The organism is Allomuricauda sp. NFXS6, from assembly GCF_040148835.1.
Classification (GTDB): Bacteria; Bacteroidota; Bacteroidia; order Flavobacteriales; family Flavobacteriaceae; genus Flagellimonas.
In genome coordinates this window covers 173,015-288,357 of record NZ_JAGEMG010000003.1, presented here as the reverse complement: position 1 = coordinate 288,357, position 115,343 = coordinate 173,015, and the positions used below count along the sequence as shown (strand labels likewise).

At 42.2% G+C, this 115,343-nt stretch carries 96 protein-coding genes and 3 pseudogenes (2 of these 99 running past the window's edge); 38 read left to right on the top strand and 61 right to left on the bottom strand.

What is annotated here, in order from left to right:
• The 8 genes from J4E06_RS06780 to J4E06_RS06745 form a co-directional block, all read right to left on the bottom strand.
• Window positions 1-196, bottom strand: the 5' portion of a protein-coding gene (locus J4E06_RS06780; RefSeq protein ID WP_349523273.1) for a LytR/AlgR family response regulator transcription factor. It extends 518 nt beyond the left edge of the window; 196 of the gene's 714 nt are visible here — the first part of the coding sequence; the start codon lies at window positions 194-196; its stop codon lies beyond the left edge, outside the window.
• Entirely contained in the window at window positions 193-1,224 is a 1,032-nt protein-coding gene (locus tag J4E06_RS06775; protein ID WP_349523272.1) for a sensor histidine kinase, read from the bottom strand. The genes J4E06_RS06780 and J4E06_RS06775 overlap by 4 nt, the downstream gene beginning before the upstream one ends.
• Before the next feature lie 95 nt (window positions 1,225-1,319).
• Entirely contained in the window at window positions 1,320-3,581 is a 2,262-nt protein-coding gene (locus tag J4E06_RS06770; protein WP_349523271.1) for a xanthine dehydrogenase family protein molybdopterin-binding subunit, read from the bottom strand.
• Window positions 3,571-4,044, bottom strand: coding sequence for a (2Fe-2S)-binding protein (locus J4E06_RS06765; protein WP_349523270.1), 474 nt, complete (start codon window positions 4,042-4,044; stop codon window positions 3,571-3,573). The genes J4E06_RS06770 and J4E06_RS06765 overlap by 11 nt, the downstream gene beginning before the upstream one ends.
• Before the next feature lie 138 nt (window positions 4,045-4,182).
• The gene (locus J4E06_RS06760) at window positions 4,183-4,659 is read right to left on the bottom strand and encodes a DUF488 domain-containing protein (RefSeq protein WP_349523269.1); all 477 of its coding nucleotides are present in this window, start codon (window positions 4,657-4,659) and stop codon (window positions 4,183-4,185) included.
• 11 nt (window positions 4,660-4,670) lie between these two features.
• Window positions 4,671-5,585, bottom strand: coding sequence for a PLP-dependent cysteine synthase family protein (locus J4E06_RS06755; protein ID WP_349523268.1), 915 nt, complete (start codon window positions 5,583-5,585; stop codon window positions 4,671-4,673).
• Window positions 5,582-6,064, bottom strand: a complete 483-nt coding sequence (locus tag J4E06_RS06750; protein WP_349523267.1) for a MarR family winged helix-turn-helix transcriptional regulator — start codon at window positions 6,062-6,064, stop codon at window positions 5,582-5,584. The genes J4E06_RS06755 and J4E06_RS06750 overlap by 4 nt, the downstream gene beginning before the upstream one ends.
• A 240-nt stretch (window positions 6,065-6,304) precedes the next feature.
• Window positions 6,305-7,045, bottom strand: coding sequence for an SDR family NAD(P)-dependent oxidoreductase (locus J4E06_RS06745; protein WP_349523266.1), 741 nt, complete (start codon window positions 7,043-7,045; stop codon window positions 6,305-6,307).
• A gap of 132 nt (window positions 7,046-7,177) precedes the next feature.
• Here J4E06_RS06745 and J4E06_RS06740 point away from each other — a divergent pair, with 132 nt between their 5' ends.
• Window positions 7,178-7,534 (top strand): winged helix-turn-helix transcriptional regulator, encoded by a 357-nt coding sequence (locus J4E06_RS06740; RefSeq protein ID WP_349523265.1) that lies wholly within the window; start codon window positions 7,178-7,180, stop codon window positions 7,532-7,534.
• 24 nt (window positions 7,535-7,558) lie between these two features.
• On the opposite strand, the gene J4E06_RS06735 is transcribed toward J4E06_RS06740, so the two are convergent.
• Both J4E06_RS06735 and J4E06_RS06730 read right to left on the bottom strand, forming a co-directional pair.
• Entirely contained in the window at window positions 7,559-8,320 is a 762-nt protein-coding gene (locus J4E06_RS06735) for a GNAT family N-acetyltransferase (protein ID WP_349523264.1), read from the bottom strand.
• A gap of 132 nt (window positions 8,321-8,452) precedes the next feature.
• On the bottom strand, window positions 8,453-8,824 hold the full coding sequence (locus J4E06_RS06730; protein WP_349523263.1) for a VOC family protein: 372 nt from the start codon (window positions 8,822-8,824) through the stop codon (window positions 8,453-8,455).
• 484 nt (window positions 8,825-9,308) lie between these two features.
• Between J4E06_RS06730 and J4E06_RS06725 the strand changes: the two genes are divergently transcribed.
• The 13 genes from J4E06_RS06725 (at window position 9,309) to J4E06_RS06665 (ending at window position 17,752) form a co-directional block, all read left to right on the top strand.
• Complete coding sequence (locus J4E06_RS06725) at window positions 9,309-9,662, top strand: helix-turn-helix domain-containing protein (protein ID WP_349523262.1); 354 nt, start codon at window positions 9,309-9,311, stop codon at window positions 9,660-9,662.
• A complete protein-coding gene (locus J4E06_RS06720; protein ID WP_349523344.1) occupies window positions 9,656-10,963 on the top strand; it encodes a type II toxin-antitoxin system HipA family toxin in 1,308 nt (435 codons plus the stop codon). Before J4E06_RS06725 ends, J4E06_RS06720 begins: the two co-directional genes overlap by 7 nt.
• Before the next feature lie 14 nt (window positions 10,964-10,977).
• Window positions 10,978-11,190: a hypothetical protein gene (locus J4E06_RS06715; protein ID WP_349523261.1), complete on the top strand. Its 213-nt coding sequence runs from the start codon at window positions 10,978-10,980 to the stop codon at window positions 11,188-11,190.
• Window positions 11,191-11,316: 126 nt separating this feature from the next.
• A complete protein-coding gene (locus J4E06_RS06710; protein WP_349523260.1) occupies window positions 11,317-12,204 on the top strand; it encodes a sigma-70 family RNA polymerase sigma factor in 888 nt (295 codons plus the stop codon).
• A gap of 108 nt (window positions 12,205-12,312) precedes the next feature.
• Window positions 12,313-12,930 (top strand): FMN-dependent NADH-azoreductase, encoded by a 618-nt coding sequence (locus tag J4E06_RS06705; RefSeq protein ID WP_297787702.1) that lies wholly within the window; start codon window positions 12,313-12,315, stop codon window positions 12,928-12,930.
• Window positions 12,911-13,402 carry a cupin domain-containing protein gene (locus J4E06_RS06700; protein WP_349523259.1) on the top strand — a complete coding sequence of 164 codons (492 nt, stop codon included), beginning with the start codon at window positions 12,911-12,913 and terminating at the stop codon, window positions 13,400-13,402. Before J4E06_RS06705 ends, J4E06_RS06700 begins: the two co-directional genes overlap by 20 nt.
• Before the next feature lie 500 nt (window positions 13,403-13,902).
• A complete protein-coding gene (locus J4E06_RS06695; RefSeq protein ID WP_100818068.1) occupies window positions 13,903-14,259 on the top strand; it encodes a bleomycin resistance protein in 357 nt (118 codons plus the stop codon).
• 9 nt (window positions 14,260-14,268) lie between these two features.
• A complete protein-coding gene (locus tag J4E06_RS06690) occupies window positions 14,269-14,424 on the top strand; it encodes a hypothetical protein (RefSeq protein ID WP_157810793.1) in 156 nt (51 codons plus the stop codon).
• A 72-nt stretch (window positions 14,425-14,496) separates the two neighbouring features.
• Complete coding sequence (locus J4E06_RS06685; RefSeq protein ID WP_349523258.1) at window positions 14,497-15,366, top strand: cyanophycinase; 870 nt, start codon at window positions 14,497-14,499, stop codon at window positions 15,364-15,366.
• Between the two features lie 66 nt (window positions 15,367-15,432).
• Window positions 15,433-15,939 (top strand): hypothetical protein, encoded by a 507-nt coding sequence (locus J4E06_RS06680; protein ID WP_100818080.1) that lies wholly within the window; start codon window positions 15,433-15,435, stop codon window positions 15,937-15,939.
• Between the two features lie 46 nt (window positions 15,940-15,985).
• Window positions 15,986-16,450 carry a hypothetical protein gene (locus tag J4E06_RS06675; RefSeq protein ID WP_349523257.1) on the top strand — a complete coding sequence of 155 codons (465 nt, stop codon included), beginning with the start codon at window positions 15,986-15,988 and terminating at the stop codon, window positions 16,448-16,450.
• A gap of 48 nt (window positions 16,451-16,498) precedes the next feature.
• Window positions 16,499-16,966: a hypothetical protein gene (locus tag J4E06_RS06670; RefSeq protein ID WP_349523256.1), complete on the top strand. Its 468-nt coding sequence runs from the start codon at window positions 16,499-16,501 to the stop codon at window positions 16,964-16,966.
• A gap of 66 nt (window positions 16,967-17,032) precedes the next feature.
• A complete protein-coding gene (locus J4E06_RS06665) occupies window positions 17,033-17,752 on the top strand; it encodes a hypothetical protein (protein WP_349523255.1) in 720 nt (239 codons plus the stop codon).
• A 9-nt stretch (window positions 17,753-17,761) separates the two neighbouring features.
• Here the strand turns inward: J4E06_RS06665 and J4E06_RS06660 are convergent, their stop codons facing one another.
• The gene (locus J4E06_RS06660; RefSeq protein WP_349523254.1) at window positions 17,762-18,988 is read right to left on the bottom strand and encodes a site-specific integrase; all 1,227 of its coding nucleotides are present in this window, start codon (window positions 18,986-18,988) and stop codon (window positions 17,762-17,764) included.
• A gap of 446 nt (window positions 18,989-19,434) precedes the next feature.
• Window positions 19,435-19,923 (bottom strand): hypothetical protein, encoded by a 489-nt coding sequence (locus J4E06_RS06655; protein WP_349523253.1) that lies wholly within the window; start codon window positions 19,921-19,923, stop codon window positions 19,435-19,437.
• A 93-nt stretch (window positions 19,924-20,016) separates the two neighbouring features.
• Between J4E06_RS06655 and J4E06_RS06650 the strand changes: the two genes are divergently transcribed.
• Genes J4E06_RS06650 through J4E06_RS06640 form a run of 3 tightly spaced genes read left to right on the top strand, consistent with a single transcriptional unit; the run spans window position 20,017 to window position 21,901 of the window.
• Window positions 20,017-20,868, top strand: a complete 852-nt coding sequence (locus tag J4E06_RS06650; RefSeq protein ID WP_349523252.1) for an alpha/beta fold hydrolase — start codon at window positions 20,017-20,019, stop codon at window positions 20,866-20,868.
• Complete coding sequence (locus tag J4E06_RS06645; protein WP_349523251.1) at window positions 20,869-21,363, top strand: RNA polymerase sigma factor; 495 nt, start codon at window positions 20,869-20,871, stop codon at window positions 21,361-21,363.
• The gene (locus J4E06_RS06640) at window positions 21,350-21,901 is read left to right on the top strand and encodes a hypothetical protein (protein ID WP_349523250.1); all 552 of its coding nucleotides are present in this window, start codon (window positions 21,350-21,352) and stop codon (window positions 21,899-21,901) included. Before J4E06_RS06645 ends, J4E06_RS06640 begins: the two co-directional genes overlap by 14 nt.
• A gap of 419 nt (window positions 21,902-22,320) precedes the next feature.
• Here the strand turns inward: J4E06_RS06640 and J4E06_RS06635 are convergent, their stop codons facing one another.
• From J4E06_RS06635 to J4E06_RS06615, 5 genes are all read right to left on the bottom strand, one after another.
• Complete coding sequence (locus tag J4E06_RS06635) at window positions 22,321-23,775, bottom strand: sulfatase family protein (protein WP_349523249.1); 1,455 nt, start codon at window positions 23,773-23,775, stop codon at window positions 22,321-22,323.
• A gap of 22 nt (window positions 23,776-23,797) precedes the next feature.
• Window positions 23,798-25,234: a RagB/SusD family nutrient uptake outer membrane protein gene (locus J4E06_RS06630; protein ID WP_349523248.1), complete on the bottom strand. Its 1,437-nt coding sequence runs from the start codon at window positions 25,232-25,234 to the stop codon at window positions 23,798-23,800.
• An 18-nt stretch (window positions 25,235-25,252) separates the two neighbouring features.
• Window positions 25,253-28,588, bottom strand: coding sequence for a SusC/RagA family TonB-linked outer membrane protein (locus tag J4E06_RS06625; RefSeq protein ID WP_349523247.1), 3,336 nt, complete (start codon window positions 28,586-28,588; stop codon window positions 25,253-25,255).
• Between the two features lie 208 nt (window positions 28,589-28,796).
• Window positions 28,797-29,831, bottom strand: coding sequence for a FecR family protein (locus J4E06_RS06620; RefSeq protein ID WP_349523246.1), 1,035 nt, complete (start codon window positions 29,829-29,831; stop codon window positions 28,797-28,799).
• Between the two features lie 92 nt (window positions 29,832-29,923).
• Window positions 29,924-30,520 carry an RNA polymerase sigma factor gene (locus J4E06_RS06615; protein WP_349523245.1) on the bottom strand — a complete coding sequence of 199 codons (597 nt, stop codon included), beginning with the start codon at window positions 30,518-30,520 and terminating at the stop codon, window positions 29,924-29,926.
• Window positions 30,521-30,799: 279 nt separating this feature from the next.
• Between J4E06_RS06615 and J4E06_RS06610 the strand changes: the two genes are divergently transcribed.
• The 6 genes and pseudogenes from J4E06_RS06610 to J4E06_RS06585 all read left to right on the top strand — a co-directional run.
• Complete coding sequence (locus J4E06_RS06610; protein WP_349523244.1) at window positions 30,800-32,527, top strand: sulfatase family protein; 1,728 nt, start codon at window positions 30,800-30,802, stop codon at window positions 32,525-32,527.
• A 111-nt stretch (window positions 32,528-32,638) separates the two neighbouring features.
• Window positions 32,639-34,321, top strand: a complete 1,683-nt coding sequence (locus J4E06_RS06605) for a sulfatase family protein (RefSeq protein WP_349523243.1) — start codon at window positions 32,639-32,641, stop codon at window positions 34,319-34,321.
• A 67-nt stretch (window positions 34,322-34,388) separates the two neighbouring features.
• Complete coding sequence (locus J4E06_RS06600; protein WP_349523242.1) at window positions 34,389-35,489, top strand: formylglycine-generating enzyme family protein; 1,101 nt, start codon at window positions 34,389-34,391, stop codon at window positions 35,487-35,489.
• 12 nt (window positions 35,490-35,501) lie between these two features.
• Entirely contained in the window at window positions 35,502-36,311 is an 810-nt protein-coding gene (locus tag J4E06_RS06595) for a helix-turn-helix domain-containing protein (protein WP_349523241.1), read from the top strand.
• Window positions 36,312-36,421: 110 nt separating this feature from the next.
• Window positions 36,422-38,872, top strand: a complete 2,451-nt coding sequence (locus tag J4E06_RS06590; protein ID WP_349523240.1) for a TonB-dependent receptor — start codon at window positions 36,422-36,424, stop codon at window positions 38,870-38,872.
• A 300-nt stretch (window positions 38,873-39,172) separates the two neighbouring features.
• Window positions 39,173-39,529, top strand: a pseudogene (locus tag J4E06_RS06585) (HipA domain-containing protein); the annotation flags it as partial.
• Window positions 39,530-39,849: 320 nt separating this feature from the next.
• On the opposite strand, the gene J4E06_RS06580 reads toward J4E06_RS06585, so the two are convergent.
• The 3 genes from J4E06_RS06580 to J4E06_RS06570 all read right to left on the bottom strand — a co-directional run bounded on the left by J4E06_RS06580 (window position 39,850) and on the right by J4E06_RS06570 (window position 45,040).
• On the bottom strand, window positions 39,850-43,506 hold the full coding sequence (locus J4E06_RS06580; protein WP_349523239.1) for a family 78 glycoside hydrolase catalytic domain: 3,657 nt from the start codon (window positions 43,504-43,506) through the stop codon (window positions 39,850-39,852).
• Window positions 43,507-43,562: 56 nt separating this feature from the next.
• The gene (locus J4E06_RS06575; protein ID WP_349523238.1) at window positions 43,563-43,733 is read right to left on the bottom strand and encodes a hypothetical protein; all 171 of its coding nucleotides are present in this window, start codon (window positions 43,731-43,733) and stop codon (window positions 43,563-43,565) included.
• A 278-nt stretch (window positions 43,734-44,011) separates the two neighbouring features.
• A complete protein-coding gene (locus J4E06_RS06570) occupies window positions 44,012-45,040 on the bottom strand; it encodes a GntR family transcriptional regulator (protein ID WP_349523237.1) in 1,029 nt (342 codons plus the stop codon).
• Between the two features lie 99 nt (window positions 45,041-45,139).
• Here J4E06_RS06570 and J4E06_RS06565 point away from each other — a divergent pair, with 99 nt between their 5' ends.
• From J4E06_RS06565 to J4E06_RS06530, 8 genes are all read left to right on the top strand, one after another.
• Window positions 45,140-47,239, top strand: coding sequence for a bifunctional aldolase/short-chain dehydrogenase (locus J4E06_RS06565; protein WP_349523236.1), 2,100 nt, complete (start codon window positions 45,140-45,142; stop codon window positions 47,237-47,239).
• A gap of 79 nt (window positions 47,240-47,318) precedes the next feature.
• A complete protein-coding gene (locus J4E06_RS06560; protein ID WP_349523235.1) occupies window positions 47,319-48,599 on the top strand; it encodes a sugar isomerase in 1,281 nt (426 codons plus the stop codon).
• A 10-nt stretch (window positions 48,600-48,609) separates the two neighbouring features.
• Window positions 48,610-49,983, top strand: coding sequence for an FGGY-family carbohydrate kinase (locus J4E06_RS06555; RefSeq protein ID WP_349523234.1), 1,374 nt, complete (start codon window positions 48,610-48,612; stop codon window positions 49,981-49,983).
• A gap of 1 nt (window position 49,984) precedes the next feature.
• Entirely contained in the window at window positions 49,985-51,130 is a 1,146-nt protein-coding gene (locus tag J4E06_RS06550; RefSeq protein WP_349523233.1) for an alpha-hydroxy acid oxidase, read from the top strand.
• A 39-nt stretch (window positions 51,131-51,169) separates the two neighbouring features.
• On the top strand, window positions 51,170-52,591 hold the full coding sequence (locus J4E06_RS06545) for a purine-cytosine permease family protein (RefSeq protein ID WP_349523232.1): 1,422 nt from the start codon (window positions 51,170-51,172) through the stop codon (window positions 52,589-52,591).
• 246 nt (window positions 52,592-52,837) lie between these two features.
• Window positions 52,838-54,088, top strand: a complete 1,251-nt coding sequence (locus J4E06_RS06540) for a site-specific integrase (protein ID WP_349523231.1) — start codon at window positions 52,838-52,840, stop codon at window positions 54,086-54,088.
• A gap of 372 nt (window positions 54,089-54,460) precedes the next feature.
• Window positions 54,461-54,790: a helix-turn-helix transcriptional regulator gene (locus J4E06_RS06535; protein ID WP_349523230.1), complete on the top strand. Its 330-nt coding sequence runs from the start codon at window positions 54,461-54,463 to the stop codon at window positions 54,788-54,790.
• Window positions 54,784-56,070: a type II toxin-antitoxin system HipA family toxin gene (locus J4E06_RS06530; RefSeq protein ID WP_349523229.1), complete on the top strand. Its 1,287-nt coding sequence runs from the start codon at window positions 54,784-54,786 to the stop codon at window positions 56,068-56,070. The genes J4E06_RS06535 and J4E06_RS06530 overlap by 7 nt, the downstream gene beginning before the upstream one ends.
• 389 nt (window positions 56,071-56,459) lie before the next feature.
• Here J4E06_RS06530 and J4E06_RS06525 read toward each other — a convergent pair.
• From J4E06_RS06525 to J4E06_RS18405, 7 genes and pseudogenes are all read right to left on the bottom strand, one after another.
• Window positions 56,460-56,567 (bottom strand): annotated as a pseudogene (locus J4E06_RS06525) (IS110 family transposase); the annotation flags it as partial.
• Between the two features lie 16 nt (window positions 56,568-56,583).
• Window positions 56,584-57,945 (bottom strand): ATP-binding protein, encoded by a 1,362-nt coding sequence (locus tag J4E06_RS06520; protein WP_349523228.1) that lies wholly within the window; start codon window positions 57,943-57,945, stop codon window positions 56,584-56,586.
• Between the two features lie 177 nt (window positions 57,946-58,122).
• Window positions 58,123-58,266, bottom strand: a complete 144-nt coding sequence (locus J4E06_RS06515; protein ID WP_349523227.1) for a hypothetical protein — start codon at window positions 58,264-58,266, stop codon at window positions 58,123-58,125.
• Between the two features lie 4 nt (window positions 58,267-58,270).
• The gene (locus tag J4E06_RS06510) at window positions 58,271-60,127 is read right to left on the bottom strand and encodes an alpha/beta fold hydrolase (protein WP_349523226.1); all 1,857 of its coding nucleotides are present in this window, start codon (window positions 60,125-60,127) and stop codon (window positions 58,271-58,273) included.
• 12 nt (window positions 60,128-60,139) lie between these two features.
• Window positions 60,140-60,973 (bottom strand): alpha/beta hydrolase, encoded by an 834-nt coding sequence (locus tag J4E06_RS06505; protein ID WP_349523225.1) that lies wholly within the window; start codon window positions 60,971-60,973, stop codon window positions 60,140-60,142.
• A gap of 116 nt (window positions 60,974-61,089) precedes the next feature.
• Window positions 61,090-61,677, bottom strand: coding sequence for a helix-turn-helix domain-containing protein (locus J4E06_RS06500; RefSeq protein WP_349523224.1), 588 nt, complete (start codon window positions 61,675-61,677; stop codon window positions 61,090-61,092).
• A 232-nt stretch (window positions 61,678-61,909) separates the two neighbouring features.
• Window positions 61,910-62,020 (bottom strand): annotated as a pseudogene (locus tag J4E06_RS18405) (integrase core domain-containing protein); the annotation flags it as partial.
• 1,193 nt (window positions 62,021-63,213) lie between these two features.
• Between J4E06_RS18405 and J4E06_RS06495 the strand changes: the two are divergent.
• The 3 genes from J4E06_RS06495 to J4E06_RS06485 all read left to right on the top strand — a co-directional run bounded on the left by J4E06_RS06495 (window position 63,214) and on the right by J4E06_RS06485 (window position 66,409).
• Window positions 63,214-63,564, top strand: a complete 351-nt coding sequence (locus J4E06_RS06495) for a helix-turn-helix domain-containing protein (RefSeq protein WP_349523223.1) — start codon at window positions 63,214-63,216, stop codon at window positions 63,562-63,564.
• Between the two features lie 72 nt (window positions 63,565-63,636).
• Window positions 63,637-65,301 carry a tetratricopeptide repeat protein gene (locus tag J4E06_RS06490; protein ID WP_349523222.1) on the top strand — a complete coding sequence of 555 codons (1,665 nt, stop codon included), beginning with the start codon at window positions 63,637-63,639 and terminating at the stop codon, window positions 65,299-65,301.
• Between the two features lie 271 nt (window positions 65,302-65,572).
• Complete coding sequence (locus J4E06_RS06485) at window positions 65,573-66,409, top strand: CPBP family intramembrane glutamic endopeptidase (RefSeq protein WP_349523221.1); 837 nt, start codon at window positions 65,573-65,575, stop codon at window positions 66,407-66,409.
• Window positions 66,410-67,138: 729 nt separating this feature from the next.
• On the opposite strand, the gene J4E06_RS06480 is transcribed toward J4E06_RS06485, so the two are convergent.
• The 3 genes from J4E06_RS06480 to J4E06_RS06470 form a co-directional block, all read right to left on the bottom strand.
• A complete protein-coding gene (locus J4E06_RS06480; RefSeq protein ID WP_349523220.1) occupies window positions 67,139-68,647 on the bottom strand; it encodes a M61 family metallopeptidase in 1,509 nt (502 codons plus the stop codon).
• Between the two features lie 41 nt (window positions 68,648-68,688).
• On the bottom strand, window positions 68,689-68,958 hold the full coding sequence (locus J4E06_RS06475; RefSeq protein WP_349523219.1) for a hypothetical protein: 270 nt from the start codon (window positions 68,956-68,958) through the stop codon (window positions 68,689-68,691).
• A gap of 277 nt (window positions 68,959-69,235) precedes the next feature.
• Entirely contained in the window at window positions 69,236-70,747 is a 1,512-nt protein-coding gene (locus J4E06_RS06470) for an amidohydrolase family protein (RefSeq protein WP_349523218.1), read from the bottom strand.
• A gap of 426 nt (window positions 70,748-71,173) precedes the next feature.
• On the opposite strand from J4E06_RS06470, the gene J4E06_RS06465 reads away from it, so the two are divergent.
• Window positions 71,174-71,926, top strand: a complete 753-nt coding sequence (locus J4E06_RS06465; RefSeq protein ID WP_349523217.1) for a helix-turn-helix domain-containing protein — start codon at window positions 71,174-71,176, stop codon at window positions 71,924-71,926.
• A gap of 259 nt (window positions 71,927-72,185) precedes the next feature.
• On the opposite strand, the gene J4E06_RS06460 is transcribed toward J4E06_RS06465, so the two are convergent.
• The 14 genes from J4E06_RS06460 to J4E06_RS06395 form a co-directional block, all read right to left on the bottom strand.
• On the bottom strand, window positions 72,186-73,265 hold the full coding sequence (locus tag J4E06_RS06460; RefSeq protein WP_349523216.1) for a serine hydrolase domain-containing protein: 1,080 nt from the start codon (window positions 73,263-73,265) through the stop codon (window positions 72,186-72,188).
• A 121-nt stretch (window positions 73,266-73,386) separates the two neighbouring features.
• Window positions 73,387-74,931 carry a serine hydrolase gene (locus J4E06_RS06455; protein ID WP_349523215.1) on the bottom strand — a complete coding sequence of 515 codons (1,545 nt, stop codon included), beginning with the start codon at window positions 74,929-74,931 and terminating at the stop codon, window positions 73,387-73,389.
• A 63-nt stretch (window positions 74,932-74,994) separates the two neighbouring features.
• The gene (locus tag J4E06_RS06450) at window positions 74,995-75,429 is read right to left on the bottom strand and encodes a nuclear transport factor 2 family protein (protein WP_349523214.1); all 435 of its coding nucleotides are present in this window, start codon (window positions 75,427-75,429) and stop codon (window positions 74,995-74,997) included.
• 424 nt (window positions 75,430-75,853) lie between these two features.
• Window positions 75,854-76,624: a hypothetical protein gene (locus J4E06_RS06445; RefSeq protein WP_349523213.1), complete on the bottom strand. Its 771-nt coding sequence runs from the start codon at window positions 76,622-76,624 to the stop codon at window positions 75,854-75,856.
• A 115-nt stretch (window positions 76,625-76,739) separates the two neighbouring features.
• Window positions 76,740-77,906, bottom strand: a complete 1,167-nt coding sequence (locus tag J4E06_RS06440) for a S41 family peptidase (RefSeq protein WP_349523212.1) — start codon at window positions 77,904-77,906, stop codon at window positions 76,740-76,742.
• Between the two features lie 139 nt (window positions 77,907-78,045).
• Entirely contained in the window at window positions 78,046-79,818 is a 1,773-nt protein-coding gene (locus J4E06_RS06435; protein WP_349523211.1) for an Ig-like domain-containing protein, read from the bottom strand.
• 11 nt (window positions 79,819-79,829) lie between these two features.
• Complete coding sequence (locus J4E06_RS06430) at window positions 79,830-81,158, bottom strand: DUF4249 domain-containing protein (protein ID WP_349523210.1); 1,329 nt, start codon at window positions 81,156-81,158, stop codon at window positions 79,830-79,832.
• Window positions 81,158-83,926: a TonB-dependent receptor gene (locus J4E06_RS06425; protein WP_349523209.1), complete on the bottom strand. Its 2,769-nt coding sequence runs from the start codon at window positions 83,924-83,926 to the stop codon at window positions 81,158-81,160. Before J4E06_RS06425 ends, J4E06_RS06430 begins: the two co-directional genes overlap by 1 nt.
• Window positions 83,927-84,929: 1,003 nt before the next feature.
• The gene (locus tag J4E06_RS06420; protein WP_349523208.1) at window positions 84,930-86,759 is read right to left on the bottom strand and encodes a serine hydrolase domain-containing protein; all 1,830 of its coding nucleotides are present in this window, start codon (window positions 86,757-86,759) and stop codon (window positions 84,930-84,932) included.
• A 144-nt stretch (window positions 86,760-86,903) separates the two neighbouring features.
• On the bottom strand, window positions 86,904-87,875 hold the full coding sequence (locus tag J4E06_RS06415) for a hypothetical protein (protein WP_349523207.1): 972 nt from the start codon (window positions 87,873-87,875) through the stop codon (window positions 86,904-86,906).
• Window positions 87,876-87,893: 18 nt separating this feature from the next.
• Window positions 87,894-89,576 (bottom strand): SusD/RagB family nutrient-binding outer membrane lipoprotein, encoded by a 1,683-nt coding sequence (locus tag J4E06_RS06410; protein WP_349523206.1) that lies wholly within the window; start codon window positions 89,574-89,576, stop codon window positions 87,894-87,896.
• A 25-nt stretch (window positions 89,577-89,601) separates the two neighbouring features.
• Window positions 89,602-92,871, bottom strand: coding sequence for a SusC/RagA family TonB-linked outer membrane protein (locus J4E06_RS06405; RefSeq protein WP_349523205.1), 3,270 nt, complete (start codon window positions 92,869-92,871; stop codon window positions 89,602-89,604).
• 381 nt (window positions 92,872-93,252) lie between these two features.
• Complete coding sequence (locus J4E06_RS06400) at window positions 93,253-93,735, bottom strand: helix-turn-helix domain-containing protein (protein WP_349523204.1); 483 nt, start codon at window positions 93,733-93,735, stop codon at window positions 93,253-93,255.
• A 620-nt stretch (window positions 93,736-94,355) separates the two neighbouring features.
• Window positions 94,356-95,450: a helix-turn-helix domain-containing protein gene (locus J4E06_RS06395; RefSeq protein ID WP_349523203.1), complete on the bottom strand. Its 1,095-nt coding sequence runs from the start codon at window positions 95,448-95,450 to the stop codon at window positions 94,356-94,358.
• A gap of 1,551 nt (window positions 95,451-97,001) precedes the next feature.
• Between J4E06_RS06395 and J4E06_RS06390 the strand changes: the two genes are divergently transcribed.
• Window positions 97,002-97,901, top strand: coding sequence for a helix-turn-helix domain-containing protein (locus J4E06_RS06390; protein WP_349523202.1), 900 nt, complete (start codon window positions 97,002-97,004; stop codon window positions 97,899-97,901).
• A gap of 34 nt (window positions 97,902-97,935) precedes the next feature.
• Here J4E06_RS06390 and J4E06_RS06385 read toward each other — a convergent pair whose 3' ends face one another.
• The 3 genes from J4E06_RS06385 to J4E06_RS06375 form a co-directional block, all read right to left on the bottom strand.
• Window positions 97,936-98,376 (bottom strand): SRPBCC family protein, encoded by a 441-nt coding sequence (locus J4E06_RS06385; protein WP_349523201.1) that lies wholly within the window; start codon window positions 98,374-98,376, stop codon window positions 97,936-97,938.
• A gap of 205 nt (window positions 98,377-98,581) precedes the next feature.
• A complete protein-coding gene (locus J4E06_RS06380; protein ID WP_349523200.1) occupies window positions 98,582-100,045 on the bottom strand; it encodes a S41 family peptidase in 1,464 nt (487 codons plus the stop codon).
• 239 nt (window positions 100,046-100,284) lie between these two features.
• The gene (locus J4E06_RS06375; RefSeq protein ID WP_349523199.1) at window positions 100,285-100,548 is read right to left on the bottom strand and encodes a hypothetical protein; all 264 of its coding nucleotides are present in this window, start codon (window positions 100,546-100,548) and stop codon (window positions 100,285-100,287) included.
• Between the two features lie 375 nt (window positions 100,549-100,923).
• Here J4E06_RS06375 and J4E06_RS18400 point away from each other — a divergent pair, with 375 nt between their 5' ends.
• On the top strand, window positions 100,924-101,046 hold the full coding sequence (locus J4E06_RS18400; RefSeq protein WP_502877337.1) for a HipA domain-containing protein: 123 nt from the start codon (window positions 100,924-100,926) through the stop codon (window positions 101,044-101,046).
• Between the two features lie 279 nt (window positions 101,047-101,325).
• Here the strand turns inward: J4E06_RS18400 and J4E06_RS06370 are convergent, their stop codons facing one another.
• From J4E06_RS06370 to J4E06_RS06305, 14 genes are all read right to left on the bottom strand, one after another.
• On the bottom strand, window positions 101,326-102,126 hold the full coding sequence (locus J4E06_RS06370) for a DUF4138 domain-containing protein (RefSeq protein WP_349523198.1): 801 nt from the start codon (window positions 102,124-102,126) through the stop codon (window positions 101,326-101,328).
• Window positions 102,127-102,128: 2 nt separating this feature from the next.
• On the bottom strand, window positions 102,129-103,037 hold the full coding sequence (gene traM, locus J4E06_RS06365; RefSeq protein WP_349523197.1) for a conjugative transposon protein TraM: 909 nt from the start codon (window positions 103,035-103,037) through the stop codon (window positions 102,129-102,131).
• Window positions 103,018-103,644 (bottom strand): conjugal transfer protein TraK, encoded by a 627-nt coding sequence (locus J4E06_RS06360; protein WP_349523196.1) that lies wholly within the window; start codon window positions 103,642-103,644, stop codon window positions 103,018-103,020. The genes traM and J4E06_RS06360 overlap by 20 nt, the downstream gene beginning before the upstream one ends.
• A 10-nt stretch (window positions 103,645-103,654) precedes the next feature.
• The gene (locus tag J4E06_RS06355; protein ID WP_349523343.1) at window positions 103,655-104,494 is read right to left on the bottom strand and encodes a hypothetical protein; all 840 of its coding nucleotides are present in this window, start codon (window positions 104,492-104,494) and stop codon (window positions 103,655-103,657) included.
• A 2-nt stretch (window positions 104,495-104,496) separates the two neighbouring features.
• On the bottom strand, window positions 104,497-105,102 hold the full coding sequence (locus J4E06_RS06350) for a conjugal transfer protein (protein ID WP_349523195.1): 606 nt from the start codon (window positions 105,100-105,102) through the stop codon (window positions 104,497-104,499).
• Complete coding sequence (locus J4E06_RS06345) at window positions 105,089-107,509, bottom strand: TraG family conjugative transposon ATPase (RefSeq protein ID WP_349523194.1); 2,421 nt, start codon at window positions 107,507-107,509, stop codon at window positions 105,089-105,091. The genes J4E06_RS06350 and J4E06_RS06345 overlap by 14 nt, the downstream gene beginning before the upstream one ends.
• Complete coding sequence (locus tag J4E06_RS06340; RefSeq protein ID WP_349523193.1) at window positions 107,502-107,780, bottom strand: hypothetical protein; 279 nt, start codon at window positions 107,778-107,780, stop codon at window positions 107,502-107,504. The genes J4E06_RS06345 and J4E06_RS06340 overlap by 8 nt, the downstream gene beginning before the upstream one ends.
• The gene (locus J4E06_RS06335) at window positions 107,780-108,067 is read right to left on the bottom strand and encodes a hypothetical protein (RefSeq protein WP_349523192.1); all 288 of its coding nucleotides are present in this window, start codon (window positions 108,065-108,067) and stop codon (window positions 107,780-107,782) included. The genes J4E06_RS06340 and J4E06_RS06335 overlap by 1 nt, the downstream gene beginning before the upstream one ends.
• A gap of 240 nt (window positions 108,068-108,307) precedes the next feature.
• A complete protein-coding gene (locus J4E06_RS06330; RefSeq protein ID WP_349523191.1) occupies window positions 108,308-109,081 on the bottom strand; it encodes a hypothetical protein in 774 nt (257 codons plus the stop codon).
• A gap of 118 nt (window positions 109,082-109,199) precedes the next feature.
• Window positions 109,200-109,856, bottom strand: a complete 657-nt coding sequence (locus J4E06_RS06325; protein ID WP_349523190.1) for a GNAT family N-acetyltransferase — start codon at window positions 109,854-109,856, stop codon at window positions 109,200-109,202.
• Between the two features lie 54 nt (window positions 109,857-109,910).
• On the bottom strand, window positions 109,911-110,399 hold the full coding sequence (locus tag J4E06_RS06320; RefSeq protein WP_349523189.1) for a Mov34/MPN/PAD-1 family protein: 489 nt from the start codon (window positions 110,397-110,399) through the stop codon (window positions 109,911-109,913).
• Window positions 110,396-112,138, bottom strand: a complete 1,743-nt coding sequence (locus tag J4E06_RS06315) for a ThiF family adenylyltransferase (protein ID WP_349523188.1) — start codon at window positions 112,136-112,138, stop codon at window positions 110,396-110,398. The genes J4E06_RS06320 and J4E06_RS06315 overlap by 4 nt, the downstream gene beginning before the upstream one ends.
• Before the next feature lie 2 nt (window positions 112,139-112,140).
• Entirely contained in the window at window positions 112,141-113,136 is a 996-nt protein-coding gene (locus tag J4E06_RS06310; RefSeq protein WP_349523187.1) for a CBASS cGAMP synthase, read from the bottom strand.
• Between the two features lie 6 nt (window positions 113,137-113,142).
• Window positions 113,143-114,135, bottom strand: a complete 993-nt coding sequence (locus tag J4E06_RS06305) for a CBASS cGAMP-activated phospholipase (protein WP_349523186.1) — start codon at window positions 114,133-114,135, stop codon at window positions 113,143-113,145.
• 312 nt (window positions 114,136-114,447) lie between these two features.
• On the opposite strand from J4E06_RS06305, the gene J4E06_RS06300 reads away from it, so the two are divergent.
• Window positions 114,448-115,343, top strand: the 5' portion of a protein-coding gene (locus J4E06_RS06300) for an anti-phage protein (protein ID WP_349523185.1). Its footprint extends 856 nt past the window's final position; 896 of the gene's 1,752 nt are visible here — the first part of the coding sequence; it begins with the start codon at window positions 114,448-114,450; its stop codon lies beyond the right edge, outside the window.

Genomic DNA, 115,343 nt, shown 5'->3' with positions numbered 1-115,343 from the left:
GTTCCAATCCGTTCATCTGTGGCATCTGGATATCCACGAACAATAGGTCGACCTGGTTCTTTTGCATATAATTATAGCCATCGATCGCATTGGAAAACGACCCCACTAGCTCAAAACCGTCCAATTTCACAATATAGGAACGGATCAACTCCCTGGCCGGCGGCTCATCATCTATGATCACACAACGTACGTTCATCTATTCGTCTTTATCTTTAATATGGCCATGAACGAAACCTCCTCTTCCAGCAGTTGCAATTCATAGGCCTTTGGATATAATATGTCCAAACGTTTTTTTAGGTTTTCAAGCCCGAGTCCAGAGCTTTTATCCGCTCCTGTGGACCTGTCTTCCACCAAACTGTTCTCGATCTTGATCGTCAGCCAGTCATCATCACGGGTAAGATCCATACGAATCCAACGTTGGGCATCTTCGTCCCCCAAACTGTGCTTAAGGGCATTTTCCACCAAGGGAAGCAGCAACATGGGGCTGATCCGAACATCCCCCATGGTTTGGAACACGTTCATGGAAATATCGAGTTCCCCATCATAACGGACACGTTCCAATTCGATATAGTTCCGGATAAATTCCAGCTCCTTTTCCAGGGACACGGTTTCCGCACTTACCTCGTACAGATTATAGCTCAAGAACGCGGAGAGCCTATAGATTAGGTCCTTTGTCCTAGGGTCACCGTTTTCGGCCAGGGCATAGATATTGTTCAGGGTATTGAACATAAAATGGGGGTGTACCTGCGATTTGAGCAATTGAAGTTCGGTCTCCACCTTGTCCTGTTTTAGGGCCGCACTGATCTGTTGTTGCCGATAGAGCTCCCGCACAAAATGAAACATGGCATACAGTCCTACGATAAGATAGATATTGACCAGATCGATCAGCAGCTTGGGCCAATAGAGATAGGGCATTTCCTCAAGGGCATGGGGAAGGTAGGTCGGATATATGTAAAAATAATGGAACCCCCTGCGCGCCAAGGTGAACACCAGGGCACTGAGCAACAGGTACAGCCAGAATTCCTTTCGGCGTCCCGTCACAAAAAATCGGGGCACCAGCACCTTTACGGTAAAAAAACTGGCCACAAAACTAAGGGGCACCAGGACACAGGCCGTTTCAAAATAACGATCGAACTCATCGCCCACCGAGGCGAGTCCGAGCCATTCGTACAGAAAATAGATCAGCCAAAAATAAATATTGAACCGTACTTCCCTATTGCGCACAACACCAGTTTAAATCCACATTGAATTACAAGATACCAAAAGAAATAGGTTCCGGCGAACCGGAACCCATTAAAAAGAAAACCAACTTTCCTCAACTACTCCAAAAAATAACGGACAAAGGGCTGCGAATACATCCGTTTGCCCGTGGCCCTTTGAAGTGCTATGGCCACTGCCGCCCCGGCAGGTGGCAATGCCGGTTCCCCCAAGCCTGTCGGCGCGTGATCGTTCTCCACGAAATAGGTTGCTATCTCCGGTACCTCACGTGCCCGGATCAGCCGGTAGCGATCGAAATTGGCACTGGAAGGTTTGCCCTTTTCAAAGCCAAAGTCCCCGAACATGGCATGGCCAATACCATCGATGATGGAACCCTCGATCTGATTGAGGGCCCCAAATGTATTGACCACAATGCCACAGTCCACGGCCACCGTTATCTTTTTTACCCTTGGAAAACCATCTTCAAGGATCACTTCGGCCACCTGGGCCACATAGGTATTGTGGCAAAAATAGACCACTAGCCCCTTGTACACGCCCTGTTCTTTATGATGGTACCCCGATCTTTCGAGTACCAGATCCATGACCCCCAACATGCGCTCAGGGGTATATTCGATATGCGCATCATCCCGTCCCTTGAACTGCGCCAGCATCTCCCTGCGCAATGCTATGGGATCTTTATCCAAACGTTCGGCCAGCTCATCAAAGAAATTCTGGTCGGCAAAACATAAAAAATTGGAATGCGGTGCCCGCCATGCCCCGGTCGAGATATTGCTCTGGTAATTGCCCGTATCCACTTGGTAATTATCGACCACCCCCGCTGGAAAAAAATGGGGGATGGTATGGTGCATATTGCCATTGATGGCCGCTTCCCGGATATGGTACCCGGTGATCTCTCCATCTTTTATGGCTGCCCTGAAACGATAGTGGATAGCGGGCCTATAGGTTCCCATGGTCATATCGTCCTCCCGGGTACAGACCATTTTTACCGGGCGGCCCACAGCATCGGAGATTTCCGCGGCCTCCAACACATAGTTTCCAAAAAGCCGCCGGCCAAAACCACCGCCGGTCCGGGTCATTTCCAAATGTACCGCTTCACGCTCCCTGCCCAAAAGATCGGCCACCAGACCGGAAGCCCATTCCGGCGTCTGTATAGGTCCCACCAAATGCACCGATGTTTCCTTCACATCGGCATAAAAGTTCATGGGCTCCATACAGTTATGGGGCAAAAAGGGGGAACTGTACGTTCGCTCCACAATATCGTCCGCCTCCAAGAATGCCCTGTCGATGTCCCCGTCCGTTCGTTGGGCCTCCATCGGCCCATGGTCCAACAGCCCGGTCAATACCTTGTCATGAAAGGCATCGTCCTCATATTCGGATTCCTGGACCCAAGTGGCTTTCACCTTCTCCTTGGCCTGAAAGGCAGCCCAGGTCGATCTTGCGATTACGACGACCTTGTCACTGTTGCCTACCATGCCCAGGGACTCCAGCCTGCGACGGTCTTCCATGCCCTCCATCATTGCCTTGAGCTTGGCACCGATCCGTATCACATCGATTACCCCAGGCATCGCTTTGGCCTGAGAGGCATCAAAATCATTTAAGACCTGCCCAAAGGCCGGTGGTCGTAGGACAGCGGCATATACCATTCCATCCGTCCTATAATCCATACCGTACATAGGTTGACCGGTCACGATCTTATGGTTGTCCACATTGGGCACCGGTTGCCCGATGATCTTAAAATCCTTTGGGTCTTTTAACGCCAAGGCTTCCGGGGCATCTGCCGTTTCTTCGTCCATCGCTTTCATGCGCTCGGCCTCCAACAAGGCCGCTTCCCGGACCACTTCCCCATAGCCAAGGGTCTGTCCCTTCCTATTTGAAATGACCCCATCACTGGTACTGCAATCGGATGGATCGACCTCCCAGCGTCGGGCCGCTGCGGTCACCAACATCTGCCGGGCATAGGCCCCGGTCTCCCTAAGGGCCTGCCAGCTCAACCGTATGGATTGGCTCCCACCGGCAGCTTGGCGTGTATATTTTATGGTATCCAAGGGCGCCTGTACCACACGTACATGGGTCCAAGGGACATCAAGTTCCTCCGCAATGATCATCGGCATGGAGGTCTTGACCCCCTGCCCTATTTCCGGATTGGGTGAAAAAATGGTGACCCGGCCATTGTCGGCAATCTTGATGTACGCATTGAAATCATGGTAATTCAAGGAGTCCAGATCCACGGGCATTTTCACATCCGGGCCACAGGCCGTAAAAAAATTGACCCCTAGCAATATACCTCCCCCGGCAAGCGAGGTGGTCCTGATAAAATTTCTCCGTCCGGGCATTCTGGCCCCTGCTTTTGATCTATTGTCCATCCCCTGTTATTTTTTTGGAGGCCAGTTCCACGGCCCTGTTGATCCTACTATAGGCAGCACAACGACAAATGTTCCCGTGCATGGCGCCTTTGATCTCTTCCCGGGAAGGGCTGGGCGTTTCGGCCAAGAAGGCCGAGGCCGTCATGAGCTGTCCGGCCTGACAATACCCGCATTGGGGCACGTCGGTCTCCATCCATGCCTCCTGTACCGGATGGGAACCATCCTCGGACAGTCCCTCAATGGTCGTAATCTCCCCTTCGCCGACCTGGGCAACGGAAAACAGGCAACTGCGTATGGCCCTTCCTTCCAAATGGACGGTACAGGCACCGCACTGGCCTATCCCACAACCGAACTTGGTACCTACAAGGCCCAAGTGGTCGCGCAATACCCACAGCAAGGGCATGCTTCCATCAACAGAGACCTGCTGCTCGCTCCCGTTGATCTTTAAATTAAATGTTGACATATCATGTTACTTATTCCAACAAGAAAGTTCAAATTCCAATGGAAGACAACCGGATTTAGACGAACCTCCCCATAGGGGAAACCAAAGGGACTGAACGACCATGAACGCCGTTCGTCGAAAATTCCATTGTGGTCCCGATCACAGATGTTCGCAGGGATGTCCCGCTTCCCGGAAGGCATTGAGCACCAAACTTCGATGACAGGCATGTGGGGCATCCTCCACACAGAAGAAAGCCACTTTTTGATGCCCTGCACCGGACCACCTTCCAAGGACACTGTCCATATCAAATCCTTCGAGCACCTCTTGGGTATAAGCCCGAACATAGGGTTCACAAAGGGTGGAACGTTCCCGCTGCTTTACGCCATGGGCCTTGTCATGGTCAAGCTGGAGCTGTCGGATCTCCGCGGAGGGTGCCAGGGACTCCAAGTGTTCATAGGCAATATCCAAGGATTTTAGTTTTTCTTGCAACCTGTTGCTGTTCACAAAGGAATAGGTGGCCCCCCGAACCCCGCGCCGCATTCGAATATCACAAAAAAGATCGATGCCATAGGCCACCAATTTTTCAAAAAATTCCGCTTCCGTACTGTTATAGACCCCTAGGGTATAAAATTTCATCCTCGTCAAGTTTAGGTGTATAGATCTCCATTCAGATAGCGCAGTCCGGTATCAATGATTACCGTGACCACTTTTTTCCCAGGACCAAGGGCCCTGGCACGTTCGAGGGCGGCCCACACATTGGCGCCGGAGGTAGTGCCCCCCAACAGGCCTTCCTTGATGGCCAGTTCCCGGGCCGTCCGATAGGCATCTTCGTCCTTGACCGGTACGACCTGGTCGATCAGGTCCCGCCGCATAATGCTCGGCACAAAAGAGAGCCCGATTCCTTCCAGTTTATGGGTCCCACTGGTATCTCCCCCGGAAAGGTTACGGACATGATAAGGCTCGACCGCGACCGTGCGCATGCCCGGGATATGGGCCTTGAGAATCTCCGTGTTACCGGAGATACAGCCCCCTCCACCGGCCGCCATGACGAACTCGTCGATATCGGTACCGAGCTCGTCCATGATCTCTTGGGCCATACCGTAATAGCCCTTTTTATTGTCCATGTTGTTCACCTGATCGGGCCAGAACACGCCTGGTTCCGCTATGAGTTCATGGGCCCGCTTGATCATTCTGTCGATGACATCGGCCGTCAGGACCCCGTCCTTCGCATGGATCAGTTCAACTTCCGCCCCGAAGGCCCGCATGGTTCGTATCTTTTCCTCGGCAAAACCGTTGGAGGACACAAAGTGTGCCCGATATCCCTTCATGGCACAGATCATGGCCAAGGAACTTCCGGTGCTCCCCCCGGTATACTCCACCACCTTTCCTCCGGGAAGGAGATCTCCTCTTTTTTCTGCCCCTTCGATCATGCTCAGGGCCATCCTGTCCTTCATGGAGCCCGTGGGGTTGGCCCCCTCGAATTTGACATAGACATCCGCCATATCCCCTGTTACCAATCGTTCAAGTCGAACCAATGGGGTATTCCCTATCAATTGTTTCATGTATGTATATTTTTGATTGCACGATCACAAAAATTCTGTTCCTCCAACTGCTGTTCCAACAGCTCCAACGCCCCCATAAAATGGGGGTTGGTCTCCAATAGCTGCTGTACGGCGAGCTGGCCCGCATCCCAAACGGACTCAAACTGTGGCAAACGTTGTTCGGCCTTTGATGATAGGGATACCAGTTTTCTGCGGCTGTCCGAGGGATCGCTTCCCATTTGTACATAGCCCATATCCTCCATTTTACGTATCATCTTGGTCACTGCAGGTTTGGACAGGTTCAGGATATTGGCAAAATCCAACATCCCCACTTCCCCTTGTTCCTTTAAGATCAGGAAGACCAGGTGCCAACTGGGCTCGATATCGATATCCATTTCCTGGTAGAGCTTCCTAATGCTATAAAACAGATTGTCGCTCAAGCGCTTGACCCTCGCGGTCATGCCCAGGTATTCCAAGGTTTTCAAATAATCCGGTTCCATGCTCGTCGTTTTATGGTAACAAACATAAATAATTTTAGTTAACTAGTTAACTTTATTTCAAATTTTTAACGAATAACCCATTAGTAGAGCCCAACGAATTAAAAAAGGCCAGGATTGCACCTGGCCTTTACCAACTTCGGCCCCATTCCCATCCCAGAAAACAATAACAGTCCTTCCCCGATGGATGTGAGGCCGAGCTCCAGGAGACCGGCCTAGGGGCCAACAGTCAAAAAACAGTGCTTAGGAAATCGACATCCCACCATCGGTAGGCAGTAACACTCCGGTGGTCCAGGTGGTTTTACCACCGATCAAGGCAATGGCGTTCTCCACCACATCGGCCACTTCACCCCGCCTATTGAGGGGTATCTCCCCTTTTTCATGGGCATGGATCTCCTTGACGGTCTGATCGTCAAAACCTGCCGCTTTGAGAATCCCCGTATTGGTCGGACCAGGAGCTATGGCATTTACCCGTATGCCCAAGGGCGCCAGCTCCAGGGCCCATACCCGAGTGAGCATATTGAGCCCGGCCTTGGCCGAGGCATAGGCCGTGGTCTGTGGATAGGCCTTGATTCCATGGCTACTGGTCACATTGAGTACCTGCCCCTTTGTCCTTTTCAAAAACTCCAGACATTTGGAGGTCAATAGGGACGGCCCGATCAAATGGGCCCGGTACATTTCCAAAAGGGAATCGGCCTCCAGGCCATCCAGCGCGCCAATGGCCACATGTCCCCCATTATTGACAAGAATATCGAGCCTACCATCCCACTGATCCTGGATAAAATCAACTATCTGCACCAGTTCACTTTCATCCGAACTGTGGTATACCATGGTCTGGATCCCGGGCATTTCCGAGGCCACCGCGTCCAGCTTGGACAGGTTTCTACCGGTGATCAGGACATCCCATCCCTGCTTATAAAAATGTTCAGCGATTCCCTTGCCTATGCCCGAGGAACCTCCCGTAATTAGAATTTTATTGTTCATTTGTTGTAATTTTGAAACAAACTTATAACACAATTCATTGTAAAACAATAACTTACATTAGGGTTAGCAACTACCGACACCGTTTGGAATATTGACTTGCAACCCCTTATAACGGAAAAAAAATTCAAAAAAATGAGTTATAGCAGATTATCCACCATCAATTGCGAACCCAAGTCGGTTTCGGACTGCAGTGTCGAGACCTCCCTTTCCCTACTTGGGGGAAAATGGAAGCTCAAAATCTATAAGACGCTGAGAAATGGGCAACAATTGCGCTTTAAGGACATCAAAGCCGAATTGGAGCCTATATCGGACAAGACCCTATCCGCACAATTGCGGGAAATGGAAGAGGACAGGCTATTGGTTCGAAAGGTATTCGCGGAAGTACCGCCACGAGTGGAATATCGTCTGACCCCACTGGGCGATTCACTGGAGAGCATCTTTTTGGCCCTAGATCAATGGGGCAAGGAATATAATAGGCTGAACAAATAATGAAGCATACAAGATCCTCCGGGACTATCGTTGGGCACTTGATCCTCCAAAGCGATAGGTCACCATGTGCCCGACCGGTTCGAACCCCATTTTTGAATAGATCCGGGCACCACCTTCGGAGGCCACAAGCCCTATATGCGAAGGGCCAAGTCCAATGGCCTCCTTCAACTGGTATTCTGTCATGGATCGCCCCAAGCCCATGCCACGATGTTCGGGCAGTGTTCCGATGATATGGATACCGGCACCATCCTTGTCATCCAAAAAGAGCAGACCACAGTTCGCCGCTTTGCCCCGATGTTCCTGAATATACATCCTGATCTTTTCGGTATCCTCCAAAAAGGGGCGGAACATTTTTGGCAAGATCTCATAACCAAAACTGACCGAGGCAATATGTGAAAAATCCGTAAGCTTCGCCATATCGTCCACCCGTTCTATCGGTGCCACATGGGTTTTGGGCCCCGGCATCCATTTGGCGTCCCAGCACATGGAACGCACCGTGGAGGTCTTTTGATAGCCCACGGTCTGCAATTGATCCTCCAATAGGGCATTTTCACCTAGGGCCATGGCCCTTGGGTATCTTCCGGAGCGGGCACCCTCCCGGAGTGCTTTCCAATTGCTAAAACCTTCATGCAGTCCGAACATCAGATCGGGCCATAGCCCTTCCTGCCGGATAAAGCGCAGCCCGTGTTCATTCCTGAGCAGATCCGCTTTACTGCCCACTTCTTCCCAGAGTCCGAAAAGGTTCTCCAAGACTGCCCCATGTTTATCCAAGATATTGTTTTCCATATGCTCTTATTTGGTCAAGGCAATACCTTGATGGTACAAGTTTATCACATTATACATTTCCATGCCTTGAGCCAGCTTAAGAAATGCACCTCTGAAAGGCAAGACCGCCCATAACCAATAAAGCCCTTGGGATCATTTTTCCAGGGCAATGATGACCCCAAAGCCATCGGGGTCGGCAAGTTCGAGTCCATTGTCACGCCAATAGGGATTCTTGGAGACCACAACGGGCACCTGCGCCACCACCGCCCTGTCCCGAATCGTTTCCAATTCCATAGCATCCTCCACATAGAAGACCATCAGGTCGTCCCGATCCGGCCGGTGATCGGCCCTACCATCGGAGGTAGTGAACTCTAGGTGCCAGTCCCTCCCCGGTAGGCCTAGGAATACCCCATCATAACGGGAATGGTCCTTAAAACTGCCCAGTACCTGAAAACCCATGACCCGGGTATAAAAATCTGTAATCCGTTCCAGGTCATCGGTATGTCGTGCATATCTAAATTTCATCGCTTTCTGTTTTGATCATGACCAATTTCAGTCCCCTATCCAGGGAAGTATATCTCTTTATAGGAGCAGGTCGCACAGTAAATTTGGTGAAATCACCGGGATGACCCAATAAGCGGTCTTAAGAAATCAGGTCTATTTCAAAAAGACATACCGGCACCCCTTGATAATGTGGTGGCAACCCAGTGGTATCGGAGGGCTCGAACAGGCCCAAAAAAGCAAAGCCGGCCTCCGTCTAGTGTCGGATCAACCGGGTATTGTCCCCTAAAGTATCCAGTCGTATATATCGCCCCCCTTCTCCTCTACATAGGATTTGACCCACTGCATCAAAAATTATCATATATTTTATATTTTGTTGGTTTTTACCAACACTAATAGCTATATAATGACTTAATGTTGGCATTTATCAACACTTTTAACGATCATATTATTTTTTATTTGTAGTTTTGTTGGTAAATACTAACATAAATACACCAAAAACGACTTAATGATGGGAAATACCAACATCAATTGGGTTCAAATGTCTGATGCGGCCATCGTACAACAGATTGGCAACTACCTCAAACATGAACGCCAACAACAGCACAAAACACAGGCACAATTATCCGAATCGGCGGGCCTGAACCGTTGGACCATCAGCCAGATCGAGAACGGGGAATCCATTTCATTGACCAGTCTGCTGCAAATCCTGCGGGCTCTGGACCGTTTGCACGTTCTGGACAATTTTGAATATTCGGATGAAATAAGCCCTTTGGAATATGCCAAGCTTAAAAAACAGCAACGGCAACGGGTCAGGAACAAAACCGCCCAAGAGGGTGAAAACGAGGATTGGGAATGGTAGATGTGGCCGAAGTACTGGTCTGGGGGGAATTGGCCGGGGCCGTCCGATGGGATGAAAGCAGACAGCTGGGCCTATTTGAATACAGCCCAAAATTCTTGGAAAACAACTGGGACCTTTCCCCTTTAAAAATGCCCATTTCCCAAGGTCCGAGAATTTATAGCTTCCCGGAACTTCGAAAAGGGAAAGATCAAACCGAGGACACCTTCAAGGGCCTGCCCGGCCTATTGTCCGATGCCCTTCCCGACAAATACGGGAACAAGCTGATCAATATTTGGTTGGCGCAGCAGGGAAGACCCGAAAACAGTATGAACCCTGTGGAAAAACTATGCTTTATCGGGAGACGTGGGATGGGGGCCTTGGAATTCGAACCGGCACAGATCAAAAGCGGTACCCGAAGTTTTTCCTTGGAAATGGACAGTTTGGTGGAAGTTGCCCAAAAAATGCTCAACCAAAGAGAATCCTTTTTGACCAATTTGAAGGGGGAAGATGAGAAGGCCATGATGGACATCCTAAAAATTGGAACCTCTGCAGGGGGAGCACGTCCGAAGGCCGTGATCGCCTATCATCCCAAGACCGGGGAAGTACGCTCTGGACAGGCCAATGTTCCCAAGGGTTTTGAACACTGGCTCATCAAGTTGGACGGGGTAAGCGGCGAACAGTTCGGTGAAAGCCATGGCTGGGGACGGGTCGAGTATGCCTACTACCTGATGGCCAAGGACTGTGGCATAACCATCAGTGAAAGTCGATTATTGGAAGAAAATGGCCGGGCCCATTTTATGACCAAACGCTTTGATCGAGAGGGCAATGTAAGGCACCATGTGCTTTCCCTATGTGGTATGCAACATTACGATTTCAATGATATGTTCGGATATGGTTACGAACAGGTATTTCAGACCATGCGATCCTTGCGGCTCAGCTATCCGGAAGCGGAACAAATGTTCCGTAGGATGGTCTTCAATGTACTGGCCACCAATTATGACGACCACACCAAGAACTTTTCGTTTCTCTTGAAAAAGAATGAAAAATGGCAATTGGCCCCTGCCTTTGACCTCTGTTTCGCCTTTGATGCCACGAACCACTGGGTAAACCAACAGACCTTGAGTGTCAATGGAAAAAGACTCAAGATCACGGCCGATGACCTGATGACCATTGCCCATGACAACAATATCAAGAAAGGGGAAAAGATCATCAAGGAAATCAACTCCGTCATCAAATCTTGGGGCACCTATGCCAAACAGGCCGATGTGGCAACGGGCCTTCGGCTCCGGATAGCAGACGACTTAAATACCATATACCATTAATTGATACTTTGGATATGTTGGAAGATGGATTCAAATCTAATCGGTACGGTGCCGTTTTGGGCAATCTATCCGATCATGGGTATCTGGAGAATACCGAGGTGGATATGCTGCTCAAAAACTACCTTTCCACTCATACCATCAACTTCGATAGGACCAGTGACGCGAAGGCCAAAATCGTTACTGAGGCACTCATTGATAATTACCATCGCATCAAAGGAAATCCATAAGCTCGCTCCATGCAATAAAGCCTTGTTCTTTGAGATTGGTTTAAGGATATCATAGATATTTACTTACATTGCCGTCACGTTTTTCCATCCCCGTTTGTCCTTTACAAAAGGACGAAACACAACCTTATGAAAGAACCCTTCTACCAAAGCCTGCTCACCTATTCCTACAACATTGTCGGTAGCCTGGAAGATGCCAGGGACCTGGTGCAGGATACCATGGAAAAGTATATCAACCTGGACAAGTCGAACATCAGGAACGAAAAGCAGTATTTGATCAAGACCGTGATCAACCTTTCCATCAATTTCAAGAAAAGATCCCAAAAATTCAGTAGGTACGGGGTCTGGCTTCCCGATCCCATTGCCACCGAACAGGCGGACTCGGCATTGGTACAAAAGCAGGTGGCCAATTATTCCCTTATGGTGCTGTTCGAGGAACTCAACCCCAAGGAAAGGGCGGTATTTGTGCTCCGGAAAAGTTTCAACTACAAGCACGATGAAATTGCGGATGTACTCGATATTACCCCCGAGAGCTGCCGAAAACTGTATTCGAGGGCAAAAACAAAACTTTCCAAAGCAGTGATCAACAAGGAACTGCCCCCAAAGGATTGTATGAACCCCTATGTCCATGCCCTGATGGAGGGGGACACCGAAAAACTGGAGGCACTGTTCACCGATGATATTGCGCTCATGGCGGACGGTGGCCATAGTGTAAAAGTGATAACGCGCATAACCAAGGGCAAGGCGGCTACGGCACTGCTCATGCAATATGTACATTCAAAATTCCTCGACAACAGGGAATATGAGTTCAATTATATCAACCACCAACCTGCACTATGGTTTATGAACAAAGAAAAGATCCTCAGTTGTGTGATCTTCCATTTTAACGCACAGAAAAAGATCGACCACATCTATTCCATAGTAGACCCCGAAAAATTGAACAGCCTGCACTTGAGAAAGTCGGTCTCCGTTGAACGAAAGATCGATGCCCTGCTGACCCAATTGAACCTGAACTGAATACCCGAAACTACCAGGCCCTACGGTTCCAATTGGTAAAGTACGGGGAGAATCTGACATATCGGTCACTTTTTTTATGGGCCGATGGTCTTATAAAAAAACAACGACATGAAAACACTTTTAAGAATCGATTCCAGTTTCAACCTACAGGATTCGTTCAGCCGTCAAGCGGGCGACCATTTTGAACAACTATGGAAAACAAGGAATCCGGAGGGGAAGGTCGTACACCGTGACCTGGCAAAAACAATACCGCCCCATTTGACACATAAGGTCTACAATGCCTTTTCCTTGGGTACGGAAGGCGAGCATGCACTAGAGGTATCCGATGAACTGGTCAGCGAACTGGAAAAAGCGGACGAGATCTTGCTTGGTTCCCCGGTCTACAACTATGGGGTCCCCAGTACCCTCAAGGCCTACATTGACCATGTGATCCGTATCAACAGAACGTTTGCTTACGATCCCAAGACCTATATCCGAAAAGGATTGCTCGAAAACAAAACGGCGAACATCATAGTGGCCCGTGGAGGAACACCCATCAATGGGGAGTCGCCCGACGGTGTGGAGGCCTATCTGGAGGGCATCCTAAACTTTATGGGTATTGATCGTGTAAACAGCTTTAGCATTTATGGAACGACCTATGAAGGTTCAGAGTCGGGCCTGCAAAGTTCAAAAAAAGCCATTAAAGAATACTTTAAGTCCATAGACCATGCAAAAGAAGAAGCCTGATTACCTGAGCGACGACCTCAAGGGAAGACCACAGATAGTCGCCCCTGATGATGGGGAACGCATCGGGATACACAACAGCAACGTTTTGCTCAAGATTACCAGTGCCATGACCCATGATCAGTTCGGGGTATACCAGATAGAACTTGCCCCACAGAGTATGGGGGCCGATCTCCACTATCACCGCTTCATGGAAGAACTCTTTATCGTGGTCTCGGGAAACCTGACAGTAACGACAAAAGATGCCCAGCACACGGCCAAACCCGGTACCATGGTACATATCCCCAAGTTTACGGTCCACGGGTTCAAGAACGACACGGACCAAGCTGTTAAGGTATTGCTGTTTTTCAATCCATCCATGGGAAGGGAGGGCTTTTTCAAAGGCCTGAAACAGGTGCTGGAGGAAAAGCCATTTGACCAAAGTCGATTTGAACAGCTCTACAACAAATATGATAGTGTCCCGTACAAGGAATAGGGTAGTATATAAAAAATAGTAAAGACAAAGGCCAATGGATCACTTGATATGCGGTGCATTCCAAATTTTATAAGAAAAAACAACGAAAAGTGGTATTTTATCCTAAATTCTTGACATTAATGGGTTATACGTTTTATCGATTCGCAGCTAGTATATATTACTCAGTGTTGGAAATAGATGAACAAAGTGGAAAAATGACTCGGAAGATTAAATTTCTTGACAGAGTTCAAAAGGAGGAATTGATAACAGACAAGTTTGACCCTAACCGATTTGAATTTTCTGAATCATCAAGAAGTGGAAAATCGAAGTTCTTAATGAATTATAGAACTCATAAAAACAATGAGTTGTTGGTGTTGAAAAACAAATCAGATAAAGAATTCATTCAAAAATATATTTCTGACAATTTTGCTATTGGATGAAATGTTAAACCAAAGTTCAAATAAACGATTGAACTGATTTGAACAGATGAAATATTGGATTTTAGAACATAAAATTGATATATGCTAGTAGATATCAGTCCGAAATTACCGATGCGTGACAAAAAAGTTACGCGGGAATTTTACTCAAAGCGATTAGGTTTTAAGGAATTTGGGAGTGCCGATTTCGATGGTTATTTGATGATGGAAAAAGACCAAGTCCAAATCCATTTTTTTGAATTTAAAGAACTTGACCCGAAAGAAAATTATGGACAAGTTTATATTCGGACTGACAACATTGACGAATTTTATAAATTACTATTGGAAAGACGAACCGATATTCACCCAAATGGAAAATTGGAAATCAAACCCTGGGGACAAAAGGAATTTTCGATTCTTGACCCAGACAGCAATTTATTGACATTTGGACAGACTATTTGAAGTGAAAATATGATAAAACTAACCACCAACAATGATGGGTATAAAGCACAGGGCGATGAGTGGTTTCCGCAAGTTTCGGTTTATGTACAAGCTTTGTCTCGGTGGACAATTATGCAGATCCAATATGCCCTACGTTTCATAACAGAGACCGTTACCAAAGTTTAAATTAACGATTGGACTTAACGGGAATATAAAAAAGTAACGTAATAAAGGCCGTCGAATAAATTCAAAAAAATAATGTTTAGAATAGCATTTAGCATACTACTTACCATCATATTTCTTTTTCCGAAAGACGGTGAAGCTCAGGAGGGCAAAATAACAACAGGACATAAAAATGGAACACTTATAGCAATTGGAGGTGGAGAAATCAGTGATACTGAAATTATGGCCAAATTTCGAAATCTAGCAGGTGGGGATTCGGCCAAAATTGTGGTGATACCCACGGCATTTGTTATAAATAATCAAATAGATACAGCATTGCTTGAAAGAAATTTTAATGAATATGGTATTCCCAATTTCACCATCCTACATACTAGCGACCCTTCAGTGGCCAACACCGATGAATTTGTTAAACCGATAAAAGAAGCCACTGGAATCTACTTTACTGGTGGAAGGCACTGGAGAATAGCAGATAGTTATTTAAACACAAAGGCACATAAAGAAATGTTGAAACTGCTTGACCGAGGGGGTGTAATTGCAGGGTCTTCTGCTGGCGCAACAATTCAGGGCTCATATCTCGCAAGGGGTGACACCAAAAACAATCAAATAATGATGGGTGATCATGAAATTGGATTCGGTTTTATTTCCAATATCACAATTGATCAACATGTATTGTCCCGAAATCGGCAATTTGATATGTTCACCATACTTGAAAGGAAACCTGAACTGCTGGGAATTGGAATTGACGAAAGCACGGCAATTATTGTTAAAGGAGATGTTTTTGAGGTTATAGGGAAAAGTTATGTGCTTGTGTATGATACAGCATTTTGGTCTAGAGAGGGCTTAGACATGAAACAGTTACCTGAAAAAAATCAAATGTTCTATTTTTTAAAAAGTGGAGACAAATATAATTTGAGAAAAAGGCAGGTGATTCAGGTATGGGAATGACAGTTTAAATCAATTTGCAAAAACCTTAAGTTTATAAAAGTTCAAATAAACGATTTACATAACACTTTGAAACACGACATAAAAATTCTGGATGATTACCTTAATAGCGGAGCCAAGGCTTTAGTTGGAATATTTATGATTTGGTTATTTTTTGGTTCACTTGATATATTTCGAAACCCTCTTTTTCTAAAGGACCTTGTTATTGGGGTTTTGTGTTTCGCAGGATTGATTTTTCTGGGAACTTTAATGTTCTCGAAGAAAGTAATCTTAATCGAAAATGGAGCAATTTATCAAGGGTTAATATTTGGGAGTCGAGTGTTTTATAAAAAGCTTATCGATATTGGAAATTGTAAAGCTCTAAAAGTTTATGATTTTACAAATCAAATAGTAATTCCTTGGTGGATAAGTGTGACTGCAAATTTATGGACAGACGAAAAGGCCTTTACGTTTAAATTGGTAACACAGCAGGGAAATGAAAAATATTTGATGTCCTTTAAAGGTTCAGATTCTAAAAATGATGCAATCGATTTTTTTAAAAGGAATACTGATTTAATAATAAAGTATTGCAAGTAAGAGAAGATAATTTTTTCTATAAATTAAAGTTCAAATAAACGATAATATGAAGTTCAAGAAATCTTTACAAATGGCCGTTTGTCTTATCGCTATTTCTCAGTCAGTTTCGTGTAATTCTCAATCTACTAATAGTTCCAACATACAGGGAAATTGGTTTCCAGAATATCTGGGAGATATTAACGAAGTTTATACGGAATTTTATATTGATGATACAAGCGTTTATTATTTTAATCCTATTTCAGAGACAATTTCAGCCAACGAATATTATATCACAAATTCAAAATTATATTTCGGAAAGGACAATGGTGATTCTGCCAAGCTCATGGGTACTGTCTCTATCAAAAATGATACTTTAACTATTGTTAATGAAGCAGGAAATAGTTCATTCTTGAAACAAAATGAATTACCAAGTTTGGAAGATTTGATTAATGATAATACTTCCTTAGATATTTTTTTCGAGGGATATATTAATCGTGAAGCTGTTTGGAATGAAAATAAGTACAAGCCGTAATAGAAATAAAGTTCAAATAAACGATGACTGTAGATATGTAGGTGGTTGATGAGAAGTCCCAAGAAAATATCGGTAACTAAGCTTTTGATTGTAATAAGTGTCTTTTCATTTATGTTGTCCTCATGTTCTAGGAATACAGCAAATCTATTTGTTGGTGTCTGGACAATTGAAGATATAGCCTATAAAGGAAAAGATATTGGTGAGAAAATCTCTTTAAATGCCCTTGTTTTTAAAGAGAACAATGAAGTTATGGTGCCAGGAATTGTTGGTGAGTTATTAAATAAAAAAGACAGACAAGGTAAATGGAATATTGATGAAGACGGGTTTTTAATCATAACTTCCAACAATCAATATATAAATGGAAGAGCTAAATATTGTTTTGAAAATAGTGAGGATGAAGAACTTCTTAAAGTTGTAATAGAAACAGAAGAACTGTATATGGAGGCATTTAAACTTTTTAGTAAAAATGACACTTATGGTCGGTTGCCTTGTATCAATAATGCCCTACCAAAATAGAATAATAAAAAAGAAAAGTTCAAATAAACGATTGACCGAAACTAATAATTTGAAATTGGATTTAGGGTGATTGAAAAAAATGACATAGAAAAACTGGTTCTCAATAGAAAGAAAAGCTCCCTTCGAAATCACTTCAATGATATGTTTTTCATGAACAATATTAGATACTCTGGAGAAATTAGGGAAAAAGAAATACTACTTTGGTATTCTTCATTTTGGCTTCGTGGAGCGTATCCAATATTTCATTTGAATTTTGATTCCGACAAGAAGTTGGTAGGACTTAAATTGGAAAAAAATCCATTCGGTAAACTCTTGGATAAAATAGCCTTGTTCCTAGTTTTGGTTTTTGCTTCTATTCCAATAATCATAAGTGGACTGGCTAAGGGTTGGGTCGGGGCGGTCTTTGTTTTATTCGTGGCATTTATTCTATTTCTCATTATGAGAAAAGCAGCAAAAACCGAGAAAAAAATAATGACTGAAGAATTGAAGGATACAGTTGAACGAATTGAGAGAGAAAAGTTTCCAGAAAAGTTTGCAGGATATGGGCTAAAAGAAAAACCAATAGAAAACGAATGGACAATTAAAAAGATATTTACCAGAATTTTTATGTATCCAATTTGTGTAGGTTTTATCTATGTGTGTGCTGCTCTACTTATTCCAAATGGTCAACTTGGAAAAGGTATTTGCGGCATCGCTATTTGTGGCGCATATTTATATTCTGATATCTATGCGATTTTAAAAAGCTCCAGATTCAAAAAGGAATCAAAAAATTTTAAAGTTCAATAAAACGATGATTTATTTACCTTCCATCCTTTCCACCAATCTTCGCATGTCATCACCAACTTTCCTTTCCAATACCCTTGCATAAATTTGGGTAGTGGTCAGTTTGGTATGGCCGAGCATTTTGGAGACGGTTTCAATTGGAACACCATTGGAGAGCGTTACCGTTGTGGCAAAAGTGTGCCTGGCAGTATGAAAAGAAATATTCTTATAGATTCCACAAGCCTTTGTAATCTCCTTCAAATAACTGTTGGTCTTTTGGTTGCTCAATACTGGTAACAACTTTCCGTGTATCAATCTTTCATTGCAGTTCTTATATTTATCCAAGATTTGTTTTGCTTTGGGAAGTAAGGGAACCTTGACCGCTTCATCAGTTTTTTCCCTTTTCGTATGGATCCAAAGGTTCCCATCTATACCGAACCGCATATGATCAATATCCAGTGCCTTTACATCTCCATAGGCCAATCCTGTATAACATGAAAAAAGAAAGGTGTCCTTGACCCTCTCATACCCCCTTCCTGAAAATGTTGTTTCCTCAATGAGCCTGAGTTCCCTTTCGGTCAAAAAAGAGCGTTCACTCTTCTTATAATGCTTTTTATAGTTTACAAACGGGTCTTTGTCCAACCATTCCAACCTCACGGCAAGGTTTACCATTTTCCTTAACCGCTCCAAATGTTTCATGGCCCCATTATTGGTACACTTCTTTCCCTTTTGAAGATCAGGCCCATTTATCAAATAGTTCTCAAAATCAGTAATGAACTTATAGTTCAATCGCTTTAAGTTAATGTCTTGAAGTCTTCGGGTATGCTCCAAAAACCTTTTGAGATATTTTTCTGTACCATAATAGTTTTTCATGGTTCCCGGGCGAAGCTTACTCTTTTGTGATTCGTAATGATATTTGATTAGCTCCATAAGGGTCTTGTGCTCTTCATCCTGTCCTAGATAACGAGCTTTGATGGCCTGTGAGGTTATAATCTTGTCCTCACGCAACAATTGCTTATGGGTATCCATAATCTCGCCATACACCTCATCCAAATAGCTGTTCAACAAACGGGCCTTGTGGGTAAGTCCATGGAGTCTGCCCTTATTTTCATCCCATTCATTCACCGAAACGTAACGTTTCAAACTTATCTCTGCACGTTTTCCATTGACGGTGATACGGGCATAAATGGTCAGTTTTTCAGGGTTGTTGGAAATGTCCCTGGTGAAGATGAGAACCTTTAAGGTGTTGGAATTGCGCATAATACATAATTTTTGGGTTTGACAAAACTGGTTTGCAAAACACCCATAAACAGCGTCAAACTGAAGCTAAATTATGCACAAGAAACGTACCGAACCATTCACCGAACTCTACACCTTTTATATGGTTTTATTTGATATCAGATGAATGCATCAAAAACAAAAAGCACTGTCAATCAGTCGATTAACAGTGCTTTAATACCACCTATTTAGTGGTTCGTCGGGGTGGCAGAAACCACATTCGATTTATAAGTATTTAATTATCAATGTTTTAACACCTTAATCCTAAGGGCATTCCCGTTAAAAACACGGAAAGCAAAAAACAACTTTTGAACACAATTTTGATGTGTTTAATCAAAGATAAAAATAGTGATAAAATTTGAACTATCTATTTTCATAATTAATAATCACTGTCGTTAAACTGCTTTTTCTTTTACCAGCATTGCTTATCAATCTTTTGTAAAATAGGTCGCATTCCCGAATTTAAAATACTTATCATTGGTCATTACAAAATCTTCAACAACAACCTTATTATTGTCTTTTATAAAATAATAAATTGTTTTTCCCTTTTCCGTTTCATCATCTCCCCATTTTATGGTCAGTTCATTCTCTCTTATATTACCTTTTAGGGGAAAGGTAATGCCTCTATTGTCAAACCAATTGCCGACCACTGTCGAGTCATTTACGAATTTGTAAAAGGCTGTTGCCCTAAAAACTATAGGCTCATTATCCTTTGTTTTTCGTTCGTTTTGAAACTCAAGTTTTATGAACTTGTTGCCCAAAACTCTTTGCCAATCCATTGAAAATATTGCTTCCTGCCCCATTAAGGTGCCCGAACCAGTCCAACTTTCATCAATAAGCTCATCTATAATGGAATATTCCTTCGGATTATCATCTTGACCACTTTGAGGGTATAGTTCAAAAGTTATGATTATCAAAACTAATCGGGATGACTAAATGGTTCTTTCTGTAAATACCCTTGTAACATTTTTTGATTTCTGCATCTAAAGCAAAAATCAAATACAGAAATCATGAAGAACACCATTCTTTCCTTGGCAATATTGTTTACTTGTCTTACCCAGGCGCAACAGATCGACCAACCTCAACCTGTTCATATAGAGGTTACGGGCAGTGGAACACCGGTTCTGCTCATTCCCGGCTTTACGGTCCCCGGCGAAAGCTGGGATTCCATAGTCGGACAGTTGGAGAAAAACCATGAGTGCCATATTCTTACACTTGCCGGTTTCGGTGGCAAAGCGCCCATTGAATTTCCTTGGCTACCCAAAGTCAATGAATCCATTGAAAATTACATCCACAAGAACCAACTGAACAACCTGACCGTAATCGGGCATAGTTTAGGTGGCACAATAGCCACCTGGCTCGCCAGCAGGGAGAACAACAAGATATCCAAAATCATATTGATAGACGCATTACCTGCCACAGGTGCGCTCATGATCCCAAATTTTGATCCTGAAAGTCTGGCATATGACAGCCCGTTCAACAACCGGTTATTGTCCATGGACGAGACCGAATTTGAGCAAATGGCCCAAGGTATGGCCCAAGGAATGAGCTTATATGCGGAAACCCAAGAAAGCATTAAAGACTGGTTGATATTGGCCGATAGAAAAACCTATGTGTACGGCTATACCGATTATCTCAAACTAGATGTAAGGGAAGACCTTAAGAATATTTCCGTTCCGGTAACAATAATCGCAGCGGACAAGCCCTATGGAAGAGCAATGGTGGAACAGACCTATACGGACCAATACGCTAACTTAGCAAAATATGATTTGATCATTGCCGATAATTCCGCTCACTTTGTCATGTTCGACAAGCCAGAATGGTTCATGGAACAAATCAAACAAATACTAGCAGTGCACTGAATGGACATAGAAAATGAATTCCAACAAATATATAATTCACATGCTCATAAGGTCTATGGATTATGTTTGGGCTATGCCTCAGGGGACGAAAATTTGGCGCAAGAGTGGCAGCAAGAAACCTTCATCAAGGTGTGGAACCATAGAAAGACTTTCCGGTCCGAGTCATCTCTTGGCACTTGGATTTACAGAATTGCCGTAAACACCTGTTTGGGAGATTTACGAAAACCCAAAAAACTTGTCCCGATCAACGAAGCCGTTCTGGAAACAGGTGCAACCGATGGGAAAAGCGATAAACGGGAAGCACAGATCAAAAGAATGTACCAATGTATCGATAAACTCAGCCCGACCAATAAAGCCATCATACTGCTAGAACTGGAGGAAGTTCCCCAAGCTGCGATAGCGGAAATGCAGGGAATCGCACACGGTGCATTGAGAACCCGATTGAGCAGAATCAGAAATTCACTTTTAAAATGTATCACAAATGAAAAACGATGATCTATCCCAAATTTGGAAAAGTCAAAATAGCGACTTGACCCTCGATAAGCCGGACAACATTATTAAAAAGGCCAGGAAACAACGCAATGGACAATTCGCAACAATAGCAGTACTATCCATAACCATAATAATTTTGATGGCCTTTGCTATCAAGTACGCCAGCAGTGACTGGAATAATTTTACGCTGGGCCTTTTGTTGATGATTTCCAGTCTTGGCTTTAGGGTCATCATCGAGTTTGTCAGCATTTACCGAAAGGAAAGCCAGCTGATCGCGCTGGACAATAGGACTTATCAAGAATATCTGAAAAAATATTATGGCATAAGATTGAAGGCAAATTACATCATCACCCCTATTTGTTTTGGAGTGTATATTTTGGGATTTACAATGCTATTGCCCTATTTCAAGAGCGGGTTTACCGAAGGATTTTACAATTACATTTTGATTTCCGGCATTGTCTCGCTTGCTGTCATAGCGTTAATTGTAATAAAAAGTGTACTAAGGGAACACCTTTTTCTAAAACAATTGAACAGAAGATAGCCAATTAGTTCTAGTGCCATTGTGAGGCAATTATGTTCATTTTATATGGTAGGTAAGCGCTGGTTGGAAAAGCCGGACAAAGTATATCAGCTTCTCTGGATAAAATTGAGCACCCTCGGTACTAACACAAAAACTTGACTTTCAAAATTCTACATCCAAATATTGGATGGCTAAAATTTTCCGTTTTGGATGGTCTCAACCATCCGGCACACCCTATCTATCCACAAAGATATGCCAATAAATGCATGTAGTTAAATGATAGATAGTTCAGATCATGAATATGCAGCGGATAACAATATCAGGACCATCCATTTCTCTGAAAGTTTTAAAATTTATGAAAAATTAAAAAGCACGGCTTGCACCGTGCTTTTCTCCTTGAATTTCTATCAAATAATTAACTAAACCAAGATAGATTCTTATTAGCCACGATCTTTTAATTGATCTGGACCTTTTACCATATTATCATTATGAATTTTTACCGCCTCATTGATTTTGGCAATGATTTCCGGGTTTTCTTTGGATATATCATATTTCTCGGAAGGATCTACATTCAAGTTATAAAGTAAAGGTGTCTCATGCTCCACAGCATCTGGACCATAGGGGTCTTGCGTAACATAATGTGCCTTATAATCCCCTACCCTCGCAGCGTAGAGTTTATCTCCGCGATAGTAGAACATATCATTCCTGGGGCTCTTCCGCCCCTCAAATAATACGGGGGCCAAATCCACTCCATCCATTACCCTATCGTCAGGAATTGGTACGTTTACCATATTACTGAAAGTAGTGAACAAGTCCATTGTTGTTCCCAAATCGGTAACTATTCCGGGTTTTATTCTACCAGGAGACCAAAAAATACAAGGCTCGCGCATGCCCCCTTCCCAGGTGGATCCTTTTCCGTTTCTCAACAGTCCAGCACTTCCCCCTTCTTCGTTCATAATCAACCAAGGGCCATTATCGGATGTAAACACCACAATGGTGTTTTCCGCGAGCCCATTTTGTTTTAAGGCATCGAGTACTTGCCCAACACTATGGTCTATCTCTTCCACGACATCGCCGTATAAACCTCTTGGGCTGGTGCCTTCAAATTCCTTGGAAGTGAACAAGGGCACATGGGGAAGGTTGTGCGCCAGATACAAAAAGAAAGGTTCGTCTTTTTTCTCTTCAATAAATTTTACAGCCTCTTCCGTATATCTCTTGGTAATGGTATGCTGATCGGCCGGACGTTCAACGATTTCCGTATCCCTCATCAAAGGAACATTAAATGTATTGATATCCTTTCGCTCTTCGGATTTCCAAAAATCAAAATACCCTTCCATCGATCTAAAGGGAACCAAATTGTCCATGTCGTTGCTGTAGGGGATTCCGAAATAGGAATCAAAGCCATGACTGGTAGGAAGAAACTCTTCCTTGTGCCCCAAGTGCCATTTCCCTATTGCCGCTGTTGCGTAGCCTGCCGCTTTCATCTGCTCCGCTATGGTAACCTCCGTTTGAGGCAACCCATTGTGCGAATCAGGAAAAAGCACACGGACTTCGCTGCTGGCCATACCGTTTCTCACGGGCAGCCTACCTGTCATTAATGCAGCACGACTAGGTGTACAAACACTGGCCCCCACATAAAAGTTGGTCCATTTTTGGCCTTCATGGGCCATTTGATCTAAATATGGCGTCCGAATGGTCGGGTGACCATAAGAACTTAAATCCCCATAACCCAAATCATCGGCAAAAATGATGACAAAATTAGGTTGATCGCTTAGCGCAACTTCGGTATCTTTTTCTTGGTCTTTTTGATTTCCCTGACAGGAGCAGACCGTTGTTACCACAAGAAATCCTGCAGTAACCCAAAGCATTTTGTTTATCTTTTTAAAATTGAACATATTGATTATTTGGTTTTTTAGATTAATAACCCGGATTTTGTTCCAAGCTGGGATTGGCATCCAACTCCACTTGGGGAATGGGGAACAACACATGGTAATCCTGTGCATTTTTGCCTCGAGCCTGGGCCCTGGAAATAAATACACCATGTCTTATCTGATCTTCACGGGCTTTTTCTTCCCAATAAAATTCCCATTCCCTCTCTTGCAAAATAGCATCACGAAGTGACGCTTTGGTAAACCCTGCCAACGTGTATGGCGCAGCTTCCGCCCTTTCCCTAACCTCGTTGATAAGATCGATGACTTCTTGGGTCGGTCCTGAGATTTCGTTCAAGGCCTCCGCCCTACTAAGTAGAATATCCGCATAGCGAATTACGGGAAGGTCGTTTCCTGCCCAAGCCCCTACAGAATTGGGCTCAAAAGGCAATTTATACGGAAAGGACTGATCGTTTCCAAGTCCTGTGACCAGTTCTCCAGTATTGGTACTGGTCCATTCCGTAATAATCTGCTCCTTACGGGTATCCGTTTCCTCAAAAGAATTCACGAAGTCATCAAAAAGGTACGTTCTTGCAGCAAATACAGAGTTGTTCGAAAATGGCACGGGAAAATCAGGTGGAAAGGTAAGTGCGTTCAGGCCTTGACCTGTCCCTGTCAATGTTGCCCCATCCTTTGGGAGCACCCAAATCAACTCCGGGTTACCTTCATTATCATATGCAAAAATATCCCCGTAATTTTCAAGCAATTCATATTTGCCCAAATCCATGACATCCTGAGCAGCATCAGCTGCTTTTTGCCATTGTTTCGTATTCAGGTAAAATTTACAAAGTACGGCTAAAGCCGTTCCCTTGGAGGCTCTTCCAAATTGTGGCTCTTCAACGGGCAAACCATTCACGGCCAAAGTAAGTTCCTGTTCAATAAACGAACGTGTAGCTTCCACAGTTGCTCTCGGTTGCAATAGCTCATCTTCCGAAGATGCGTAAATTGGAAGTTCCCCAAACCAATTATAGAGGGCAGCATAATTCCATCCCCTTAAAAAATGAGCTTCCGCCTTGGTCAATTGTTTAAACTCTTCCGAAAGGTTTTCATTGTCCAAATTGTCCAGAATAAGATTGGCATCACGGATACTGTTATAGTGCACCTGCCAAACTGATAAAAAATGCGCATGGTTGGAGTCCCAAGTAAAATCTATCTCGGCCACCCAAAGGTTTTCAATGGAACCTCCAAGCCCCCAAGTTTCGCCGGCGGTCATGCTACTCATATGATACGCGCCCCATGAGGCCTGAACGTCATTGTTCCTGTGCGCATAGGTATAAGAAGCGTTCAATAAAAATGACATTCCCTTTTCATTGTTCAAGAGATTGGAAGGGGACAGTTCAGAAAACACTTCTTCATCGAGCTTATCTTCACAAGCTGTAAAAACGGTTGCCAATAAGGCAATGATTATTATTCTATGTAATTTCATTTCTTTATGTTTTGAGTCTTAAAAATTAGCAGTCAGTCCCAAAAGGAAAGTACGGGCCAAAGGATAACTACTGTAGTCTACCCTTACATTACTTCTGCCAAATGAATTGGCCTCCGGATCAAAACCACCATAGTTGGTTATGGTAAACAAGTTCTGGCCTGTCACGTAAACACGGAGAGCGTTCATAAAGTCCAAGTTCTTTACAGGGACGTTATAACTTAGCATCACATTCTTCAATCTAAAATAGGATGCATCCTGTACTGTAAGGGAATTCACCTTGCTTCCACCATAGGCATTGGGGTTGACGGATGACGGCCATTTGGTATTCGTATTCTGAGGCGTCCAACGGTCCAAAACTTGTTCTGCTATCCTATTTCTCCTAAAGTTTGCGGGATACAAAGATTCTATGAGGTTAATATTGATCAAATCGGCCCCTTGCTGCCCTTGAAAAAAGAAGTCCAATTGGAAATCTTTCCAAGTAATGGAGTTTTGAATACCATAGGTGAAATCCGGGAACGGGTTTCCGATAATGGTTTGATCCAATGGGGTAATCGCTCCATCTCCGTTACGATCCTCAAAAATTGGAAAACCAGGTTGTGCGGTCGGTTGTGCAGAGCCTGCAATGTCATCTCCTTCCTGAAAAATACCGGTAACCACATACCCATAATAAGAAGCCAGTGATTCGCCTTCTTGAATGACAGCTGTATTTCCAACGGATTGGATACTTCCGGTAACGATACTTTCAATACGGCCCAAATCCACCACTTCATTTTTTATGGCCGAGAAATTCAATGATGTTTTCCATGAAAAATTGTCTGTGGATATATTGGTGGAGTTGAACAAAAACTCAAAACCGCTATTTCTTACCTCCCCTACATTCTGAAGGATGGAGGGATATCCTGAAGCTACGGGCAACGGCAGGTTGAACAAAAGGTCCTTGGAACTCTTAACAAAGTAATCCAAAGTAGTGCTAAAACGACCCTGGTGAATTGATGCATCAATCCCTATATTAAATTGCTCCGTAGTTTCCCACTTAAGGTCCGGGTTGGCAATTCGCTGAGGAATTGCAGATCCCTGTAGTGACCCATCCAGCACCACGTTGGGTCCGGTGCCAAAAGTAAGCTGGGAAGCATAGTTTCCAATTTCTTGGTTTCCGGTCTGTCCCCAACTGGCACGCAACTTTAGTTGGTTGAACATTTCAGGAACAAAATCCTCTTCTTCCAATTTCCAACCAAAAGCAAAGGAAGGGAAATACCCCCACTTATTATTGGTACCAAATCGAGAGGAACCATCTGCACGCAAGGAAGCCGTAAGCAAAAATTTATCGAAAAGCGTATAGTTGACACGACCTAGATAGGAAAGCAGGGTATTCTCTTCCTTACCACTTTGCAATTCATCATTATTGGTATTTCCCAATCCTAAATTATTGGTGAGCAGGTCATCCGTGGGAAAACCACTAATGTTTCCCGAGAAAAAACGGGTGCTGAATTTTTGGTACGTAGTACCTCCAAGCAATGTGAGTGCATGATCTTCATTGAACTGCTTGTTATAGGTCATTGTATATTCAAAAAGATAATTGGACCTCTCCAGTGCATTGATATTGGCGATCCCTCCCGCTGCTGCACCATATATCGTATTTGAATTGTTGTAGATGTCTCTTCTTGATGTTTGCCTATCGGTACCAAAATTAAATTTACCTGATAGCTCATCCGTGAAATTGTAATTTAGGAATACACTCCCAAATGTCCTGTTGGTTTCATTGGTACTGGATATGGCATTGATCAAAGTAACCGGGTTGTTGACGGTAAGGTTTGCCGATTGGGCAAAGGTGCCGTCTTCATTATAAATAGGCTCTGTGGGATCATATAGCAAGGAGGCATATATGGGGCCCGCGTTCTCATTGGTCTGGATACCGTCCACATTATTGTTGTCCTTTACCAAACTGGTGTTAAAGTTCAATCCCAACTGGGCTCTTTCGCCAATTTTGGTATCAAGATTGATTCTTCCTGTATATCTTGTTATACCCGAGTTTTTTACAACGCCTTCTTGATCAAAGTAATTCAACGAAGCATAAAAAGATGTTTTCTCCGATCCACCGCTTACGGATAGATTATGGCTGGTTATTGGGGCTGAACGAAAAACTTCGTTCTGCCAGTCTGTTCCATCCCCTATTGCGGCGATATCTTCGGAAGAGAATACTGCCGGGTTTCCTTGATCTGCCGATAACGAATTTATCACATCAATATATTCAGATGTGGTCAAAAGGTCAATTTTTTTAGCCACGGTCTGCAATCCTGCGTAAGCATCATAAGTGATGTTCACTCGTCCTTCCCCACCCTTTTTGGTAGTTACCAATATTACACCGTTTGCACCACGAGAACCATAAATGGCCGTTGCAGAGGCATCCTTTAAAATTTCAATGGATTGAATATCGGCAGGGTTCAATGCGTTGAGTGGGTTTCGTGGACTTTGATTGTCCCCTACCTGTGCGGCGCCTCCCCCACTTAAATTTGGGCTGTTGTCAATGGGAAAGCCGTCGATTACATATAAAGGCTCGTTACTTGCATTCAAGGAACTGGAACCTCTAATACGAATGGCCAATCCCCCTCCCGGAGCAGAACTTGATTGGGTTATTTGCACACCTGCAGCCCTACCCTGCATCATTTGATCTACGGAAGCATTGGCTCCTGGATTCATATCATCCTGCCCCAAGGAAGCGACCGACCCTGTCAAGTCACTCTTCTTTTGGGTTCCATATCCAACCACTACAATTTCATCCAAAGCGGCTGCACTTTCCTGCAAAACAACATTGATTGTCGTTTGCCCTGCCACATTGATCTCTTTGGAACCAAACCCAATATAGGAAATCACCAATACCGCATCCTCATCCGATAGTTCGATAACGAAATTTCCATCAAAATCGGTCTGCACACCATTGGTTGTTCCTTTTTCCAGTACACTGGCACCGGGCAAAGGCATGCCTCCTTGATCCGTAACGGTTCCTGAAACGGAAACCTGGACCAATGGATCATTGACTTTTAAAGGAACTGGAGGTGGTTTTTTAAAAATGATTACTTGACGATCCTGTACTTTGAACCCTAAATTGAATCGTTCCAGTACGGGTTCCAAAATCATTTGAAGGGTCGCATCCTTTTTGGTTACCGTTATTCGGTCACTGGTAGGAAGAGTGCCATCTTTATAGAAAAATATGTATTCGCTGTTCTTTTGGATCTCATCCAATAGGGTTTCCACTTTCACCTCATGTAAGTCGAGGGTCATTTTGGATTGGGCATTGGTTTCCTTCGCAAAAAGCGTTGTCAATCCGACAGCTAAGAAAAGTGCAAAAGATCTCATTAGGTCTAAAATGATGTGTCTGGTCACATTTATGCCCAAAAAATGCGCACATCTAGTGTGATAATTCATAATTTTGTTGTTCAGTTAATAGTTTTGTCGTTAATTCTTTGCGATAGAACGCATTACAGGCCAAGGGATGTTGGCGCATCCTTTGGCTTTTTTTATTCTTCTTCAATTTTTCATTGGCAGTAGTTGTTTGTGTTGGTTATTATTTGAGCAATATGCTTTCTTTGTTTTCTACAATTTGAAAATCTGTGGTTTCTTTTATTGTCCGGAGCACTCGGACCATATCTTCGGATAAATCCAATCGACCGGAAAAAGTTTGATATGCCAGTTCATTGTCCCCAAAAAAGATGGGTTTGTTATAATATCTGGATAAACGGGAAGCTATTTCCCCTAAACTGCTGTTGTCCAAGGTCAAGAAACCATCTCTCCAAGAGAAATAATCGTCTGGGTCGACTTCTTGTGTACTGATTTTTTTGGATTTTTTATTAAAGCTGGAAAGCGTTCCCGGTTTCATCAAAAAACCTTCATCTTCGTTTTCATAGGTAATTCTAATACTGCCCGATTTAAGGACAGTTTGCATGACCTCATCTTCGGAATAATGGGATACATTGAACACAGTGCCCAACACCTCTATACTTTGCTTGCTGGATTTCACCCTAAAAGGCCTGTCCTTGTTATGGGCCACTTCAAAAATGGCTTCACCTTCCAAATAGACCTCCCTTGACTTTTTTGAAAAAGCTGCGGGAAACACGAGCTTGGACCCTGAATTGATCCACACTTTGGTGCCATCGGAAAGTTTGATGAAACTTCTTTTTCCATAAGGGACCATAACGGTATTAAAGGTAGGCTTGTCGGTATCCCCTAGCCGTTGTTCTATACTTTTTCCGTTACCCATACTTACATTGGAACCTGTTTCCGAATATTCCACACGTCCCTCATCCTCATCCAAGGCCACTTGGTTCCCTTCCCCTAAAATTACAGTGACCTTGTCCGGGTTTTGTGGCGTGGCCGTGGGCATATCCCTAACAAACTGATCTATCGTGGGTTCGGCCTTGGACGCATTGAAAAAATACCCCAATGTCAATACAATCGGCAATAAAGCCGCTGCGGCCCCGTAAAATTGACGTCTTCTTCGACGCAGACGGAGTTCTTCCTCCTTTTTGGCAGAGGTGAGTATTCTATTTCGTAGATCGGCTTTTCTTTCTTTTGACCAACCTTTTTTTGGAGTATAACCCATAAGTTTTTACATATTCGAGGGCATAATTGTATCCCCTTTCATAGATAAGAGAAAGAAAAGTGCGGTGTATAGACAAAAAAGATTTTATTTTTTTATAACAGGAGCAATTGCACCTTTTCGCGAAGTATTTTTAAGCTGCGATACAACAAGGTTCTGGCGGAAGCCTTGGACACTTCCATGCGTTCTGCAATCTCACCATAGGATTTATTTTCCACAAACCGCAGGTGGAGGGCGTTCTGTTGATGGTTCGTGAGGGAGTCCATAGCAGTTTTTAGAGCCAGTTTTAAATATTCAAGCTGTTCCTCATCTATCCATTTGTTCTCCGAAGAATTCTCGATATGGTTTGAATCGTTATGCAACAATCGCTTAAAACTATCTTCTTCGATCAGCAATTCCTTGGATTTATTTCTCTTGAACAACCTTCGCTTTAACGAAGTGGACAGGTAAGCCTTAAGGTTTTGGATTTGCAGCGCTTTGTGCCTTGCTCTGAACAAATCCAAAAAAAGATCGTGAACCTGATCTTCCACCCAGGATACCTCTGTTACATAATGCAGCCCAAATTCCATCAAATGGTCCACATGCATATCGTACAAACATCCGAGCGCCTCCATATCCCCACGGTGCAAACGTTCCAACAGCTTCTGTTGAAAATCCAATGCATCACCCTTTTGATTATTTGAAAGAGGCATTCTTTGAGTTTGTTTAGTTAGTTGAAGTGGCTTGTAACGTCTAAAAAATTACAATTGTCATATTCACAATTATAAAGTTATATTTTGACAAGTTGTGTTCAAATATATAAATTTTTTAAATATATGTTAATTCAAGTGTGAAATCAAAAACACAATCACCGTCTTATCCTTTTCATTTTTTAGTGGTACACTCCCCTATTTGAAGAAAAATCCAGAGGCCTTGTCTATATCCTGGCTTGGAGTTACTCTATACTATAGCAACCCTATCAACTCCAAGGTATGAACTCTTTTTTATATCGTAAGACTATTTTGACCAAAACCAAATTATCCGTGTTGGTCATAATGTTCTTTGCCCCACTCTCTATTGTAATTTCCCAAAACCAACCCAATATTGTATGGGTGGTTTGTGAGGATATATCCCCTTATATTGGTGCTTATGGGGATGCTACGGTACGTACCCCCAACATTGATGCCTTGGCGCAAGAAGGGGTTCGTTTTACCCGAGTGTATACCACAGCAGGTGTTTGTGCGCCCAGTAGATCTTCCATAATAACAGGAATGAACCAAATATCCATAGGGACCTCCCATATGCGAACAAAAAACAGACCAAGCTTAATGCCCGAGGGAGTTCCCAGTCATTCAGCCGTATTGCCCAAAAATGTGAAGGCATTTCCAGAATATTTGAGAAAAGTGGGATACTATACCACCAATAATGCCAAGGAAGATTATCAGTTTGAAGAACCTGTAACGGTATGGGACGAAAGCAGTGTGGCGGCCTCTTATCAAAATAGAGCACCGGGACAGCCCTTTTATAGCGTCTTTAATTTTGCCATATCCCACGAATCCCAAGTAATTTCCCCGCCAGATTCCTTACACCATCAACCTGACGACATGGTTTTGCCGCTGTATTACGAGAACACGGCACAAATGCGGCACGATAAAGCAGCCTTATACACTAGAATTGAACAAATGGACAGTGATGTCGGCGAACTCATCACACAATTGAAAGAGGACGGCGTTTATGACAGCAGTTATGTTATTTTCTACAGTGATCACGGGGGCAACCTTCCATGGATGAAACGAGAGGTATTGGAACGGGGGTTGCATATTCCCTTCATAGTCAAATACCCAAATGGAACCAATGCCGGCACTGTGAACAATGACCTAATCAGCTCCATTGATTTTGCTCCCAGTATGCTCTCCATTGCAGGGGCGGAAATACCGGGTTATTTACAGGGAAAGGCCTTTTTGGGACCTAGTAAGAGCCAAGAAAAAAACCGATATGTATTTGCCGGCAGGGATAGAATGGCGGATAAATACGATCGGGTCCGTTCGGTTAGTGACGGCACATTTAGATACGTTTACAATTTTCATCCCGAAGTTTCCAAATACCAGGATTTGGCTTATCGAAAACAAATGGCCAGTATGAAAGAGATCATTGAAATGCGGGATGCCGGGACCATTACCAACCCCTATCTATTGGATTGGTTCAAGGCCCCGAAACCCCAAGAGGAGCTTTATTATACGGCCAAGGACCCTGATGAAGTCCATAATTTGGCAGATGAACCATCGTATCGGAAAAAGAAAGAAGAATTGAAACAAGTACTGTTCGAATGGTTGGAAGATGTTGGGGATATGAGTGAAATTCCCGAAAAGGAAATGGTGGTGGAACATTGGTGGAACGGAAAAAATGAACCTCCTTTGACCAAAAACCCAAAAATAAAAAAGAACAGGGAAGGCGTTGCCTTAAGTTGTGATACGGAAGGTGCCTCCATTGGGTACCGAATATTTGATGGCCCTCCGGCCGACACCACAATCAGCAGGCCAATACACACTTGGGGGTTTTATTGGTTATTTAGGGATGGGGACAAAAAAACCATTGAGGTACCCAAACCTTGGACCGTATACTCCGGTGGGACAATCCCTCTCAAAAAGGGACAGACCATACAGGTGAATGCGCATCGCATTGGATATAGACCCAATGAAACAACATACAGATCCAACTAAAGGTGCGGCAACATTTCAATAAAGAACAATCCATGCCCAGATGCCCTTTTATTAGTTTTAGCACTTAAAAGGCATCGTACACTTGTCAATTTCAAATACTATTAAAGACCAATGAAACATCAATTGAACAAACCAATTACCAAACTATTTTACATCTTTCTTGGGTGCCTATTAGTGGTTTCCTGCAAGGGTGACATCAAAAAAGAAGCAACGCAAAAAGAAGAAAGCAAAAAAAGGCCCAATATTGTTTTCATCATCAGTGACGATCATGCCTTTCAAGCCATAAGTGCTTATGGGGGACGATTGGCAGAGGTTGCTCCAACGCCAAACATTGATCGGATCGCCGAGGAAGGAATGCTTTTTGACAATTGTCTGGTCACAAACTCCATCTGCGGCCCCTCAAGAGCAACCATTCTCACGGGAAAGTACAGTCATCAAAACGGATTTATCGACAATACCATTGGCACCAAGTTTGATTTTAAACAACAGACTTTTGGCGAACTCCTGCAACAAGCAGGGTATAAAACAGGGGTGTTGGGAAAACTACATTTAGGAGACACCCCATCCAAAGGCTTTGACTATGTGGACATCTTGCCTGGACAAGGTTCTTACTACAATCCTACCTTTATCAACGAGGAAGGACAATATCAATTGGAAGGTTATACCACCGAAATCATTACCGATAAGGCGATTCAATGGATGGATTCCGTTAAGTCCGAAGAGCAACCTTTTATGCTGTTTCTTGGTCATAAGTCCCCGCACAGGCCTTGGCAACCTGGCCCCAATGAATTGGGCATGTATGAAAATGTTGAGATTCCTGAACCTGAAACCTTGTTCGATGACTATTCCGGAAACAGGGAGGTGGCCTCCTTGAACTATATGTCCATTTCGGAAGCCATGAAAATGGAACAGGACATCAAGATTACAGCGCAACCTCAAAACGGGTTTACCGAAGAACAACAAAAACAGTGGGACTCCATTTATGGGCCTATAAATAAAAAATTCAAAAAAGATAACCCCCAAGGCGATGACCTGACCCGATTCAAGTACCAGCGCTATATGCGGGATTACCTTGCCAGTGTGGCCGGAGTGGACAAAGGTGTTGGCCAGGTATTGGACTATTTAAAAGAAGCTGGTCTAGACGAAAACACAATTATCATTTATACCTCCGATCAAGGATTTTATCTTGGGGAGCACGGCTGGTTCGATAAACGATGGATGTACAAGGAATCCTTGCGCACCCCATTATTGGTAAAATGGCCAGGGATTGTTAAACCAGGTACGGTCAATACCGATTTGGTCTCCAATCTCGACTTTGCCGAAACTTTTTTGGATATTGCACAAACCGAAATTCCGGAAGACATGCAAGGAAAAAGTATCCTTCCTGTGTTAGCGGGGAATACACCTTCCGATTGGCGAAAAGCTCATTATTACCATTATTACGAGCACCCTTCGGAACATGATGTGAGACGCCATTATGGGATTACCACCTATCGGTACAAATTGATTCACTTCTATTACGATATGGATGTCTGGGAATTATATGATTTACAGAAGGACCCCAGTGAACTGAACAATATTTACGGAGATCCCGAATATGCAGAAGTTCAGGAGGAACTACATAAACAACTGGAGGAACTCAGGATAAAATATGAGGACAATGATTCCTTGAATCAACAATTTATCGAGGAATACAATGAAAAAGTGAAAAAAAATCCTTTGATCGAGTATTGGAAGCTTTCACCGGAAGAGATGCAAAAACTGTATCATGAATATCTAAAAAACAGGGAGTAAAGATTTAACTCCACACGACCCTTTGCAAAATACTTCGGACAAAAAAATTCAAAAAACCGAAAACAAAATGACAGCTCGGCACACCTATACTTTTTGCTTTTTACTATTGATCCTGTCCATATCCTGTAAATCCAAAACGGACCAATCAAAAGAAAGTGTTGGCAATTCCACAACCATAGAGCCTCCAAAGCCCAGCAAAGCTCCAGGTGAAGCTCCCAAAGGAATGGTATGGATACCGGGCGGGGAGTTCAACCAAGGCGCCTTGCCCAATGACCATATGGCGATGTCCCATGAAAAACCCACACACAAAGTACATGTGAATGGTTTTTTTATGGATATCCATGAAGTGACCAATGCACAATTCGCCAAATTTGTTAAGGAAACCGGCTATGTTACCATGGCCGAGCGCGAGATAGATTGGGAAGAAATGAAAAAACAGTTGCCCGAAGGTACCCAAAAACCCCATGATTCCATTCTGCAGCCCGGATCTTTGGTGTTCAAAAAAACAAAGAGCAGCGTTCCCAACCTCTATGATTACTCCCAATGGTGGGAATGGAAGATCGGCGCCAATTGGCGGCATCCCTACGGTCCTGGAAGCGATATCGAGGGAAAGGGAAATCATCCCGTGGTCCACATAGCCTATGAGGATGCACAGGCCTATTGTAAATGGGCGGGACGGAGATTGCCCACAGAAGCCGAATGGGAATATGCCGCCCGTGCCGGAAAAGACGAGAGCATATTCTTTTGGGGCAATGACAATTCCCTATTGAGCTCCCGTGCCAATTCTTGGGAGGGCGAATTTCCCGTGGAAAATACGATGGAAGATGGTTTTGAACGCAGTGCCCCTGTCATGAGCTACCCCAAAAACGATTTCGGTCTTCATGATATGGCCGGCAACGTGTGGGAATGGACCAGTGATTGGTACAACACCAATTACTATCAAAAGCTCGCTTCAAATGGAGAGGTCACACAAAACCCAAAAGGCGCAGCAAGCGCGTTCAATTCGAACAATGCCTATGCCCAAGAACGCGTGATTAAAGGAGGATCGTTCCTCTGCAGTGCCTCCTATTGTGCCAGCTATAGAATTTCTGCCCGTATGGCCACCAGTCCGGATTCGGGTATGGAACATTTGGGCTTTAGGACCGTTCGTTCAGCAAATATGCCCTAATTTTAGTGACGTATGGGTACAACGATCAAAGTGAACAACAAGATTTCCCGTGCACTGGATATCAAAATCGAGCCCTTCGATGTGAACAAGCGCTACACCAGACCGCACCGGCACAATAAGTACCTGGAACTGGTTTATTTCAGCAAGGGATCGGGTTTTCACCATATGGATCAAGATTCCTATGAAATCAAACCTCCCATTGCCTTTATCGTCAAAAAGGATGAAGTGCACCATTGGGAAATCGACAGTGTGCCCGAAGGGTATGTCATCATCCTTAAAGATGGCTTTTTGGACAGGACATTGGACAAACACCTCAATGATCAATTTAGGCAACTTGAAAATCACCGAGCATTTGAAGTGCCCGTGGATGCATCGCTCAATTCCCTCTTTCAATTGGCTTCCGAACTGGTGAAGGATCAAGCAAAAGGTTCCCAAATCACGGTGGAGGGAATCCTTAAGGCCCTGCTGTCCAAATTATTGCGCTATGCACCCAACAAATCCCATTTGGAACAGAGCTTGGCATTCAATTTTAAACAGCTCCTTCAAGAAAGTCCCAAAAATGATGTCTCCCATTACGCTGATTTGTTGCATACCACCTCCCAAAACCTGAACACCCATTGCAAAAAGGAGTTCGGCAAGACGGCATCAAAGGTCATTTCAGAGCATATTGTCCAAGAAGCAAAACGACAACTTACCTATACCGACCTTTCGATAAGCGAAATAGCATACGCCTCAAATTTTAAGGACAGCTCACATTTTATAAAATATTTTAAAAGGTTTGAAGGCGTGACCCCGCTACAGTTCAAGAAAAGTAAGATGTGATAGATACCATTCTTTTTTCAAAAGAACCATAATCGCGCTATTGCAGCACCTAATTTTGAGGCAACATATCATAGCTGCCTGAAACCATGTTCCCCAAATGCCCTCTTTACTTGTTTTTGCTCCTGTTCACTACCGTTACATCCGCTCAGATTACCGGTGAAATTGTCGATGCAACGGGTCAGAACCCCTTGGAATATGCCACTGCCGCCCTGTATGACCGATCATCGGAACAACTCATCACAGGGGTCATCACGGATTTGGATGGGGGTTTTCGCATAGCGGGAGTAAAAAAAGGCACCTATTATCTTGAAGCTTCCTTTATAGGGTATCGGACCAGTACCATCCGCGATATCGAGATCACGGGCAGGAACCAGAACCTGGACCTTGGCACCATAGCATTGTCCATCGGGGAGAATCAATTGGACGAAGTTATTGTTGCGGGAGAACGGGCGGCCATCATCAACAAAATTGACCGTCAGATTTTCGATGCGACCAATTTTCAGAACAGTCAAGGAGGAAATGCCACGGATGTGATACGGAACATTCCTTCGGTTACGGTAAACGGTCTGGGCGAAATCAATGTACGGGGCAACAGTGGCTTTGTGGTCCTGCTCAATGGCAAACCCGTGCAGGGAGGGGCATCGACCTTATTGAACCAACTGCCCGCCAATTCCATCGATCAAGTCGAGGTGATTACGGCACCTTCGGCCAAGTATGATCCGGAAGGGAAAGCTGGAATTCTCAACATAATCACTAAAAAAGGAGCTATTGACGGAGCATTTGCCCAAATCAATGTAAAGGGAGGATTTCCATCCATTGAAAACTATGACAATGCAGAGGCCCACCAACGGTACGGTATTGATGCCACATACAATATGATCAAGGGCGATTGGAACATTTCCCTTGGGGCGAACTACCAGAGGAACGACCTTGGGGGACGACGCGAAGGGGATGCCTTTACCATCATCGACGATACCTTGACCCGGTTTCCTTCCGATGGGGAACGTAGTTTTGACGAAGTTAACTATAGCGGAAGGTTTTCGGTGGACTACGCCCCGGATAGCACCAACTCCTATTCCCTTGGTTTTTATGCGGGGAAACGCAGTAAGGACAGGACGGCGGACATCCGCTATTACGATAATCACGCCATAACACCGGCAATGGGCGGTGATCGCGTGTATACCATGCAATACTATAACGAAAATCTGAGAATAAGGAAAGGGGATTTTGTCTTGGGAAGCCTGGACTATGCCCATACTTTTGACAACTCCTCCAATCTTTCCACTTCATTGCTTTATGAATATACCTTGTTGGGAGGCCCGACCACCAACCGCAATCTCGGGTACCCCGACACCAACACGATCCTGCAGGACGAATACAATACCAATGACAACCCGTTGCACGGAATTCGCTTTCAACTGGATTATAGGTGGAATCCATTTTCCTTCGGGCAATTGGAAACAGGCTACCAGTACCGATTGTTGGATCATACGGGCGATTTTGTTTATGAAAGAAGGAACAATGCCACCGGGCAATTTGAACTGGTGCCAGAATTTTCAAGCGAGGCAGACCTCAAAAGAAAACTACATTCCGGCTATGCACAATTGAGCGGTAAAAAGGGATCATGGGAATATTCAGCGGGAACAAGGGTCGAGGCCATGAATCGGGAATTTGACCTTAGGGACAAGACCAATACCATTGACACTACCTATGTATACGACTATGTAAGACTGTTCCCCTCCGCTTCGGTACAGTACACCTTCAAGGACAATACCAAAATAAAAGCGGCCTACAGCAAAAGAGTGGAACGCACCACCACATTTAAAATGAACCCGTTTCCAGAACGGGAACACTCGGAGACCTTGGAGCAGGGAGACCCGAGATTACGGCCTGAGTTCATCGACCTGTTCGAACTGGGAGCGACCAAAAATTTCAAAGGGGGCAATTCGATTTATGCCACGGCCTACTTTCAGGATGTCAAGAACCTCGTCAATCGGGTCAATACGGTGTATAACGACACCATCTTGAACCGTATCTACACCAATGTGGGCAAGGCCAGCTCCCTGGGCTTGGAAATCGGAGCTCAAATCAGCCCCACCAAAAACTGGTCCAACTTTATCGGGGGCAATCTCTATACCTACAAAATAGATGGCTCCTTTGATGGAAGACCCGTGGATTCCGAAACCTTTGTATATTCCATTAACGCCAATAGCACCTTTGATTTTTCGGAAACGGCATCACTTCAGTTCACCTTCAATTATATTTCGGATAGAAACACGGCCCAAGGAGAGGATTCCAGGTTCTATTCTCCCAACCTAAGCTTCCGAAAATCCTTTTTCAATGACCGACTGAGCGCAACATTGCAATGGCAGAATATGGACCTAGGGCTACTGGACACCAATGAGCAAAGAATCACCACTTTTAGGGAAGGTGGGTTTTATACCACTACAAATTACGTCTATGAAGTGGATATGATCATCCTCAACCTCTCCTATACCTTTAACAACAGCAAGAACAGATCAAGGTTCATTGACAGTGAATTTGGTAAAAAGGAATTTTAATTATTTGCTATAAGAGTTCGCTTGAAGCCAAATATCCAGCGCCACAGCGGTCAAAAAACCATCACTTATCTTTAGAACAAGTCCCGTCAAACTATAGTACCTGAGGGCTTTGAGCATTTCATTATCAAATTTGATGAGGGTGACCCACAAGCAACTTGGAGATCCACAAGGGTATAGAAAAATTGCATATACAAACCCCTTGCACCCTTACCCATTTCGATTATCGAAAAGCAGGTGTTTACGGTATGAGGATGCTTTGGACATAATAAGGAAACTTAAACTCCCCAAAGAGCAAGCGCGGTTCAACTCTTTAGAAGAATGGTCTTCAATGTCATGGCCCGCAACCAAGATGATTATACGAAGAACATTTCATTCATAATGGATAAATCCGGTAAATGGAGTCTGAAGCCCGCATATGATGTCACATATGCGTACAAACCAACAGGCCAATCGACCAATGGGCACCAGATGACAATTGCCGGTAAACGTTACAACTTCACTGGAAAAGATCTTCAATCCATCGCCAATGATATAAGTTATACAAACGCAAAAGATGGTATTGAAGCTATTCAGGTCACATTGAATCAATGGGAACATTACGCTGATAGAGCGGGTATTCCCAATAAACAATCCCAAAAGTTAAAAAAAAGCGGTTAGACTAAATCTTAAGGTATGATATTATATACGTAAAATCAATTAATTATTTTAATGTATATTATTTTGTACTTTAAAAATTACATTGTGCTCATCTTTTGGTATGACTTTCAAATAAATATAGGCTCAGCAGCAGCATCTCCTTGAAAGCAAAAGTCGCTCCAGGTATTTCAGCTTGCTTGATCATAAGGTACCACCTCCCCTGATAACAATCTGCTGCCAACCTTAAGTGCCATCCTGAGCATTTGATTTTCTCTTGGAACCGAGGTGTGTCTCCCCAGAAAAATTAAAGATCGATCCAATTCAAACGAACGATACCGATATCATTGTACCGTAAATACATAAGTTCCGTATTCCAATTCCATCGAGACCTTTCCGTTCGTTTGATTTAGTTGCCCGATCCCATTAGCGGCCTTAAGTTTCTTTCCGGATTCCTTCACTTTTTTAATGGAGTCGGCTTTCAACTTTAAGGTGGCGGTGGTATTGGCAGGGACACTTACCCGGTATTCCCATCCCCCGTCAATCAACTTCCATTCACTTGCTATTCTTCCGTACATGGAATCATAATGTCCCTTGGCCCAGGTCATCTGTCCCGTAGGGTCGGGTATCGGCTCCAAAATAAAGTGTTTGAACCCAGGGGAATCAGGATCTCTTTGTATGCCCAGGGAGTAATTGTACATCCAAGCGGCAACGGCCCCAAAGGAATAGTGGTTAAAGGAGTTCATACTGTTGTTGCCCCCAAACCCATCCTCAATGGTAAAGGAATTCAATCGTTCCCAAATGGTGGTTGCTCCATTGATTACCGGGTAAAGCCAGGACGGATAGGTAGTTTGCTGCAACAATTTATACGCTGTTTCATGCCTTCCGTTTTCGGAAAGTGCATGGTTCAAAGAGGCAGTTCCTATAAAACCCGTCATCAAGGAATATTCGGGTCTTTTTACCCCAAGTTCGTCCATATTGCTACGGACGATGCTCTCCACCAATCGATCCACGGCTTTTCCCTTGTTTTCATCATTAAATGCCTTTAGATGCAGTGGTATGGCATAAGATGCTTGGGTATCTACCAAATCGCCTTTCTTTGGTCGGTCTTCCTCCGATGGCGGTGGCCCAAACCCTTGACTTACAAACCCGGAATGCACGGTTTTCCCGGTATTTTGATTGACATAGGTTGCGTTAAAGAATTTCTTTTTTTGCTGATATTGCGCTTCGTAGTTTGATGCATCACCTGTCTTCCCGAGAATGGAAGCGGTCCGCTTCAAGATGTCCAAATTGTACAAATGATAGGCCGTCCATAACAAGGTGTTGTCATTTTTAAAGCCTTCGGGGCTCAACCAATCCCCCAATGGACCTTCATTCAAAATTCCAGCTTCTTCATCAATTTTAGTGTCCAAAAATCCAACATAGCGTTGCATGGCTTCGTAATGTTCCTCCAAGATCTTGACATCGCCATATTGTTGGTACATCTCCCAAGGAATAACGATACCGGCACTCCCCCAGAGTGTTCCCCCAAATCCACCACCAACGGGTGCCACATCGGTAAACCTGCCATCTTCTCTTTGAATATCGCGCATAGCCAATAAGTGTCTTCTTAAAAAGGGTTCCACGTTAGCCAAATAAGTAGATACCTCTGAAAATACATTGATGTCCCCACTCCAGCCCATTCGCTCGTTCCTGGCCGGGGTATCCGTGGGTATGGAGAGGAAATTGCCCCGCAAGGACCAGGTTATGTTTTTCCAAAAACGATTGACAAGTTCGTTCGAGGTTTCATAGTGGGATGCCAGTTCCTTTATGGAACTGACGACTTTTCCTTTTACGCTGCCAAGTGGAAGCGCTTTATCAACACCTGTTACCTCCAGATATCTATATCCATGGAAGGTAAATCTCGGTGTTATGGTTTCTTCCCCTCCTTTTCTGATGTAGATGTCCTGTGCCAGGGCAGCCCTGATATTTTCCAACATCACCATACCCACGTTGTTTCCTGAATCCTCTAAATCTGGATAGGTCACTTCGGCATATCTCAAGGTAATGGTGTCCCCTGGTCTTCCAGTGGGCAAATCAATTTCCGGAAACCCTACCATATTTTGCCCCATATCATAAACAAAAACGCCTGGCCTGACTTCTTTTACCGCTTTGGGCATCAAAGTTTTTACTATGGATGGGTTCTCCCCTATTTGCCCGACCAATTGCATATCATTATAATCCAAGGCTTCGCCTATAAAAGCGGTTCCTTTGAGTGGAACCTCGCTGGCAGATTTCCAAGAAGAATCATCATAGGTTGATGTGGACCAATCTTGAACGGCCCTATCTTTGTTGGCATCATAGACCTCGCCCTGAAAGAAGCTTCCATAACGTACGGGACCATCGGTGAACAACTTCCAATCCGTTGTATTGGTGTTCAAAATTTGTTCCGTTCCATCAGTATAGGTGACAACCAATTGACCGAATAAAGACTGTCTGTCCCCAAAATAGTTCCAGTTTTCACCACTATAGGTAATATTGCCGCTCCACCAGCCTTCACCCAACCAAGCACCAAGTACATTGTCCTTACCACCTGACTTTAACCGATCGGTAAGATCATATGTTTGGTACATGTGGTTCTTGTTGTACTGGGTGAGTCCGGGAGAAAAGTAGCTGTCCCCTACACGTTCCCCGTTACAGTATATTTCATAGACACCTCTGGAGGTTACGTACAATCTTGCTTTTTGTACTTCTTTACTTTCTAAAGCAAACACGGACCGCAACATGGGAGCTGCATTTTGGCTTGGGTCCACCAAAATAAGGGCCCCGTCATCAGCTCCATCAACACGGTATCCATTAGGGGAAATTGAAAGCCGATCGGACTTGGAAGCGCCGCTGAAAACACCCGAATACGAACCGAAATCTTTTACGTTTTCGTGGAACAAAGCATTGGAGGGTTCACGAAAATGCTTCACTTTTAGTTCGGAAACAAGCATTTTCTGACCCTTTTTGGCCCAAAATCCAATATCCCCGACCATCGGGAAACTGATGTAGTTGTTTCCTCTACCCACCGGGTTCAGGTTAAATCCTTGGCTTACATAAGGTGAAGGATTTTCCATATCAGATTTGGAAATCCTGTTCTCCCTTTTTCTGCCATCCAAGAAGATATCAAACAATCCAAAATTACAGTCTATGTAAATGGAGTGTTGCTCATATTTGTTTTCATCATTGATCAAGGATTTTGGGATGGAGAAACTAAAAAGTGGTGTTTCCTTTGTATCCTTGACATCATATCCTACGCGATATACGTGCATTTTTGCAAGGCCATTTTCGGAACCGTCCAAGGGCGAGATATCCAATTCAAACGCAATAAAGCTTTCATCAAGTTCATTTTCAACACCTTGGACGTTCAAATCCTTATCCATCAACCGTTTGTCGTTGGCACCGAAGACCAATGCCCCTTTGGTGGATTTTGATTTTTCATCCAACTGTATCCCATATTCCAATTTGTAAACGGATAGGTACTGGGAATAGAACACCATATCCTCATCGGATCCGCCTATCCACTTGGCATCATTCCAAGCTTCGGCATTGGCGTCGCTTTCCATAAGCCCGGTCTCAAACCAAGACTCCCCCTCGAAAGTGTTTCCACTTTCGTCCCAAACCGTGACTTTCCAAGTATATCGGGTTCTTGCCTCTAGCGTTTCTCCCTTGTATTTCACCCCTATGGATTGGGTGTTGTTTTGTCGTTTGGAATCCCAAACCAAGTCTCCTTCCGCATCGGTCACCATAATTTGATAAGCCTGTTGCCCATAGCCCCTTTTGGTATCATTGGCCTTCATCTGCCAACTGAAATTAGGATTGGTAATATCGATTCCCAAGGGCTTTTCCATATAGTCCACCTTTAAGTTTTCTATGGAAAGCTGGCCCGTGGCCCAAAAAGAAATCGTAAAAAATAATAGGAAGAGTGCGACTGTAATTTTCCTTATAGCACCGAATCGATTTTGATTGTGATTCTCCATCCCTGTTTGTTTAGTTTATAGGTCAAGTATAAGATATAACTTTCAAACAACTGTTCTTATCTGTTCTGACAAATCAGCGTGATCATCTTTATAACCAACAATGATTTGGAATAGAACATCAATACTGCGTTTGATGAAACTTCGATGGCATAGTTCCCATCAAAATCGGCACTTGTATCGTTTGTAGTGCCTTCTTCAATAACGGTACCCCCTACCCGTTTCGGCATCCGTAACTAATTTTCTGCTGTGCATTGGCTACAAATCCACAAAAAATTGCCATAAAAAGAACCCCTAACCATAATGTCTCTTTAGTCCTCATAGTTTGTTTTTAGTTACTTAATCTTATGAACCGCCCGATTTTGGAGAAATCAAGGCTGAAGCACCATCAATCGTCCAAAAATGACAATCGATTTGACACAATGGTAAGACAATGTTAGAGTGAAACTATTCCGTTCTGTACTGTTCTGATACGGTATAGATCTATGTTTTTATGAAGAAGAATTGGTTACAAAGAGTTTCTTTGTATCACATGGAACGGATTGTCCATATAAATAGGTTGGTTTTTAAGGATTATCTCTGCTGCTTTTCTTCCTAAGTTTTCAAAATCGGTGGAGATGACCGTGATACCATCGAGCAAGACTTCCTTCAAAGGCGTCTCGTTGTAGGATATAATGCCCACATCCCTGCCCAAAACGTAATCCGTTTGCTTGATTTTCTTGATCAACACCACCAAATCATTTTCTTTTAGGTTGATGTATGCTGTATGCTTTTCGATCTCACTGGATTCTATCTCTTCAACAAATCCAAATTCATAGGCAAATTGCCCACAGAATTTAATAAAGCCTTTTTTTATTTCGCCCGGATGATAAGTCTTCTTAGGGAGCAACAACTTAATTTGCTTGTATTTTCTAAGCTTTGGATTCAACTCAACCAGCGCAGAATAAATATCTGTTTCAAAATCCTGATAAATGGAAGACACCTCATTGGAAAGCCCATCTAGCCTTTTGTCCAGTACAATCAACTTTTCCAGAGGAATTTCTTTTTTGATAAAATTGAGCACATCGTCCCCACCTTCCTCAAAATGGCTGATTACTACATAATGGGTATAGGTATAGGAACGTTTTTTGGAATCCAAGATCAGTTCCTTGAAATGCCGATAATTGTTTTCATAGATAAAAAAGTCTATGGTGGCACTATCGCCCAACGCACGGGCAAAGGCATCGTAAATAATTTTTTTGTGGGGGCTCAATTTATTGAACAACAGAAAAACCTTGGCCTTCAGGGCAAGTTCATCCCTCTTTACATAATACCCCTTGCCCGGGACCGATTCGATAATTTTGTTTTTCTTTAAGTGATCGTATGCCCTGACCACGGTATCCCTGGAAATATCAAATTCAATCAGCAGTTCGTTCACCGAAGGGAGCCTATCGTCCAGTTTTATCTTGCCATTTTCTATGGCGGCCAAAATGGAATCCACTATCTGTTTGTACTTTGGTACTTTGGATTCCTCCTTTATATCGATCAATCCCAACATTTTACTAACTTTTACGGACTGTTTACTTAACAGTGCAGAACACTTAAAAGAAAATGGGTAACTACATTTACCGATAACAATAATAAAAAAAATAACCTGATGGGGATTAAGACTTTTAAACACGTGGATTATCTATGGGACGAAAAAAAGGCCTTGGAACTTGGCGATGACCAGGTGGCCCTTTTCCTTTACCGATCCAATATTTTGGGCTCCGATCTTAGGATCACGAACTACGGAGGGGGAAATACCAGTTGTAAAACGATTGAGAAGGACCCGCTGACCAACGAAGACGTTGAAGTCATGTGGATCAAGGGATCTGGAGGAGATATTGGAACCCTTACCCGATCAGGGATTGCAGGACTTTACACAGAACGTCTAAGAAACCTGAAAAAAGTCTACAAAGGATTGCACGATGAAGATAGAATGGTCGGCCTCTTCAACCACTGTATCTATGATCTGGACAGTCGAGCCCCATCCATTGACACCCCATTGCACGGATTGCTCCCTTTCAAGCATATTGATCACTTACACCCCGATGCCTTGATTGCCGCGGCAGCAGCCAAGGACAGTGAAAAGGTGACCAAAGAAATTTGGGGCGACACCATGGGCTGGGTTCCATGGCAAAGACCGGGCTTTGACCTAGGTCTTCAGTTGGAAAAATGTTTGAACGAAAACCCCGGTATTAGAGGTATTGTCTTGGGGAGCCACGGCTTGTTTACTTGGGGGGACACTTCTTATGAATGCTACATCAACAGTTTGGAGGTCATCGAAATGGCCTCGGAATACATTGCGAAAAAAATCAAGGCACAAGGCGACGTTTTTGGTGGACAAAAAGTGGAATCGCTACCTGCTGACCAACGCAAGGAAAAGGCTGCACAGTTGATGCCAATGTTGAGAGGACTGTGTTCTTCCGAAAACCGCATGATCGGACATTTTACCGATGCCGATGTGGTCATGGAGTATATCAACAGTAACGACTTGGAACGATTGGCCCCAATGGGAACTTCCTGTCCCGATCACTTCTTGCGCACCAAGATCCAACCCCTGGTACTGACATTGGATCCAAAAGAAGATGTGTCCCATACGGACGAGGTCCTACAAAAGTTGGAACCGGCATTTGAACACTATAGAAAAGAATACAACGCCTATTACGAAAACTGCAAACATGACAACAGCCCGGCGATGCGGGACCCCAACCCCGTCATTATCATTTATCCCGGGGTGGGTATGTTCAGTTTTGCCAAAAACAAGCAGACCACCCGTGTGGCCAGTGAGTTCTACATCAACGCCATTAATGTAATGCGCGGTGCAGAAGCCATTACCGAATATACTTCGCTGCCAAGACAGGAGGCTTTTGACATTGAATATTGGTTGTTGGAAGAAGCCAAACTGCAACGTATGCCCAAGGAAAAACCTCTTTCCAGAAAAGTGGCTTTGGTCACCGGTGCTGGCGGTGGCATCGGCAAGGCGATTGCGGATAAACTTGCCGAGCAAGGGGCCAATGTGGTATTGACGGACATTGCCGAAGATAGATTGCAGGAAGCTTTGGAAACATATCCTAAGGATGTTGCCAGCTATTCGGTCTGCGATGTGACCAGTTCAGCGTCCATAAGCAAAGCTTACAAGGATGCCTGTCTGGAATTTGGCGGGGTGGATTTGGTAATCCACAGTGCGGGATTGGCCATTTCAAAGCCCTTGGCAGAGACTACGGAAAAAGATTGGGACTTGCTTCAGAATGTATTGGTAAAAGGTCAATTTGAACTTTACAAGCAAGGTGTTGCCATTATGGAAAAACAAGACCTTGGCGGAGACATTATAAGTATTGCCAGTAAAAATGGATTGGTCTCGGGACCCAACAATGTAGGCTATGGAACAGCAAAGGCAGCACAACAACATATGGTGCGCTTGTTGGCAGCGGAACTGGGTGGCAAGGGCATCCGGGTGAACACAGTAAATCCCGATGGCGTTATCGTAGGGAGCAAGATATGGGAAGGAGATTGGGCCGAAGGCCGTGCCAAAGCCTACGGCATAGCAGTAGATGAGTTGCCTGCGCACTATGCCAAAAGGAATCTGCTCAACGAAATTATATATCCGGAAGATATTGCCAACGGCGTGTTCGCCTTTGTCGGCCTTTTGGATAAAAGTACTGGAAACATTATCAATGTGGATGGTGGCATGGCCAATGCATTTACAAGATAGGTTTTTAGTTTAGTCATTTACCATTCAAGTTACCGTAAGCCTGCATATGGCCTACGGTTTTTAAAGATTAATACACCCTATGATTTTAGATAAAGAACAGATCACATCCGAAAACCAAAGCACTATTGACAAGCATAATCAAAGCTTTGATTTTTTGGCCAATAACTTGACAAACCAAGGGTACGATGTTGATGGCCTGCTAAAAAAGATAAGTGACTTCCAAGTCGCCATTCCCAGTTGGGCCTTGGGCGCCGGGGGAACTAGGTTCGGGAGATTCTCCTATCACGGGGAACCGGGAACTTTGGAACAAAAAATCGAGGATGTTGGATTGATCCATGCCTTGACACAATCCGCAGGGGCCATCTCGCTCCATATCCCATGGGATGTCCCAGAGGATGTCCAAAAAATCAAGGTGTTGACCAAATGGCTCGATCTCAAGTTCGATGCCATGAATTCCAACACCTTCCAAGATCAGCCCGACCAAGAACATTCCTATAAGTTCGGTTCGCTTTGCAGCACCGATCAAAAGGCCAGGCAACAGGCCGTGCAACACAATATCGATGTGATCCGTTTGGGCGAAAAGTTGGGTTCCAAAAGTTTGACCGTTTGGTTGGCGGATGGTTCCAATTTTCCGGGACAGCATAATTTCCAAACGGCATTAAAAAACACCCAGGATAGTTTAAAGCAGATTTATGCAGCGCTACCTGAGGATTGGAAACTCTTAATCGAATACAAGCCCTACGAACCCAATTTTTACAGTACAGTAATCCAAGATTGGGGCACCTCTTTTATGTTGGCCAACGAATGTGGTCCAAAAGCCTATACCTTGGTGGATCTGGGGCACCATTTGCCCAATACCAACATAGAACAGATCGTGGCCACCCTGATGATGAAGGGGAAACTGGGAGGCTTTCATTTTAACGACAGCAAATATGGGGATGATGATCTTACCGTGGGCAGCATCAAGCCATATGCTTTGTTCCTTATTTTCAACGAACTGGTCTACGGTATGGAGAACAATCCGCAAAACCCCTACCCGGCCTGGATGATCGATGCCAGTCACAATCTTAAAGACCCTTTGGAAGACCTGATGCAATCCCTTGAGGCCATCCGTTCTTCCTACGCCAAGGCACTTTTGGTGAATCAAAAAGAACTTCGTGAAGCGCAAAAGAACAAGGATGTGGCCTTTTGTCAAGAAATTTTACAAAATGCCTACCTGACCGATGTTCGTCCCTTATTGGAACGTGCCCGGGTCTCCAAGGGAGGGGCCTTGCACCCACTGGATACGTACAGGCACTTGGATATCCGCAAAACATTGGTGGACGAAAGGGGAAAACATTCAACGGCAACAGGGCTTTAATCCAAACACTATGGCAACAGAGGCAATCGCAGTTTTTGACATTGGTAAGACCAACAAAAAATTCTTCCTTTTTGATTTGGATTTCAAAGAGGTCCATCGCGATTATACCTATTTGGAACCCATTGAAGATGAAGACGGGCATCCCACGGAAAACTTGACCGAGCTTCAACATTGGATCAAGAGCACCTTTCACAACATCCTAAAATCAAAGGAGTACAACGTAAAAGCTGTCAACTTTTCCTCCTATGGTGCCAGCTTTGTGCATTTGGACGACATGGGCAAGGTGGTCACCCCGCTGTACAATTACACCAAGCCCATTCCGGAAGAAGTCATTTCAAGATTCTACGGGCAGTATGGCCCTGAGATACCATTTTGCAGGGAAACGGGCACCACACGAGAGGGCATGCTCAATTCGGGCATCCAGCTCTATTGGTTAAAACACGAAAAACCTGAGGTTTTTGCCAAAATCAAGCACTCCTTGCACCTACCGCAATATCTGAGCTATCTGTTCACGGGAATTCCGGTCAGCGAATACACCAGCATTGGTTGCCATACCGCCCTCTGGAACTACGAAAAGCAGGATTACCACGATTGGGTGTACCAAGAGGAAATACATAAGGTATTGCCTTCCATTGTGGACACGGGAACCAGTATCAACACCAAGCTAATGGGGCATCCAATAAAAGTCGGCGTCGGTATCCACGATAGTTCATCGGCACTTTTGCCCTACATCCGAAGTATTGACAAAAAATTCCTGTTGCTTTCCACGGGAACGTGGAGCATCGCGCTGAATCCATTTTCCAAGGAGCTTTTGACCGATGAGGACACCAATTCCAATTGCATCAACTATATGCGCATCAACGGGGAACCTGTAAAAGCTGCCCGTTTGTTCTTGGGAAATGAGTACAACGAAAAAATCAAGGAATTGGCCCAACTTTTCCATGTGTCCGAAGACCACCACAAGTCGGTAGGTTTCAATCCGGCGCTCTATCAAAAACTAAAAGACAAGTTCACCCATACCTTTGAATGGACAAGTCTTGATGTGGAATCGCCCAAGCCCCCTGCTCCCATGAATTTCGACTCTTATGAAGAAGCCTACCATCAATTGATGATGGAATTGGTGGAATTGCAAGTGGACCGTATCAAAAGAGCTATTGGGAATGATGCGATCGACCAATTATATATCGATGGCGGCTTTGCCCATAATCAGATATTCGTGGAATTGCTGGCCCATGGTTTTGAAAACATGAAGGTCAAGACCACGGACGCCTCTTTAGGTTCGGCACTCGGAGCGGCCATTGCCATTTCCGATGTGGAACTGGACCAAAAGTTCCTCAAAAACAATTACGCCTTAAAAAAGCACAGACCCCTAATTACCAATTGATATGGCCCTAAGTTTCGATACCCGATACCCCTCTGTTGATGATCTGAGGGAGAAAGCAAAGCAAAGAATACCTCGATTTGCCTTTGAATATTTGGATGGCGGTTGCAATGAAGACATTAATATAAAACGAAATACCTCCGAAATCAGGGACATTACCCTAAAGCCCACCTACATCAAGGACTTTAAGGGCGCATCCATAAAAACCACCCTCTTTGGTGAGGAGTACGATGCCCCTTTTGGTGTGGCACCCGTGGGATTGCAAGGACTGATGTGGCCCAATTCCCCAGAAATTCTGGCCAAAGCGGCCAACAAGCACAAGGTGCCCTTTATCTTGAGTACCGTGACCACCATGGATATCGAACGGGCCAGTGAACTGACCGAGGGCAAAGCTTGGTTTCAATTGTACAACCCGGCCGAAGATGTGGTAAGAAACGATATTTTGAATCGAGCGGAAGCCGCAGGATGCCCCGTTTTGGTATTGCTCTGTGATGTACCGACTTTTGGGTACAGACCTCGGGATTTTAAGAACGGCTTGGCACTTCCCCCAAAAATGACAATGGCCAACATTCTTCAAATATTAGGTAAGCCAAATTGGGCATTTCAAACGCTAAAACACGGTATTCCCACTTTTGAAACCCTAAAGCCATACACCCCGGAAGGTCTCAATCTAAAGCAACTGGGCAAGTTTATGGACAAAACCTTTTCGGGCCGTTTAAACGAAGAACGCATCAAACCCATACGAGATAAATGGAAAGGCAAATTGGTGTTGAAAGGTGTGGCCTCCGAAGAAGATACCGAACAGGCCATAAAATTAGGCTTTGATGGGATTATTGTAAGTAATCACGGAGGAAGACAATTGGATGCGGGGGAATCCACCATTGCGCCATTGACCCGTATTGCGGAAAAATACAAAGACCAAATTACCATCATGATGGACAGCGGCATGCGTTCCGGTCCGGATATGGCACGTTCCCTCGCACGGGGAGCCGAATTCACCTTTATGGGACGCTCCTTTATGTACGGAGCCGCGGCCATGGGCCATAAGGGAGGTGATCACACCATGACCATTTTAAAAGTGCAGCTCCAACAGATCATGGACCAATTGTGCTGCGAAAACATCGAGGACCTGCACAAGCATTTGATCTAATAAACTAAGCACATAAAATTAACAATCAAACCTAACTAGATGAGCCAATATAATATTGATGAAGAGATTGAGGAAATAGCAGGTGGCGAATTCGAAAGAGAACCCGTGCCCCAATCCAAATTAAAAAGCTGGAAAAGCTTTTTGGGCATGTATGCCGGAGAGCACGCAGCAGGTACCGAATTTGTGATCGGCCCGCTCTTTTTGACCACAGGTGTCAGTGCTTTTGATCTGATCATAGGACTGCTATTGGGGAACCTTCTGGCGGTTTTGAGCTGGCGTTTTCTTACGGCTGAAATTGCCGTCAAATATCGGCTTACCCTGTACTATCAATTGGAAAAAATAGTGGGCAAAAAATTGGTGATTGGCTACAACCTCGCCAACGGGATTTTGTTCTGTTTCCTTGCTGGGGCCATGATCACGGTCTCTGCTACGGCCGTAGGGATTCCCTTTAATATGGAAATGCCCAAGTTGACCGATACCATGCCCAACGGAATTACCTGGGTGATCATCGTATTGGCCATCGGAGCGGTCATCTCCTTGATTGCTGCAAAAGGCTATGAGACCGTTTCCAAGGCGGCCAACTATATGTCCCCGATCATTGTGCTGGCATTTTTGGCCAGTGGAATCGTGGCATTGCGCGAGCTTGACGTGAACAGCTTTTCCGATTTTTGGAACATCTGGGGCGAAGGTGGCGAACCCTTTCCAGGACAGATCAAATATACATTTTGGCATGTGATGATCTGGTCTTGGTTCGCCAATGCCGCCATGCACGTGGGGATGTCCGATCTCTCCGTGTTCCGATTTGCAAAAAAGGCCAGTTCCGGTTGGACCACGGCCGCGGGAATGTACGTGGGCCACTATATGGCTTGGATTGCGGCTGCCTTGCTTTATGCGGTGTACCTAAAATCACCTGAGGCACAAGCAGCTTTGTCCGGTGGAACTGCTCCAAACGTCGCTCCTGGTCCATTGGCTTACAATGCTTTGGGAATATTCGGCGCCATTGCCGTGGTTTTGGCGGGTTGGACAACGGCCAATCCCACCATTTACCGTGCAGGATTGGCCTTCCAGGCAATCATTCCCAAGACCTCTACCTTTTGGGTAACCATCATTGCCGGTAGTGTGGCCACCTTGGCAGGCTTGTTCCCTGCCTTTGCCATGAAACTTTTGGATTTTGTGGCACTGTACGGCTTTATTCTGGCACCCATGGGCGCCATTATCGTGTTTGAACATTTTTACGGTAAAAAGGCCAACATCATTATGGATTATGCCGAAACAAGGCACGTGAAATTCAACCGGGCGGTATTCTGGGCCTGGGCCATCAGCTTTGGACTGTGCTACTTTGTATCGGTCACCTTTGACATATTCCTATCCTTTATGACATTACCAGCTTGGTTGTTGTGCGGGCTATTGTTCTTGCTGATGTCCAAAAAGAAAGAACAACAACCCGTAAAAAACGGATGACCCCAGTCAGGTCACTTTTTAACAAATCATAAGACATCAAAATCCTGTAATCTAACTGATTTACAGGATTTTGCATTTTTTGGCATATCATTTAATTTGATATAATATGGTTTAAAAGAGTTCACAAATCGTCAACATAGGTTTTTCAATTCGTCAACATGAAATTTTGGCATTGAAAATCGGACGATTTGACTGTATGGTTGATTTGACTTTCGTAGCAGATTGTTTAACCAAAAACCTTTCTCTATGAGATCGACCAACACATTTTCCATCCTAATTTGGCAATACGCCCAACGAGCAAATGCCAATAATGAAGCAAATCTTTACGCCAGAATCAGTCTTAACGGCAAAAAGGCCAACATCAGCCTGAAGAAAAAACTGAATGTCAACAGTTGGGACTCAAAAAAACAACGTGCCAAGGGCACCAAAGCATCCGCCAGATACTTGAACGAATACCTGGAGGAGGTCAGAATGGAAATTTTCCAACTGTACCGGGAACTAAAGGCAGCCCACGGTCTCGTTACCGTGGAAAAGATAAAATCCCATTATCTCGGTGAGAACCAAAAGGTACGTTATTTGAGCGAGGTCTTTGATTTCCACAATGAGACCAACAAGGAAAAATTGGCTCCCAAAACCCTTTGCCATTACAGGACCAATCAAAGGTATGTCCTTGAGTTCATCAAAAAACAATACAATAAAAATGATTATCCGTTGCACGAACTTGATTACCCTTTCCTTTTGCGATTGGAGAGCTTCCTTCGCGCTTATGACCCAAAGAAACATTACAGAAAGTCCATTGCCAACAATGCTGTGATGAAACATATCCAACGTTTCAGAAAACAAATAAAGTTGGCAGTTGAACTGGATTGGTTGAAAGACGACCCATTTAAAAAATTTACCCCTAAAATGGAAAAAAGGCAGAGGGAATTTCTGACCGAGGAAGAACTTAAGAGCATTGTTCATTTAGAAATAGCATGCGAGCGCCTTGAAATTGTAAAAGACCTATTTCTTTTTAGTTGCTATACAGGTATTCCCTATGGAGACATCGTACAACTGACCCATAAAAATCTTGTCATCGGGATTGATGGGAATAAATGGATAACCGCAAAACGAAACAAAAACGGAGTTCCCTATGAACTCCCCTTATTGGATGTCCCGCTTTCTCTTGTAAATAAATACCTTGGACATGCAAGAACAAAAGCAACGGGTACTTTATTGCCTAAAATATCCAACCAAAAACTGAACAGCTACCTAAAGGAGATTGCCGACCTGTGCAAGATCAAAAAGAATCTTACCTTCCATATGGCTCGCCACACCTTTGCAACGACCGTAACACTGTCAAATGGTGTTCCCATTGAGACAGTTTCTAAAATGCTCGGGCATACCAAACTGGCCACAACCCAGATCTATGCACGGGTACTTGAGAAAAAAGTAAGCCAGGACATGCAGGTCTTGAAAAAGAAACTGAGCTTTCAGAAAAAGTCAAGTCCAATATAAATCTTTGTTTTTGACGCAAACCTTGGCCTTGACTCTTGAACGAGTTTCTTGTTTCAATTTCCTATGATTGGAAAGGACGGACATAGTATACCACCTCCGCCGGATCAAAGTGAGCATAGTAATATTGATTGCAAACCCTTTTATGGCGTAGTCTGAAATGATTTTTTAAGTGGTTAAAAAATATCCGTTTTTAGTGGTTCACTTGGACCGTTTTTTGCAGCTAAGATCAAAACTGGAATTTTCGAATACCCAGAAAGTTCGTTGATTGGAACAATTTATAAACGCAGAATACAAAATACACACTTTTAAGATATAGCATATTATACTTTATTTGTATTTTTGTTATATTAAGTATAATTTAATATACCTAAAATGATATCTTCTAAATCATCAAATGAATCCATTTTGGAGGAACTTATGAAAAGGGTTCGTCAGCGACGACTGAATCTAAATATGACGCAAGAACAATTAGCGAATATAACCGGCCTACACATTCAAACCATAAAAAACTTTGAATCCGGCAACAATACCTCATTATTGACCTTGATTCAAATTCTTAGGGCATTCGGGGACCTTTCCGCTTTGGACAAATTCCTGCCTGATCCCGGGATTAGCCCGGTTCAACTGCTCAAATTAAAGGGAAAAGAGCGTGAGCGTGCGTCCGGTGCTGATTTTGATAAAGAAAAGATATCAGAATGGTAGATGTAATCGGTGTTACGCTATGGGGTGAAAATATCGGAGCCTTGAGTTGGGACGATGATCGTAATCTTGGTTCATTTGAGTTCCAACCCGGTTTTATTAGCAAGGGTCTGAACGTATCACCAATACATATGCCCATTTCTGGATCGAAGGCTAAGATTTACAATTTTCCATCTTTGGATGAGCAAACCTATAAAGGTCTTCCTGGAATGATTTCCGATGTGTTGCCCGATGACTTTGGAAACAATCTGATCGATAGATGGTTAAAATTGAACGGTATAAAAAAAACTGACTTCTCACCGTTGGACCGTCTCACCTATATCGGCACCCGGGGCATGGGAGCATTGGAATTCGAACCAGCTAAAAAATTAGGCTATGACCAATCGACGGCATTGAACATTTCAAGTTTGGTGGAATTGTCGGGAAAGATTCAACAGGAAAGGGAGAACATTTCATTGAATCTTCAGGAAACCGAGGCAATGAACGAATTGATCAAAGTGGGCACCTCAGCTGGAGGACAACGAGCAAAGGCAATCATAGCCTACAATGAAGCCACACAGGAAGTGCGTTCCGGTCAAACAAAAGTACCTAATGGTTTTGAGCATTTCATATTGAAATTTGACGGTATAACCAACAAGGAGCTCGGTGACCCTCAAGGGTACGGGAGAATAGAATATGCTTATTACCTGATGGCCATTGATTGCGGGATTGAAATGATGCCTTCAAAACTTTTGGAAGAAAATGGACGGGGCCACTTTATGACAAAACGATTTGATAGAATTGGTCAAGGAGAAAAAATACACATGCAAACGCTTTGTGCGCTTGGCCATTTCGATTACCGGAAACCTGGCATATATGGTTATGAAGACGCTCTAGATGTGATGAGGAAACTTCTACTTCCAAAAGAGCAAGCCATTCAACTCTTTAGAAGAATGGTCTTCAATGTACTGGCACGGAATCAAGATGACCATACAAAGAACATTTCATTCCTAATGGACCGATCTGGTAGATGGCAACTTTCACCTGCTTATGATGTCACGTATGCGTATAATCCGTCTGGTCAATGGACCAACGGTCATCAAATGACAATTGCCGGAAAACGTGACAACTTCACTAGAAAGGATCTACAAACGGTCGCCGACCAAATAAACTATAAAAACGCCAGTGAGGATATTGAAACCATCAGAAAAACGTTGGGTCTATGGGAACAATATTCCGATAAAGCAGGGATTCCCAAAAAACAGTCCCGAAATCTAAAAAAGGCATTTAGATTAAATATTTAAGTATATCATATTATACTTAAACACCCATTGTAATCATATGGTATAATTTATTATACTTTATAAATTGAATTGATATTAGGATCTTTTTGGAATGATTTCGGAGCTTAAATGGAAACCCCGGACATCGTATACCTGCTTCTGGTGGAAAGGACGGACATAGTATACCACCTCCACCGGATTAAAGTGAGCATGGTAATATTTATTGCAAACCCTTTTATAGCCTAGTCTGAAATGATTTTTTAAGTGGTTCAAAAATATCCGTTTTTAGTGGTTCACTTGGACCGTTTTTTGCACACTCGCTATAAAAAATGATACTTTATTTTTCCATTCAACATCTGACAATTTATATCTAATTGCTAAAAAAATGAAATCATTAAAAACAAGGGTTTTTAACTTAATCTCGACACATAATTTTCATCATAGGGCAGTCCTAATTTTGCAATGGCAAACGCTTGTTTCAATAGTTTGTTCGAGACGGCGATTGTAGACTTCCCCTTCCAATAGGGCTTTCCATTATTCCACGGCAAAATTATGGACAAAATAATCAATATAACTCGGGAGTTGTGTCCCCAGATAATAAGGCAGGTTCATCAATAGATAAGGTGTACCACTTGGGGTTACTGAATTTTGGATTTTAAATTCTCCTGCGTACATTCTAATGGCATACGGGTGGCCTACCCTATCCATAAATTGATGAAGGGATTTCAATGTGCCTGTTGCGCCCGATTTTATTTCTATCGGAATGACCTTGTCACCAAACTGATATACCAGGTCCACTTCTGAAGAAGCCTGCTTTTTCTCACGAACCCAGAAATGTGGTATTGAGTTGGTAATGGAATTCAATGATATTACCTCTTGTATGACCAAGTGGGGTATTATGGCCCCTTTAAATGCATTGCTGAGATCTTCCATACCCAAAAGTTGGGCTTGTATTCCCAAGGTATAGTTTACAATGCCAGTGTCCAAAAACTGAAGTCTTGGTGATTTACTGACATTTGGCTTGATAGGCGGTTCAATATCCGTTGTGGGATAGACCAACTGTATGATTTTAGCTGCATCCAGGTTTCTCATCGCTTCCCCCACTTCCCTCGACCGATAATTGGAGTTCCCAAAATTTTGAAATTTAATTCTTTGGTCAATGTATAGGTGGGCAGTATCCATAATATGCTTGATTACCCTTCTTTCACTTTCACCTGAAGTATACTTTTCCACATCGTTCTTATAGGTTCCCCAAATACTTTCATAGACCCTGGGCAACTCGGCCAAATTATTGCTCTCTATATCTGTGCTCACAATTTCGGGCATTCCCCCAATAATGGCATACCTATGGAAAAGTTCAATCAATATTTTATGTGCTACCGGTTTGACAGGGAGGGAATCCAACTGTTCCAAAGCCGTATGGTGACCAATCGCCTCTAAGTATTCATGAAAATTCAACGGATATAGGTATAAATACTCAATGCGGCCAACAGGAAAGTTCTCCACATCCTTTATGGCAAACTCCAATAGTGATCCAGCTGCTATTACATTCAATTCAGGTACTTCTTCATAGAAGTAACGTAGCGACTGAATGGCTTTGGGCAACTCCTGTATCTCATCGATAAAGAGCAATGTATCCCCTTGACCCTTTGAACTTATATTATTGGACAGAAACAAGGCCTCCACAAGTGTTCCGACTTCATCATATCTCTCAAAAAATTCCCTGTCAGCCGATTTTTCAAGATTCAGGTAGATATAATGTCCATAATTATTGGCAAATTCTCCAACCAGGGTAGTTTTTCCAACCTGTCGGGCACCTCTTAGTATTAAAGGCTTCCTATTCTTGGCGATTTTCCAGTTCTCCAAATAGGAAATTATATGTCTTTTAAAATTCATATTTTAAATATATGTAACAAAGTAAGGGTAATTTATTCTAATATTTGTAACAAAGTAAGGGTAATTTAATTGTTTATTTGTAACAAAATAAGGTATCCATTGGATTAACCGCCACTTGTGTACAACTAACTAGTTTCAATTGATATCTATGATCCTAGAAAAAAAAGTCCATCCACCCTATGCAAAAAACCCTTGGACATAAAGTCCAAGGGCCTCCTTTTTACATCTCTGCTTCTTGACCATAGACTTGTTGAGAATCGGTGCGATATCAAGGGGTCTTCTACCCAGCAGCTCTTCCAGAAAGCCATCCTTCTTGTTCATGGACTTACTTCAAAATATCAATAATATCATGAAACCCCTTCAGGATTGCCGTGTCAATTGGTTTATATCCCTTTACATTTGATATTTTAAAATCTGCTCCTTCTTCTTTGAGAAAATCAACTACAGCTTTTTTATTATTTTCAACTGCATGATGAATCGGAGTATATCCAGTTTTGTTTTGTTCATTGATTTGAGCTCCATTATCCAATAAAAGCCCAACTATAGCTTTATGCCCATAAAATGCAGCCCAATGTAAAGGACAACGGCCCGAATTATTTTTTCTGGTATCCAATGCATTAACATCAGCACCCTTTGCAATTGCATTTTCAGCCTTTTGAAGATTTCCTGAAATACATGCATCCCATAATGTTTCTTGGGATGGTGAGACTTTTACCGGATATTCAATTGGTGGCAATGTCAGTTTAGCTGGAAAAACATTTTTGTTTCCTGAAATAAAATCAACTACCAAACTTGGGAAGGAAGAGTTATATTCATATAACTCATATAAAGCATTATGTGTACCTTCTACAACTTCAATTAAATGGCCATTTTTTAAACCCATTAAGACTTCATGTGCATTTTCAATGGGCGTTGCTATATCCCAAGTACCATGAACCAATAAAACTGGAACTTCCGATTGGACGTTTTTTCTAAAGTTGGTTCCCAGGTCTTTTTCATTCCAAATACCCTCTCGCATCGTATATCCGTAATTAATGTCACCCAGAATATGAATTGCTTTATCATTTTTTATCTCTGACCTTCGTTCATCGCTAACCCCTGAAGCAAAATCCATGGCATTACTCATTGCATTTGGGGCTGAAACCTTATGCAAACTCAAAGCAAATTTTGCTGGAATAGTATAATCACCATAATACATATTCAAAATTAGGTTAGGCCAGTCCAATGGTCTATTTCTTTTTCCGGCCCTGTACATAAGTGCAGCTTGTGCCGCAAACTTATCGACTAAAACATCGATTTGGTGATCCCCTTTTCTTAATACCACTTTTTTCGGTTTCTTTTCAATTCTTTTTATAACCTGCCTGATCACGTACATCAACCCCTTGTTTGGAATTTTGCCATTGAAATAATCTGAATTTTCCGCACTTAGTGCAATTCTTTCCAATACATTTAATTTATGTGATGGCATATCCCAAGTATGGTCTGGACCTTCAACACCATGAAAAATAGCTCGTTCAACGATATCGGGAAATTTTCTTAACGTATGAAGTCCCAAATGAGCCCCATAACTTCCGCCTATGAGGATGATTTTATCATATCCAAAAGCTTTTCTTAAATCGTTAATGTCTGATGCGCTTTCATCAGTATTATAAGCTGAAATATCTACACCTTCTGCCTTCCAATATGCTCTACATTCCAAAGCCAACTTTCTCAATGCATCCTGTAAGTTTTCTCTTGACAAAGTCTCATTAATGGGTATTATCTTTTCCCCTTTACAAGTTAAACTTGGCACTGAATTCCCTGCGCCCCTTTGGTCAAAAATAACTACATCCGCAAAACTGCTATAAAAGGTTGCCTCATCAAACAGCTCCTCTTTTGCTAAAGCGTCAATATATGAACCACCTGGTCCTCCTGCTAACAAAAAAATTGGTTTCGCAGAAACTTTAGACTTTGATTTTATCCGATAATAAGCAATTGAGATTGTTCGCCCGCCATCGACACCTCTGTTTTCAGGCACATAAAACATCCCAGATTCAACAGTCAGTTTTTTTCCGTTTTCTGAAGTAACATTCTTTGGATTGGAGGTTAAATAATATGGTTTTTCCTTGTGTTGGGCAACGATATTTTGAGTACAAAAAAAGACAAACGCAGCCAACGAGATGATAATCGATTTGTTTCCCATTTGTTAAGCTAATTATCTCTTATTAAAAATGTGGTCCACACCAATGGCAGCTGTCAAATAATGATTGGTTTGATGTGTTGCATTTGGCATATAAAATGATTTCCATTTAAAAGTTTCAGGTGCGTTGCTATTTAAAGTTTGAATAGTTAATTCGAATGCATTTTTCATTTTGTTCACCTCTTTCTTTCCCATGCTAATAAACAAATCACCATCTACCTGTTTATTCTTCGAAAGAAACTCACCAAACTGCTTGACAAATACATTATTCTCCCTCCATAGTGCAGGACTTAGCGCAATACGAGCATCAAATAATTTTGGCCTTGCCATAATGGAATACATGACTAGCAATCCCTCCCTTGAATGCCCAATCACGATTTTTTTGGATACATTGTAATTTTCTTTGACAAAACGTATAACCTCCTTTTCAATGAAATCAAGATAATTGTCCGCTTCACCAAGAGAAGAGTCTTTGTCATCCAAGTCTTGTTTTAAAAAAGGCGGCGTCAAATCTCTTTGCCTTGATTTTTGATCAATGTTTGTTACGCCCACAACGATAACATCGGGTATATTACCTACACGGGACAATAAGCTTAAATCATGAACCACTGAGTATGTTAAGGAGTTTCCTCCAAGTACGAATACAACCGGATACTTTTTGTTTGCAACATAATTTCTTGGCTTTTTTATAATTATTTCCCTTTTCTCCTTAAGAAATGAAGACTGTATTGTAACCTTATCGTAAGATGAAGGTGTATCTGATGAATCTACAATTATCAATGTTACAATAGCAGACAAGAATGCAGCTGCAACAATAAGTATTATCGTATAGATATTTCTTTTGTCCATTTTTAAAATACGTTTTGGGCCATTCATAATTATTTTGGCAAACCTATGATAAGCTGACAAAAGAAGAGAAAAGATGGTCTGTCATTGACACGACATTTACGTGACAATTACCATTATTAGAATAAAAGAGGTATTAGCGAAGTCCAGTTCGAAGAATTGTTTTTAATACTTCTGTTTATTTGGAATACCACTAACACAGCTATTCCACTTAAACCAAAATATACTAAGATTGGTGTCGGAAATAGTTTTCCAACAACATATTGGCCATCAAAAAAATTTATGAACAAAGGAGTTAAAAATACCATGATAGCGGTAAAGCATATCCAGATTACTTGAAAGCTTAATACCTTTTTACAAATGAGGCTTGACTCAGCTGACCAATCATTATTTTTCCATATTACAAATGGAACCAGCAGAAAAACAATAGGAAACGTCAAGACTAAAAGGTTAGCCATGAAAAACCTATTGAGCTTTGCATCACTACTTAAACCTGAATCAGTCTCTTTGACCATTTCTGTGTTAAACTCATCCAATGTCGTATGTAGCACCTCTGCTAATTTTCTTATGGTATACGGCCTTGGAGTCACTTCACCTCTTTCTATCCGCTGTATGGTCCGCACTGAAATTCCAGACATCTCTGATAATTCTTCTTGTGATAATTTTTGCATGTTACGCAATTGTAGCATTTTCTCATTGAGCTTCATCGTTGCTTTTATTTACTTCAAGAAATTCTAGTTCATCTAAATATGCACATCCTACAGGCTTACCCTTTATCGAACAATCCTAAATTCATCAATTTTTTAAAGTGACCTCCTCCCAAAATTAGGTGCCGGTCTCAACTAGGGAATCCGGGCTGTTTTCATTCATTTCAATGTATTCATTGGGAGATATGTCTCCCAACGAGCTGTGCGGTCTATAGTTGTTATAGTCCGCTTACCAAATATCGAACTTTTCCTGGGCATCCTCCAAAGAGAAGAACCAATTGACGTTCAGGCATTCGTCCTTAAATGAGCCATTAAAACTTTCGATAAAAGGGTTGTCCGCTGGTTATTCACGGTTAGAAAAGCGCAGTTTGATCTTGCTCTCAAAGGGTCATTGGTACATTCTTTTACTGACGAAACCACTTCCTTAATCCACATAAGCACCTACCGGATATGGGGCCACGTCGCTAGTTATTTGATTGCAAATACATTCAGGGGTTCAGTATACCATGATTATCCCAAAGCAACCCCTAGCTTTTAAACAAACAAGTGTTCGCGCTTGTTTCTCTAACTTAAAACCTATCCAGCTTAACGAGATGAGACCCAATAACACCATAAAAACGGACCCTTGATTTGTAAGGTATAGTCCTATTTATGCATTTCAAAAAATCGCTTGTTAATTCGTGTCGTTTTGCAGAAATTGGGTCCAAAACATCGATACAGGTATTGCGTTGGAGTTGACGTTCATTGTATAATTTATAAATAAGTAATTTTACAATTAAATGAAGGTAAATATTGATTAGTTACTTATTTATAATAGGCATTGCCCAGGGCGTTCTTTTGGGGCTCAATTTTTTTCAAAAGAGCAGGCTAAAACCACCATATATATGGCTGGCCCTTTTGATTTTAGCTGCAACTGTATTAATTGGTGATTCATGGATCGCTTATAAAAACCTTGGCCTTAAATATCAGTTTTTTCATTTATTCTCCTCCGCTGTTGTTTTTCTCCTCGGACCTTTTTTGTATTTCTTTGTGAAATTTAATTCAGATCAACGTTCCAAAAAACTTCCAAAAATTAGCATTGGTTTTCATTTTATTCCTTTTTTAGTCTTTCTTTTTGTTCTAATATATTTTTCATTTTTAGCCAAAGAAAATATTTCAACTCAGGTATTTCATCCTGAATATACCCTCAAGGCAAACAGTCCTAATATCATAGTACCGCTAGTTAAATTGGCTCATTTATTGGTATATTCTTTACTCTCTACACAATTACTTTCGTACACTTTGGACAGTGCCAAAAGTTTACTTAGAATATTAATTTTTGGATTCTTAATTCTTCAAGGTATTATTTGGGTATTTTTTTTAATCACCATTATTTATAATTCCCAATTGTTTCAATCAACCGATGTAATCTTGGGAGTCGTCATTTCCATTTCAGTCTATATTTTTGGATACCTAAACTTGAAGCAATCAGATATCCTTCCAATAACCGTCAGTAAGGTTTTAAAAAAAAAATACAGAACATCCAATTTAAAAAAGTTGCAAAGCGAGGATCTTTACGAAAAGCTGATCGACTTTCTGGAAAAAGAAGAACCTTATTTAGATCCGGAGATAACACTTAAATCATTGGCTTCACAACTTCACCTTTCGCCACATCAACTATCCCAAGTGATAAACGAAAATTCCGATTTTAATTTTTCCAACTTAATCAATCACTACCGTGTAAAGAAGTTTAAAGTCTTGATTACCGAGAGAAGCTACAAGAACCATACCTTGTTGTCCATTGCATTGCAAAGTGGTTTTAACAATAAAAACAGTTTTAACCAAGCCTTTAAAAAAGAAACAGGCACAACCCCGTCGCAATATCGAAAGTCCCTATCTCCAAAATAATTTGTCATTAATTATAAATATGGGCGATTTGTAACCCTATGTTCCGCATTATTGCTGTAAAAATCTTATTACATGAGCAATAGAAGGGTTATATCAACAATTGTCCTTGTCCTATCCATAACTATCGGCAACGCACAGTCAGTAGAGGAAATCAGGAAAGCTAAAGACTTATTGGCATCTCAAAACTACGAACAGGCTGCTTTGTCCTATCAGCGTATCATTAATGGTAATCCATCCAATGGGGAATACTATTATCATCTTGCGGAATGCTTTTATAAACTAGAGCGGTACGATGATGCCGCCATGAATTACTTACAAAGTTTTGAAGTCGGCTTCAAATATGGCACATGTATCAAAAAACTATCAATGTGCTTCGCAAATACCGGTGATAAAGAAAAAATGCTTTATTGGCTCCACAAAGGCTTGAACACTCCCAAAAGCTTAACATTCAATGATATTCTTTCAATCCCAGAATTCGATTCATTTAGGAAAAGTGACACATTTAGAAGCCTCTACCCAAAAGATTCCACGCTTTCAAGAAACAAAAAATGGGAAAAGGATATACTTTTTTTAAAAGAACGGTTTGAAAGGAAACATTATGACGTATTTGGACAGGTCAGTGCTACTGAATGGGACTCCGATTTTAAAAACCTCATAGGCTCCATTAAAACAATCTCGGACGCTGAAATACTCGTCGAACTAATGAAAATCACCAAAAAAATAGGAGATGGGCACACTTTTATAAGGCCACCACTATCCGGTCAGTTCAAATTTCATTATTTCCCTTTCAAATTATTTGCTTTTGATGAGGGGCTCCATGTCTTGGAAACCACAGAAAAATATAAGGAGACCTTAGGTTGGAGGCTTACTAAAATCGAAAATGTCCCTATTGATGAAGTTGTTGAAACCGTTAGCCAGACAATTCCCGTGGACAATGAATTCGGTCTTGAGGAGCGCTTGGATTACAACCTTATGATTTCAGAGGTGCTATATGTCCTTGGGATAATCGACAAGGATAAAAAAGTGGTCTTTTCATTTCAAAACGACTCCAACGAATCTTTGGAAATCATTGTTGAACCAGGCACTTTCAATCCGATGAACATGACGGAAAGGTTGGTGGATAGATTAAAGGAAAAACCAATATACCTGAAAAATGAAAACAAATTCTTTTGGCATCAAAAATTGGAGCACCTTAACGCCATGTACCTTAAAATCAATATTAATTTATCCACCCCTGATCGAAATATCAAAGAGTATTACAATGAAGTGTTCGATAGTATTTCCGAAAAAAAGGTAAAAAATCTAATTATAGATATCCGTCATTGCCCAGGGGGCAATTCCTTTAACAACAAAACTTTGATTCAAAATATTTTGACAAATAAAAGCTTGGATAAAGAAAATGGAATATTCACCATAATCGGTAGAAGGACCTTTTCCGCTGCCATGAATCTAGCAACGGAATTAGAAAGCTGGACCGATACAAGGTTTATTGGGGAGCCAACTGGATCCAAGCCCAACTTTATCGGGGAGACCAATTTTATCACCTTGCCCAATAGTGGGATCAACGTAAGTATTTCTGATGCCTACTGGCAAAAAAGCAATTCTTGGGATAAACGAAATTACATTGCCCCAGACATATACGCTCCGATAACGTTCCAAGGCTATATAGATGGCAAAGATCCCTCATTGAACGCTATAGAGAACATAATTCTGAATAAAAACAATAATATGCATTAAAGCGTCAAGCGTTTATGAGCTATTGGATATATATTTTAAAAAATAAATCAATAGATGCCCAGCCGTCAACAGCGAGTATGATTTTGTCTTCAAGACTTTGATTTTTCCTAATTGCAAGAGTGCACTTGAAATGATTATATGTAATTGTGCCTCTTATTTAGCAATATTTGAAACACCACAAAATGATTTGGACCATAAATTAGATGCCTTTAAGCTTACCTTCATATGGTAAACCTTCCTCTTTCAGATTATTAGCACTCAATTACAGCCTATGGACACAGCATATCAAAATACCAAGAAGCAGCTTGTTTTATTTTTTTTATTTACTTACGGAATATCATGGTTTCTTTTTTTCATTGGTCATAAAACCGACGTACTACCGATCATTCTATTAGGTATTTGGTCCCCATCGATCACCTCCATAATCCTAAGTGCATATTTCTTTGGAAAAAAGGGGGTATTACAATTACTGGGCAGGTTTAAACGGGTTAAAATCAAATGGTATTGGTGGATACTGTTGTTATTTCTTCCGGCCTCCATACATTTTACCGGCCGTTCCCTATGGCAATTGTTTTATGATGGTGAAATAAAGGCCTCCATTTTAAACAGTTCCTATTGGTTAGGGGCTATTATCCCTTCGATTCTGATTGCAGGTTTAGGAGAAGAACTGGGTTGGAGAGGGTTCGCACTACCAAGGCTTCAAAGACATTTTCCACCGGTTTTAGCATCATTTATACTGGCTATAGTACATTTGTTATGGCATTTGCCAACCTATTGGCTTGGACAGGGTATACATAATGTTCCTTTTATCTACATACTTGCCTTTGCGCTCCCCTGGACCTTTATCTTTAACTGGCTTTATAACAAATCTGGAGGCAGTTTGATTTTTGCAGTTGGATTTCATGCTATTTCCAATGCTTCGCTCTCCATAGTCAGTTTTATGCCTTGGGAAAGTAAAGTTCCGATAACCCCAGAACTGTTAACACAATGGTCTTTCCCCATAGAATTGGGCGGTCCGTATCTTAGCGTGTGTGCTGTTTATTTCATTGTAGCGATAATTGTCGTTCTTAAGGGTAAATTCAACCAAACAAACATTGATATACCATAAACGATGATATATCCATTTCGATAGCTGTAATCCTGACTTAATCTGGATTTCAAATTGAGAGGGGTTTTTCAAGAAAGTTGCAATTTCTTGTCGTGTGCTGCCCTTTTTAAAGTGTTGTACATGGTTTTAAAACGTGGGTTGGCATAAAAAACAGCTGCTCGCTTTTTATTTGGTGTGTAAATAAGCATGCTGAACTCAGACCCAACCAAAAAAGATAAAAAATGGGTTAAAGAATGGATGACGGAAATGATGGAAATAATTCAGCAAATAACCAATGACTGAAAGTAAAAATGGTTATAAAAAATATGGAGCTATCATTCATTTAAACCAAGGGTAAGGATACACAAACAGGAAAATTGCTGGGAACAGGATTTTTTTTTGGGGGGACACATCATTTGTTTCAGTAATCGCGACACTTAAGGTTTCTTATGCTTCAGAAAAACCAAGTTATATGATGTTTGGGACAATTCTTCAACATCAATTTCTGAAGAACGGCCATTGATTTTGAAAAACATCTTATTGGATCTAATGTGATGTTAATTTCAGGAAGAATGCTGTACTATTCGTGTTTTTTTGAGGTGGAACACCCTATCCCACTCTATTTGAAATGATGTGAATTTTTTCATTGGAACTGAAAATTAGAAGCCAGCTATAGAAATGGGCCATACCCTATATTTGGTCAAATTACCAGACCAAGTTACCTCTCCTATTTAAAGAAACTAAGCCTTGCTAGGGTCTTTTTCCATAACTTCTATTAAGTAATGGCTTAGCATCCATTTCCTTGGATAAATAAACGGCATCTGCAAAACTGTCCATAATCAACCCGCTTTCTTTCAAATACGACTCAACATCAATCTTCTCTGTACCATAGATATATTTATCAAAAAAGAGATGATAATCTTCACCGCTGATCTCCGATACCATATTCTCGACATCTTTTGTAGTGATTTTTAATCCCCTTTCCCCAAATCTATTTTTTAGTTCAAACATGACATCATCCAGATTTTTCCGATTTTCCGTTGCTTTCCTTATTTCAAAATCAAGAATTAGTGCTATGGTTGCACCTCCACCATAAAGCAACAACCAGTTTTTATGTTTTTCCTTCCCCGCATTAACCAAACTTGTGCTTTCCACAGGCCACATGCTCTTTGCGACTATATATCGCGAGATATATTTCTCTAACTTTTTGAGATAAAGTTCTTCATCTATCATTCCGGTTCGGAGCAAGGACAGGCTTGCATAATATTCAGTGAAACCCTCAGTGAACCAATAAAGGGATTCGGGATCTTCTCCGACCAGAAAGAAATTTCCATTCCAATAATGGAATAATTCATGAGCCATGGTATTGCCCCAAACAATAAACCGATCATCGATTCTGTTAGCGGTAATGACCTGGTTGAAACTATCATGAAATGCTTCGCCGTCGTCGACATCCGCCTCCCGGATGGAAACCATGTAATTTCTTTTATCACTACCACCAAAAATTCGATTAAATTCAACAAGCTGAAGTTTCAACAAATCCACAAATGAATCGCTATGCTCCTCCAACACTTTATCAATGGCCATAATCAAATTCATATTATCATATGGAATCCTTACGTGATAAAAATCTCCGACTACCAGGCTGTTATTAACAAGGTTTATCCAAGAGTCCACATAATAGGAATTAGTGCCGTTTTCTTCCCAATTGGTTCCTATTTTCCATGTTTTGGGGATATTAAAAGTAACTTTGGCGTCTTTAACGCCTGGCGAATAAACAAACAATGCTTTGGTAACCAGAAAATGTGCTCTGTCCGTAACCTCAGGCCGTGAGTCGATACCCCCTGCCTCAGTCCAGTCATAATCCGAATGATTGAAATGAACATTGTAACTTAGACGGATTGTGGTACCATTTTTGGCATTTACCTTCCATTTACCCCACCCCTCTTTTTCAACTAATTCATATTCCAATGGCTTTCCTGCTTCATCGGTTATTTCCAATGTGTCGACAAAGGTCGCCCATCCATGTGTTAGCCATGGGTGACCCCATGAAACCATCTTGACGACATTCTCATGTAAGACAAGAGTTGCACTGACAGTAGCCATATTTCTGCTTTCTTCCGAAAAATGTATTTGATAATTGGCCTGATATTTATCTTCAGAAAATGCAAACGCTACGTTCGCAATTAGCAGAATTAGTACAAATACAACTGCCTTGGAATAGCAATTTGGAAAAATAGTCGGTTTGAACATCTTCATTTTAATTTATAATTGAATTATTGTTTCGAATGGAGCAATAGCTATTCCAGAAGCACAGCGTTAACTTTGAAATCCTTAAACTTGTTTAAACCAAATTGCAGCCCAATAGTATTGGCCTCAATAGATTTTTTTAGCCGTTGCGTCCGTAATTCAGTACTGCATATAACTAGGGCAACAAGGGAGATTGCAGTTGCTTTTTCATCAATTGAAATGTGCCTTGTGATATGATTAATTTTCATACCCTTTACCATTCGGATTCTTGTCCCATCTTGCTTATAATTGAATCCTGAAATATTTTTATCCATTCTCATTGTCTTCCTGATTGATCTGAGATTTTCCGCCATCAGCTAGTTATCCTTCCTTTGACACTCGCCTTCATTGTCAATACTAGTAATTAACAGTTAAAATAAATATAGTGACATTGATCTACCGCTACTAAAGGTGCTTAGTTTCAATTGCGCATTCAAGGGAACTTAACCTTTAGCTTCTACTTAAAGATTAAGGTTCGGTTTTTCTAAAATTATTTAACTTTTTATTGCAAAAAGTCCCGAATCATGAATAAACACCAATAAAACCTGATGTTCAAAGTTATTTGGAAATCAAGTGTTCCAAAAAATTCCCCATGGTGACAAACCAGCCACTCTTTTTTTGCGCAGATTCCCTCATAGTGACAATATCCTCTTCTGCATAAAATTTGTTCCGGAATATCATACCTTTTGGATTGCGAAGGGTTTCAATGTTCTCCAGTGGGTTTGACTCCAGAAACAATATATCTGCAGTAAAACCTTCTTTGACCCTTCCAATGGTGTCGGACATTCCTAGCACTTCGGCGGCATTGATGGTGCCCGCCTTAATTATTGAATGATTAGGCACCCCAGCTTCCTTCCAGAGTGCAATCTCTTCGTGGAGAGTGGACCCTGCAATGGTCAAATTGGGCCCACTGTCCGTCCCCAAAAGCAATACCACACCTTGATTATAAAATATTTTGGTCAGCTTACTTAAATAAGCATCTTTCTTGCTGATTCCATCGACATACTTTGTTTCTAAATCCAAATAGCCAGAAGTTTGACGCTTACCTATAAAACGACTCATTGGAGCGATGTTTTTTTCTGGAATGGAATCTAGAAAAGCTTCACCCTCAGTCGCTGTTCTTTGCAACTGATGGTAAGCGGATAGTGTAATACAAATAGGCATATTGGCTTCTTTAAATTCATTTGCAATTTGTACCGCCAATGAATCATTAATTTTACGCTTCATATAGGTGTTAAAAACCTCTTCGATATGTTCAAAGCTTTTAACACCAGAGTTTAAGAATTCAAACCTTGGCACACTGTTTACCGGATGACCTGCCACCGCAACCTCCATACTATCCGCTGTTTCCATAATTGCTTGAAATTGTTCTTCACTCAACCCATTATAAACCTTAATAAAATCATATCCCTTAGCGACATAATTGCCGACCATTTGTTTAGTCTCATCGACATTGCCCACCTTTTTATGAAAAGGACCTTTATTGTTTCCAGCATTTAAAGTAGGACTTGCAGTTATCATTCTGCTTCCCAAGAGATTTTCTTTCTGAAGCTGTTCCTTGAAACGTAAATGCATAGGAAAGCCCATCATATTTCTTACCGTTGTTACTCCATATGATAAATATTGCGTAAGGTCTGCTTGGTCCAAAATGTGTGTATGCATTTCTATTAATCCCGGCATCGCGTACAATCCTTCCATATCCATCACTTCATACCCATCATATTCTGTCAGTGAGTCTGGTGTGATCCCCGTGATGACACCATCGCTAATATAAATGGTTTGATTTTCAAGGATTCCTAAAAAATCAGAAGTTAAATATGTCATTCCTGAATCTGGTTTGGGCTTGGAAGCTGCTAAATCGGAAGAGTACTCCATTTTCAAAACATTTACATTGGTTAGCATAACCTTTGCCAATTTTTTATTGTTCACCTGTTTTGTCAATGCATCTTGATTAGTAGCTAGCACTATTGAAATTACAGACAGCAAAACGATTAACGTGAGGATTGCAATCAATACCAATCCTATGACTTTAAGTATTCGAATCATCTTCTTTTTTTTACAAATAACCATTTTTTTGATTTCTGAAACTTACAACATCGTCATTTGGGAATAAATATTTGGAAGACCATGAAGTTTACTTTCGATATTACCTAAATATTCTATAGTTTAACCAAAACAAATATTCCATTGGGATTCGGTATTTCAGAAATACTCCATACTGTATTGATTTTTCAAGGAATTTCGATTGCGCTATTACTGTTTGTAACCAAACGGGGCAAAGCCAGTGTCAACGTTATTCTTGGATTGACCCTGCTAATTCTTGCCATCCATATGACCTTAAATTTCTTAGAGTCTAATCTGGACCTACGAATTTTGGCACTCAATGATACCCTTGGATTTCTATATGGCCCATTGATATGGCTCTATGTTCATAACATCATAAACAAAGGGCAATCAAACCGCACATGCTATTGGTTATTTTTTAGCCCCTTTTTAGTGGCAACACTACTATTATTTCTTTCGGACTTTTCTTTTTTTGGTCCTTTGATCCTTCTTCAAACCTTGATTTATCTGGCTCTTTCAATAAAGGAAATCAAACTTTATCATACCGTTGTCAAACAAACAAATGCCAATAGTGATGCTTCATTGAACTGGCTCAATCAGTTTATAGGAGGTGTAGTCATACTTTTCCTGTTTGACCTGATCAGGAACATTCTTTCGATACAAGGACCTTTTTCAGGAAATGGACCGCTCTATAATATCCTGATAGTTCTCCTTGTGGTCATGATTAACCTCGTTGTATTTAAAAGTCTTAATCACTCCACCAAATTCCTTGGAATATCTGAAGTTGAAAAGAAAATTGAGGAAGACAAGAAAGAGATACATCTTGAACTGGATAGCGCAGAAATCCAATCCTTTGCAGAAAGGATGGAATCATTTCTTATAAAAAATGAAACCTTTCGAAAAGCTGAATTGACCATCCTCGAATTTTCAGAACTTGTCAATGAAAGCCCTAGAATCGTATCACAGGTCATCAATACCTATTTTGGAACCAATTTTTCTGATTGGATCAACAACCATCGTCTTGATCATGCAAAAAATCTTTTAAAAAGCACCACAAACAGAGAAAAGAACATCAGTCAGATATTGTTCGAATCAGGATTCAATTCCACCTCCAGTTTTTACCATACCTTTTCAAGAAAAGTAGGGATGAGTCCTAAGGATTTCAGAAAAAAGCACAGCATTTAGCTTACAAATCCTAACATCAATCCATTTAAGGATTCGACAAGCAATTGCCCAATAAGCATGGTCTAATCAAAACGATAGATAATCAATTGTAGAAAACCCAAACTCCCAAAATCAATTCGTTCAATGGTCTCATCACCAAGAGCAAAGAAATGGGAAGGGGACAATCAACAGTCAACAAAAACCATAAAGTGCGAACTTGCTTTTCCTTATCTGGATAGACTTATTTTGTAAAGTACTGCTTACACAATCTTACCAAAGGTTACAGTTTTAGATTCTTAATCCCATATATAAATCTGGGTGCAAAATCGATTCGGTTGCTCATACCAATTCCAAAAATCTTTTTGGAGGGCATGTAAATCATATTGGACTGAAAACCATCAATCATACCACTGTGGGTAATAACTTTATGCCTTTCGTTCTCTCCAATTTCAAAACCAAATCCATAATTGCTCTCTGAACCGTCGTTTAGTTCATAGGGTCGAATGGCCATTTCCAAGGTGTTCTTACTGATTAATTTTTCACTAAACAATCCTGTCATCCATCTGTTCATATCAGCAGCTGTCGAATAAATTGCACCGGCCCCCAATGCCCAGGTAATATTGGCAAACAAATAGGTCTCTTTTTCCAATGTCTTGTGTTCATCCCTGGTTATGTTGTATCCTGATACTTGACCCTTTTTTATAATCCCAGGAGTTCCCCAATAGGTACTGTTCATCTGTAGTGGCTTAAAAATAGTTTCATCCAAATACGTTCCGATTTCCTTTTGTGTGACCGCTTCTATCAACAGTGTTAAATACGCATACCCAGCATTACTATAGTTGTATTTTTCACCGGGCTTGGTATCATTGACCACTTCCTTGGATAGGTATGCAATCATTTTTTTTCTACTTGTCGGAAGGGCGAAGACTTCCAAAAAATCTCCATTACGAAAAAATTCCTGTATTCCACTAGTATGGGAAAGCAAACTTTCAATGGTGATATTCTCTTTGGCATTGAACCATGGAAGATAGCTTTGGATGGGAGCATCAAGTGTAAGCTTACCTTGTTCCACCAATTTCAACACACTTATGGCAATAAATTGTTTGGACAGGGAACCGATGGCAAAGCAGTAATCCACTTTTAAAGGCACATCCAACTCATAATTGGCCAAACCATACGCTTTTTTTGAAATTATATGGTCTCCTTTTGAGACCAAATAGACAAAACCTGGTGTTTCCATAAACTGCTCACCGATGCTATCCACTTCCGATTCCCAGACGGCCAGTTCATTTTGGCCAAAACAGTTGAAAATCATTAGGAAAAACATAGCTAGATAGCCTAAAAGTTTGTTTCGATGCATAGTCGTTATTTTAATTGTATTGATTAAAAGTGTATTGATGGTTCGCAATCAATATGTATTGGAAATCCATCCATGGCAAAGAAGTCTGTGTCTTTAACTTACTACCCCCTAAACATGATTGCTAATCATTGGAATTTTCATCTATGTCCTGTATGATCTTCCGCATATCCGTAATCCACTCCTTGACCCAATCTTTATCTTTTTTTGCAGAGTCATTGTTAAGCATGTCAATGGTTTTATTGTAATTCTTAATGGCAAGCTCATTTTGTCCCATTTCCATATACGCTTCCGCCAGAACTTCAAAAGCTCCCGCATTATCAGGCATAGCAACAGTCGCCAACTTGATTACCCTCATCCCTTCTTCAAAATTCCCATCAAGCCAATATTTCCAGGCCAATTCATTGAATTCATGAAGTGCAAAATAATATTCATCCGCACGGGCCCTTAGACTGTCTATTTTCTGCATCAATTCTACGTCAGATATGTGGTTCATTCTAAGTGCAATTCGTTCAAATGCAGATTTTTTTATGCTTTCTGTTGGTTGATCGGTTATTATATTTCGAAATTGCTTGTGTATTTCACTCAAATAGAATGACTTTGTATTGGATACCAAAAAATAGGAATACCCTTCATCAATAGCGATATAGAAGAAACAGTTAAATCCCTCAGAACCACCGCGATGATGCACATAACGGGAGCCATCGGTAGAAGACAGTTGCCAACCTTTGCCATATTTCGTTGCAGAACCGTCCAAGAGTGTACCAGGTGTAAACATTAAATCGGTATATTCTTCATTGAGAATTGCATTATTTCGGATTGCTTGGCTAAACCTCCAAAGGTCATCCATGGTTGCATAGATTCCCCCTGGTCCCTTACTGTCCTTAAAATAATAATGGAGCATGCTCAGACTGTCCTCATGTATTTCCAATGGAACATATGCCCCCTGTTCTACGGATAATTGATGTCCTTCGGCATAATTTTCCATATCGGATAAAAGCACATCGCGCCTCGTGGAACCCATACCAGCGGCTGAAAAAATATGCTTGTAGAGCAAATCGTCGAATGATTGCTTGGTAGCCCTTTCAGCGATTCCCGCCAGTAGCATATAACCAGAATTGCTATAGCTGAACTTTTGTCCGGTATCAAACTCTTGTTTTGGTTTCAGTTCGGCATATCGTTTATAGATGGTGTCCGTATTGATGGTCCGTCCCTCTTTCAATTTGTCCTTGATCAAAGTGTCGTAATAAAACGGGATTCCGGAAGTGTGTGTAAGGAGATGTTCAACGGTAATATCCGGATATGGCATCTCGGGAAAGTAATCGATCAATTTTGAATCGAGACCAAGTTCACCCTCCTGAACCAGTTTCATGATCAAGGTAGCCGTCAATGTTTTGGAAACCGAAGCTATTTCAAACATCGTCTCTTGTTTCAATTCCTCTTTACGGGGTATATTGGCGTAGCCATAAACCCGCTTGGCAAGGATGGTAGAATCATTGGCCAAAAAAAAAGCACCATTGAACTGTCCCTCCTCATGCAAATGGGAAAGTAAGCTGTCGATTTTTTTTGAAGTGACAGTCGTCGCGTCCTCAACCTTGTTCTTACTACATGATGTAAGCAATAAAGAATTCATTGCGATGAAGAGGAATAAAGTCAGTCTTATTTTCATAGTACGGGATTTGTCCGATAGGTTCGGATTCTAGATTCAATGTGATTACCGTATGCGTTTTGTTTATCCCTCAAAGTCCCAAAACACATTAATGATCTGCCATTGCCCATCCATTTTTACCAGATGTATGAATTCCTTCCATCTTAAGTTCGGGTATCCGGTCGCAAGGCTAGCCATAGCCATATTTTCAAAGATTTTGATATCGGTCACTGAATTCTTTTGTCTTTTCTTACTGAACGGAGGTTTGGTTTCCATTAATTCCTTCAGTTTTTCTGGAGGGAAATCCTCACTCATGATTTCGTTTTGACCTAATCCCCGTTTCGCTAATCGTGGGTGTAAGGATCGGTTCATTTCATCAAAATTATTCTCAAAAAAATTCTCGATATAATTCAGAATACATTTTTGAATCGCCTCCTTTTCCTTAAGATTATCTTTCGATTCCTGCGCATTGGCTGAAATAGCGAGTAGCATACAAAGTGTGAATATCAGCTTTCTCATAATTAAAAATTTATGTTATATAATCAGTTCCCAACACCGGGCCTGTCATCAATTATCTTAACAATACCCCCAATAAAAAATGGTAAAGCATTCTTCCGTGGGTTAGGGTAAATCAAATAGGTTCGGTCATTGAATCCATATGGCCCATTTTGGGAAAGAGCTTCAACTTCATCCTGATATCCCTCTTTGATTTATGGCTAAGTAAGGTACTTTAGCCGGACTCGAAATTTCAAAAGTTGCTAAGTTTGGTTTTTTTACCAAAAGCTTTTTGAAGTATCCGTTCTGCCCTGCATAAATTCATTGTTCAATAGCCTTACACGAATATTCCACTACTTACCCATCTTCACCTTTCATCACCTGAAAATTCCCCTGGTGTCTTAGGATCCACCTAGTACAGGTTTTCAACGGTGCCTCACTTGAAAAATCACTGTTGATCATATGTATCATTAAGGAATTTCAGTATTATTAGCAATTGCTCTTCCTCCTTAATGTTAATATCATTGGACTTAATAAACTTTTTAATTTCCTTGGATTGATCACCATCAAACATTTTTAAGAACTTTCTGGTGCGATTGGGTATTTCAACAATCAGGTTCCCATCACCAAAATAGCCCAAATAATACTCCGTAAATTTGGTAAACCTGGCCGGGATATCTTTGGTAAATGAGTTCTGTGCCTTTTGAGGTTCCGTAAACTTGACCGTAGTTCTCTCGAATAAATCATAGGTGTTTCCATCGTATTTTTGTAATAAGTACCCATTTATGGTAGTACCGGATTTATCCGTGAAAGTTTTAAAGGAAAGGATATCATTTCCGATTTCGATTGCAATTTTCTTGTCCTTTTGCAGTGCCCCTATTCCATTCTTAGCATCACTATCTCTTATTTCCAATTCTTCATTAAATGCATTGTAACGAAAATCAATGCGTTCAATGGCCTTATCACCGTAATAGAGTATGCCTGTCCGAAAATCGGGTGAAACATAAGGGCTTCCATTTACCTCCATGCCTCCTATTAGATTTTGCTTTTGTTTGTTCCAATTGGAACCGATCAAATATTGGTTAACTATACCGCCGGATTGACCTCCTACAGCTTCACTCCGAACTTGGCCGACATATTGTCCATATGTGATTTCCCCAATGCATACAGTAGTTGTCAATATGATTACATTTTTAAAAAAATATTTTAAATCCTTCATAAATCTTTATTTTTTATTAATTAGAAATACTGTTATCCTTTATATCAAACCGTGGTCCATCGCCACTTATTATTCGTTGTCCGACCTGCTCTTAGTGGTATTTATAAACGAATGTTCAAAACCTGTTGTTGACCTCTTTGATAACGATTTCAAGGGCTTCAGATGCATTTACAGGCATGTCAGGTTCAACCCCTTTACCTTGCCACCCTTCCCCTTTATCGAATGAAGTTCTTGTTGAATTGACCAAGAAAAATGTATGGGGCAAATCAAATACATCCACCAAGTATCCAGCTCCAGCCGTACGTTCTCCCACCACTTTGGCAAAACCAAAGGATTTGGCGTAATAGGCCATTGCCTCTGCGGCTGACTTGCTTCTATTGCTAGTCAGTATATATATGGGCCTTGCCCTATTTGCAACACTATTTTTGGCCAGGATTTTTTGGCCATCGTTCAGTACAATCGTATCATTGATCAAATAAGCGATCATATTTGAAACGGCCTTGCCATCCCCTCCACCCGATTGTCTGAGGTCAATCACAATAGCTTTTGCATTGCCAAGTGATTTTTGGATTTCTGATGCTTTACTGGCGAATAAATCATTATCCGTAAACCTCTCTATTTTAAGGTAACCAATATTGCCATCAAGCAAATTTAACTCTATGGACGGTTGGTCGCTTACCTTCTCTGAAACGTCTTCTGCCCTAAAACGAGCGTTGACTTCACTTTCAAGGCTTGGTGGTATCACCTGTAAGTGCTTGTCATTTGAAATTTCAACAAGATCTTTGGTTAGGGTTCTTGCCAGTAAATCGCCTTGTGCTATTTTTTTATAAGTATCTATGCGAGCAAGAAGACCATCCGCAATTTTTTTACCATCATTTTTATATACATAGTTGGACTTTAATTCCTCAGCTATTTTTTCCACCAATGCTATCACATGCTTTTCCTCCAAACCATACTGTAAAGGATAATCTTTGGCTTCAAACGATTTTTTGATCGACATGGTATATATGGAATTCTGGTCTGCATCATAGCTCAAAACAACTCGAACATAGCCTCCCAAATTCTCTTTGGCATAAATCTCAATGGTTTGATCGGTGAAATAGGATACCAAGTAAGGGGTTAAGCCTTCATTCTTTTGTGCCAATGCTATCATAGATGCATGATAAGCATCCCATCCATCTTTGAAAATTCCATAATTTTCCAGTGTTCCTGTTTCTCCAGAATTTACAGATTCAAACCAAGCTGCTGCGAATCTGCCAATTTCATTATCAGGAAAACTCATTTGAGCTTTCGCATCATTTTGGAGATTTGCACAAGAGCAAATACTGAAAATTGCACTTAAGTAAAATAAATATAATCTATACGTCATCAAATTATTGTTATAAAATTGAATATTCATCCTTATGTCCCTGCATGATCATTTACTTATCGATGGTGTTGGTAACCCAAATTGACTCCTGCAACGAAATTGGTTTTCCATAAAATGTAAATCCATCCAAGACCACTTCAAATTCACCTGTTAGGTCAGAGGTATAAAACTCAAACTGCAGATCCTCATCAGAAATCTCCACCTGTGGTTCCCATAAGAGAATACGTCTGTAGTCAGGAATGTTGTCTTGGTCGATTTCTTTGGCTCCATAACGTTGTTCAAAATAGCTTTTTTGCGGCAAGGGCTTTTTGATGGGAACATTGATACCATATTCAGGGGTGTAATTTTCAAAATAATCGCCTTCTATGGTATTGACCGACATGATTCCCTGAAAATTCTTTCCCGCCATCACAAACTGGTCGGGGACGGTGCTGATGGATTCAATTTTGCGTGCATCAAAGTCCTTTATTTTTTCATGGTCGGGAATGTACACCCCATCGAACAACACAATGGCCGGATAACTATTGGCCTCTTCGGTATACTTCTCAAAGTCCTGCGCAATCCGTATATAGTCACTGCCCTTACCATTGTTTCTGTACCCAGCGTAATTAAAGACCTCCACCAAAGTTTCCTGAAAGGTAGGAAAACGTGTATAATCGTCCAGATAAATGGTGTTGGGCATTCCCCCGTCAAAGGGGTCTACCGGGTCGCCCAAAAGAACAGAATCCGGCTTCACGGAAAAAAACTGGTTCTCCAATTGATTGTAAATACTGTGCTTTCTTATCGCTTCGGTGTAGGTGGGACTTAACCGAAAATCACCAAATGTGAGTCCAGAGGCATCCAAATGGGGCAAGGTTCCCAAAGATACCCGAACATCCTGCGTATGATCCGTGGGCTGGATAATGGCCCTGTGCTGCTTATAGTCCTCTCTCAGATAGGTATAAAAGTTTCCCTGTGCATCGGTAGTGGTGAATTTAAGTAAGAAACCCTCCCCGGGAACGGAAACCACCATTTTGGCATCGGACAAGGGATTTCCTCGTTTATCCGTTACATTTCCGAACAAAAGCTCCCCGCGCTGCTCAGGTAGAAAAAGGCTGTCGCCCACATTCTTGTCCAGCTCGCCCTTCACATCAAAATAGGAACGGGCATAGGATATGGCGTTTTCGGCCGGTCTCGTTTGGATATCGCCCTTTCTTTGGACCTTTAAAGTGTACGTTCCATGGCCCAATTTGGCCTTATAGTTTTTGAGCTGCAAAGTCACCTTATTGCGGGTGCCTACCCGCTTTTCTGCCAATTTGATCTGCACCACGGAGGAATCGACCGGTTGTTTTGCTTCAACAGTTGCCTTTTCGTCTTCCAACGAATCGGATAGCAGTTGCGATTGGTCTTGCTGATATGGGTTGATGATGACCAAATCATCCTTAAATACCTGCTCCATGCCATTGTTCTTCATCCATTGGGTATAACCGAGCAGTTTATAGTTTCCCGAGGGAACTTCGGTATTGACAAAGAAATCGCCATGGGACATGCCCTTTTGCAATTCTACCTTTTGCTCCAGTACGTATTTCCCTTGTTGGTTGACCAAGGCCACATACCCTACAAAGCTGATATCACTGGCCCTGTTGTTCTGTGCATTGAAACAATAAAACGCATAATACAGATATTCTCCCGTAAAGACCACGGGGCCTGTATGGTGCAGATAGACCTTTTCTTGGGGCAGACTTTTGAGATGCTGCAATTCTTCCGCACTTCTGATGACATATTGGGCTTGAACCTGAAAGGCCATTGATGTGATTACCAAGAAAATGATCCAATGCTTTTTCATAAGTTAAACGATTAATCAATCCAAAAATCGGGTTCTACGTTACTTCCCAAAAGCGTACAGTCGCCACATATCCGTGGCACCACCACATAATCGCTAGGACAGGATGCGAAGGGTACCAAGGCTTCATCATAGGTCGAAAAATAACTGATGGTTCCCAAATCCACTCTTTCTATAATAGATAGCGGACACGGATTGGGCCCCGGGTTTTGACTGCAATACGAAGGGTGTGACTCTGGAGGGGATTGATAGGCACAATTGAACGGAAATTCCGGAAGCTCCTCCCCAGGGAAAAAGTCATCAAAATCAAAAAATAAACGCTGGTCGGATACCCCAACGGCACTCACGTAGCCCAATATGTTTTCATTGGCTCCATCCTTTCGGAACACATTGGCATAAATGGCTCCGGGCTGTACCTGGGAAAATATATTTTCCGATTGTGAAAAGTTATTCAGATTGGAGTAAAAAGAAAAGGCATCGGCAGATTGTACCTGCTGTTGTACCAAAATACTATAGCGTTCCGAAATAATGAAATTATCCTTGCCGATAAAACGGACCATATGTTTGGATATGTTACCTCCGGGGTTGCCCGCTGTGCTCAATTGTATAATGGAATTGGATGCAACGGTATTGTAGCACACCCTATTTTCCACTTCCTTGGGTACGACTGATAGATTATAAGTAGGACTGGGCAATGCACACGGGTCATAATCCGTCAACCTGAACTCGTTGGCGGACCAAAGTGGCGACACGATCTTATAGGTTTCTTCGTAAGCATATCTGTAAAACTGGGTATCTCCTTCTTGCGGTTCACTGTCCACATAAATGGCAATGCCCTCTTCACCATTCTCATTGGTAGCCCTTTCAGCATATAGATTGGTCAATTCGGACCTTCCCGGTACCGTAATAGGGTCCGATGCATACTCGTTTCCATTTCGCGTAACAATCTCCAAGGTGTAGCTGGTCCCTAATTCCAAAGCAAAAGCTTGGTCGGACTGGTACAGCCCTGCTTCACTCTCAAAAAACGCATATTCCGTTCCGTCATCGCCGAAAAGGCGCACCGTTGCCCCACTTTCCGCATCCACGGAATCCCTGGGGCCCCTACCAAGGGGAATATTCGGGTTGTAAATCGTATCCGTCTCCAAATCCAAGCGTTGGCTGCTCCTGCTCAAATAGACTTTTTGGTTGATGACCTCATCACTGAGAACCGCTTCTATGACCAGCGAAGGTGCCTCATCATCATTACCCAAGGTCTCAATCTCCAATTCGTCCACACAGGCAACTAACAGTATCAAGGTGACCCAACCCAACATGATTCGATATATGATCTTAGTGAAATTCATCAAAACTTGAAATTATAGGTAATCGATGGTATGGGCATAGCAAAGATGGAGCTTTGCAAGGCCTTTACCTCTCCACTATCGGTCACAAAAAATACCGAATACGGATTGTTCCTGCCCAGCACGTTGTACACCTGAATGGTGATGAAGCTATGGGCCAACTTGTTCTTTCTATGGTTGCCCTCAATATTGATGCCCAGGTCCAAACGGTAGTAATCGGGTATCCTGAACGCATTTCTATCACTAAAAGCGACAAAGTCCGCATTGTTGAACCTAAAGGTTCCCACCGGATAGGTCACCGGACGCCCTGTCTGATAGGTAAAGTTCATCGAAACGCTGTACCTCTGGGTAAACTTGTAGTTGGCGATAACGCTCAGGTCGTGGGGCTTATCAAAATTGGACGGAAAAAACTCGCCGTCATTGATGCGCTCCTCCGGGGTACTGCCATCGAACCGATATTTGGAACGGGAGTAGGTATAACTGAGCCACCCATTGAAATCACCACGGTTTTTCCGCAGAAGGAATTCGACACCATAAGCTTTTCCCTGGCCTTGGAGCACCTCGGTCTCCACATTTTCGTTCAACAATAGGTCGGCCCCCGTTTTAAAATCCAGCACGTCCTCCATACGCTTGTAATATCCCTCCAGGCTGAGTTCATACATATTGTCGTTGAAGTTTTTGAAGAATCCAAAGGTGGCCTGATATCCCCTTTGGGGCGCTATGTTCAGGTCCGATAGTTTCCATGTATCGATGGGCGATACCGTGGTATTGTTGGACAGCGTATGTATAAATTGATAGGAATTGTTGAAGCTGGTCTTTACTGAAAAATCGTCCGTTATCAGGTACCGTGCGGAAAATCGTGCCTCCGGCCCGCCATAGGTTTCGATAAATTCTCCAGAGCCGTAGGATATGGTGTCCTGTACGGTCGACCGGTTTCGTGGGGCGCCATCCTGATAGGTGTTTTGCGTTCCTTCCCCCAGGGCCGCATAAAAGGCGTAGCGCACGCCAACATTGAACAGCAGCCTGTCCGATGCCCGAAACTCGTCCCCAATGAAAAGAGCGCCTTCCAGGGCCTGCTCCCTGTCTATGGAAACAGGGGCGATATTGGAATTGTTACCTGTTGGCCTGACGTCTCCCGGCTGTGAGGAATAAAATTTTGCCGAGAGGCCATAATCCAACGTATGGGCACTGTTCAATCGCGTATTCAGTTTGTACCTCAGCTCGGATTCGTTGATGGTATAGTCCAGCTCAAAGTTGCCATTTCCTTCGCCTTCGTAGTCGATCCCGAAATTATAGCTGCTGTGGCTCCCCGTCAGCACCCCGGTGGTGTTCTGGTTGAGCTTGTGCGCCCAGCGGACCGAGCCCAACCGATTGCTGTAATTGTACAGGGAATCTGAAGTGATGCTGAAATTGTCCCGACTGTAGTAGGCCGTGCCCCTGATCTCGCTGTTCTCGTTGTACTTATGGTGGTATTTTACGATACCGTCAAAGAACGAGGCTTCGCTATTGCTCAATGACTCTTCGTCCAAGGATCGCAATATCCAATCGGCATAAACGCCCCTGCCCCCTATCACCAAGGAAGAGACGTCCTTTTTCAATGGAATTTCAAGGGCCAGGTTTCCGGTCACGGGCCCAATGGATCCCTCCCCTGATATTTTTTCGGTGTTCCCATTTTTGGTTTCGATGTCCAACACGGAGGAGAGCCTTCCCCCGAATTCCATGGGCGCGGCCCCTTTGTAAATGTTCACCTTTTCCGTGGTGAACGGGTTGAGGGCTTGAAAAATGCCAAAAAAATGGGTGGGATTGTAAAGCACCGCATCATCCAACAGCACCAGGTTTTGATCGGTCTTGCCCCCTCTTACGTTCAGTCCCGTCGCCCCTTCGCCGGCCGATGATATGCCGGGAAGTGCCTTGGCCACTTCCAGAATGTTTCTTTCCCCGAGCACCAAGGGAATGTCCTTGGTGTCTTCGGAGCTGATCTCCTCACTGCCCGAAATGGCATCCTCCACATTGCTCACCGCATCGGCCTCCACTACTACCTCATCCAACTGTTCCAAACTTTCCTGTAGCACGAAATCCAAAGTGCCATCGTTGTACATGATCACCTCGCGCTCTGAATCCTGGATTCCCATCGCACTGGTAGCAACTATATTGTATCCTGCGGGAAGTCCCAGTTCATAGGCTCCCCGTTCATCCGTAACTGCCACCCGTCCACCACTCCTTATAGCCAGATCCGGAATGGGCGTACCATTCTCCGCATTGTATACACGGCCGGATAATCGATAGCTAGACCTTAGGTCCTGTTCGTCTGCACGCCCTACCCTGGCAATGGGCAATTGTTGCTGCCGAAGAGAAACCTCATCCTGAAAAAAGGTCGGTGGCGGAAGGTTGCCCCTGACTTCAACGGTTCTGGATTCCAAAACGCTATCGCTCTGTTGATAGAAACTTATGGGCAGCTGATCATAGATGATGGTGTTTTGCAACAGGAACACCCTTTTTTCCTCTTCCAGGATGTAATAGTTCAATGAGGTATCGGATAAAACGGTATCCAAAATCTCGGATAGGGAAGCGTTGGGGATATTTTCTGGCAGTTCCAACTCATCAATCCAATCTTGGAGGTAGAAAAAAGTATATCCTGATTTTTCCTGTAATTCTTGAAAAAACCCATTTGGGTTTGCTGTATTCTGGGAAAACATCAATTGTACCATCAAGAAAATGGCAAACCAACTTCCCTTTTTCGGAATCAATAATAATCTATTAAAAAAATCCATTCAAATTGGCATTACATGATATTTGGTATGATGCCCAGTGTCTATAAATATTTGTCAATTATCATTTCAAACTTGTTTGCCAACTAACATAAATGTCCAAGATTATTCTGTTACACCAATTCAATTACAATATTAATCGATTGGTCTTGTTTTCAGTTAGCTAAACAAAGTATCCGCTCTAAGTAATCAAATATTTCCGTTTAGTATTGCGAAATCCAATTTCGATTATTCCGAGATCATGATGTTGGACTATTTAAAGCTTTCTGCCCCTGTTTTTAAGGTAGGGTTGTCAAAGCAAACATTAATTCATCTACCAACGGTCCATTTGTCTTGTGATAACAGGAAAAAGTTTAAAAAGAATAGACCGTGCAGTATAAAGGATACGAATACGCTATATGAAAACCTCCGATAGATACAGCCAATCAAATGTGTCATCTGTCTTTAAGCCTCAATCCTTTTCAAGAAATAAATTCTTAAGCTTCTACACATGTCCAATATAAACCAAGAAAACATAGGTTATTATAGTTGTCTTTATGCACATGGATATAATGAAATAGGAAAAAAGAAATTGTTTATCTCCATCTTGGCTACATGTCATCAAAAGAATAAAAGGCAACAAGGACCAAAAAAGTTACGATGACCACACGATAGAAGTATGTCACCAAAAGCTTGATTGATTTTTTCAAAAAATCATTGATATTGTCCGATATAACTATCCTTTTTAATGAAACAATGGTATAACCATTAAGCCCGCAACTTATCCCGGCAGGCATCAAAACACTCCTGGGAAATCTACATATATAACAAGAACAAGTTTTACTTACCTACCCATGATGCCGTAATGAAATCCAAAAATAGTTTCTCAAGGGAGGCCATCACGAAGTTGTCCATCCCTACTGAACTTGGGTATCACCTAATGAGCCCGGTAGGTCTTAAATGAATGGGCAGCCATAAGTAAACCTACCCAATCATTTGATCAACTTAAACACTTTTGGGATGATGTCTATTCTAAGTTTTTAATTTGTTCCCGGACCCATTCAATCCAGCTTTCATTTTTATTATCCTCTTTCAATAATTTGTTCAGGGTTATTTCAAAATTATCCACGGCCTTTGCATTATCCCCATTTTTCATGTATGCCTTGGCCAAACCATTATAGGCATGGACGCTATTTGGGAAAAGTTCAACCATGGCTTGAAAGATTCTAATCGCATTGACTGCATTATCCTTGTTCAATTCGGCACTTCCTTCCCTAAAAAAATAGCTTTCACTTGCCAAATCACTCCGTGGGTAATCTTTTACAATTTGTTGGTATTCCGATAAGAATCGTTGATAATTACCATCAAGGAGGTATTCCAAGGGTAACTTTTCACCAACCTTAAAGAAACTATAATTGACATCCGTATAAACACCATTTTGAAATATGACCGATAAATACGGTTTGTTGTCCGCAGGGTTGACCTGATTAAACCTCAATAATCTATTTGATTCATCAACCCTAAACGTATTGTGGCCTAAATAAAACAGTTCCAAAGTTCTACCCCCATCGAAGTTATTTACCCAAAGTTTGCCGTCAACGTACTCAATGGGAATTAATTCGGTAAAATTGGAACTGCAATAATTGCCTGCCAACTGTTTCCCTAGACTGGGGTTAATTAAATCATATACTGCAGTATCCAAAGGTATTTTCCAGCCTTTGGATTCAATAATTTTGTCCCTTATGGCATTCTCAACCGCTATTCTAATTCGATTGCCTGCATTGCCAAGAACCACAATGCCATTACCATTTTTCATGGTCCCGTACACATAACCTCCCATGCCGGCATTTGCCCCACCATGTGAAAACCAATCCCTATTTCCGAATCTATATCTTCGTTCCCAACCTAAACTCCATCCACCCATAATATCGGTTGTTATCACGTTTGTAACTCGATTGGCACTAGCATTGGAAATAATGTCAGTTTTGAATCCTGCCAGAGCCTTTTGTATTTCAATGATAATCAAGGACAATTCTTCAGGAGTACTCCAAAGCCCGGATGGTGCAAGTTGTGGGGTGATTTGTATTCCATCGCGAATCATAGCACCATGATCATCATGTGATTTGGCTATATTCTTATAATCAAACTGTGGTTCGTTGGGCTGATAGAAGGTGGTGTTTTTCAATTTCAGCGGTTCAAACAGGTGCTTTTCAGCAATTTCAGCAAATGGTTTCCCTAGATGATCTTCAAGGGCAATTTGAGCAATGACGTAGCCTCCCCCACTATATCTCCAAGAGGTCCCTGGAACATCTAAAAACCTTAGGGCTTGATTCCCTCCAGCAATTTGTCCGTTCAAACTTTGAACCAGTGTGGGAATGGAGTCACCAGAGTAAAAGTCAATGTGGCCATGTTGACTTGTTCCACCTGTGTGACTCAACAAATGCTCTATGGTAAGGGTTATTCCCGCATTTTTATCATTGACAGGAATCTTCCACCTTTTTAGGTATGATGACACATTTGCTTTTAAATCAATGAGCCCTTTATCTTCTAAAATAGCAAATAACAGTGCTGATATTGGCTTCGCTATTGAAGCCGTACAAAATATCGTGTTTTTGTTCATCCTTTCTTTTGAAATGATGTCTTTTACTCCCCAGGTTTGTATGTCCTTTAATTGGTAGTTTTCAAAAGTGGCCAAACTTATGCCATGGATATTATTTTGCTTCATAGCGTTAGCCACCGACAAAGAAGCGCCACCCAAATCAATATAAAGACTATCATAAGGATTCACGAGATGTTGTGAAAAACCTTTAAGTATGACTGAAAAGATGAATAGTTTTATCAAAATTGTTTTTTTCATTTCATCCTTATTTTAAATGTCGTTTTTTTTGCTTTGGAAAATACTTGCATTTATGGAACTGGTGAATTATTAAAATTAAACAATAAACCCTTGTAACTGTACAAGGGTTTATTGTTTACATATCAATTAAATAAAAATTACTATTTACATCTTTGTTAAGGTAGCCGTCATAACTACGGGTCCACCACCGCAAGCGCTTCCTTCATTTTCGACGAATACAATCGTGATAACCGAATCGTCGGCTGTATCGTAAGTACCTTTGTCCACGTCGTCACCGACTGGTCCTAATGTAATATCGACACCTGAACAGGCAAGACCAGTTCCTTGACCTGCCAATGCAATGGTCTCTCCACATATCATCTCGAATGCGAAAGCTTCTGGACCATTACCTATGGCAGCCGCTTCTATATAAGTTGCTTCAAAGACACGTTGGGTACTTGTTTCTCCAACGGACAGCGTAACTGTTTGGTCGTTCCATAAGGGAACACCACCTAAAGGACTGTCTGGTGTAACAGTTAAACTGTACTCACCAACAAACTGATCAGCACCAACGGGACAAATAACTGTTGGTGTGTACAAAAAGGGGGAACTAAAAAAGGAACCGGTCAAAGTACCCGTATTGTCATCAAAGGAAAATCTTCTTCCATCGGTTAAAATCAACTCGAATCGAATGGCGAATTGGTCGCCCCCTGTGATGTCGGCATTGGTTCTGCCCACATAGTCAAGCATATCCGTTAACGTTATCGAATAACTGAATCTAGGCAATCCAAAAGGGCCGGTCGTAAACTCAGATGAAGGTATCGTACCATAAAGACTTTCATCGACATCGGTACCCGGGCCAACATCTTCGGTGTTGTCCCTGAACCCGACATAAACATCAACTTGGTCCACCAATGCCCCATCTTCCTTATCCTGTATCTCAAGTTCCACGGAAAAACCAGCAGAATCATCGCCAATGGGCAATTCATTGGAAATTAGGCTTGTTGTTCTCAACACAGCACCTCTTGAGGTCTCAGCGGTGACCTGGTCAATGACCGCATCACCTTCATCACAGGATGTTGCCAACAGTGCAGCTCCCGCGAAGAGTATCGTAATATATTTAAAACAATTTTTCATATTATATGTTTTTTATTTTTAGTTAGCAGGTGGAAACGTTGGACTTGCCGGATTGGTGTCCCAAAATACCTGCTGCGTCATTGTTTGTTTCTGTGTCAGCGAAGGGTTGGTCACCACCTCGCTCTGCGGGTATAGGAAGGTTCTTGGGAACGGTCCGGGATTGGCTTCCCAGTTGGGCAGCACCGTGGTCGGATAACCCGTTTTCCTATAATAATTGTAGGCTTCCGTTGCCCCTCCGTACAATGTCGTAAAGTACTGCTCGGCAAAGATGTTTTCCTTGTCGTCCCCTGTTGCTGCGTTGAAATCGGCAATGATACCGTCAATATAAGCGGTCACGGCAGCTGCATCAGCTCCAACGGAAAGGTCTGCATTGACGTCCAATGCTCCAAAGGACCGTACCTTGGCAATGGACTTTTCCAATGCACTTCGCATCAATGTGGCACGTTCGGCATCGCTGGTCGACATATCGGCCCTCCAAAAGTCGACATAGGAGGATAGGATAATGGGCTCGATACCGGCTCCACCGCCGCCTGCACCAAGGCCCACGACACCGAAACTGCTATCGTCGAACCTACCGCCTGCTGGATATACCCCAACAGCTGTTCTGAAGAAGTTATCGGGAGGCGTACCCTCATCGTTCCCGTGAGACCTGCCCCAGTACCCATTGGGTACACTGCAATAGGTGAATCCTCCATCTTGGTAGTGCTGTGGCGGCACGGCCAAGGAGCAGACCAAGGTTTCTTCATTGGCCGGAGCATCGGCACCTGGAGTGGCATCGGTCTGTCTATAGAAATAATAGCGGATACGCGGATCGTCATTGTTCAGCATCAACTCCATCAACCAGTTGGATTGGTAAATGTTCGCTCCGGAAGGTGTATAATCCTGAGCGTAATCAGGATGACGGGTATCAGGCTGCAGTTCGCTGGTCCCGTACTGGAACTCAAAATCATCATCTGCAGAGGAAATGTAGTTTCCATCGGCGATAACGGCATTGAAATTGGCCGTATCGCCTGTGGTCACATAGGCCTTCAACCTGATGGTGTTCACGAGCTTCAACCATTTTGAGGTATCCCCACCGTAAAAAAGATCATCGGCACCCAAGGTCAAAGGATTTCCGGACAATAGGCCTTCCGCTTCATCCAAAAGTCCTAATGCGGTAGCATAAACGGCAGCACCATCGTCCAAGGTCGGGGCAGGAAACTCATCCGGGTTGCCAAATTGGCTATAAGCAGTTTCACCCAGGTAATCCACCAACAGCATCAACATATGAGCCTGTAGTGTCTTTGCCACCCCTAAGTGAAAGGAATAATCCGTTTCACTTTCGTCGTTGATTACCTCCAGTGTATTGATATTGGTAAACATCCCAACGGAGATGGACGCATCCACAGGGTCATTCACATCGCTCAACCCACTACTATAAGTTCTCCGCCAGATCTGGTTAAAGGTGTTACCAGGATAGTTGTTGAAATAATCCCTACCTAACATATAGTCGATACGGGTGAGTTCTGCACCTATGTCGCTAATATCGTCCATATTGGATGCGTATGCCAACTGTATGGAGTTCAACAGGAGGTTGGGGTCTGCCTGGTCGGCAGCAAGATCGTTCGGACTTACCCTTAAGTCCAGTTCGGTCGTTTCACAGGCATTGAAAGTGAGGCCTGCGAAGAAAACCATCGAAATATATTTTAAATAATTTTTCATAATGCTATATCATTAACAATTTTTATTAGAACGATGCTCTTACCGTGAATCCGTACCTACGTTGTGATGGCCCGTTCATAAAGTCGAAACCACGTCCGTTGCCGATACCGATACCTGCCACGTTGGGGTCGAAATTGGCCCCATCGGGAGTGTTGTAGGCATCATACCATAGGTTGAAGCCCTGTGCGGTCAAGGTCAAGGATCCAAAAGGTGTATTGTCCAAGAACTTCTTTGGGAAGGAGTAGGACAAAGAGACCTCTTGCAAACGGATGACCGATGCGTCATAGATCTTCAATTCCGCAGGACCGAACAACAGGTTGGTGAAATAATAGGTAGAGTTGTTGATCTGCTTGTTGTTGGGCTCTCCTGTAGATTGGCTCACACCGGGCAGGATATAGGTGTTTTCCCTGTCAACGGTTTCTGTGATCAGACCTCTACCCAATAGGGTCGCAATGGTACTGGACATGATGTCCCCGCCTTTCACGTGCTGTATCTGGAAACCTAGGCTCCAGTTCTTATAGGAAAGGTTGTTGAATACGTTCATGGTATAGTCGGGAATGGCATCCCCGATGATCGGCACATTGCCCTCATTGTCCTGTTCCACAATTACGTAGTTACCTCCATTGTTGACCTGGTAGTTGCCGTTTTCGTCACGTCCGATGGCCGTACCTACGATGGTACCCAGGGACTCGCCTTCGATGGCGGCGTTCGCCCCCACAAAAAGTGCTGTACTACCGGCGTAGAATATGATGTCCTCCTCTTGCTCTTCCACTACCTCTTCGTTGGCGAAGAAGTTGGCCCTTGCGTTCCAGTTGAACCCGTCGGCACCTCCTCGGAAGATATCGACTCCCAGGTCGGCCTCGATACCCTTGTTGCTTATCTGTCCGATGTTGCTCTGGGTCAAGGTAAACCCTGTAGAGGGAGGAAGTGGCTGGCTCACGATCAAATCATCTGTTCTTCTGTCGTAATAGGTGAAATCAAAGGATACCCTATTCTGCCAAAAACGGGACTCGATACCCACCTCGAACTCTTTTAAAAGCTCAGGTTTTAAATCGGGATTGGCCCTGAAATTATCCACCTGATTAGTGGTTATACCACCATCATCACCATATACCTGGGTCGTTTGTTCAACCACACTTACGGTTGGATAGCCCGTTGGGAAGTTTGCAGAAGTTGCGTAACCTGCTCTCAACTTCAAATAGTTCAGCCCATTTTCGGACTGTAGCTCCCTAAAGGCCGCTGTGGGCAGGAAGGAAACACTTACACCTGGATAGGTCAAGCTCCTGTTTTCCGTTACCAGGTTGGATACCCAGTCGGTCCTGCTGTTCAGGTTCAGGAACAACATATTATCGTAATCAAAGGATACCTGTCCCAATAGTCCCACAATGTTACGTTTTTGGGAGAACTGGATGGGCAATTGGTTTTCAAAATTAAAGTGCCTTTTGATACCGTACACGATCTGTCCGGTACTTGCAACGCCCTGTCGATCAAAGAAATCGGAACGTGCATTGGCACCTGCAATAAAGGTCATTCCGATCTTTTCCGAAAGATCGTAATTTCCATCAAGTGCCACATAGTGGTCCCAGATGGTATTGTTGTTGTCGTAGGTGTTCAAGAATCCGAATATGGCCTGGGTGAACTCTACGCCCCCCTTGTTGGAGGCATTGACGTTTCTTTCGTTATAGTAATCAAGACCGGTTCTCCATGTAAGCCCAAGGTTCTCGTTTATTTCGTAGTTCAATGATGCATTGAAGTTGAACCTGTTGGTCAGGTTGTTGTAAGTTACGTTCTTTGCCGTCCATCTCGGATTGATGATATCGTTTCCGTCACGATAGTAGATACTGGAACCGTCCTCTGGTTGTTCAAAGGGGAGTCCCATCAAATCCACACTTCGCGGCGTGAACAGTACATTACCGAATACGGAAAGCCCTAATGATCCGTTCCCCCTACTCGCTGCAATGGGAGGTGATTTTACGTCACTCCTTGCGTAGTTGGCCGTTGCTTGTACGGAAAACTTATTCGACAGCTGTGATTTTCCACCCACGGAAAAGTTGAAACGGTTCAACGAGTTGCCCGGCGTAAAGCCCTCTTCGTCCAAGTATCCGATGTTGGCGTTGAAGGTGGTTTTGCCATCCTCGGAGCTGCCTGCAATGTTCACCGAGGTGTTCAAGGTTCTACCCGGGGCCATAAACTCCTCAACGGAATTGTAAGGCTTCCAGTCATATCTTTGGTTGGCAAACTGCTGTGCCAAGGCACTGGTACCTGTATTGGGCCCATCAGGGTTCAAGAAAGCAGAGGATGCATAAGGGTGCAATAGGGTGCCCTGGTCATCGATTGCCGGTTGGTTGCCCCATCCGGAAATACCGTCACGGTCAAAGCTTGGTCCCCAGTTACTGAAGAACCATCCAAAGGATTGGTCGAAACCGTTACCGTACTGATCTTGGTAATCGGGCAAAGAAGCGAACTCGTTCGTGAAGACCGATTGGCTCACGGTGATCTCGGTCTTCTTGGCGCCGCCGCCCTGTCCCGCTCCGGCCTTGGTGGTGATCAATATCACACCGTTACGGCCCAAGGTTCCATAGAGTGTTGTTGCGGCCAGCCCCTTCAACACCTCCACATTGGCGATGTTGTTCGGGTCAAGGTCCAAGAAACGCGATGGGGCAGGGTTTCCGTCCAAGAAATCATCTGTCGAATTACCATCATTACTACCAGGGGAATTATTGTCGTTACTAAAAGGTACCCCGTCAACAATGAAAAGGGCTTGGTTACTTCCACTGAAGGAACTAAATCCCCTGATTGTAACATTGGTACCGGAACCGGAAGTACCTCCCCCTGAAGTAATCTGCACACCAGCAGCCTTACCGTTAAGTACTCTGGCGACATCCCCCTCTGATCTATTCTCAATTTGATCGGCTCCAACCGATGTTACCGAGTATCCAAGTGCCTTTTTCTCTCGTTTGATTCCTTGCGCGGTGACCACAACTTCTTCCAAGGCTTGCGCATCCTCCGACATTTGTACATTAATAATTTTAGTATCACCTACCGTACGGCGCTCCACCTTTTGGCCAATGTAAGTGAACATAAGAGTCTGTCCAACACTAGCGTTGATTGCATAGTTTCCATCAAAATCTGTTTGGGTACCTGTACTGGTGCCTTCAACGACAATGTTGACCCCAGGCAACGGTATCCCTGCGGCGTCCGTAACTGTACCTGTGATGTTTTTTTCCTGACCATATGTTTGGCTGCTGATAGCAACGACAAACAACAAGGACAGAAGTCTGAGTTTCTGTTTCATAAATTTGAGTTTTAGTTAGAATATTTACAATTGAGAAAGGAGGGCGGTAAAGAAAAGTGGATCGCTAAATCAAATAATGTTACCAATGAGAACAAAACTTTTGCTCACTATTATGGTAGGGTTTCTCACCACCCAACCTTTACAATTGCTCTGTAAAGAATGGAATATTCAGTGAGTATGGATTAACGAATTACAATTCGTTGTTTATAATTTCACAATATGTTGACTGCAGGTATATCATTACAATATGCGACCAATCAGAAAAGGCAGGAACGCTCATATAACCCCTTCCACATGTAATAGCATAGCTGTTCGCGCGTTTTGACAGGAGATTGTTAGCCCCAAAATCCCTGGCGCGAATCCCGGGGGGTGATAAAAAAGTTATGAATTTTGGTACAGTGCACCTTGGATGGCCAAAAAATCGGTGGGCGTCAGGTTATCGGTATATTTCTTGAAAGCCCGGTTAAAGGTAGTAGAGTTATTAAAGCCCACGTCATACATCACATCACTGATTTGAAAATCACTTTGGGACAAAAACAACTCTCTCGCCCTTTCAATTCGGTATTTATTGACAAGAGAGTTAAAGTCCATACCAAACTCTTGATTGATTATCTTGGATGTTTGATGTTTTGGAAGTCCTATCAGTTTCGATAAATCCTCCATTTTAAAATTGGAGTTAGTGTAATGCTCATTAATCTCCAACTCTGTAATGATTCTATTTTTTATATCCCGTGCCAATTCCTTTGAAACTCCATTTTTATCGACGCTAGGTTCCTTTAGTCTGATTTTGGGCAATTGAGACCTATAATCTCCATCTGGATTTCTTTCTTGGGTAAGATGTATTTTCTTTGATAATGATTTCAAATAAAACACTATTGAACACAATAAAACGACAATAATTGAAAGCAATATATCAGAAAACATGATTGTTTAACTTTTTGGCCTACTTTGTTTTAATAAAAATCAATTTGTCCTAAAGTCGGGGGGAGTAGAGCCCATTGCGAGCAATCATTCTAGGACTTAGAACACTTTAAAATTACCAACAGCACTTAAATCTTGGGGTTATAACAGCTTCTAAAATGTCCATGATTATGATTTTGAACTCTTTTTCGGTACACACAATTTTTTTGCTGTTCCATACTTAGGAGGAAAGTCCACGATTGACTTTGGGAACAAAATGGATATTCTGTTTTGTCGATGGAGAGAAAAGAACCTGATTAACTTTATAAAGCGGAAAACCTAGAAAAATGTCCTTGTTCATGATTCCGGATTAGAAGTATTTGAGGGTTCAGCCAAGGAATGTTTTATTTGCTTCTGTTAAGTGGAGATAAATAATATTAGCTTGCTAGCTCTTCATTATTTTTGGATTAGTCCCCTTTCTCCACTTTACTTTTTTTGTTTTATATGGATAAGGGCTTAGTCTCAGGCTTTGATTTAGGAAGCTTAGACTATTTCCTATGCTGAGAGAGATAGAAACCAGCTACCTAACCAACATGTCGTCGTACTTTTTTTCTATATGCATTGGGAGTCATTCCAACTTTTCTTTTAAACACTCCGTAAAAATTGGACTTCGAATTAAAACCGGACATGTACATGATTTCCTTGATACTTAAATCATCCTCTGACCGCAGCAATAATTCTTTTGCATGGTTAAGTCGATACGTATTTACAAAATCCGAAAAGTTATTTCCGTAGGTCGTATTGATAACTTGTGAGACAACCCTTGGCGATAGATCCAAACGCTCTCCCACCTCTTCCATTGTTAGGTCGGGCTTCAAATACAAATTATGCTTGGCAACTTCATCCGATATGACTTTTGCCAATTTTTTTATTTCAAATTCACTAAGTTTAGAGTTTTTGTACTTCTCATCATCATTTCCACCCTCCACCATAGACGAAGTTTTCTGAGGGACTGCATCAATTGAGAAACCTTTAAAAAGAAAAGGATTTGACATCCCATAAAAAACAATTCCATACACCAAAATAAGTTCACTGGTCAAAAAAAGATACACTACATATGATTCCTCGAACATGGAAATATAACGGTTGATCAGTACAGCGGACCAAATAAGCATCATTAAAAGAAATGATCCATTCACATGAATCAAGAGAGAGGACTCCAATCGCGGTGTTTTTGTATTCCGGATACTGATCAAGTTGTAAGCGATGATAAAAACAGCAAGACCCAAGTTGATAAAGGTCCTTAGATCATTTAGTTTAAGTCCATATATGTTTTCAACAATGAGGATGACGATTGGTGGAATGAATAAGCTAAAGATCCAGCTAGTTTTTTTTTGAAAACTATTGGCCCTCACCAAATAATGCTTGGTAAACAGAAACAGTAATACGCAATACGTATACATTAAGAGCGACAAGAATTCAACCTTTTCATTGAATACCTCAAGGACAGGGAAAAGACGCTTCGCCAAAAGATAAAAATGATGAATTCCAAGTAAACCCATAAAGAGGGCGAGGTATAATACCCCTATATTTTTTTTGTTGGGAATAATCAACAAAAATGTCCCTACAAGTAATAGAATACTGGCGGATGAAAACTCCAATAAGATTTGAATATTCATTTGCAATACATTTTGTTCCCTTAGTATGGTTCAGAAAAGGCATATTCCTACCCGAATCCAATTATCTATAATCAAAGCATATTTTTTTTATACTTATTTTCGGCAATTACATTATCGGCAAAAGCGACACTTTATGGGATACATTTATAAACTGGTCAACAAAAACAATACACGGTCACAAGAATCAACAGAAAGATATGCCCCATTCATGATTATGGAATGTTAAAAATGAATGAACTTATCGGTGACATTTAAGTGCTTTAAAAATGGTCAAATCATTTTACCTCGCCCATGATGCTCTTCGTTGGAGGTTCAATAGTAATCAGCAATGGACAATATCTTTCTGTTGATCCATTGTTCATTTTATCTTTTCCTTTTTTTGGTTTCCCTCTGAGAATCCTATAAACACTATCATTTTAAAATCCATATCAATCCAATCATCCATCATACTTCTTTCTAATATCAAAGACCAAATCCCATGCAATTTTGCTGCACTTAGCAGTCACATGGTTATGCTTCATTTAGAAACTTCTAGACCTATCGCTTGGGGCTCAGGTTTAATCCAATGTGCCTTGTCCAAGCCATTTTGGTCTAATTTGTGCCTTTAAGATTTTTCGGCTTAAACTTTTCTCGAACAATACTAAGAATAAGAGGGGGGAAATATTGTTCCAATATTGCTAATTTCCAGATATAACTTCAGGTATGTGGATAATAAGGAAGATACACAGCCTATTTCTTTAAAATCGAGTTTTAAATCATCCAAAGCTTTAATCCTCCAATGATACCAGGTCATATTCAGGTCAAAGTTTTTTTTCAACACTTTGTCAAAAGACATCTCATTTAACATTAATTTTACTTATTTTCATTAGAAAATTTAAGAATAATCTTAGTCTAAATAGTCTAGCAAGGGAAAACATAATAGCGTTCAATAACAACGATCTCCCTGGGTTTCCTGAAAGATTTGATAATGAAATCTACCTTTCAAGAGCTAAGACTATTGAAAACAATCATGCGAACTTCTTCCTCATATGTGATTAAGTACCTTTTTATACCTTTAGCATTAGAAATAACAAACATAATGGGATTTCTATACGCTTCTTACTCTTGTCCGATACTGTTGTAGCGTTTTCAACTGAAGGTAAGTTGCTCGTTGAGACATCTAGAATAACATTGATTCCAAAATTGATAGTTCTTTTGGCAACATCAGTTTTTCTTGCGTTCAATAGTTTTTACAAATTCATTGTTATGGTTGAACTCGAGTCTTTGCGTGCTGTCTTTTGCGGTTGGCTCAAAAGTGATTTTCAGCGGAATTAGGTCGGAATAGAACGTATTGAAATTTGCAGGATATAGATACATTGGTTTGTCCCCATGTGAAGTCAATTGGTGCATCCCTTGGAGGCCCTCTCCATCAATTCTTCATCGGTTAATCTTCCTAAATCACGTTTCATGTCGGTTCTTACTATAAAGACCTGAAAATTTCAAAAAGGTGTTTTTTTAAAATTTTTTTCATATACTGTGTAACGTTTAAGAATATTTGGTGTCTTTATTGAAATGCTGTCAAGAGAAAACATAATAGCGTTCAATAACAATGAACTTCCTGAGTTTCCTGAAAGATTTGATAATGAAATCTACCTTTCAAGAGGTAAGACCATTGAAAACAATCACGCTGTCAATTACCTATCCAATTTTTCCTTAAAGTATGTTTTCGAGGGCGAGGAAAATTATGTGGTAGAAGGAAAAAGACAATCCATCAAAGAGAACAAAATCCTTATCATCAACAATGGGAGCAATGCATCATTTACAGGGTCCGATGCCAATGCTGTTTCCATATTCATTAACCCTGATATTCTCCAGGATTGTCAAAAACCCTTGCTGGACAAGAGAGGTTTTCTTGAGTCCCCTTTAAATAATCCCCATGCCCAACTTTCATTTTTTGATTCGGTTCAACATCTTGAACATTTTGGTCTAAGAATTTTATTGGAAAGGATTGCGAACAACCCCCAATTAATACTCACTCAAGACTTTTATTACGAACTGGCAACCCAAATTATTCTCTCTCAAAATGCGACACAACGGAGAATAAACAAAATAGGCAGTGTCAAACAAGCTACCCGAAGGGAGCTATATAAGCGACTTGAAATGGCCAAAGACTATATGAATGATAATTTAAAAAGACCCTTTGATTTGGACAAAATATCCAGAATAAGTTGTATTTCAAAATATCATTTTATCCGTATTTTCAAAGAAGTCTATGGGACAACACCACACCGTTATCACCTAAAAAACAAGATTGCCCTTATTGAAAATTTATTGTCCAAAGACGTGGAAAGCAAATGTTTAAAAGATATTTCCAATGACTTTGGCTTTTCAAATTATTCCGTTTTTTACAAGCAATTTAAATTAATAAATGGTAAAGCCCCTAGTGGCTTTATTCACGAACACTCCTATTGATTATCGTACTGGTTCATGGGTTATTTATTCCACATCATTTACAGTAGACCTCTAATTGTTTAAGTGCAGCACTCCACGCCTGCACAAAATATTGTCTGGCTTCCTCCCATACTTTGGAATCTCTCCAGCCAGAATGAATAAGGGTGACCTTCGTTTTGTTGTCAACTTCCCTAAAAAAAACTATCACCTGAGTTAAAGGGCGGACATCGTTCATAACACTCTTATATTGCTTAGGCCCCTTCCATTCAAATAAAATATAATGTAAACGCTCAAAACCAAGAACTTTACATCCTATCGTACTGTTATCTTCAGGATTATTTGGTTCCCAAAACAATTCATACTTCCCTCCTATTTTTAGCTCAACATCCGCCTCATTGGTTAACCAATTTTCAAGATGTTCATTTTCTGTAAACATTTGGAATGCCACTTCCCTATTGCAACTCAGGGTTGCTGTTTCAACAATTACTTTATCCATATTCTTATGTTTTTGCATCATGGCCCCCGCATGAATGGCAAGCCAAAAGTATTATCCATAAATTTTTCATGTCAAATGAGTGTTTTATTAGATGTAAATGGTTCAATAGCGTTTACCTTGCCTTCTAATCAGAAGCCTCTTATTTTTAGCATTAATCAAACTATATTGACAATTGAAAATCGATTTATTATCATTCGGTAATAGATTAAAGTGCCAGTGCTTCCGTCATTGTCACGTCGTTTTTCATAAGGATGTCATCAATGGCAGGCTCCACCAAAATATCCGGGAGTACACCGCGATCTGTAAATTGCTCTCCAAAGAAAGAACGTTTAATACTTATTAATGCTAAGTTGATTTGGATTCTTGAATTGGGCAATCTCAAGGTCGGAATGTAACCACTGATATTTCCAATATAAGACCCACCGGTCTCTTCCCCCAAAATTTTCGCGCGTTTGGCATGGTGGAGAATAGCCGCAACTTCTGTCGCTGCAGAAAAAGTGAAGGCATTGACCAAGACAACCAGTTCTTTTTGGAACCTGTTTTCAAATGGAACAAATGACCCTAGGGCGGAAGTCCCATCGGGCCACAAATGGTCCGTAGCATCAAAAGTTCCCTTTTGATTCGGTCTGAAGCATTTTGGATCTATATCCCAATGTTTTCCATCGGGTAAAAATTTATAATCATCCTTTTGAAAAGTGACTTCTCCGTGATACTTAAACTTCTTATCCATAAGATAGCGCAAAAGATACAAGGCATAAGAGTCCTCGCCACCTGAATTATTTCTGAGGTCCAGGATTATTTTATCGGCTTTACTTTGATCAATCCGGCCCATAACCTCATCTATTTGGCCGGTAAAACTCTCATAACTGCCGTTAAAATAGTGAGGGTTGAAGGAACGAATCGTTACTATAGGAATCTCAGAACCTCCATACTTTTTAAACGTTAATTTGATGGTTTTATCAGTGCTACTTTCTCTAACCGTGCTAACCCTATCATAGGTCATTTGATCAAAGGGATAGACAATATACTCTTTGGTGATCCCGGCATCATTAACTTCAATCTTATGCTTTTCTTTTGACAAACCCAATGCTTTCATCATCCGAGCTAAATACATAGGGTTTTCCAAACGTCGATACCTAATGGATTCTATGTTTCCATCCCTGTGTACCAATGGAATTAACCTATTGAAGAACATATCTGCATCCTCGCCATCTATTTTTGATATTCGCATTCCGGATGAAAGCGGTTTATCAGAATAATTTTTAAGGACAAAAGGTTCCCTATCCACAAACCTGATCCTAAAGGGTAGGAAAACCTTTCCATCAATGTTATCCAAATCGGAAGGAAAGGCCTGTGAATGACCATCTCTCAATTCGGCCATAATCGGGAAGATATGGCCTAAAAATTCATATTCGGTCATACTACCGGAGTTTCTTATTTCCCTTATGTGTTGATCGAATAACTCGTCAATTTTTTTCTTGGTTGTAAACCGATAGGGATCACCATGTGCTTCATGGATCCAAAACTGGAGCATTTCCAAATCTTGGGCCAATAACTCGCTGGGGATTGAATTAACTTGCTCCAGACCCTTATTGGAAGGTTTATTGGAGGATTGTAAACCGCACCCAATTAGAAAAATGAATAATGATATAACGTTGAATTTTCCCATTTAATCCATTGTTTACGCGCTAGTAGTAATGTATTACAATAACAAGTATTTTAGCAAAGTAAGATCTCAATGTTTCCAATATGGTTCACTCATCCTGATAATGGACCTTACCATAGAATAGTTGACCATCTATCCCATTGAACCGTTATCCTAAAAACCAGTGTCTATTTAACATATCGGTATATTTTTAAATTGGCACACAATTAATGTTGATTTATTTTGAGGTGATTGAGCATGAACTAATCACCTTTTAACAAAAACCCCTTGTAAACAGGTATTAGGGTTTCATTCAACAACAAAACTTCAGGTTTGTCCTTTCTCAACAGGACTTTCCAATCATTAAAAACCTCAAATTCATCTGTAATTACAATATGTTGCCCATAAGCCTCCTTTAATTTTTGCCGTATTCTGTCTTCTTCTGCCTTAGCCGTTGGAATCCAGACAGAATTAAGCTTTCCGTTACCAAATCGAGCTTCGACTTTTCTTGGAAACCCTGTAATCAATTAATAGCTTGTACTAAGCTAGAGACAAATCATATATTTAAGATTTCAAATGTTGCTTTATTAAGCTATATGAAAATTAGCATCCCTGTATGATGGATATACTGCACCCCTATGGATATGAAATCCATATGGGATTTATACAATATTTTCCTTGAGTTATGCCATCTCTTTTTTTTGATTTTCTTTCCAGGCATTTACAAAATAGTGTCACGCTTCTTGCAGTGGAAACGCCGGATATAGCATACCAGCTTCGCCGGATAAAATTGAGCACCCTCGATACTAGCACAAAAGATTGTTTTTCAAATACTAAGCCCAATTATTGGATGGCTCAAACTTTCCGTTTTTAGTGGATTTCATTGTCCGTCCCATCCAGTCATGGCCCGTAACCAAGATGATCATATGAAGAACATTTCATTCATCGGTAAATGGAGTGTGACACCCGCATATGATGTCACCTATGCGTGCAATCCAACAGGCCAATCGACCAATAGACACTAGATGACAATTGCCGGTAAACGTGACAACTTCACTGGAAAAGACCTTCAATCCATCGCCGATGAGATAAGTTATACAAACGCAAACGATGGTATGGAAGCTATACAGGTTACATTGATGTAAACCAAATGGAACGGCCTAACAGGACATAAAGCCCCCCGGCTTCCTTTTTTGCTGACCTGACCCAAAATGAAATCTGTAAATCCGTCAAGTACCTTTAGATCATGTCAACCATTAAATATCATCCACCTTCACACCAGCACCTTTGGGTTCTATATAGTATTAAGGACATTTCAAACGTATCTGTCTGCGCCCATGGAACTCACTAAGGCTTATCTGCAGGCGTTCCCGATACCCTAACACGAATTTGGGCACCACCAATACAAACCGTTTGGTTTCCCCATGATGCACAAAAGTGGGTTGCCGATATCGATACCTCACATGCAAGGGAACCTCTTGATAGGCCGCCCTACTTTTTGTACTCCCCGAGACCCTATGTATGTTCAAATGTCCCACCTCGAAATCAATAGTAGATCGGTTCCGAAGTTGCAGTACCATGTACACCGCTTCCCTATAGTAAACCATATCCTCCAATCGGAGGTGAAGCCCTTTTTTTCGACGGACAGCCAGGTGTTTCCGTTTCCCCGATACCAAGGAATCACAAAACTCCCGGTATCGGTCAGGTTGTTTTTTAAGGGAGTCCAAATCTTCAGGGACAGGCACAGCACGGGACGCTAAAGGCCTTGCATTGCCGATGCTTTTGTTTTTGGAAATAAAGTGATGGTACTGGGACAGTTTCCTTGCATACTGCAGCTGAAAGGCATAAACAGAACCCTCAGAGGTGATGACCAATAAGTTACTGTCTTCACCTGGAACCCCTTGCAACAGGCCAAAGTGTTCCCCCTTTTCCCGGTTATACGTAAAGACAAAACCTGAATGACCGGACACCGCCTTTTGAATTGGGTCTGGAAAGAACAGGACCACGTTCTGGTGTTCATTGGCATACAGGGTATCCAAGGTATGTTGCCCGTAACTCAATTGGGCAAGGATCAAGAAAAAATAAAAGCTGTTGTTCAAGGTCATAATCAAGGTTTTAAGCGTAATTGATAATGGTTCGGGATTTCTACTTTGATGCTTCGGTTGTCCTTTCGAAAAAGCCCCTTGATGCCCCCCAACTGGGGAACCCCTGGGATGTTGACCTCCCGTATCGTCTCGTCCAGGCCTTGGCTGATGATAGCCCCCCTCAAATGGTTCTCCACATAGATGCCCTCCCGGCCATCTTGATGGTCATGCCCTTTGAGTTCAACGGAAGTTGCCCCGATCTGGGTCACTTCGACCAAGACCCGGTTCGGTCTGATTTTCACAAAACCGTACACTCTGGTATTTATAGGGAACCGTATTCCGTTGAGCATATAGTCGGTTTCCAAGCGAAGTTCGATACGATGACCTTCTCGGACCGTTTGTTTGCCGTCTACGCGAACCAAGAGTCCTTCATTGATAGACACCTCGCGCCTATCAGGGTTTGAAGCAAAAAACAGTTGGTGTTCCAACCCAAGTGCATCCGTTAGGCCTTCTTTTGGGGCATTGACCTGAGTTTCCTCCGCTTGCCCCTGCTGCTTGGGCCCACCATCATCATTGAATCCGAAAGCCTTGGGTTTCCCATATTTTTGGCGCCCCTCCATATGGATACTATCGATGATCCGTTGTTTTTCATACGCCATATAGTCGGGATTAAAGTAGCCCTTGTCGTCCACCATATGTTCCGGATATATTGCCGGAGCAGTAGTCTCCCGTTCTTGTTTGATGGCCTCCAAGGCCTCCAATTTGGATTCGTATTCCACGGGGTTCTCCTCCAAGTCGGGCATGGGAATCCGATCGGGTTCCAGTGCCTCTTTCTTATCCTTCCCAAAGGTCAGTATGGCATACACTGTGATAAACAGTACCACACAGGCCAAGACAAGGACAAATACGACTTTATTCTTCTGTAGTTTCATAAGCTTCCATTTTACGTAGTGCATTTTCAAAAAAATCAGTGATCAACAGACCATGGGGATTGTGGGGAAAATTGCGGGCCACCGATATCAATCGTCCCGAGGTGACCAACTCATAGGTGTCCGTGACACGCCCCCGGTTGATACGGATCACGGTCCGGGTCTCAAAGGCATAGGGTTCTTGGTCCATATCTATTCGGGAATCGATGCGTTCCACCTCTTGGACCAGGGAATATTGCAGCAAACGGTTATAAAAGCCATCCGCTTTCTTTTGGCGGTAGACGGCATCCACGGAGGCATTGCCCAACCATAGGGCCTTTTCCATCCGGCTTTCAAAACTGCCGGCATCCACCCCATAGAACCATTGGTGGAACCGTTCCAAATGCGCCAAGGCCTCCACTTCGAGATTTTCCTGTTGGTCAATGAGCTTCAAGGGAAGCACATCCCCCTGATCACTGACCACAAAGGCAGTGTCCAATGTCTGTCGGTGCATTTGGAACAGCATGGCGACGGATACCATACAGACCAGACCCGCTGTGATCACCACGGCCAGGACCACAAAGCGGTTCATTCGCAAAAGCTGTTGGATATTTTTAAAAGGTGTTTTCATACATCAAAATTTAACCGGTGAACAAGCGAAGGGTAAAACGCGTCGCCCTTCGATAGAGCTTGAACTTGAGCAAAACGATAAAGCCGATGGTCCCCAACTCGATGATGGAGGCAAAGAACTCACTGCCCCAGTCCGTACCGAACAGGTTGGCCCAGAAGTTGGTACTGATCTCCGTATAAAGGTTGTTCACAAAGACATTGACCAGAAAGAAGGCGGGCACCAGCATATAGACCCCGGCATAGAGCTTAAAAAAGGTATAGGCCAATGAACGGAACTTCTCGAACACGGCCAGACTGATGACCAAGGGAAAAAACGCCTGCATGATCCCCAACAAAAAATACCGTTCTGCCAAAAACAAGGGATAGATGAACAGGTCCATCAACCAAAGCATGACCCCAATGATGAAGGCCAGCACCTTTAAGCCGTACAAAGGCGTGACCAGGGCTTCGTATAACAGGGCCATGGCCTTTTTGGCGGCTTCCAGGGCACCCACATCCCGTTCCAGGTCTACGTCCTGCAACTGTAAGGGGAGGAGTGCCGGAGCCGTGTCCCGATATTGGGTCTCAATGGCCACCAAGATGCCGTCAAAAACCCCCAATACCTCTGTGGAGAATATCACCAAGAGCACGATCAAAAAGTTCTTGGCCAGTTCCGTGGGGGTGAGCCCCCAGGTATGCCCATCGGTAGCTGCGATGCCTTCGTTGTATTTCTTCAGAATGTTGACCAAAAAGAACAGCACGGCCAAGGCCTTCATCCCCACGATGGTATATTGTGAAAAATCACTGTCTTTTATCGTCTGAAAGACTGCGTCCACATACTCCAATCCTATGCCCAAAAAGAACCCAACCATCATCAATATTCGGTTTCGCGGTTATTGATAATATCTTGCATTTTTCGAAAGGAGATGATCTCTCGGTAACGTCTGGTCTTGACCTCCAGTTCGGCGACCATTTCCTGGGACCGCCTTTTCTTTTCCATCAAAATGGCGGTGCGCTCGGCATCGGTCATTTTTAAAAGATCACTGGACAATATTTGATTCACAAAATCCAGGTCGTCAATGGCCGTGTCCATGATCTGCTCAAAAGAGCGTGATACCCGTTCCACTTCCCCAGCTTTGATATAAGGGGAATTCAAAATATGCCTGAGGTCGGTCTGTACGCTCCGAAATAGGGTCTCATTGTTCCTGGTCAGTTCCTGTAGGGCTTTCAGTTGCTTGATGGCATTGTTGACCTTGACGATGTTGTCCTTTTGCTCTTTTAGAAATTGCACCGTCTTCAACAGCTCTGAGGTCTGTTTGGCCGATTCCACCAGCGATTTGGTCATGCTGATGAAGTTCGTATTGTCATACACCGGCATCCCCTGGGCCGTGGCACGGCCGGGCAGGTATAGCGCCAAGGTCAGGGACAATATTAATATTAGGGTGCTATTCCTGACGGTCTTTTTTTTAGTGATTTTCATAGGATTTCTTTTTGAGGTGAATAAATGCTTTGATGGCCTGCTCCATATCCTGGGTCTTTTCATAGAGCTGCATGATCTGGGTGCTTTCCGCTCCGTCGGTGAGGTAGGCGGCATATACTTCGGGCGGGACTTCCAAACGGAAGATGTTGCTCTCCTTTCCGATCTTGATAAAGATTTCGGTGTACTTCCGTTCCCCGGTCAAATTGTTGCGAATGGATTTGAGTTGGTTCAAATCATGATTTGACAGATTGAGCCGCTTTTGCAGTTCATCATAGCCCTTCTCGTTCCGAAGGCTGTATATGACCTGGGTGTTTTCAAGAATACTGGCCGAAGTGGAATTCTCGGGCAGTTGATTGATGGATTGTAGGATGATGCCAATCGCCCCGTTCTGCTTCCGGATGGCCTGATAGTAGAATTCTACGCTTTCCAAAACGTTGGGAAACTTGAGTTGTTTGGCAAACTCATCGAAAAGGATGATGCCCCGCTCGGAACGGTTCCGCCAGATGGTCCGTTGGATGGCCGATTTGATGAGCTTGAGCATCACGGACAGGATTTCCTTGTTGTCCCGCACCTCGTCCAGTTCAAAGATGATGAGCCGTTTATCCTCTATGGTATAGGTCTGATCGATTCCCGTGTTGAACAGAAAACTGTAGGGACCATCTTCCACATATTCCGAGAGGATATGAAGGAAATCATAGGTACTGAAATGGGCTTCCTTGATCTGTAGTTCTTGGATAAGGGTATCTTTCCTTTCGTCAACAAACTGGTACAGGGAAGCTAGAGAGTGGTCTTGTCGAATGATTTTGTAGTACAGCAACAGCACCTTTTTGATGGCCACTTCTTGGGATTTGGTAGCATTTTCAGCAGCGAGGAGTTCCAAGAGAAACATGGAGAGGTCTTCCAAACGTTCGGGTGTTAAATTGGATTCCTCAGAAATATAGAATGGATTGATGCCCAGATTTTTGCCCTGCTCATAGCGCAGGATGATATGTTGGTCGGGATAGAGCTTCGCAAACTTGGCATAGGAACCTCCCAAGTCGATAAGCACCAGTCGGACCCCTTGCTCAAAATACTGCCGCAAAATGTTGTTAGCCAAAAAGGACTTACCCTCCCCCGTTGGGGCGAAAATGGCAAAGTTCCGGGCCTTGATACGTTTTTTCCCTTCGTCCCAGACATCCTTCAAGACGGGAATGTTGTGCTGGCGGTCATTGAATAGGATCCCAGATTCATCGGATCTGTAATTCGTGTTGTTGATGTACAGGCACAGCGCATGTTTGAGATCCGTTACATACAGATCCTCATTGGAGAAGTTGGTGGCATGGCAAGGATGGGAGTTTAAAAAGTAGTGCTTGCGTTCCTCCCCATTGGGGTGGTAGGGCATAATGTCCAATTCTTTAAATCCTGCCTTGATCTGGGATGCGATTCGTTTCAAGCGTTGCGCCTCCGAATGCCAGAAAACGATATTGAGATGGCCACGGATGATACGGGATGAGTCATCGGTATTGATCTGGTCCAGGATATGTTGGACCTTTTTGAGGACCATCTTGTTCTGGGAGCCAAAATTGGAACTTTTGCTGAGTTCCTCCACTTTCTTGTCCAAGAGTTTGCGCCATTTGTGTTTGTCGTCCAGATAGAGGATGTGGTTGACGATATGGTTCTCGTTCAGATCGAGGCCCAATCCATCGATGAAGCCTTGGTGAAACGTAAAATCATCCGAGGTGAATTTCTCATTGATCTTACTGCTCTGGACCGTTCCTCCAAAACACACTTCATTGTTGACGGCGATGGCATCAAAATAATGGTCCCCGATCTCAATCTGTTTTTTATCCAGTAGAACATCGGTGTCAAAACCAAGGTTGAAACCATTGTAATAATCGTTCGTATGCTTGAGAATGTCATCAGGCACCATGGGCACCAATGACACTCTTTGGCCATTGTTGATGAAGGAAACGGCATCGTTCACCGCGGTGATGAATTCCGCTACCTGGACGTCCAATTTTCGATAATAGCCTTTTTCCGTTTTCCGAAAGGGGTTCACATACTTGGCCGCATTCAGGGCCTTGTCCAAGGGCAGTACAAAGAACAAATGGCTTTGATGCTTTAGGTATTCCCTGCCCTTAAAATACGCATAGGTGGCGTTTTCCAAAAAGGTTTGATTGGGCAATTGTTGGGCATCATAGCCCACTTTTTGATAGCTGTCCTGTTTATGGATGACCGTCCCCGTGGGCAGGGACTTGAAGGCCTGGAACCATATACCGTGCAGTTCCTCATAATCGGAATCAGATAGGGAATACACCTCGGGCAGTGCAAGCTCGTAACACAGGACCACATTGCCATTGTTGGCAAAGACCACATGGTTTTGGATGTCCAGAATGGGATGATGGGCATTGAGGTCGATCTTAGGCATAGGAGAAGGAGCTTAATTTTTTGTTGCTGATGGTATGCGGGAAGACCTTTTGGATGGTAAACAATTGGGGGTTTTTGGCCCACTGTGCCAATGCCCCGAACAACAGGGCATTGAACAGCAGCAGGGCAACGATGACACCAAAACTGAATGAAAATATGATGATCAGCAGGGAACCGATGACCGATACCATTAGCAAGGCAAACAAGGATAGTGGCAGGCCCATGATCATGGCCCGTTTGCGGATATTTCGGTAGACCTCGTACTTTTTCATTACACCACGATTCCAATGAGGTAAGTAAAGATGCCGACCACCGCCCCGGCGATCAGGACAAAGACCAGTACACGGGTTATCCCTTTTTTCAGATCGGAATTCTCCCCGAAGAAGTGTCCCGCATTGAACAAAAATCCCACCAAGAAGATAACGCCCAAAATGATGGGGAAGATGGCCCGGATGGTAGCGGAAATGTCATTGACCGAATCCTCGATACCCCCGATCTGGGCCAAAATGGAACTGGAAACAAATAAGAAAAGAATGGTGATGAACAGTGATTTTCGCATATCGTAAACGCTTTGGGATTAGACGATTTTTGATATGTGAAAGGTATAACAGAATTGAATTCAAATAATTGACTATCAGTTATTTGTGAATAAAATATAATTTGGTTTTGGATGTTGTTTATTGATGCGGATTGGCATCAATTTGAACCAGATATTTAGAATGTATTGTGAATAACTCGAAACTTTTAATTCTCTTTTACTCTGATTTGCCCGAAATGGCGTTAGATTTTGATGTAAAATTCAATTTTTGGTCGAAGATTCACCAAAATCATTCAATATTTCTTCAATCGCCTCATCTTGAAAGGTGATAATGCCGTGCTTTCGATTGTTTCTAAAATAAGTTTCATCATGTGAATCAGTCATAACTTGGGCCACTTCTTTTGAAGAGGGGTAAATTGATAGTTCTGGTTTTGTCAACGTTGTAATGTAATAGTCAAATTTGTCAAGTTCCTCAGGCCATCTTAAATTAATGACACCGCCGTCATTTATAATTTCTTCTTCTGCACCAACTTTGAATTCGCTAGGTTTCAATGGCTTTTTTGTTCCGTATTTATTTCTCCATAGGTTTAAAAATGATTGAAACCCACCTTCATTTTTCTCCAAAATCTTTGGGTTTAAGCAAATCCCTACAGTTCCCCATTTCCAATTAAAAACTGAGAAATTTAATTGCGTTGCCATACATTCGGCCTTAATAAGTGCCATTGCTTCATCAATCAAATCCTGTGGTTGTCTTGGTTGTCTTTGAAACTCCATGAACTTACCTATCCCTAACTCTTTTTCCTTATCAATGGCCTTTGAAAAAACCATGGTGTAGTTACCTTCCCTTGTTTTTGAGTTTCTACCGTAACGAATGGGCACATTAACATCGATAACTTTATTTAATGACAACAAATGTTTAGCTCTCCATTTTTCCCGTACCTGCGAATTGTCCCAAAATAAAGATCCAATTGCCAACACTCCTCCTCGATAGGTATTTGCCACATCTGTAGGTTGTTCATTTTTTTCTTGCGCCATGGTTTATTGTATAAAAATGTTTTTGATTCTATCCGCTATTTAATTTTATATAACTACTTAGATTCATTCATTTCTAAATCCTTTCTTAGAAAATCTCAAATTTATTCTGGAGTATGGGTTATGACCATGAAGTTGCTAAATTCAATTTCCAATTTAGAAAAGTCCCCCAAAGGTCCTTTGAACAATACAGTACGCCCTTTTTCCATTCCATTAACCATTTATAATTTATTGGATGAATTATGGGTTTCTTCAATTCTCGACCGTTTCCTCTCAACTGCAAATGCCAAATCCATTTAGGGGAGCAATCCAGTGCCTCATAATGTTCCTTATCCCATAGTGAAATTGTTTCAGCAGTCTCCCAACTTTCCCTACAAGCCAATTTAGGAACAATAATTTTATACATATCCAGTCTCATACTCTTTACATTATACAAATTTGGAAGGTGATCAAAGTCAAGTTTTCCCCAGAAGCCTTCAGTTTGTAATGATTCAGTAAAATCTTTCATAAGCTTTCTGCCTAATCCCTTTTTTCTTAAAACAGGCTTTATGTCAAAAACCATAATGTTAGCAATGGGCCCAATCTTTCTATAAACAAGAAATCCAACGACGGATTTCTTGTTCAACAAAATAAGACATCGTTTGTCTTCCCATGCTTCTTTGATGATATCCCAATTTCCATAAAAACCGTTTCCAGTTTCATGTTTTTCCTTTCTCAACCAAGATTTGATTTGAGTGAGTTCATTAGGACTTGAAGATATTTTGGTATGTGTTTCCATAACTAAATCATTGGTTAAGGGAATAAAAATATCCTATATGAAATATAGATGGACTCAATCCAATGGACTTGAAAGCTCTTCGAATTTCAGTTGCTTATCAAAAATCGCACCATCCTTTTTGACCATACTCAAATGTAACCCCTTACGGGCCATGATAAGGGTGAATATCGTATCCGAATTCAACTTACTCTTCCGTATTTGTTCCACAATGGATTTCCTGTCCAAATGGGATGGGGTTGGGATATCCTCAGGATGGGTATGCCATTCTCCTAAATAGATACTTTTGCCCTTACTCTTTTTGAAGAGCTTATTCAAAAAACGTTGGTGTATTATACTGGTACGCCAAAAACCATATCTACTCTGCTTGTCCTGTTGGTCGGGTAAAGTGACTTCAATAATAATAAAATTGTTCGCATCTATATAATATCCCAACATAATCCCCCCGGCTTCTTCCTTGGAGTTATTGTCCTGAATATAGTCTTGCATCTTATGAAATGCTTTTGGCAAAATCTTAAGGTAGGTATCCCCAAGGCTTATAATCATACTATTTCGTTTTTGATTAATGTAAAAGACGATTGTGCCTCTCCAAAATCGGAAAACTTCAAGCCCTTACTTGCCACAAAATCCTTGTCTCCTACCCATGTATACACCTCTGATTTATTAAAACCGATAAGAACAGCTTCTTTTAGAGATGGAAATACTGCTGCTAAAAATTGGGTCAGGTATGTGGATGAATATGGAAAATATCCGGATTGGCAACTTCCCTCCACCAAATAGACCACATCCATGTTGATATCCTCGTTCGTAAGTACAGCATATTTAAAATTACGTATCAAATTCTGTGCGGCCTTAGCATCTGCTGGATTGACAAACAATACTTGGCCAGAAGCCAAATAGGGTTCCACCCAAAGCATAATTGTCGGCTTGGTCAAGACCCCAGATTCCATAGCGTTCAATATATATTCCTCCACCATGGTTTTACCCACAGCAACGATATGGATGTCATAGGAGTTAATGAAATCGGGTTTCTTCTGGATCACAGTAGCTACACGCACCTTAAGCCTTTGGATCTCGATCATTGGATTACAATCCAATAAATAATCACCCAGTACATCTACCTTATAATCACCCACCCCGCTAAACCCCATGAGGTTTCTTTTAATGTTTTCAGCACCCAATTTTTCTGGGTCAATGAGACCAAATCTATTAACAGGAAGATTTTTCAAGAAATAGATGAGATTGGAACCCACACTTCCCAGACCGGTGCAGAGTATACAGGATTCCTCCTCAATAACGCCAGAGGCCCTTTTAGATAAACGCTCAACACTTAAGTTATCAAACGTTAAACGTCGAACATGTTTTGATTTGCCCCAGCCTGATGCCGACAGGATTTCAAGGTTGGTGGGTCTTCTCCTTGGCCCTCCTTGTTTTCTTGGTGGGATCTGTAATTCCTCATAATTCCATCCATAATATTCAATACTATCAACTTCACGGTTCCGAAAAACCACTAATATTTCATTTAAAGATTTGGTTTTACATAACTGTTTGAACAATTGATATTTTTCTTGGACCTTTTTTATATGGTCCAAAGAATCTTCATAAGTCATCTGAAATGGAGGAATGGTTTTGGTAAAATCGATTTCAATCACCGCCACCTTCTTGATATCACACCCTTTGGATTTGGCATAGGCCTTGATTTTCATCAGGTCTTCTTCTTCCGTATAAAGAAAGTAGTGGTACCGAGCCAGTGACTTGCCTTGGAAGGCAACCCCCTTTATTTCTTTTGTAGGGTCTGACACTGAATGTAGGCCAATTAGAAAAATTTCATCCTTGTTAGAGTATTCCAGATCCCAATAGGCTTTGAACTCTTTTTTGAACTCAGCCTCCTTATAACTATTGTCCTCCCCATCCTTTATGATTTTCTTGCCTCGATATAAAATGAACTCAACGAAATCCAGAAGGTCATCCTTGGGAATTACCGTATTGAGTCCATCATCAAAAATGCAAATGGAACAGTCCTTATTAACATGGGGAATATATTTTATGGGGTCGTAAATGTCCTCTTTAATGTATAGCTTTGGAAGCTTATATGGAAAGTCAGGCGGAAAATCCAAATAGAACACCAATTCTATGTAGCCGCCTTCAAATGTAATTTCAGAAGTGATTTCCCATACCTGTCCCCCTTTGGTAAAAGGATACTTTAAACCTTCGTATTCTCCAGCATCAACAATTCGGCATTTCTCTGTTTTGCACAGGTGTTCAAAAAGGTCCTCCAGTTCCAATGTTAAGCTGATTTATTGTCCCTGATTATATCAGGTATGACAAATGACTTCGCCAATTGCTCGTCATCCTCCACAATGTTGGCACAGGGAAATCGGCTTCCCAAATGCCGTTGCCATTTGGCACAGGCATCTTTTTTGCTTTTAATTTCAATGGCCTGCCTACCAGAAATGATGAAGTTGTCCAGGGCTTCCAAAAAGTTCTTCTTTCTCGTTTCTGAGGCATATTTATCCATCAAGTTTTCGGTAGTGTCTACAGTAGGCCTATAACAGCTGTAGGAAGCAGACCAAAACTTGACATCATCAATTGCCTCCTGAATGTTTTCCAAGGTCTTCAAAAGAGCCTCATCATCCCTTTCCATGGGCGTAAAATGTTGTGCGGCAAGAATCGTGAACACCATTCCACTGGGAAGTTTTAAATAAGACTTATTGTCTGTCCAAGCTTTTAAATACCGAATTATCCGTTTCAATTGGTCCTTGCCACTGGCCTCATTGTCAAACCATTTTCGAAAGGCGTAGGGGTCACTTTCAATCCATCCCTTGCTTTTATGGGCCAATTCGGGTATGTCCTCGGAATCAAAAAAGTATTCGTCATTGGTGTCGGTCGTTTTATAATAGATAGGTAAATCAACATGGTAGTTATTGGCATATTGTACCCGTACACAGGTGTTCTTGTCAATTGTATTTTGGTCGGTTCTGTCCTTCACCGCATCATATATCCAATTATGGGCCGTCTGTGGGGTGGGTCGATCTTCTTCAGTTCCAAAAATATAAACGCCGTCGTCAATATCATATTCCCCACTCAAAGGCAATATACAGGTGTTAGTCGAAAATGACCCTTGGCCTTTGTATTTTACAGTATGTCTATCACGTTTCTCATTGAAGTACTTAGTGATATCTTCCCTAATAGAATTTCTAGAAGTCCTTAGTTCAGCTTTTTTCTTGGGAATCAAGTAGATGATATCATTGAATTCTATAAAGGTCTTATGTAAATTTGCCATTTCGTATCAGTTTGTTTTGTATGTTTTTTTAGCTTCGAAAAACTGTTTTATTTCTTCTTTTTTTCGCCAGATGATACCCATGTCGTTACCCTTTCCCTTGAGCAGGTTAATCGACTGCTTTGTGGCCTTGTCCAATTTTACTACACTTTGCTGCTCCGGGGATAGGATGTCACTAGGCACACGTATGTGCTTCACAGGAATCGCATTGATTTCGTGCACCTTGGACATGAAGTACTCAATAAATTTTGCCTGACTAGTAAGCATAGCATCGAAGAGCTCGTCCCTCCAATCAATGAATGCACGTTCCCTGGTCAACCCAGTGTTTTTTCCAACCGTGTTTGTCAAGCTGCTTATGGAAAGAATTTGGACCTCGTCGTATTCCTTATCCTCGCCAACGAAATAAGTCAGTGCCTCTATAAAACCGACGATGCTGGGGTTGTTCGCATAAATGCCTCCATCAACAAACTGTTTGTTATCATAGTCCTTAAATTCCGCCAATGGAAAATACGTGGGGGCTGCTGAAGTGGCGAGTGCCACATCTACATATCTTGCCTTGTTATCACGGCTTAGATTACCTTCCTTATGGTCGTATTTGAAGACAAAAGGTCTGGCGTCGGTCAATGAATAGCTGGGAATGCACAGCAGACAATTACTCTCGCCTATCTTGTGGTCTCCAAAAGTAGCTTCAAGTGCCTCCTTCAATGCATTGTCACCATATTTTCCCCCTCGAAAAGTTTGTTTGAAAATCCCCCATGCTTTTGACTGTGGTGGAAAAATCAGTGCTCCTTTTTCTTCATAAAGTTTGGAGATTTCAGAAGCCTTTATACTCAATGAAAGTGACAATCCTAAAATTCCACCTGTAGAGGTTCCGCAAATCATGTCAAAGTAGTCCACAAGATTGCACTGAAATTCCTCTTCAAAATGCTCTAAAATCTTGGAGCTATACAATCCCTTAATTCCACCCCCATCTATGGAGAGTATCTTAAATGGTTTTTTCATAATCATTTGGTTCTCAAAAATATAACAAATTTCATGCCCAATGACCTTATCTTTACTTAAATCAAAATACTACTTTTAAAATGACAACTTGTCCTATTAATATTACAGCTTTGTCATGGTCGGTTGATTTAGTCTTGAATCAAAGGCGATAAAGTCTGCTAGTCTTGTTTCTATCTTCATAAAGCCGGTTGTATTGTTTTGTAATACCTCTAATAAGTAGTAATTTGAATGTCTAAAGGGATAACTAAAATAGACCATAACCAATTAAAGTGGTTAACTGGCATGGTCATTATACAACAAGTTGAGAAATAAATGTCAAATACCATAAAACTTTTTATGTGGGGTTATCAACACCACATGCAAAGCTCGCTTCAAATCGAAGCAGAACAGTTTTTCACCAGAATTGATAAAAACTTAAATCCGAAGATATTTCTATTAGGAGTATTAATTGAGGATAGGGAGGATAGACATGATATATGCCTAGAGCCTGAAGATTGCGGGTATAACATCCATACCTTTACTGGTCTTAGACAATTAGCAGAAGAACTAGAAAAAGTGGATCCCGAAGGGCAAATTTTTCACACTCATCCTGTAGCACAAGAGGGGCATAATAAGCGCATTAGTAACAAATCCTTCATTAATGCTATAAAAAAGGTTTTGGAGCGTGTTGATTTTGATGATCAAACCGATAAGCATGTTTCTTATCCAACCTATATTGAAGGTTTCTTAGTCTTTACCATACTCGAGGTACAAAAAGAAGCACTTAGCAAATATTATTCGTTGACAAAGGAAAAGTTTGATAATCGTTTCAGAATACATCGCTCATTGATTGAGAGTGCCATTGATGTTTTTTTAAAAGAAAGTTCCAATGCCTTGAAAGACCCTTACCGGGGTTTTGAAGCCATTAATAGACGCCCAGAGGAGATGTTGCGTGAATCAGGAAAACAATTTATGTATACCGTTTCACATGTGGGAGGTAATTTTGAGGGGCTACATGGCTTGTATGATGCCTGCAACACCATAGCCTCCATGAGATATGAGGGGGCAGAGGGGTTCGGTAAACTTGCTATTGCCCATAAGGATCATATGAACTTGAGGTTGACTTTAGAACTTGAAAGCCCTATAAAAGCTAGTGATTATCGTAAGGTCAGAAAGTTTCTAGAACTATCAACAGAAAATTCTATTATTATATCCGATTCCGCTTTAAT

Excerpts from the sequence above, each read along its gene's own strand:
- J4E06_RS06730 (WP_349523263.1), bottom strand. The coding sequence starts at position 8,824 with ATGAAATTTAGATATGCACGACATACCGATGACCTGGAACGGATTACA.
- J4E06_RS06720 (WP_349523344.1), top strand. The coding sequence starts at position 9,656 with ATGGTAGATGTGGCCGAAGTACTGGTCTGGGGGGAATTGGCCGGGGCC.
- J4E06_RS06490 (WP_349523222.1), top strand. The coding sequence starts at position 63,637 with ATGAGCAATAGAAGGGTTATATCAACAATTGTCCTTGTCCTATCCATA.
- J4E06_RS06535 (WP_349523230.1), top strand. The coding sequence starts at position 54,461 with ATGATATCTTCTAAATCATCAAATGAATCCATTTTGGAGGAACTTATG.
- J4E06_RS06440 (WP_349523212.1), bottom strand. The coding sequence starts at position 77,906 with ATGAGTTTTCCTGATAATGAAATTGGCAGATTCGCAGCAGCTTGGTTT.
- J4E06_RS06330 (WP_349523191.1), bottom strand. The coding sequence starts at position 109,081 with ATGGCGCAAGAAAAAAATGAACAACCTACAGATGTGGCAAATACCTAT.
- J4E06_RS06615 (WP_349523245.1), bottom strand. The coding sequence starts at position 30,520 with ATGCCTCTTTCAAATAATCAAAAGGGTGATGCATTGGATTTTCAACAG.
- J4E06_RS06405 (WP_349523205.1), bottom strand. The coding sequence starts at position 92,871 with ATGAAACAGAAACTCAGACTTCTGTCCTTGTTGTTTGTCGTTGCTATC.
- J4E06_RS06740 (WP_349523265.1), top strand. The coding sequence starts at position 7,178 with ATGAGTTATAGCAGATTATCCACCATCAATTGCGAACCCAAGTCGGTT.
- J4E06_RS06325 (WP_349523190.1), bottom strand. The coding sequence starts at position 109,856 with ATGGAAACACATACCAAAATATCTTCAAGTCCTAATGAACTCACTCAA.
- J4E06_RS06710 (WP_349523260.1), top strand. The coding sequence starts at position 11,317 with ATGAAAGAACCCTTCTACCAAAGCCTGCTCACCTATTCCTACAACATT.
- J4E06_RS06565 (WP_349523236.1), top strand. The coding sequence starts at position 45,140 with ATGGGGATTAAGACTTTTAAACACGTGGATTATCTATGGGACGAAAAA.
- J4E06_RS06645 (WP_349523251.1), top strand. The coding sequence starts at position 20,869 with ATGGACATAGAAAATGAATTCCAACAAATATATAATTCACATGCTCAT.
- J4E06_RS06670 (WP_349523256.1), top strand. The coding sequence starts at position 16,499 with ATGAGAAGTCCCAAGAAAATATCGGTAACTAAGCTTTTGATTGTAATA.
- J4E06_RS06625 (WP_349523247.1), bottom strand. The coding sequence starts at position 28,588 with ATGAGATCTTTTGCACTTTTCTTAGCTGTCGGATTGACAACGCTTTTT.
- J4E06_RS06530 (WP_349523229.1), top strand. The coding sequence starts at position 54,784 with ATGGTAGATGTAATCGGTGTTACGCTATGGGGTGAAAATATCGGAGCC.
- J4E06_RS06700 (WP_349523259.1), top strand. The coding sequence starts at position 12,911 with ATGCAAAAGAAGAAGCCTGATTACCTGAGCGACGACCTCAAGGGAAGA.
- J4E06_RS06715 (WP_349523261.1), top strand. The coding sequence starts at position 10,978 with ATGTTGGAAGATGGATTCAAATCTAATCGGTACGGTGCCGTTTTGGGC.
- J4E06_RS06685 (WP_349523258.1), top strand. The coding sequence starts at position 14,497 with ATGTTTAGAATAGCATTTAGCATACTACTTACCATCATATTTCTTTTT.
- J4E06_RS06410 (WP_349523206.1), bottom strand. The coding sequence starts at position 89,576 with ATGAAAAATTATTTAAAATATATTTCGATGGTTTTCTTCGCAGGCCTC.
- J4E06_RS06725 (WP_349523262.1), top strand. The coding sequence starts at position 9,309 with ATGATGGGAAATACCAACATCAATTGGGTTCAAATGTCTGATGCGGCC.
- J4E06_RS06770 (WP_349523271.1), bottom strand. The coding sequence starts at position 3,581 with ATGGACAATAGATCAAAAGCAGGGGCCAGAATGCCCGGACGGAGAAAT.
- J4E06_RS06640 (WP_349523250.1), top strand. The coding sequence starts at position 21,350 with ATGAAAAACGATGATCTATCCCAAATTTGGAAAAGTCAAAATAGCGAC.
- J4E06_RS06610 (WP_349523244.1), top strand. The coding sequence starts at position 30,800 with ATGAACTCTTTTTTATATCGTAAGACTATTTTGACCAAAACCAAATTA.
- J4E06_RS06620 (WP_349523246.1), bottom strand. The coding sequence starts at position 29,831 with ATGGGTTATACTCCAAAAAAAGGTTGGTCAAAAGAAAGAAAAGCCGAT.
- J4E06_RS06500 (WP_349523224.1), bottom strand. The coding sequence starts at position 61,677 with ATGAAGCTCAATGAGAAAATGCTACAATTGCGTAACATGCAAAAATTA.
- J4E06_RS06450 (WP_349523214.1), bottom strand. The coding sequence starts at position 75,429 with ATGAGAAAGCTGATATTCACACTTTGTATGCTACTCGCTATTTCAGCC.
- J4E06_RS06355 (WP_349523343.1), bottom strand. The coding sequence starts at position 104,494 with ATGGTTGGGTTCTTTTTGGGCATAGGATTGGAGTATGTGGACGCAGTC.
- J4E06_RS06470 (WP_349523218.1), bottom strand. The coding sequence starts at position 70,747 with ATGGTTATTTGTAAAAAAAAGAAGATGATTCGAATACTTAAAGTCATA.
- J4E06_RS06690 (WP_157810793.1), top strand. The coding sequence starts at position 14,269 with ATGATAAAACTAACCACCAACAATGATGGGTATAAAGCACAGGGCGAT.
- J4E06_RS18400 (WP_502877337.1), top strand. The coding sequence starts at position 100,924 with ATGGCCCGTAACCAAGATGATCATATGAAGAACATTTCATTCATCGGT.
- J4E06_RS06475 (WP_349523219.1), bottom strand. The coding sequence starts at position 68,958 with ATGAGAATGGATAAAAATATTTCAGGATTCAATTATAAGCAAGATGGG.
- J4E06_RS06460 (WP_349523216.1), bottom strand. The coding sequence starts at position 73,265 with ATGCATCGAAACAAACTTTTAGGCTATCTAGCTATGTTTTTCCTAATG.
- J4E06_RS06435 (WP_349523211.1), bottom strand. The coding sequence starts at position 79,818 with ATGAAAAAGCATTGGATCATTTTCTTGGTAATCACATCAATGGCCTTT.
- J4E06_RS06765 (WP_349523270.1), bottom strand. The coding sequence starts at position 4,044 with ATGTCAACATTTAATTTAAAGATCAACGGGAGCGAGCAGCAGGTCTCT.
- J4E06_RS06595 (WP_349523241.1), top strand. The coding sequence starts at position 35,502 with ATGGGTACAACGATCAAAGTGAACAACAAGATTTCCCGTGCACTGGAT.
- J4E06_RS06415 (WP_349523207.1), bottom strand. The coding sequence starts at position 87,875 with ATGAAAAATTGTTTTAAATATATTACGATACTCTTCGCGGGAGCTGCA.
- J4E06_RS06735 (WP_349523264.1), bottom strand. The coding sequence starts at position 8,320 with ATGGAAAACAATATCTTGGATAAACATGGGGCAGTCTTGGAGAACCTT.
- J4E06_RS06745 (WP_349523266.1), bottom strand. The coding sequence starts at position 7,045 with ATGAACAATAAAATTCTAATTACGGGAGGTTCCTCGGGCATAGGCAAG.
- J4E06_RS06705 (WP_297787702.1), top strand. The coding sequence starts at position 12,313 with ATGAAAACACTTTTAAGAATCGATTCCAGTTTCAACCTACAGGATTCG.
- J4E06_RS06695 (WP_100818068.1), top strand. The coding sequence starts at position 13,903 with ATGCTAGTAGATATCAGTCCGAAATTACCGATGCGTGACAAAAAAGTT.
- J4E06_RS06510 (WP_349523226.1), bottom strand. The coding sequence starts at position 60,127 with ATGGGAAACAAATCGATTATCATCTCGTTGGCTGCGTTTGTCTTTTTT.
- J4E06_RS06370 (WP_349523198.1), bottom strand. The coding sequence starts at position 102,126 with ATGACCTTGAACAACAGCTTTTATTTTTTCTTGATCCTTGCCCAATTG.
- J4E06_RS06650 (WP_349523252.1), top strand. The coding sequence starts at position 20,017 with ATGAAGAACACCATTCTTTCCTTGGCAATATTGTTTACTTGTCTTACC.
- J4E06_RS06600 (WP_349523242.1), top strand. The coding sequence starts at position 34,389 with ATGACAGCTCGGCACACCTATACTTTTTGCTTTTTACTATTGATCCTG.
- J4E06_RS06550 (WP_349523233.1), top strand. The coding sequence starts at position 49,985 with ATGGCCCTAAGTTTCGATACCCGATACCCCTCTGTTGATGATCTGAGG.
- J4E06_RS06430 (WP_349523210.1), bottom strand. The coding sequence starts at position 81,158 with ATGAATTTCACTAAGATCATATATCGAATCATGTTGGGTTGGGTCACC.
- J4E06_RS06675 (WP_349523257.1), top strand. The coding sequence starts at position 15,986 with ATGAAGTTCAAGAAATCTTTACAAATGGCCGTTTGTCTTATCGCTATT.
- J4E06_RS06545 (WP_349523232.1), top strand. The coding sequence starts at position 51,170 with ATGAGCCAATATAATATTGATGAAGAGATTGAGGAAATAGCAGGTGGC.
- J4E06_RS06305 (WP_349523186.1), bottom strand. The coding sequence starts at position 114,135 with ATGAAAAAACCATTTAAGATACTCTCCATAGATGGGGGTGGAATTAAG.
- J4E06_RS06485 (WP_349523221.1), top strand. The coding sequence starts at position 65,573 with ATGGACACAGCATATCAAAATACCAAGAAGCAGCTTGTTTTATTTTTT.
- J4E06_RS06660 (WP_349523254.1), bottom strand. The coding sequence starts at position 18,988 with ATGCGCAATTCCAACACCTTAAAGGTTCTCATCTTCACCAGGGACATT.
- J4E06_RS06310 (WP_349523187.1), bottom strand. The coding sequence starts at position 113,136 with ATGGCAAATTTACATAAGACCTTTATAGAATTCAATGATATCATCTAC.
- J4E06_RS06360 (WP_349523196.1), bottom strand. The coding sequence starts at position 103,644 with ATGAAAACACCTTTTAAAAATATCCAACAGCTTTTGCGAATGAACCGC.
- J4E06_RS06345 (WP_349523194.1), bottom strand. The coding sequence starts at position 107,509 with ATGCCTAAGATCGACCTCAATGCCCATCATCCCATTCTGGACATCCAA.
- J4E06_RS06350 (WP_349523195.1), bottom strand. The coding sequence starts at position 105,102 with ATGAAAATCACTAAAAAAAAGACCGTCAGGAATAGCACCCTAATATTA.
- J4E06_RS06455 (WP_349523215.1), bottom strand. The coding sequence starts at position 74,931 with ATGAAAATAAGACTGACTTTATTCCTCTTCATCGCAATGAATTCTTTA.
- traM (WP_349523197.1), bottom strand. The coding sequence starts at position 103,037 with ATGAAACTACAGAAGAATAAAGTCGTATTTGTCCTTGTCTTGGCCTGT.
- J4E06_RS06755 (WP_349523268.1), bottom strand. The coding sequence starts at position 5,585 with ATGAAACAATTGATAGGGAATACCCCATTGGTTCGACTTGAACGATTG.
- J4E06_RS06390 (WP_349523202.1), top strand. The coding sequence starts at position 97,002 with ATGCTGTCAAGAGAAAACATAATAGCGTTCAATAACAATGAACTTCCT.
- J4E06_RS06425 (WP_349523209.1), bottom strand. The coding sequence starts at position 83,926 with ATGGATTTTTTTAATAGATTATTATTGATTCCGAAAAAGGGAAGTTGG.
- J4E06_RS06520 (WP_349523228.1), bottom strand. The coding sequence starts at position 57,945 with ATGAATTTTAAAAGACATATAATTTCCTATTTGGAGAACTGGAAAATC.
- J4E06_RS06750 (WP_349523267.1), bottom strand. The coding sequence starts at position 6,064 with ATGGAACCGGATTATTTGAAAACCTTGGAATACCTGGGCATGACCGCG.
- J4E06_RS06760 (WP_349523269.1), bottom strand. The coding sequence starts at position 4,659 with ATGAAATTTTATACCCTAGGGGTCTATAACAGTACGGAAGCGGAATTT.
- J4E06_RS06560 (WP_349523235.1), top strand. The coding sequence starts at position 47,319 with ATGATTTTAGATAAAGAACAGATCACATCCGAAAACCAAAGCACTATT.
- J4E06_RS06320 (WP_349523189.1), bottom strand. The coding sequence starts at position 110,399 with ATGATTATAAGCCTTGGGGATACCTACCTTAAGATTTTGCCAAAAGCA.
- J4E06_RS06540 (WP_349523231.1), top strand. The coding sequence starts at position 52,838 with ATGAGATCGACCAACACATTTTCCATCCTAATTTGGCAATACGCCCAA.
- J4E06_RS06445 (WP_349523213.1), bottom strand. The coding sequence starts at position 76,624 with ATGAAGGATTTAAAATATTTTTTTAAAAATGTAATCATATTGACAACT.
- J4E06_RS06380 (WP_349523200.1), bottom strand. The coding sequence starts at position 100,045 with ATGGGAAAATTCAACGTTATATCATTATTCATTTTTCTAATTGGGTGC.
- J4E06_RS06515 (WP_349523227.1), bottom strand. The coding sequence starts at position 58,266 with ATGAACAAGAAGGATGGCTTTCTGGAAGAGCTGCTGGGTAGAAGACCC.
- J4E06_RS06395 (WP_349523203.1), bottom strand. The coding sequence starts at position 95,450 with ATGAATATTCAAATCTTATTGGAGTTTTCATCCGCCAGTATTCTATTA.
- J4E06_RS06385 (WP_349523201.1), bottom strand. The coding sequence starts at position 98,376 with ATGGATAAAGTAATTGTTGAAACAGCAACCCTGAGTTGCAATAGGGAA.
- J4E06_RS06575 (WP_349523238.1), bottom strand. The coding sequence starts at position 43,733 with ATGCCGAAACGGGTAGGGGGTACCGTTATTGAAGAAGGCACTACAAAC.
- J4E06_RS06555 (WP_349523234.1), top strand. The coding sequence starts at position 48,610 with ATGGCAACAGAGGCAATCGCAGTTTTTGACATTGGTAAGACCAACAAA.
- J4E06_RS06605 (WP_349523243.1), top strand. The coding sequence starts at position 32,639 with ATGAAACATCAATTGAACAAACCAATTACCAAACTATTTTACATCTTT.
- J4E06_RS06480 (WP_349523220.1), bottom strand. The coding sequence starts at position 68,647 with ATGAAGATGTTCAAACCGACTATTTTTCCAAATTGCTATTCCAAGGCA.
- J4E06_RS06630 (WP_349523248.1), bottom strand. The coding sequence starts at position 25,234 with ATGAAATTACATAGAATAATAATCATTGCCTTATTGGCAACCGTTTTT.
- J4E06_RS06635 (WP_349523249.1), bottom strand. The coding sequence starts at position 23,775 with ATGTTCAATTTTAAAAAGATAAACAAAATGCTTTGGGTTACTGCAGGA.
- J4E06_RS06570 (WP_349523237.1), bottom strand. The coding sequence starts at position 45,040 with ATGTTGGGATTGATCGATATAAAGGAGGAATCCAAAGTACCAAAGTAC.
- J4E06_RS06580 (WP_349523239.1), bottom strand. The coding sequence starts at position 43,506 with ATGGAGAATCACAATCAAAATCGATTCGGTGCTATAAGGAAAATTACA.
- J4E06_RS06340 (WP_349523193.1), bottom strand. The coding sequence starts at position 107,780 with ATGAAAAAGTACGAGGTCTACCGAAATATCCGCAAACGGGCCATGATC.
- J4E06_RS06335 (WP_349523192.1), bottom strand. The coding sequence starts at position 108,067 with ATGCGAAAATCACTGTTCATCACCATTCTTTTCTTATTTGTTTCCAGT.
- J4E06_RS06420 (WP_349523208.1), bottom strand. The coding sequence starts at position 86,759 with ATGAAAAAAACAATTTTGATAAAACTATTCATCTTTTCAGTCATACTT.
- J4E06_RS06505 (WP_349523225.1), bottom strand. The coding sequence starts at position 60,973 with ATGGACAAAAGAAATATCTATACGATAATACTTATTGTTGCAGCTGCA.